This is a genomic window from Lichenibacterium minor (genome assembly GCF_004137685.1).
Classification (GTDB): Bacteria; Pseudomonadota; Alphaproteobacteria; order Rhizobiales; family Beijerinckiaceae; genus Lichenihabitans; species Lichenihabitans minor.
On sequence record NZ_QYBB01000003.1, the window covers coordinates 55,156 to 169,104 of the forward strand.

The window sequence follows — 113,949 nt, forward strand, 5'->3', positions numbered from 1 at the left end:
TGCCCGTCGCCTCCGTGGCGGCCCGGGCGCTGGTGAGCGTCATCGCCATCATGACCTTCCTGGCGTCGCTGGCGGCGGGCGCCGCCGTGCTGGTGGCCGGCGCGTCGCGCGACTGGCAGGCGTCGATCGCCCGCGACGCCACCGTCCAGGTGATGCCGGCGGCGAACCGCGACGTCGAGGCCGACGTGGCGCGCGCCGCCTCGGTGGCGCGGGCGGCGCCGGGCGTCGCCTCCGCCGAGCCCCTGTCGCGCGACCGGTCGGCGGAGCTGCTGGAGCCCTGGCTCGGCTCCGGGCTCGACCTCGCCGACCTGCCGGTCCCGCGCCTCGTCGCGCTGAAGCTGCGGGCCGGCGCGCGGCTCGACGCGGCGGCGCTGGGCGCGGCGCTCGACGCCGCGGTGCCGGGCGCGACGCTCGACGACCACGGCGCGTGGCGACGCCGCCTGTCGGCGGTGGCGGGCGCGCTCGTGGGCTTCGCCGGCGCGGTCTGCGCGCTGGTGCTTTCGGCGCTCGGCCTCGCCGTCGGCTTCGCCACGCGGGGCGCCATGGCGGGCAACCGGGAAATCATCGGCGTGCTCCATTTCGTCGGCGCCGAGGACCGCTTCATCGCCCGCGCGTTCGGCCGCCACTTCCTGCGGCTCGGCCTGCAGGGCGCGGCGATCGGCGGCGGGCTCGCCGCCCTGGCGTTCCCGCTCGCCGACCTCCTGACGGCGCGGTTCGCCGGGGATGCCGCGGCCGACCAGGTCGGCGCCCTGTTCGGCACCTTCGCGCTCGGGCCGGGCGGCTACGGCGCCATCGCGTCGATCGCGCTCGTCACCGCGCTGGCGACGGGCTGGACGTCGCGCCGGATCGTGTTCCGCCACCTCCGGGGCCTGGAGTGACGGAACCGGGCGGATCGGGGCGGGTTCGGATGGGATGCGTTAACGCTTCGCACACCACGGGCGGCGAAGATCGGGGATGATCAGCGGGACGGGACGGCGGGTGAGCAGGATCCTGACGGCGGCGACGCTGGGGCTGAGCCTGAGCGTGGTGGGCGGGCTCGGCCTCGCCTGGAGCTTCAGCTCGTTCCTCGACCGCATCGCGGCCGTGGAAACCCCGCTCGACGGCCACGCCGAGGGCGCCGTGGCGCTGACCGGCGGCGCGGACCGCATCGCCGACGCGGTGGCGCTGGTGGCCCAGGGCCACGCCGACCGCCTGCTCATCACCGGCGTCAACCCCGCCACCACCCGCGGCGAGATCGTCAAGCAGACGCCCGCGGCGCGCAGCCTGATCGACTGCTGCATCGCGCTCGGCTACGACGCCGCCAACACGGTCGGCAACGCCGCCGAAACGGAGCGCTGGGTCAAGGCCAACCACATCCGCTCGCTGATCGTCGTCACCTCCAACTACCACATGCCCCGCGCCCTGGCCGAGATGGGCTCCGCCCTGCCGGGCGTGGAGCTCCTGGCCTATCCGGTCGTGTCGGAACACGGGCGGCAGCACCCCTGGTGGAGCGACGGCGCCAGCGCGCGGCTGATCCTGTGGGAATGGATCAAGTTCAACGCCGCGACGCTGCGCATCGGCGCGACGCCGCCGCCCGCGCCGGAGCCCGTCGCCGACCGAGGGGCCGCGACGGCGCCGTCGTGATGCCGAGGCGGCGTGCCGTGCCTCAGGCCGGCGCCTTCCAGGGGAACGTCCAGGTTTCCGTGAGGGCCTTGTTGCCGGACTTCAGGAAGGCGCGCAGGTCCGTGCTCTGGCCCGGCGGCAGCTCGACGTCGATGGCGGCGCGGAAGCCGTTGATGTGGGGGTTCGGCACCAGGAACGAGCGCGTGATGCGGCCGTTCGTCGAGGTGGGCACCACCTGCACCAGCGACGGGTCGGTGGCGTAATAGGCGAGGTCGCCGCCCGAGAAGTCGATGATGAACCGGCGCGATCCGGGCGACGCGACCTCCTTGGAGCCCAGCGCGCGCGCCTGCGTCTGGTAGGTCTTGATGACGCGCCCGCCCGGCGACAGCCGCGCGAGGTTGAGGCTGGCCGTGATCGTGTAGGCGATCGAGATCGGCTTGCCGGCTTCCACCGCGGCATCGGGCACCCAGGAGGCCACGATGTTGTCGTTGGTTTCGTCGCCCGTCGGCAGCTCGACGAGTTCGACCCGCCCCCCGCCCCAATCGCCCTTGGGCTCGATCCAGTAGGAGGGGCGCAGTTCGTAGCCGAGGTCGAGATCCTGGTAGTCCTCGAAGACGCGGTCGCGCTGCAGCAGGCCGAAACCCTGCACCTTACGGTCCAGGAAGGCCGAAACTTCCGGCACCGTCGGGTTGCGCAGGGGGCGCCACATCCATTCCCCCGTGCCGGAGTGGATCAGCAGCCCGTCCGAATCGTGCAGCTCGGGCCGGAAGTCGTCGGAAAAGCGCCGGTCGTTCTGGCTGGTGAAGAACATCGAGGTCAGCGGCGCCAGCCCGAGCTTGAAGCCGGGGACGCGGGGGAACAGCGTGGCCGCCACTTCCATCACGGTTTCGGCGCCGGGGTAGAGGTCGAACCGGTAGGCGCCCGTGACGGACGCGCCGTCGAGCAGCGCGTAGATCGTCACGCGCTCCGCGAGCGGCCCCGGCGTCTCGACCCAGAACTCGCGGAAGAAGGGGAACTCCTCGCCCGGCGCCCCGGCCCCGACGGCGAGCCCGCGCGCCGACAGGCCGTAGCGCTGCCTGCGGCCGAGGAAGCGGAAATACGACGCGCCGAGAAAGGCCGCGACCTCGTCGAGCACTTCGGGGCGGTTCAACGGGGACAGGAGCCGGAACCCCGCGAAGCCGAGGCTCAGCGGCAGGGGCTTGTCGATCTTGTTGCGCCCGTAGTCGAACAGGGTCGCCGCGTAGGGGACCGGCGTGGCGATGCCGTCGCGCACCACGTTCACCGTCACGGGCCGCGGGTAGATGTGGCCGAGGTGGAACATTTCCATGCGGAACGGGCCGCCCTCGGTGCCGAGCAGCGCCTTGTCGCGGCGGAAGCGGATGTCGCGCCACGAATCGAAATCGAGCTTGGCGAGGGCGTCGGGCAGCGGCGGCGGGTTGGCCTCGAAGGGCGCGGTGCCGATCTCGCGCGCGCGCTTCAGCACGTCCTCGAAACCGAAATGCGCCTGCGGCTCGGCGGGCACCTGCGCCGGCGTCACCTGGGCGGGGGACACCTGGGTCGGGGTCTGCGCCATCAGCGGGGTCGCCGCGGCCTCGGCCAAGGCGGCCGCGATGCCGGCCACGATCGCCCTGCGGTCCAACGATGCCATGCCCTGCTCCGGCTGGAGGGCGCCGCGGGTCGGCGCGCTCGTCGATCTGCGGGAATCGGTGGCGTCGACATCGGCATGACGTCGTCCCGCACCGCACCCGTCCCGCCGAGGTAGCGGGAGCCGTGCGGTGGGGCAAGCGCCCCCGCCCCGTCGTGCACGGCGGACCGTCACGGGACCCCGACGGCCAGGATAAGCCCGAAGGCGACGACGCCAAGCACGAGGAGCGAGGCCGTGACGGCCGCGGCGACGCGCAGCCCCGCTCGGGCCACCACCCGCACGTCGACGCCGAGGCCCAGCGCCGCCATCGACACGGTGGTGAGCAGGCTGGCCGCCCCGGCGACCGGCGGCAGCGCAGCGGCCGGGATCAGGCCGAAGGAGCGCAGGGTCAGCACGGCGAGGAAGCCGACGATGAACCACGGCACGAGTTCGCCCAGGGCCGGGCGGCCGCGGTGGGGGCGGTCGCCCGCCCCGTCGCGGAGGCGGCGGGCGGCCAGGGACAGCGCCAGCACCACGGGGCCGAGCATCAGCACGCGGACGAGCTTCACCACCGTTCCGACCTGGTTCGACAGGGCGCCGATCGGCAGCGTCGCGGCCAGCACCTGCGGCACCGCGTAGACGGTGAGGCCGGCGAGCACGCCGTATTGCGTCAGCGACATCCGCAGCAGCGGCACCAGCAGCGGCAGCGCCAGGACCACCACGACGCCCAACACCGCCGTGAAGGCGATGGAGGAGGCGACGTCGTCGCCGTCGGCGCCGATGGCCGGCGCCACGGCGGCGATGGCGGAGTTGCCGCAGATGGAATTGCCGCAGGCGACCAGGATCGCCATGCGCCGCGGCAGGCCGAGCAGGCGGCAGATGCCGTAGCTCGACGCGATGGCGACCGCCACCACGGCCGCGATGCCGAGGATCAGGACGGGGCCCAGCGCCAGCACGGTGGCGGCGCTGACCGAGGCGCCGAGCAGCACCACGGCGGTTTCGAGCAGCACCTTGGCACCGAAGGCGATGCCCGGCGCCCATCGCGCGCCGGGGGGCCAGGCCGTGCGGATCGCGACGCCGATCAGGATCGCCAGCACCAGGGCTTCGAGGTAGGGCTCGCCGAGGAGCCGCGTTTCGAGGCCCTGCAGCGCGGTGGCGACGGCCGTGACGGCGGCGCAGAGCGCGATGCCGGGCAGCAGGCGCCGGCACCGCGAAACGATGCCGCAGGCCGGGCTCTGCGCCGCCCCCCTCATGGCCGTCGTGTCGATGTTCGCCATGGCGCGCCCCTTTCGTCGGCGGCACGATCGCGCGTTCGGGCACCGCGGACCATCGGGGGATGGCGATGGATCCGTTCGGGATGGGAGAACGGTCGGGACGGCGCCGCGCCAGCCTTCCCGCCGCCGCCTTCCCGGCCTAGATCCATGGCGATGAGCCCGAGCCGCCTCCGATCCGTCGACGCCCCGTCCGACGAGCCCTTCGACGACGACGAGGACGCGGTCGGCGAGCGGGACAGCGGCATCGACCTCGGCCTCGCCGACGACGAAGCCGCGCCGGCCTCCGTGCGCCAGGGCGCGGCCGTGATCCGGCACCATTGGCAGACGCTGCCGCTCGGGCCGGGCGTGTACCGCATGCTCGGCACCGAAGGCGAGGTGCTCTACGTCGGCAAGGCCAAGAGCCTGAAGAAGCGCGTCGCCTCCTACACGCGTGCCGCCGGCCATTCGCGCCGCATCGCCCAGATGATCTCGCTGACGGCCTCGATGGTCTTCGTGTCGACCGCGACCGAGACCGAGGCGCTGCTGCTCGAAGCCAACTACATCAAGCAGATGAAGCCGCGCTTCAACGTGGTGATGCGGGACGACAAGTCGTTCCCCTACATCCTGGTCACCGCCGACCCGAAGGCGCCGCAGATCACCAAGCACCGCGGCGCCCGCAACCGCAAGGGCGACTACTTCGGCCCCTTCGCCAGCGTGTGGGCGGTGAACCGCACGCTGAACGCCCTGCAGCGGGCCTTTCTGCTCAGGTCGTGTTCCGACAGCTACTACGACAACCGCACGCGGCCCTGCCTGCTGTACCAGATCAAGCGCTGCTCCGGCCCCTGCACGGGCGAGGTGACGCCCGAAGGCTACCGCGAGCTCGTCGACGAGGCGCGCGACTTCCTCGCCGGCAAGAGCCGCGCCGTGAAGGACCGGCTCGCCGCCGAGATGATGGGCGCCGCCGAAACCATGGAGTTCGAGCGGGCCGCCCGGCTGCGCGACCGCATCGCGGCGCTGTCGGCCGTGCAGGGGCAGCAGGGCATCAACCCGAAGAGCGTCGAGGAGGCCGACGTCTTCGCGGTGGTGGACGAGGCCGGGCAGTTCGCCATCGAGGTGTTCTTCTTCCGCACCTACCAGAACTGGGGCAACCGCACCTACTACCCGCGCGCCGACCGCAGCCACAGTTCCGGCGAGGTGCTCGACAGCTTCCTCGTGCAGTTCTACGCCGACAAGCCGCCGCCGCGGCTCGTGCTGCTGAGCCACGAGGTCGAGAACCGGGCCCTGCTGGCCCAGGCGCTGACCGAGCGCGCGTCCTTCGCCGTCGAGGTCGCGGTGCCGCAGCGGGGCGAAAAGCGCGACCTCGTGGAAGGCGCCGCCGTCAACGGCAAGCAGGCGCTCGCCCGCAAGCTCGCCGAAACCGCCAGCCAGGAGAAGCTGCTGGCCGGGCTCGGCGTCGCCTTCGGGATGGACCGCACGCCGCGCCGCGTCGAAGTCTACGACAATTCCCACATCATGGGCACCAACGCGGTCGGCGCCATGATCGTGGCGGGCCCGTCGGGCTTCATGAAGACCCAGTACCGCACCTTCAACATGAAGGACGTCACGCCCGGCGACGACTTCGGCATGATGCGCCAGATGCTGCGCCGCCGGTTCGCGCGCCTGCTGCGCGAATCGCGCGGGGCGTCGGCCGACGACGCCCTGATGGCGGCGGCGCTGGACGACGAGGCCCTGGCGCTGGACGCCGTCGACGACGCCGCGGCGGGCCCGGACGCGCCGGACGCCGACATGCCCGTCGAGGCGGAAGGTCCGATGGCGGCCGGCTCCGACCCGGAGGACCCGTCCGTGCTCGTCGACGAGGCGCCGTCGCTCGACTTCGACGACGGCTCGCCCTGGCCCGACCTGCTGCTCATCGACGGCGGCAAGGGCCAGCTCGCCGCCGTGCGCGAGATCATGGCGGAACTCGGCGTGCCGGTGCTGTTCGGCCCCGGCGCGGTGCCGAACGGCCTGGCCGTGGTGGGCATCGCCAAGGGGCCGGACCGCGACGCGGGGCGCGAAACCTTCTTCGCCGCGGGGCGCGAGCCCTTCAAGCTGCACGAGCGCGACCCCGCGCTCTACTTCGTGCAGCGCCTGCGCGACGAGGCGCACCGCTTCGCCATCGGCACCCACCGCGCCAAGCGCAAGAAGGACATCACCCGCTCGCCGCTCGACGAGGTGGCGGGCATCGGCCCGGCCCGCAAGCGCGCCCTGCTCCACGCCTTCGGCACCGCCAAGGCGATCGCGCGGGCGAGCCTGTCGGACCTCGAGAAGGTGCCGGGCGTCAATGCCGCGACGGCGAAGCGGGTCTACGACTTCTTCAACGAGGGTGGGGCCTGACGTCGTGGCAGACCCGGTCCCCATGCCCGCTGTCGGCAGGCCCGAGATCGTCGCGCCGGGGCGCGGCGCCGCTCCCTTGACGCCAGCGCCCCCGGCATGTTCCCTCTGAGCCCATGGCACTCTCCACCCTCGAGCGCGAACGGCAGTGGAACCTGCCGAACCTCCTGACCTACGCCCGCATGGTGGCGGTTCCCGTCGTGGCGGGCTGCCTCTTCGCGCCCGACGACCCCCGCATGCGTTGGCTGGCGCTGGCCATCTTCGCGGTGGCGGGCGTGACGGATTTCTTCGACGGCTACCTCGCCCGCGCCTGGAACCAGCAGTCCTCGCTCGGCCGCATGCTGGACCCCATCGCCGACAAGCTGCTCGTCGCGGCCTCGCTGCTGATGCTCGTCGCCGACCGCACGGTCGCGAGCTGGTCGATCTGGGCCGCCATCGTGATCCTGTGCCGCGAGATCCTGGTGTCCGGCCTGCGGGAGTTCCTGGCCGAGCTGCGTGTGTCGGTGCCGGTGACCAAGGTGGCGAAGTGGAAGACCACGGCGCAGCTCGCCGCCATCGGCTTCCTCATCGCGGGGCCGGCCGGCGAAGCCGTGTTGCCCGGCACGGTCCACATCGGCCTCGTGCTGCTGTGGCTCGCCGCCGTGCTGACGCTGTACACGGGCTGGGACTACATGAAGGCCGGGTTCAAGCCGGTCGCGGGGTCGCCGACGTGAAAGCCTTGTATTTCGCCTGGGTGCGCGAGCGCATCGGCATCGCCGAGGAGGAGCTGTCGCCGCCCGCCGGGGTCGCCACCCTGGCCGACCTGATGGCGTGGTTGGCCGCCCGGGGCGAGAACTACGCCCACGCCTTCGAGAACCCCCAGGTCATCCGCACGGCGCTCGACCGCGTGCACGCCAAGCACGACGCACCCTTCGCGGGCGCGCGCGAGGTGGCCTTCTTCCCGCCGATGACGGGCGGCTGACCCGTGGCCACCGTTTCCGTCCAGGACGCCGACTACGACACGGCGGCCGAGATCGCCGCCATGACGGCAGGGCGCACCGACGTCGGCGCCGTGGTGACGTTCTCGGGGCTGTGCCGCGACGACGGCGGCACGTTGGACGCGCTGGAGATCGAGCACTACCCCGGCATGGCCGAGGACGAGATTCTGCGCGTGTGCGCGGAAGCGGAGGCGCGTTGGCCCCTTCAGGGCTGCCGCGTCATCCACCGCCACGGCGCCATCCGGCCCGGCGACAACATCGTCCTGGTGGTGACGGCCTCGGCCCACCGCGTCGCCGCCTTCGCGGCGGCCGACTTCCTGATGGACTACCTCAAGAGCGAGGCGCCGTTCTGGAAGCGCAACCGACGCCGGGCCGACGCGCCCGGGGACGGCGGCTGGGTCTCGCCGAAGGCTTCGGACGAGGCCGCCCTCGACCGCTGGCGCTGACGGGGTCGCCACCGCACCGCAGCATGGGGACGCGCCTCAATGCTGCATTGCGTTTCGCCGCGAATCCCCTGGACGCTTCGAACCGCGCCCGGCAAGAAGCGTTGGTGAATGACGTCGGCCAACGTGCCGACTCGACGGGGGGATTCCACATGGCACGCATCGCATTGGTGACGGGCGGCACGCGCGGCATCGGCGCAGCGATCAGCCGGGCGCTGACCGAGGCCGGGGTCAAGGTGGCGGCGAGCTACGCCGGCAACGACGACGCCGCCAACCGGTTCAAGGACGAGACCGGCATCCCGACCTTCAAATGGGACGTGGGCAGCTACGAGGCTTCGGCCGAGGGCGTGAAGCGCGTCGAGGAGGAGGTCGGCCCGGTCGACATCCTGGTCAACAACGCCGGCATCACCCGCGACGGGTTCTTTCACAAGATGACGCACGAGCAGTGGCGGGCCGTGCTGACCACCAACCTCGATTCGCTCTTCAACGTCACCCGCCCGGTGATCGACGGCATGCGGGCGCGCGGCTGGGGCCGGGTGGTCGTGATCTCGTCGATCAACGGCCAGAAGGGACAGATGGGGCAGGTGAACTATTCGGCCGCCAAGGCGGGCGACATCGGCTTCGTCAAGGCTTTGGCGCAGGAAAGCGCCAACAAGGGCATCACCGTCAACGCCATCTGCCCGGGCTACATCGGCACCGAGATGGTGCAGGCCATCGCCCCCGAGGTGCTGAAGTCCAAGATCCTGCCGCAGATCCCCGTCGGCCGCCTGGGCCTGCCCGAGGAGGTCGGCAAGGCCGTCGCCTATCTCGCCAGCGAGGACGCGTCCTTCGTCACCGGATCCGTGCTGTCGATCAACGGCGGCCAGCACATGTGACGCGCGGCCCGGTTCGACGACACCGGCGGCCGCCCCGTCCCACCCCGCTCCTTCCTGGGCGGGCCCATCGTCCCGGATCGGGCCCTGCGGGCCTGCTCGGGATTGGGTAGGCGGAGTCGTTTCAGGCCGCCGTCGGCCGGAAACCGGCGGCCGGGCCGCTCGACCGCCGGGAAACGCGAACGCGCGGCGTGCCCCGGCGGCAGCGGGGAAGCCCGCGACCGGCGCTCACTTCGGCGGTGGCGTCCATTGCGCGGCCTTGACGAAGCCGTCGGTGAAGCGCGTCCGGTCGATGTCCTGAACGATGGTGACGGCGCGCACGCCCATGTCCTTCGGGGCGAGCGCTTCGGGCCAGATATGGGCGCGGCCGTAGTCCGTCCCCCCCGAAACGTCGACGTCCATGAAGGCGTCGACCGACTTCGTCACCAGCGACGGGTCGACCGCGATGGCGGCCGCCATCTCGTCCCACAGCGGCAGCGGGTTGAAGTATTTCGACAGGTAGGCGGTGAGCGGCGTCTTCACCGCGGCGACGCGGTCCATCAGGGCACGGTCCATCATCACCGAGTTGGACACGTTGCCGACGGCCGTGATCTTGGGCCACGGCGCGGTGAGCGCGATGTGGGCCGCCTCGGGGTCGAAGATGAGGTTGAAGTCGGACGCGAAGTCGGCATCTCCCGTCACCGACTGCATCGACGTGTCGAGCAGCCCGCCCATGAAGACCAGCTGCTTCGCGTCCGCGGCGAAGCTCGGGTCCATGCGGATCGCGAGCGCGATGTCGGTCAAGGGGCCGGCGGCGATCACCGTCACCTGATGGGGATGCGCGTGCACCTGCTTGATGAGGAAGCTGGCGGCGAGGCCGCTCGCCGGCGGCGTCGTCGGCAGGCCTTCGTCGAGGTGGGGCAGCGCGGGTTGCTGCACCGGCACCTTGTCGATGGGCCCCAGCCCGCCCCAGGCCCCCTTCCACGGGATCCGGCCGAAGCGCTGCTCCCACGACTTCATCTCGGGCACCGTGCGCATCAGCGGGTAGGTGGCGCCGTTGACCACGGGGATGTCGGAGCGGCCGGCGATCTCGAGGAAGCGCAGGAGGCGCGCCGCTTCCTCGTTCTCCCAACCGTCCCCCGTGACGACGGTGAAGCCGAGCACGCCGACCTGCGGATCGGAGATCAGCGGCAGCAGGGCCTGCATGTCGGTGCCGCCCGGCCCGGCGAAATCGTTGTCCATGACGACCAGCACCTTCGGGGGCTCCGCGGCAGGGTCCTGCGCGGCCGCGGGCGCGGCCGGGCCGAACGCCAGGACCGCGGCGGCGAGCCCGAGCCGGATGGATCCGAGGCGGGCTGGACTTCTGGACGGCATCGCGGTGCGGCTCCGGTCGGGATCTGGCCAGCACCTTCGTGCGGGACGGCGCCCGGCGCAACCGTCATCGCGCGCGGATGCGCCGCGCCGCCGCCGCCATCCACTCGGCCGCGAAGGCCAGCAGCGCTCCCGCGACGGCGCCGCCGGCCTTCACCTCGAAATCGTGCCAGCGGCCGTGCCGCCCGGGGACGAGGCCCTGCGAGGCTTCGAGCAGCCCCGCGACGGCCAGGAGGCCGATCAGCCAGGCGAAGCGGTGCCGCGGATAGCCGAGCATGAGCAGGAAGCTCGCCATCGCGAAGGCGGCGAAGCGCTCCCTGTTCGGCCCGAAGTCCGTTTCGGGCCTCAACGCGATCGGCGACAGGGTCACGAAGGCCACATAGGCCAGCGTCAGCCAGAACAGGACGCGCGCCGCCCTCCGCAGCGCGGGGCTCAAAGCCTGCCCGAACACTGGAGCGCAACTGCGTCGCCTCGCGACGCGCGGCACGACGGGGACGGTGCGACGCCGGCCCGACAGGCCTTCAATGCTTGAAGTGCCGGATGCCGGTCATCACCATGGCGATGCCGGCCTTATCGGCGGCCTCGACCACCTCGGCGTCGCGCAGCGATCCGCCCGGCTGGATCACCGCCGTGATGCCCGCCGCCACCGCGGCCTCGAGCCCGTCGGCGAAGGGGAAGAAGGCGTCGGACGCCATGGCGGCGCCGGGCGCGAGGCTGTCACCCGCGCCGGCCGCCCGGGCGGCCTCCTGGGCCTTCCACACCGCGGTGCGGACCGAGTCGACCCGGCTCATCTGGCCGGCCCCGATGCCCACCGTCGCGCCGCCGCGCGCGAACACGATGGCGTTGGACTTGACGTGCTTCACCACGCGGAAGCCCAGGCGCAGGTCGTCCATCTCCTCGGACGTCGGGGCGCGCCGGGTCACCACCTTGAGGTCGGCGTCGTCCACGGTCGCGGCGTCGCGCTCCTGGACGAGGAAGCCGCCCGACACCGTGCGCCACAGCGTGCCGGGCTGGCGACGGTCCGGCAGGCCGCCGGTGAGCAGCAGCCGCAGGTTCTTCTTGGCGCCCAGGATGGCGCGCGCTTCGTCGTCCGCGTCGGGGGCGATGATGGCTTCCGTGAAGATCTTGGCGAGTTCGGTCGCGAGCGCGGCGTCGACGCGCCGGTTGACCGCCACCACGCCGCCGAAGGCCGAAACGGGGTCGCAGCGCAGGGCGCGGGCATAGGCTTCGGCCGGGGTCGCCCCCGTGCCCACGCCGCAAGGGTTGGCGTGCTTGATGATGGCGACGGCGGCCGGGCCGGCGGGGTCGAACTCGGCCACCAGCTCGAAGGCCGCGTCGGCGTCCCCGATGTTGTTGAACGACAGGGCCTTGCCCTGGATCAGTTTCGCCGATCCGACGCCCGGGCGGGCATCCAGCGTGCGGTAGAAGGCGGCTTTCTGGTGCGGGTTCTCGCCGTAGCGCAGCGGCTCCTGCAGGGTGCCGCCGAGCGCCCGGAAAGCCGGGGCCTCTTCGAGGGCGGTCGCGGCCAGGTGGTTGGCGATGGTGGCGTCGTAGGCGGCCGTCCGGGCATAGGCCTTCTGGGCGAGGCCGCGGCGGACGCGCAGGGTGGTGGTGCCGTCGTGCGCCTCCATCTCGGAGCGGACGAGCGCGTAATCGGCGACGTCGACCACGACCGCGACGTCGTCGTGGTTCTTGGCGGCCCCGCGGATCATCGCCGGGCCGCCGATGTCGATGTTCTCGACGCATTCTTCCGGCGTGCCGCCCCGCGCCACGGTGGCCTCGAACGGGTACAGGTTGACCACGAGGAGGTCGATCGGGCGGATGTTGTGCGCCAGCATGGCGGCCTCGTGGCTCGGGTTCTCGCGGACGGCGAGGAGCCCCCCGTGCACCAGCGGGTGCAGGGTCTTCAGCCGCCCGTCCATCATCTCGGGAAAGCCCGTCAGGTCGGCGACCTCGGTCACGGGCAGGCCCGCGGCGGCCAGCGCGTCGCGCGTACCGCCGGTGGACACCAGGGCGACGCCGCGCCCGTGCAGGAAGCGCGCGAAGTCGACGAGGCCCGCCTTGTCCGAAACCGAGAGCAGCGCGCGTTCGATGCGGCGCAGATCGCTTGCCATGCCGTTGAGATCCCCGAAACCGTCAAGTCCAGCGGCGCTTAGCACGGTGAAGGGACGGTGCGAACCCCGGCGGGTCAGGGGCGCCGGGGTCGACGGGGCCGGCGGCGGAACGCGCCGGCGCATTCGGCGCCGTAGATGCTCGCCACGATGCCGAGCGGTACGACGACGAAAAGCTCCAATAGACCGGCGAACGGTGTCGCAGCGACCATCAGCATGGCCGTCCCCTCCCGCGCGGGCCGCATTCGCGCGCCCCGTCGCTCCCGCCATCGAACACCCGCCGGGTCGGGTTGTCGCCTCACGTTGTCGTGAGCCCGCCGGCCCGCGTCAGGCGGGGTCGTCGCCGTCCCGGCGCGACAGCGACCAGCGGACCGCCGTCACGTCCAGGGCGCGGCCGTGGACGACGATCTGCTCGGTCCGGCGCGGCCCCTCGGCCTGGGCGAAGAAGATGCTTTCCTCGATGGCGACCGGGACGCCGCCCGCCTCGAACAGCCAGGGCGCGCCGTCCGGCCCCGCGACCAGCACGGCCGCGCCGCGGCGGGCCGGCACGGCGCGCAGGCCCGGATGGAGGTGAAAGCGGACCGCGAAGGCGAAGCGGCCCGGGCGAACGCCCGCCACGGCCTCCAGGCGGTCCTCGCCGTGGAGCTGCAGGCCGTCCGGCGACAGCCAAAGGCGGCGCGCATGGAGATAGCCGGCGCCCCGCGCGTAGCCGTCGTGCGACAGCGCCAGCGTGGCGCCGTCCGGCCGCTCGACCGCGACGGCGCGCGGGCCGGCGTAGAGCAGGCCGCGCAGCGGGCCCGACCTGGCGAAGCGCGACGACGACCGGTCGGCCAGCACCAGCGTCGAATGCGCCGCCGTGGCCCGCGACGCGTCCCGCGCCAGGGCTTGGACGGCGGCCGGCGCCCCGCAGTTGACGACGATGCGCTGCGGCCCATGCGAGAACTCGAAGGCCAGCGTGCCCGCATGCGCGGCCCCCGCGAAGGCGGGCGGCGGCGGGAGGCCCGCGTCGACGATCAGGGTCGCGTCACCGGCGTCGAGCCGCTGGTAGCCGGAGAACCGCGCGTCGTCCCGCACCGCGCCGCGGTCGTCGTAGGCCAGCACGGTGGCGAGGACGTCGGGCCGCGTCACGCCCATGCCGTTGAACAGGGCCAGCGTCCCGTCGCCGTGGCGGAAGCAGCGCACCATCGGCATCATGCGGTCGATGGCGGCCGGCAGGGCCGGCGGCGGCGGCACGCCGCGCGCCGCGTAGGCCTGCCTCAGCGGCAGAAGGTCGAGCAGCAGGTCGAGCAGCGCCTGGGGCTGCCGGCTCACATGGCCGCCGTCGGGCAGGATCTGTCGCCCGAGCTCGTCGGCGAGCAGGCGCGACGCGCGGCGCTGGAGGCGCCCCATCCCTTCCGCGCACAGCGAGAGTTCGCACAGCGCCACCAGGGCGGTGAGGCGGGGCACGCCGCCGAGCCCCCGGTCGACGGCGCCGAGCAGCGCGTCCGCCTGGCGGGCCAGGCTGCGGGTGAAGCGGCGGTAGAACACGCCGTCGGCGCCGTCCAGGATCAGCGGCGCCTGGCTCAGCCAGGACAGGAGCCGCCGCGCCACGACCTCGGGCCGGCCGCCGGGCGCGGCCCCGCTCCGCCCTCGCCCGATGATCCAATCGCCCACGAGCGCTCGGGCGTTGACGCGGGCGAGCGCCGTGTCGGCGGCGCGCAGGTGCCGCAGCCATCCGAACCCGGCGAGCGCGGCCGCCCAGGCATCCGACGGCGGCTCCACCTCGAACGGGGACGCCCCGCGGGTGTTCACCGCCTTCCCGTCGAAGGCGAAATAGCCGGAATACACGTCCTCGGCGACGGTCGGGTCCGCCGTGCGGATGTCCTGCGGGGCGATGAGCAGGCGCTCGGGGACGCGGCTGCGGCGGGTCGCCAGCGCGCGGAAGGGCCGCCGCGCCGCCAGCCCGAGCCGTGTCGCGCCCCGCCCGAGGACGAGGGCCGCCAAACGGGCGCGGTCCGCGACGGTCTCGTCCTCCACGCCGCGCCACCCCGCCCGATCGACGCCCGACTCGGGGCCGCCCTCCGGCGAAGGATCGTCCGACAGGGTTAATTCGTCCTTACCACGCCCTTCTTCAGGATGAGGTTGCCGTACAAGCGCCGCTCGCCGGTGGCCACCACGGCGAAGCAGCCCGCCACGCGGGCGTAGAAGGCGTAGCGCTCGAGCTTGTTGAGCGTGAACTCGGTGGTCTCGTGGCGGGCCAGCGCGTCGCGGAAAGCGTCGAAGATCGGCTGCTCGGCCTCGGGGTCGTCCACCACCGCCATGCACCAGGCGGCCTCGGGCACGAAGTCGTCGAGCGGCATGACGGACAGAACGGCGTTGGCGGCCGCTTCGGCCGACACGCCGTCGAGCCGGACCACCGGCGGGCCCGACGAGGCCGCGGGGTAGTTGCCGTCGACGATGGCGATCTCGTCGCCGTGGCCCATGGCGCGCAGGGCGGACAGGAGGTCCGGCGTGAGCAGCGGATCGAGGCCTTTCAGCATGGGGTCGTCTCCTGGTGGGCGTCGGCGGTGGGCTGATCGTCCGAAACCCGGCCGGTCCGGCCGGGTCGCGTTTCAGGGCGCCTTGGCGACGGCCGCCTTCTGCAGCGCCACGAGGTCGGCGATGCCGGCGCGGGCGAGCGACAGCATGCCGCCGAGTTGTTCTTCCGTGAAGGGGGCGTTCTCGGCCGTGGCCTGCACCTCGACGAGGCCGCCCGCGCCCGTGACGACGAAATTGGCGTCCGTTTCCGCCGACGAGTCCTCGGCGTAATCGAGGTCGAGCACGACCTCGCCCTTCACCACGCCGCAGGACACGGCGGCGACGTGGTCGCGCAACGGCATGTGCTTGATCATGGAGCGGCGGTGCATCCAGGCCAGGCAGTCGTGCAGCGCCACCCAGGCGCCCGTGATGGCGGCCGTGCGGGTGCCGCCGTCGGCCTGGATCACGTCGCAGTCGACGACGACCTGGCGCTCGCCCATGCCCTGGAGGTCGACCACGGCGCGCAGGCTGCGGCCGATCAGGCGCTGGATCTCGTGGGTGCGGCCGGACGGGCGGCCGGACGCCGATTCGCGCTTGGTGCGGGACGCGGTGGCGCGCGGCAGCATGGCATATTCGGCCGTCACCCAGCCCCGCCCCTGCCCGCGCAGCCACGGCGGCGGCTTGTCCTCCAGCGAGGCCGCGCAGAGCACGTGCGTGTCGCCGAACTTCACGAGGCAGGAGCCTTCCGCGTAGCGGGCCACGCCGCGCTCGATCGTGACGGGGCGCAGCGCGGACGGCGCGCGGTTCGAGGGACGCATGGCGGGGATCTCCAGGGCGCGACGGCGGCCGGCGCTCGCCGCGCCGTCGGGCGCGGGACACGGCTTCTAGGGCAACCGGCATCCTGGGGCAACGCGGGGCGCGAGCCGCGGCCGAACCCCGCGGATGCGAGGTCCGGCGCGCGGCGCGCTCCTCACATGCCGAGCTGCTTCATCGTGTAATAGTCGCCGTCCACCAGGACCTGCTTCCAGTTCGCCTTGGTGACGAGGACGGGGTTGAGCAGGTAGGTGGGCACCACCTTCTTGCCGTTGTCGTAGGTCTTGGCGTCGTTGACCTGGGGCTGCGAGCCGGTCAGCAACGCGTCCACCATGCCGACCACGACCTTGGCGAGGTCCCGCGTGTCCTTGTAGATCGACGACGTCTGCTCGCCGGCGATGATGGACTTCACGGACTGCACCTGGCAGTCCTGGCCGGTGACGACCGGCAGCTTCATGTTGCCGGAGCCGTAGCCGACGCCCTTCAGGGACGACAGGATGCCGACCGCGATGTTGTCGTTCGGGGCCAGCACGGCGTCGAGCTTCTTGTTGGTGTAATAGGCGCTGAGCAGGTTATCCATGCGCGACTGGGCGGTCGCGGCGTCCCACTTGGGCGTGGACACGACCTTCATGCCGGACTGCCCGCTTTGAACGACCAGCTTCTTGCTGTCGATGTAGGGGCCCAGCATCGACAGGGCGCCGTTGTAGAAGAAGTAGGCGTTGTTGTCGTCGGGCGAGCCGCCGAAGAGCTCGATGTTGAACGGGCCCTTGCCGTCCTTCAGGCCGAGGCTCTCGACGATGCTGGTGCCCTGCAGCACGCCGACCTTGAAGTTGTCGAACGTGGCGTAATAGTCGACATTGGGCGAGTTGCGGATGAGGCGGTCGTAGGCGATAACCTTGACGCCGGCATCGTGGGCCTTCTGCAGGACGTCGGTCAGGGTCGTGCCGTCGATGGCGGCGATCACCAGGACCTTGACGCCCTTCGTGACCATGTTCTCGACCTGGGCGAGCTGGTTGGGGATGTCGTCGTCGGCATATTGCAGGTCGACGCTGTAGCCCTTCGCCTGCAGCTGCTTGACCATGTTGTTGCCGTCGTCGATCCAACGCTGGGTCGTCTTCTCCGGCATCGAAACGCCGATGAGGCCCTTGTCGGCCGCCCAAGCCGTCCGCAGGCCGAGCCCGAACGTGGCCGCGCCGCTCAGCGCCAGCGTGCCGAAAGTCCTTCTGGTGATCATGCGTCTCTCCCTCTGGTTCGCCGGGCGGAAGCGTGCCTTCATGGCGCCGTTCAGATCCACCGCGGCGCAGTTTGCCATCGTGACGTACGTAAATCAACGCCACGGTCGCATTTCCGGCAGAACCGAGGCCTCGCCCCGTCGCGACGCCGCAAACGGGCAGGAAAATCCCGAGCGAGCGCCGGCTTGATTTGCGGCGTGAAGGATGATTGACGTACATCAACACGACAAAAGGACGGAACACGATGGAGGGAGGGCGGCCGGCGACGGCGGGCGATGTGGCCGTGGCGGCCGGCGTGAGCCTCGCCACGGTGGACCGCGTGCTCAACGGGCGGCCCGGGGTGCGCGACGTCACCGCCCGGGCGGTGCAGGACGCCGTGGAGCGGCTCGGCTTCCGCCGCGACCTGGCGGCGGCCAACCTCGCCCGCGGCCGGCGCTACCGGTTCCGCTTCCTCGTGCCGGACCTGCCGCAGAACAGCTTCATGCAGGCCGTCCGGCACGAGATCGACGCCGCCGCGGCGCGGGGGCTGGACCAGCGCATGACGCTGACGGTGGAAACCTACGCGGCCTTCGACCCGCTCGACCTGGCGCGCCAGCTCGGGGCCCGCCGCGGGCGGGACGCCATGGGCATCGCCGTGGTGGCGGTGGACGCCCCCGAGGTGCGCGACGCGATCGCCCGGCTGCACGCCGACGGCATCGCGGTCGTCACCATGGTGTCCGACGCCACGCCGTCGCGGCGCACCTGCTTCATCGGCCCCGACAACGTCGCGGCCGGCCGCGTGGCGGCGTCCCTGCTGGGGCGGTTCGTCGGCGGCCGGCGCGGCCGGGTGCTGACGGTGGCGGGGCGGATGACGCTGCGCGACCACGCGGAGCGCCGGCTCGGCTTCGCGCAAACGATGGAGCGCGACTTCCCCGCCCTGTCGCTGCTGCCCGTCGCCGAGGGCCTCGATGATTGGGCCGTGACGGAGCCGATCGTGACCGAGGCGCTGCGGGCCTGCCCCGACCTCGTGGGCATCTACAGCATGGGGGCGGGCAACCGCGGCATCGTCGCCGCGCTCGAAGCCGCGGGCCGGGCCGGCGACGTCGTCGCGGTCGGGCACGAGCTGACGCCCTTCATGCGCGAAGCCCTGCTCGGCGGCACCTTCGACGCCGCCATCAACCAGGACCCGTCGGACGAGGTGCGCAGGGCCGTGCAGACCCTCAAAGCCCTCGCGGACGGGCGGGACGACTTCCGACCCGATCCGGTGCGGATCGACATCTACCTGAAGGACAACCTGCCGTGACGATCTTTTCCGACATGCCGACGGTCCGCTTCGAGGGGCCGGACTCCACCAATCCCCTGGCCTACCGCCATTACGACGCCGACCGCGTCGTGCTGGGCCGGCCGCTGCGCGACCACCTGCGCCTGGCCGTGTGCTACTGGCACAGCTTCGTGATGAACGGGGCCGACCCGTTCGGCGCCCCCACGATCGCGCGGCCCTGGATGGGCGGCGACGCCATGGCGGCGGCCCGGGCCAAGGCGGACGCCGCCTTCGACCTGTTCCGCGTGCTCGATGTGCCCTTCTACACGTTCCACGACCGCGACATCGCGCCCGAAGGCGACACCCTCGCGGCGACCCTGGCCAACACGCGGGCCGTGGGCGAGGTGCTGGCCGAGAAGCAGGCCGCCACGGGTGTGAAGCTGCTGTGGGGCACCGCCAACCTGTTCAGCCACCCGCGCTTCATGGCGGGGGCGGCCACCAACCCGGATCCGGACGTGTTCGCCTGGTCGGCCGCGACGGTGAAGACCGCGCTCGAGCTGACGCACGGCCTCGGCGGCGCCAACTACGTGATGTGGGGCGGTCGCGAGGGCTACGAGACGCTGCTCAACACCGACCTCAAGCGCGAGCTCGACCAGATGGGGCGGTTCCTGGCGCTGGTGGTCGACCACAAGCACCGGATCGGCTTCCAGGGCCCGATCCTCATCGAGCCGAAGCCGAAGGAGCCCTCCAAGCACCAGTACGACTTCGACGCCGCCACCGTCTACGGGTTCCTCCGGCACTACGGGCTCGAGAAGGACGTCAAGTTGAACCTCGAGGAGAACCACGCCATCCTCGCCGGCCACACGTTCGAACACGAGATCGCGGTCGCGAACGCCTTCGGCATCCTGGGCTCGCTGGACGTCAACCGCGGCGACCCGCTGCTCGGCTGGGACACCGACCAGTTCCCCAACGACGTGCCGCAGCTCACGCTGGCGTTCCACGAGATGATCAAGGGCGGCGGCCTGACGACCGGCGGCCTGAACTTCGACGCCAAGGTCAGGCGGCAGTCGATCGACGCCGAGGACCTGGTGCACGCCCATGTGGGCGGAATCGACGTTTGCGCGCAGGCCTTTTTGGCCGCCGCCCGCCTGGTCGAAGCCGGCAAGCTGGCCGGCGCGGTGGCGGAGCGCTACGCGGGATGGGACCGCCCCGGTCACGCCGCGCTCGGCGGCAGCCTGGAGGAGATCGCGGCCGCGGCGGAAGCCCGGGCGCTGGCCCCAAGCCCGCGCTCCGGACGGCAGGAGATGCTGGAAAACATCGTCGCCCGCGCGTGACGGCGAAACGAAAAGGCCGGCCCTCGCGGGCCGGCCTTTTCGTTCACCGCGATGGGAAAACCTTTGATCGCCGGCCGGGGAAGGCGCGGCGCCCCGGGCGGGCGCCGCCGTCGTGGCGGCGGGATCGCCCGCGCGATCCCGCCGGGGTCGGCGACGCCGAAGCCGGTCAGGCCTCGCTGTCGAGCTTGTCGACGGTCGCGGCCGGCACGCCGGCGAGGTTGTTCGACAGCAGGTACTTCGGGGCCGTGCCCATCCAGTGCTTGAGGGTGATCTCCTCGAACTTGCCGGCGTTCCAGGTCTGGATGATCTCCAGGTCCTCGTCGCCGGTGTTCAGCATGGCGTGGCCGTAGCCCTGCGGCACGTAGGCGGAATCGCCGGCCTTGACGTCGGCCACCTTGCCGCGGCCGCCCGAGCCGAACAGCGCGATCTGCCCCTTGCCCTTAAGGTAGTACTGGAACTCATCGGCGTTGGGGTTCCAATGCAGTTCCTTGATCTGGCCGGGCTTGATCACCATGCGGGCGCCCGACATCGTCGTCTGGATGGGCCACTCGTCGACGGTGGCGAGGTGGAAGGAACCGCCGTCGAAGTCGCGCTTGGCGCGCGGGTCGTCGAGGAGCCGGAACTTGTGGGTCGACTCCTTCGGCCAGGGCGCGTCGCGCGCCTCCGACACGGGCACCACCGGGCCGGACTGGATGTAGGTTTCACCCTTGGGGAAAGCGTCGAAGGCGGCGGGGGTCAGGCCGAGGCTCTTCGCCAGCATGTCGTGGGGCGAAACGTCGACCCAGTCGGTGATCGAAAAGGTGCCGTGCTCGGAGAAGGAGCCGTTGTCGAAGTTCAGGATGAAGTGGCAGGGCTTGTCGCCGATGGTCTGGATCGAATGGCCGTGGCCCTTCGGGAAGAACCACAGGTCGCCCGGCTTGTAGTTGTTGACCTCGGTCTGGCCCGACGGGTCGAGCACGACCGTCTGGCACTGGCCGTCAATCACGTAGGCCCACTCGGCCGCGATGGCGTGCCAATGGAGCTCGCGCGACGCGCCGGGGTTCAGGAACATGTGCACGGCCGCGATGCCGGTCGCGATCGGCAGCGAGTGGACGGTGGTCTCCTTGGCCCAGCCGCCCGACGTGATCTTCGGCTTCGAACCGTCGAGCGAGCGCGTGAAGGCCGGCATCTCGCCGATGTCCTTCGCGTCGTGGTAGGCGACGGGCGCGCCGGGCTGGAGCTGCTGGGCGTCGCGGCCGAAGCCGCCCTGCCCGGCCTGACCCTTGTCGTCGGTCGTCGTCGGGGTGCCGGCCACGGCCGCGCCCGTCAGCGCCACGAGGCCGCCCGCGCCGAGCGCGGCGGTGCCCAGGAAATTGCGCCTGCTGGTATCCATCATGACCTCCCATGTCGTTTCGGGGCGCCGCGGGAACAGACCCGGCCCGATCGAACCCGGCCGAAGCAGACCGTCCCGCGGCGGACCCGGCGAAACGCTGTTGCATGCACTAGCGTCAGTCGAGCGCTGCCGCAATTGTCGGGCGACGGCGGCGTCTTAAAATGTTTTTTAGGTCCGGGCCGCGGCGGGCTCAGCTCCCCGTGGTGTCGGAGATGTAGCGGCCCAACGCGCTGGCGGCATTGAACATGTGGGCGCGCATGCGCCGCGCCGCGAGCTCGCCGTCGCCTTCCGCGATCGCGGCCAGCACCTGCGCGTGCTCGTCGTGCGAGGCCGCGATGCGGTCGCCGTGGCGGAGCTGGGTGCGGCGGAACACGTCGAGCCGCGCCCGGATGGCGACGGCCTGTTCGGCCATGAAGCCGTTGTGGGTGGCGACGTAGAGCAGGCCGTGGAAGTCGCGGTTGAACCGCTCGTAGGCGTCGAGGTCGCGCCCCGCGACGAAGGCCCGCGACGCTTCGTGAAGCTCGTTGAGGCGGCCCCGCTCGATCGGCGTCATGCGGTGGGTGGCGATCCGCACGCACATGGTCTCGACCTCCGCGATGGTTTCGAACATGTCCATGATGCGGGCCGGCGTGAGGCGGGTCACCACCACGCCGCGCCGGGGCCGGACCTCGACGAGGCCCGAAACGGCCAGTTGGCGCAGGGCTTCCCGGACCGGGGTGCGCGACGCGCCGAACCGGTCCGCGAGGGTCTGCTCGTCGAGGCCCGTCCCGGCCCCGAGCTGTCCGGAGGCGATCTCGTCCGTCAGGGCGTTGCGGATGCGGTCCGACAGCAGCCTGCCGTCGCCGACGTCGGCGCCCGGCTCGGGCCGCGCTTCGCCGTGGCAGGGGGGCACGGGCCGCGCCTCCCTCACCGCGGCAGGGGCTGGCCGCGCGTTTCGGCCGCGAAGGGGATCACGAGCAGGCCGAACCCGAACGCCACCGCGGTCCAGGCCACGGGCGTGCCCAGCGTGCCCATGCCGTGCACGGCGGCGCCGAGCGCGAAGTTGACGCCGGCGCCGATGAAGCGGCCCACGGACGTGCAGAACGCGAAGGCGGTGGCCCGCACGTCCGTGCCGAACAGCTCGGGCAGCCACAGCGAGAAGAGCGCGAAGTTGGCCCCCGAGAAGCCGAGAAAGAACAGCAGCGTCAGGAACGTCGGCAGCGCCCGCTCCGGCGGCAGGTAGAAGGCCCAGCCGAAGCTCAGCGCCACGAACACCAGCATTCCGGAAAAGAACAGCGCCAGCGTGGCGCGGCGACCCAGGCGTTCGGCCATCATCGGCACGACGAGGCAGCCCAGGACGGTCCCGAGCGACAGGATGGCGGTGCCGTAGGACGCGAAGCGCACGGCTTCCGCGGGGGCGTAGCCGGCGCCCTTGGCCAACGTGATGGCGGCCGCGGGCTCGTAGACCGAGCCGGCCCACAGGCCGATGATCGCGACGGTCAGGAGCGTCGACATGACGAGTGTCCGCGTCCGGTACTGCGGCCCGAAGATCTGCAGCAGCGGGCTGACGCGCTTCGCCCCGGCCTCGTGCAGGGCTTCCCAGCGCTCGGGCTCCTTCACCTTGAACAGGGTGACCACCGACACGACCACCGGAAACAGCCCGCACAGGAACATGGCGCGCCAGCCGTAGACCGCGCCGACCGTGGCGTTGAGGGCCGCGGCGGCAAAGAACCCGAAGTAATAGCCGCTCTGCAGGTAGCCGGCGCCCATCTTGCGCCGGTCTTCCGGCCAGGCTTCGGCCACGTAGGTCCCCGCCATGGCCCATTCGCCGCCGATGCCGATGCCGGCGAGGAAGCGGAACAGCGCCAACTCGTAGACGTTCTGCGACAGCGCCGCCGCGCCGGTGAAGACCGAGTAGATCAGCACGGTGGCGGCCAGCGTCCGGGTGCGGCCGAAGCGGTCGCCGATCGGCCCCCACACGAAGGACAGCCCCCAGCCGACCAGGAACAGCGCGAACAGGATCGAGCCGATGTAGCCGGTGTTGGCCGGGGTGGCTTCGATGCCGGAGCGGGGCAGGAGTTCGGTCAGGGCGGGGATGAGGACGAGGGCGTAGATCACGCTGTCCATGCCGTCGAGCAGCCAACCCGCCCAGGCGGCCCAGAACCCGACGATCTGGTCCCGGTCGAGCGGTGTGCGGCGCGGTCGCACGCCCCCGAGCGTCCCGTCGTCGATCGATCCCGACATCGCGTGTCCTCCGCCCCACCGAGCGACGGGCATGCCGACGCATCCCCGCCGCGCCGCGCCGCACGAGCGGCGGCGCGTTCGCGCTCCCGGCGGTCGAGACTTTCGACCGCCGCCATCGACGGGCGCCGCGGCGAGGAAGGGCGTGGACGCGGCCGACCCCGTCGGCCGCGTCGCAGCGGCGTTTCCAACCCTCGCGGCGGCCATCGCCGCCTGGGGACCCGTCGGCGATGGCGCCGCGGTTCCCGATCCGTCGCAGGTCTGCGCCTGCTGCAGGTCAGCATGCACGGAAACGGGACGATTGCAATCCTGTATGCGCCGGGGCGAGAAGTTCGCGGCAAAAAATGCAATATGGCTTGAACCCGGCCTCTTTGCTTTTAGTTTGCGCCGCGAGGGGCCCCGGTCGGGCGCCACAGCCGGGATGTCGCCATGAGGGACTGGAGCCGGGACGGGACGGCCAGGGACGAGCGCGTCGCGGCGGGGCGGGTGCTCGCCCGGGGCAAGGCGGTTCACCGCGACGACGCCGCGAAGCTCCTGGAAGCGCTGCTGAAGCCCGGCGACCGGGTGTGCCTGGAAGGTGACAACCAGAAGCAGGCGGACCTGCTCGCCGAAGCGTTGACGCGGGTGGACCCGGCGGTGGTCCACGACCTCCACATGGTGCAGTCCGGCGTCGTGCTGCCCGAACATCTCGACGTGTTCGAATCCGGCATCGCCAAGCGGCTCGACTATTCCTATTCGGGGCCGCAGGCGGCGCGCGTGGCGCGGATGCTGTTCGGGGGAAAGATCGAGCTCGGCGCGGTCCACACCTACCTCGAACTCTTCGCCCGCTATTTCATCGATCTCACGCCCCATGTGGCGCTGATCGCCGCCGTGTCGGCGGACCGCGACGGCAACCTGTACACCGGCCCCAACACGGAGGACACGCCGACCGTGGTCGAGGCCACCACGTTCAAGAACGGCGTGGTGGTGGCGCAGGTCAACGAGATCGTCGACCGCGTGCCGCGCGTCGACATCCCGGGGGACCGGGTGCATTTCGTCGTGGAAGCCGGGCGGCCGTTCTACGTCGAGCCGCTGTTCACCCGCGACCCCGGCGCCGTGACGGAAACCCAGATCCTCACCGCCATGCTGGCCATCAAGGGCATCTACGCGCCCTACGCGGTCAAGCGCCTCAACCACGGGATCGGCTTCAACACCGCCGCCATCGAGCTCCTGCTTCCCACCTACGCCGACCGCCTGGGGCTGAAGGGCGAAATCTGCACCCATTGGGCGCTGAACCCGCACCCGACGCTGATCCCCGCCATTGAATCGGGATGGGTGGAGCAGATCCACTCCTTCGGCTCGGAGGTCGGCATGGACGACTACATCCGGGCCCGGCCGGACGTGTATTTCACCGGGGCCGACGGGTCGCTGCGCTCGAACCGCGCCTTCTGCCAGACGGCGGGCCTCTACGCCTGCGACATGTTCATCGGCTCGACGCTGCAGATCGACCTCGCCGGCCATTCCTCGACCGTGACGACGAGCCGGGTGGCGGGCTTCGGCGGCGCGCCCAACATGGGCTCTGACCCGCGCGGCCGCCGCCACCCCTCCGCCCCCTGGCTGAAGGCCGGGCGGGAAGCCGACCCCGACGCCCCGGCGCCGCTCCGGCGCGGCCGCAAGCTCGTGGTGCAGATCGGGGAAACCTTCGGGGACGGCAACGTGCCGCTGTTCGTCGAGAAGCTCGACGCGCTGAACCTCGCCGAAAAGCTCGACCTCGAGCTCGCGCCCGTGATGGTCTACGCCGACGACACGACCCACATCGTCACGGAGGAAGGCGTCGCCAACCTCCTGCTGTGCCGCAGCCCGGCCGAACGCGAGCAGGCCATCCGCGGCGTCGCGGGCTACACCGAGATCGGCCGCGGGCGGGACCGCGCGATGGTGGAACGGCTGCGCGCCCGCAAGGTCATCCAAAGGCCCGAGGACCTCGGCGTCGACCCGCTCGACGCCGACCGGAGCCTGCTGGCGGCGCGCTCCGTCAAGGACCTCGTGCACTGGTCGGGCGGGCTCTACGCCCCGCCGGCCAAGTTCCGGAACTGGTGAACGGTCCCGGGGGAACCCGCGCCGCCGCCCGCCAACGCCGTCCCGATCGCGCCCTCCCGAGAAGGCCACCCCCGATGGAAAACCTGACCTACCGCCACAAGGCCAAAACGCGCGCGCCGGGCGACAAGCCGCTCGCGCTCGTGGGCGTCGTGGCTTCGGGCAACCTCGAAGTGCTGGTCGAGCGGGTTCTGCCCGACACCGACTGCGAGGTCGCCATCGCCACCACCGCCAAGGGGTTCGGCGACGTGTGGGCCGCCGTGGTGTCCGACTTCGTCGAGCGCCGCTCGCCGGGCGGCCTGCGCCTGTCGATCAACGACGGCGGCGCGCGCCCCGACACGGTGGCGCTGCGCCTGTCGCAGGCCGTGCGATCCTTGGAGGAAGGCCGATGAGCGACCTCACACCCGGGGGAACGTCGGAAAGCGGCCGCGGCGGCGTGAGCTGGTACGAGGCTTCGGCCCGCCAGCGCGTGCGCCTGCTGCTCGACGCGGGCAGCTTCACCGAGTTCGTCGGCCCCGAGCAGCGCGAAACGAGCCCGCACCTCCAGGTCTTCGACCTGCCCGAGCAGTTCGACGACGGCATGGTGGTGGGGGCCGGCACGCTGGGCGGCGGGGCCGTGCTGGTCGCCGCCCAGGAGGGGCGCTTCATGGGCGGCGCCTTCGGCGAAGTCCACGGCGCCAAGCTCACCGGCCTGCTTCGCGCCGCGCGGGACCTGACGTCGACGCCCGTGTTGATCCTGTTCGACACCGGCGGCGTGCGCCTCCAGGAAGCCAACGCCGGCGAACTCGCCATCGCGGAGATCATGCGGGCCGTGGTGGAGGCGCGCCATGCCGGCGTGACGGTCTTGGGCCTCGTCGGCGGCCGCAGCGGCTGCTTCGGCGGCGGCGGGCTGATCGCGGGCTGCTGCTCGGCGCTCGCCGTGTCGGAACAGGGCCGCATCGGCGTGTCGGGCCCGGAGGTGATCGAGACCAACCGCGGCGTCGAGGAGTTCGACTCCAAGGACCGCCCGCTCGTGTGGCGCACCACCGGCGGCAAGCACCGCCGGCTGATCGGCGGCGCCGACGCCTTCGCGGACGACACCGTGGACGCGTTTCGCGCCTGCGCCCTCGACCTGCTGCGGACGACGGGGCCGCTGACGCTCGACACGCTGCGGAACGAGCAGGCGCGCCTGCGGGAGCGCCTCGACCGCTTCGGCGCCTGCGCCGACGCCCGCGACGTGTGGGCGAAGCGGGGCGTCGACGACGCCGGGGCCGTGCCGGGCCTGCCCGCCGACGATTTCATCGCCCTCGCGGGCCGTGTCGCGGAGCCCTCGCATGACGCTCGATGAGATCCTGCAGTCGCTGTTCCCCGACGGCCACGACATCGCCCGCACCGACGGGCTGCTGTCGGGCTCGGCCACGATGAAGGGCGGCGCCGTCGCGGCGGTGATCGGCGTGGAAGGGCGCGCGCCGCTGGGCGTCGACGGGGCGCTGAAGCTCGGCGGCCACGTCCTCGACGCGCTGGAGCGGGGCGGCGACGCCCCGGTGATCGTGCTGGTCGACAGCGACAGCCAGCGCATGAGCAAGCGCGACGAGCTCCTGGGCCTGAACGAGTTCCTGGCCCACCTCGCCAAGGGCCTGATCCTCGCCGACCTCCGGGGCCGGCCGACCGTGGGCATCCTGTACGGGCACACGGCCGCGGGCGCCTTCATCGCCACCGCGCTGGCCACGCGGGTGCTCGTCGGGCTGCCCGGCGCCGAACCCGAGGTGATGGACCTGCCGTCCATGGCGCGGGTGACGAAGCTGTCCGTCGAGGTTCTGACGGAGAAGGCGCGGTCGACCCCGGTCTTCGCGCCCGGGCTCGACAACCTCGCACGGACGGGCGGCGTGCTGGAAACGTGGGACCCGTCGAAGCCCCTCGCCGACCAGCTCGCCGCCGTGCTCGGCCGCGCCGACACGCGCGACCGGCGCGACGCGCTCGGCAAGGAGCGGGGCGGACGGCCCAAGGCGGCCGACATCGCCGAGCGGGTGCGTGAGCTCGCGACCCGCGCGGGCTGACGCGCCGCACCGGGCCCGGGACCCTGACGGCGTGGCGGCGCTGGCCGTCGACGGGCTCGACCGCGAGGTGGACGCCTGGCCGAAGCCGGGCCTGGTGAGCCGGATCGATCCGGGCAGCCACGACGACATGGATGCCGGCACGTTCCGCCGCAGCGCGGCCGCGCTCCGCCCGCACTTCGCCGCGCTGGCCGGGGCGGGGCGCGCGGGCGCCGGGATGGGGCGCCTGCGCGCCCTCGGCATCGCGGCGGAAGCCGACATGCTGGCGGCGACCGGCGGGGTGAACACGCATCGCGGCGCCATCTTCGGCCTGGGGCTGTTGTGCGCGGCCGCCGGGGCGGCGGACCGTCTCCCTTCGGCGGACACGGGCGAAACCGTTCCACGGCCCGCGCCATCCACCCTCGGCGACGCGGTCGCCGCCCTGTGGGGTGCCGCCATCCTGGACGGCCCCGCGCCGCTCCGTTCCCACGGTGCCGCGGCGCGCCGCCTGCACGGGGCGGGCGGCGCGCGCGCCGAGGCCGCCGCCGGCTTCCCGACCCTCTACCGCGTCGGCCTGCCCGCGCTCCGCCACGGCCGCCGCCTGGCACCCGGCGACGACGAAGCGGCCCGCGTGCACTGCTGCTTCGCCCTCGTGGCCGCCCTCGAAGACACCAGCGTCCTCCACCGCGGCGGCCCGGACGGCCTCGCCTTCGCGCGCCGCGAGGCCGCGGCCTTCACGGCCCGCGGCGGCGTCGGCGCGCCCGGCTGGCGCGGCGACGCGCTCCGCATCCACCGCGCCTTCGTCGAGCGCCGCCTGAGCCCCGGCGGCTCGGCGGACCTCCTCGCCATGACGCTGTTCGTCGACGCCTGGGAGGCGCCATGACCCTCGCCCTGCTCTGCTCCGGCCAGGGGCCGCAACACCCCGCGATGTTCGCCGTCACGGGCGACGCGCCCGCGGCGGCCCGCCTGTTCGACCATGCCGCCGCCCTGCTCGGCGGCCGCGACCCACGCGCGCTCGTGCGCGACGCCGACGACGCGACGCTGCACGGGAACCGCGTCGGCCAGGTGCTCTGCACGCTGCAGGCCGTGGCGGCGCTGGCCGCCCTGCCCGGTCTGGTCGCAGGCCGGCGCATCGTGGCGGGATACAGCGTCGGCGAACTCGGGGCCTGGGCGGCGGCGGGGCTGATCCGCCCCGAAGCGGCGCTCGACCTCGCGGTCGCGCGCGCCGCCGCCATGGACGCCGCGAGCGAGCCCGGGGACGGGCTGCTCTTCGTGCGCGGCCTCGGCCGCGGTGCGGTGGACCGCCTGTGCGGCGAACACGGCGGCGCGGTGGCGATCGTCAATCCGGGCGACGCCCTCGTGCTCGGCGGCTCGGCGGGGGAGCTCACGGCCTTGGAAGGGGCCGCGCGGGCGGCCGGCGCGGGGCGCGTCGTACGGGTCGGCGTCCGGGTCGCGTCGCACACGGCCAGGCTGGCGGCGGCCTCGACGGCTTTCCGGGACGCGCTGTCCGCCGCCGAGGTCGCGACGCGGGTGCCGCCCGGGGTGCGGCTGCTGAGCGGGGTCGACGCCGCCCCCGTGCTGGACGTTTGGGCCGGGCTGGACAAGCTGGCGCGGCAGATCTCGACGACGATCCGCTGGGCGGACGGCCTCGCGGCGGCCGTGGAAGCGGGGGCGAGCGCGTTCCTCGAGCTCGGACCCGGCCGGGCGCTGGCCGAGATGGCGTCGGCCGCGCATCCCGGCGTGCCGGCCCGAAGCCTCGACGACTTCAGATCGGCCGACGGCGCGCGCGACTGGATCGGGCGCGTCGCCGTTTGACAGACGCTGCATCCGCTCCTAGCTCTCGTCGGGTCCCGATCCCGCTCCAGGCGCGCCATGCCCCGGCCCCAGCTCTACCCGGTCAAGAAGGTGATCGGCTTCGACGACGCCATGCTGAAGGCCGTCGACGAGTGGCGCCGCACCCGCACGCCCATCCCCACGGTGTCGGACGCCATCCGCCAGATCCTCGCCAAGCACCTGAAGCAGAAGGGCTACATGCCGAAGCGCAACGCCGCCGAGTGAGCCGCGGCGCCCCGCGCCTTTCCACACCGGGGCTTTTCACATAAAGACACGGCCTCGACACCGGGCCGGCGGGACCAGACAGCAGCATGACCACAGCCAGCGACGTCGCGTCGGGCAAGACCCACACGGACGAGAATTTTCCCGTGGCGTCGCACCTCATCGCGGCCCGGCACCGGCCGGCCGTGATGGCCTTCTACCATTTCGTCCGCGCTGCCGACGACGTCGCCGACCACGCGACGCTGACGCCGGCGGAGAAGCTCGACCACCTCGACCGGCTGGAACAGGCCCTGCTGGGCCGCCGCGACGACGAGCCCGTGGCGCGCCCGCTGCGCGCCGTGCTGGCCGAGCGCCGCCTGACGCCGCGCCACGCCCAGGACCTCATCGCCGCCTTCCGGCTCGACGTCACCAAGAACCGCACGGCCGACTGGGCCGACCTCATCCACTATTGCAGCCTCAGCGCCATGCCGGTCGGCCGCTACGTCCTCGACGTGCACGGCGAAAGCGAGTCCACCTGGGCGGCGTCGGACGCCGTCTGCGCGGCGCTGCAGATCATCAACCACCTGCAGGACTGCGGAAAGGACTTCCGCGACCTGGACCGCGTCTACATCCCCGACGACGCCCTGGCGGCCGCCGGCGTGCCGCACGAGGCGCTCGGCGCCGACCGGGCGTCCCCGGCGCTGCGGACGCTGTTCCGCGACCTCGCGGTCCGCACCATGGGCCTGCTCGACGAGGGCGGCGTCCTGCCCCGCCAGGTGGCCGACTTCCGCATGAGCCTCGAAACAGCGGTCATCATCGCGCTGGCGCGCCACCTCACCACCACCCTGATGAGCCACGATCCCCTGAGCGAGCGCGTGCACCACAACAAGGCCGAATACCTGCGCATCGGCGGCGTCGGCGCGGCCCGCACCGCGGTCGGGCGCCTGTTCCGCAGGCCCGCGGCGCCGGCGGCCGCCCGGGTGGGCCGGGCATGAGCGCCGCGACCCAACCCGCGGTCGGCGTCGCCCAGGCCGCCCAGGCGGCCGGCTCGTCCTTCTACGCCGGCATGCGCATCCTGCCGAAGCCGCAGCGCGAAGCCATGTATGCCGTCTATGCCTTCTGCCGGGCCGTCGACGACGTGGCGGACGACGGCGGCACGCGCGAGGAGCGCTCCGCCGGCCTCGCCCGCTGGCGCGACGGCGTCGATGCCCTCTACGCCGGCCGGCCCACGCCCGACACGGCGCCGCTCGCCGAAGCGGTGCGCCGCTACGGCCTGAAGCGCGACGACTTCGTGGCCGTGATCGACGGCATGGCGATGGACGCCGCGGAGGACATCCGCGCCCCCGACGAGGCCACGCTCGACCTCTACTGCGACCGCGTCGCCTCCGCGGTCGGCCGCCTGTCCGTGATGATCTTCGGCGTTTCGGACGCCAACGGCCGGGGCCTCGCCCACCACCTCGGCCGCGCCCTGCAGAAGACCAACATCCTGCGCGACATCGACGAGGATGCCGCCATGGGCCGCCTGTATCTGCCGCGCGAAAAGCTGGAAGCGGCGGGGATCACCACCACGGACCCGGCCGCGGTGGCGGCCCACCCCGCCCTGCCCAGCGTGTGCGCCCCCATCGTGAGCGAAGCGCGGCAGCACTTCGCCGAAGCCCAGGCCATCATGGCGCGCGAGCCCCGCCGCGCCACGCGGGCGCCGCGGCTGATGGGCGCCGTCTACGGCGCCGTGCTGGAAGCCACCGCCAAGCGGGGCTTCGCCGCCCCCCGCGAGCGCGTGAGGAAACCCAAGCTGCGATTGTTGATCTCGCTCGTCCGGCACGGCCTGTTCTGATGCCCGGCACGATCCACGTCGTGGGCGCGGGCCTCGCCGGGCTCGCCGCCGCCCTGAAGCTCGACCCGGCGCGCAGGCGCGTCGTGCTGCACGAAGCGTCCCGCCACGCCGGCGGCCGCTGCCGCTCCTACCACGACCCGGCTCTCGGGATGGCGATCGACAACGGCAACCACCTCGTGCTGTCCGGCAATGCCGCGGTGGCGGACTATGTCGCGGCCGTGGGGGCCTCCGACAAGCTGAAGCCGACGCGCGACGCCGCCTTCGACTTCGCCGACCTCGCCACGGGCGCGCGCTGGCAGGTGATCCCCAATGCCGGCCGCCTGCCCTGGTGGATCTTCGTGGCGCGCCGCCGCGTGCCGGGCACCGGCTGGCGCGACTATCTCGGCCTCGGCAAGCTGCTGCGCGCCGGCCCGCGCGACCGCATCCAGGACGTGATGCGCTGCGAGGGACCGCTGTGGGACCGGCTGTGGCATCCGCTGCTGGTCGCGGCCCTGAACACCGATCCGAAGACATCGTCGGCCGCGCTGGCCGGCGCGGTCATCCGCGAGTCGCTCGCCAAGGGGGGCGACGCCTGCCGGCCGCTCGTCGCCACCGAGGGTCTGGCCGAAGCCTTCGTCGACCCGGCGCTCGACACGCTGCGGAAGCGCGGCGTCGAGATCCGCTTCGACCACCGCCTGCGCGGCCTGACGCTGGACGGGGGCCGGGTGTCGGCGCTCGACTTCGCCGACGAGGAGTCGACCGTCCTTCAGCCCGGCGACGGCGTGATCCTGGCCGTGACGGCGCCGGTGGCCGCCACGCTGGTGCCGGGCCTGACGGTGCCGACGGACTTCCGCTCCATCGTCAACGCCCACTTCCTGGCGGACGCGCCCCCCGGCCATCCCCTGATGATCGGGCTGGTCAACAGCGCGTCGGAATGGGTCTTCTCCTTCGCGGGACGGCTGTCGGTGACGATCAGCGACGCCGACCGCTTCCTCGACACGCCGAAGGAGGAGCTGGTCGCCCGGCTGTGGCGCGAGGTCGCCGCCGTGACGGGCCACGATCCCGACGTGCTGCCGCGCCACCGCATCATCCGCGAGAAGCGCGCCACCTTCGCGGCCTCGCCCGAGCAGGACGCCCTGCGCCCCGGCCCCGAGACGGCCTGGCGCAACCTCGTGCTCGCCGGCGACTGGACCCAGACCGGCCTGCCGTCCACCATCGAGGGCGCGATCCGCTCCGGCAACCGGGCGGCGGCGCTGGCGATGCGGTGAGGGCGCTTCAGGCGCCGCGCGCGGGTGGCTCGGCCAGTGCCGTCCAGGGCTGATATTCTTCGCTGGACGCCTGTTCCCAGCTGAAGGGAGCGTCGGCCGGAAACGCTTCCAGACCCATCCCCGTTTCGGCGGATGCCAGCCTGCGCGCCTGCGCATAGGCTTCGGCGAAGATGTCCGCCCGGCGCGGTTCGAGGCTCAAGTTCTCGTCCAGGTAGGCCGAAGCGTTGAAGCGCTCTCTCACGACCGTTCCCTGCCAGCTGCGGGTGAAGCGTTCCGGCTGGAACAGGACTTTGAGGAGATGGGCGGCGATCAGGCGATAGCACGAGCGCAGCGACGCGACCTGCGACCGTCCCACGCGCTCGATCTCCTCGGCCACGTTCTCCATGTCGACATCGTCGTAACGACCCTGACGCAGCAGGGCGGCCTGATGTCGTGACCAGCCATAAACATCGTCCTCGTAGGACACGCCCCGCCGATCGCGCTCCTCCATCGTCCAGCCCTCCTGCCCATGCCATAAGGGCCCCCCGCCGGGAGAATGGACCCCGTCCCCCGGCCCTCCAATAGGACCAGCCCGATGGCCGACACCGAGACCGCCCCCGACGACGTCCCCGCCCGCCTGGCCGCGGTGGCCGCGCAGGTGGCCCGCTCGGCGCGCGACGTCGGCCGCGATCCCGGCTCCGTGTCGCTCGTCGCGGTGTCGAAGACGCATGCCGCGGCGGTCGTCGCGCCCGCGCTCGAAGCCGGCCACCGCGCCTTCGGCGAGAACCGCGTGCAGGAAACCAAGGGCAAGTGGCTGGAGCTGCGCGAACGCTTCCCGGGCGTCGAGCTGCACCTCATCGGCCCGCTCCAGTCCAACAAGGCCCGCGAGGCCGTCGAACTGTTCGACGTCATCGAGACGGTCGACCGCCCGAAGATCGCCGAAGCGCTGGCGGCCGAGATCGCGCGCGCCGGCAGGGCGGTGAAGCTCTTCGTCGAGGTCAACACCGGGGCGGAGCCGCAGAAGGCCGGCGTCCTGCCGGGCGACGCCGACGCCTTTCTGAAGCATTGCCGCGACGCGCTCGGCCTCGACGTCGCGGGGCTGATGTGCATCCCGCCGGCCGACGAGCAGGCGTCGCCGCATTTCGCGCTGCTCGCCAAGATCGCCGCAGCCAACGGGGTCCCAGGTCTGTCGATGGGCATGAGCTCGGACTTCGAGCTCGGCATCCAGCTCGGCGCCACCCACGTCCGCGTGGGCACGGCGATCTTCGGGGCGCGCCCGCCGCTGCGCTGACGCCCCGCTTTCGATCGGGGATCGTGGAACGCCCCAGGGCGTCGCCGTGTTTCCGCCCGAACAGGGAGAAACGCGATGGACAGTGACCCGCAGGCCCGGAGCCGCCAGACCGTGACGGCCTTCTTCGAATCGCAGGGGGAAGCCGACCACGCCAAGGCCGACCTGCTGGCCGCCGGCTTCGCCGAAGCCGACATCCACGTCGTGGCCGGCGAGGCCGTGCAGGGACACGCGGCGCCGCACCGCGACGTCGGCCTGTTCCGCGCCCTCCTCGACATCTTCGTCTTCATGCCGGAGGACGACAAGGCGACCTACCAGGAGGGCCTGAACCGCGGCGGCGTCGCGCTCGCGGTCCACACCGGCGAGGCCGGCTACGAGCGCGCCATCGACATCCTCGACCGCGACGGCGCCGTGAACCTCGACGAGCGCGAAACGGAGTGGAAGGCGGGGGGATGGTCGCGGCCGCTCGCCGCCGAAGCGCGGCGCGACCCGGCCGACGCGGCGGATGCCGACAGCGCGCAGCGTCACGACCCGCTCGTGGACGCGGGCGCGGTGCGGGACGTCCGCGAGCGCATCGGCGTCGGGACCGCGAACCCGAGCGCCGGCATCGACCTCGCGCCCGAGTCGGCCGTGTCGCCCGGCCCCGAGCGCACCCCCATCCCCGGCGAGGAGGAAGCGTCCCTGACGTCGCGGCGCGACACCGGGCACGGGCGGGCGCGGGTCCGCTCCTACATCGGCTCCGTCGGCGGCATGCCGACGGGCATCGACCCCGCGATCTGACGCGCGCGACGGGGACGCATCGGCATCCCCGTCGATCGACGCGGAATTAACTATGACCGGCGCTCGCGACCGCGGCGATCGGCGCGGTTGAGCGGGGCTTAAGCGGTGCGACGCAATCTGCCCGGATGCGGCTCCGCCCCTTCCCGATCCTTCTGACCCTCGCCGTCCTCGCCGGCTGCTCGGATTATCGCCACGCCGAGCGGCCGCCGTGGCGTTCCCAGGCCGAGGCGGCCTGCCTCGCCCAGGGGCTCGTCCGCGAATCCGCCAGCGTGCGGCCGTTCCACCCGGTGAGCGGGCCCGGCATCTGCGGCGCCGATCACCCGTTCAAGGTGACGGCGCTCGACGACGGCAGCGTCGCGCTCAACACCGCCCAGACCCTGAACTGCCCGATGGTCGCCGCCCTGGACGCGTGGGTGCGCGAGGTCGTCCAGCCCGCCGCACAGGCGCGGTTCGGCGAGCGCGTCGTGGCGATCGACTCGATGGGCAGCTACAACTGCCGCGGGATCAACAACCGCAGCGGCGCGAACCTCAGCGAGCATGCCTTCGCCAACGCGATCGACATCGGCGGCTTCACCCTCGCCGACGGCCGGACGCTGACCGTCATGCGCAGCTTCAACGCCGGGGACGAGCAGGAGCGCGCCTTCCTGCACGAGGCCCACGCGGGCGCCTGCGGCGCGTTCACCACGGTGCTCGGCCCGGGCTACAACATCTTTCATTACAACCACTTCCACATGGACCTGGCGCACCATGGCGGGACGTCGCGCGCGCCCCGCCGCTACTGCAAGCCCGTGCCGCAGCCGAACCTGCCCGGCCCGCCGTCCCGGGACGACACGCCGGACCCGCCGGCCGCCGAGGAGGAGATGGACGTCGCCCGGGCCCCCCTGCCCGCCCCCGCCCTGCGGGCCGGACCGCCGATGCTCGAAGCCGCCGTGCCGCTTCCCGCCGTCGTGGCGCGGTCCGCGCCGCCGCCGAGGGCGCCAGCCGCCATGGCCCTCGCCCTGACGCCGGACGCGCCTCCGCCCCGTGCCCGCGCGGCGACGCCCACGCCGGACGAGCCCCCGCTCATCAGCTTCGCCGTGCCGGCCGACGACCGGGACGCCGCGCCCCCCGCGCGGCCCCGGCTTGGCGCGCCGGCGAGGGACCGGGACGTCACGTCGAGCATCGGCGCGCGGTGACGCCGCGCGGGGACGCGGTCCGGGCTCAGCCGGCGGTCCCCTCCGCGCTGCGCCGGGCCAGGTCCCGCCGGAGGTCGGCGACGCGCTCGACCGCCGCGTCGCGCGCGGCCCGCACGGCCTCGAGGCAGGTCGCGTAGCCGTCGCTCCCCGGCACCGCCGCTTCGAGCGCGCGGGAACGGGCCGCGAGATCGGACAGGCCCGCCATCCCGGCGACGGACAGCACCACGTGGGCGTCGGCCTTCCACCGGCGCAGGTCGTCGGGGATCGCGACGGAACCCGGCGAGAAGCGCTGCGGCAGGGACGCCGCCAGGCGCGACAGCACGTCGTCGAGCCGCGCGGGGCCGAGGTAGGTTCCGAGCTGCGCGTAGGCGGCCTCGTCGAAGGGCAGCGCCGCCGGACCGGCGCCGCTTCCGGCCGTCCAGCGCGCCACGGCGGCATGGAGCTGCGCGCGGTTCAGCGGCTTGCCGAGATGGCCGTCCATGCCGGCCTCGCGGAAAGCCCGCACCTGTTCGGGAAACACGTTGGCCGTCATGGCGACGATCGGCACGCTGCGCTGCGGGCCCGCCGAAGCGCGGATGAGGCGCGTCGCCGTGACGCCGTCCATGCCGGGCATCTGCACGTCCATGAGGACGAGGTCGTAGGGTGCCGCCGCGACGGCCGCCACGGCCTGCGCGCCATCGCCCGCGACGTCGACGGCGTGGCCCGCGGCTTCGAGCAGCGCCACGGCGAGGCGCTGGTTGATGTCGATGTCCTCGACGACCAGGATGCGGGCGACGCGGGACGCGCCGGCGCGCTGGGGCGGGCTCGGCGCCGTGACGGCGGACGGCGGCAGCGTGACGGTGAACCAGAAGGTCGAGCCGTCGCCCTCGCGGCTCGACACGCCGATCTCCCCGCCCATCAGCTCGACGAGGCGCTTGCAGATGGCGAGGCCCAGGCCGGAGCCGCCGAACCGGCGCGCCACCGAACTGTCGACCTGGGAGAAGCGCTCGAACAGCCGGTGCTGCTTGTCGCGCGCGATGCCGATGCCGGTGTCGGCCACCTCGAAGCGCACGGTTTCGCCGCCCGAGCCCGCCGTGCCGAGGCTCGACACCCTGAGCACCACCCGTCCCCGCGGCGTGAACTTCACGGCGTTGTTGAGCAGGTTCAGCAGCACCTGGCGCAGGCGGCCCTCGTCGCCGACGAGCCCCGCCGGCAGGCCCGCGGCGATCTCGACCTCGATGTCGAGCGCCTTCGTGCCCGCGTAGCCGCGCAGGATGGCGGCGCAGCCCTCGGCCAGCGCTTCGGGCGAGAACGGGATGGCTTCGAGCTCGACCGCGCCGGCTTCCGCCTTGGAGAAGTCGAGGATGTCGTTGACCACGGTCAGCAGGGCCGCCCCGGCGGCGCGGATCAGCTCGGCCTGCGACGCCGCCGAGGCGGGCAGCCCGCCCGCGTCGATCATCAGGTCGGTGAAGCCGATGATGCTGTTCAGCGGCGTGCGGATCTCGTGGCTCATGGCGGCGAGGAAATCGCTCTTGGCCTGGCTGGCGGCCTCGGCGTCGCGCTGCGCCCGCTCGGCCATGTCCTTGGCGGCAGCCAGGTCGTCGGCGCGCTGCCGGCGCTCCGTGACGTCGCGCAGCGCCACCACCACCACGGGCCCGCCGACCCGCTCCGCCATGTGGAACGCGCCTTCGACCCAGATGAGGTCGCCGTCCCCGCGCGCGACGCGGTGGGTATGGAGCACGATGCCGTCGTCCGGGCCGAGCCGCGCCAGCAGGGCCCGCACGGCGTCGCGGTCGTCGGGATGGATGACGTCGGCGAGGCGCCCCCGCGCGACCTCGTCGGGCGGGTAGCCCAGCACGCGGGCCGAGGAGGGCGACACGTAGAGGGCGGCGCCGTCCGGCCCCGGCTCGCGCAGCATCACGACGTCGGACGAGTTTTCGGCGAGCAGGCGGTAACGGTCCCGCACGCGCCCGAGCGCTTCCTCCGCCCCCACGGCGGCGCTGACGTCGCGCGACAGCGCGAGCAGGCGCTCGGGCCGGCCGTTCGCCCCCAGGATCGGCGCGATCACGACGTCGAGGTGGAGCGGGTTGTCCTTGGCGGAAACGCAGTGCGCCCGGAACCGCGACGACGCGCCGGCCGCCGCGGCGGCGACCGCAGACCGCGCCGTCGGCCGCACCTCCACCGGCCACAGGCCCACGAAGTCCCGGCCGAGCGCGTCCCGGGCCCCGTCGAACTCGAGCAGGCACAGGCCGTTGCGGCTCATGAAGGAGATGTCCCCGTCGAGGTCGAGGACCTTGATGCAGTCCGGGCTGGCATCCACGACGCCGCGCAGGAAGGCCTCGCTGGCCCGCACGGCGGCCTCGGCGGCGTGACGGTCCGAAACGTCCCGCAGGGCGCCCACGTAACCGCTCGGCTCGCCCGTGACGGGGTCGCGCGTCGCGCGCATGTTGCCTTCGATCCATCGGTAGCTCCCGTCCTTGCGGCGGTAGCGCTGCGTGGCGACGACGCGTTCGCGCGTGCCGTCGAGGAGGCCGGCCAGGGCAAGGCGGTAGCCCGGCGCGTCCTCCGGGTGGACGATGTCCATCACGGCCGTCCCTTCGAGCTCGTCGGGGGCGTAGCCCAGCAGCGTTCGGCTGCTGGACGACACGAACCGGCGCACCATGTCGCGGTCGGCTTCCACGATCATGTCGGCGGCGTGGTCGGCCAGGAGCTTGAACCGGCGCTCGCTCGCGCGGAGCCGAAGCCAGGTGTCGCGCGCCGCATCCCGCTTCCGGCGGCGGTCCGCGCGCGCCAGCACCAGGGGCAGGACGCACAGCGCGACGCACAGCGCGGCCGACGGGGCCGCGACGGCGACCGGCAGGCCGAGCACGGATGCCGCCCAGAAGGCGGCGACGATCAGCGCCGCTCCGCCCGGCACGGCGTGCTCGGCGCCGAAGCCGGCGGGCGCTGGGTCGTCGTCGGGCACCGGGTCGGGCATGGTGGCGATTCGCGTCTCCCGTCGCATGCTGCGGCGTCGCGGCGGCACACGACCGCGACAGCAGCTACCCGAGCGGAGGGCGAAGCACCATCCTGTGTCGGGCTGCGAGGGTCGACGGGCGCCCGTTTCCACGGGATCGAGGCCCCCCGAACCGCACCGAGGAGGACCGAACCGATGACGGATGCGCGAAAACCCCGGATCGCCTTCACCTATTGCACGCAGTGCCATTGGCTGCTCCGGGCGGCCTGGATGGCGCAGGAGCTCCTGTCGACCTTCGGCACCGACCTCGGCGAGGTCGCGCTGATCCCCGCCACGGGGGGCGCTTTCGCGATCACCTACGACGGCGCGGAGATCTGGGAACGGGTGCGCGACGGCGGCTTCCCGGACGTCAAGGCGCTGAAGGGGCGCGTCCGCGACCGCCTCGACCCGGACCGCGACCTCGGCCACCTCGACCGCGCCAAGCGGGAGCCGAACTGATTTGGCAAATCCGCGCCGCCGCGCCATAGGTCCGGCCGGAACGGGACGGGGCTGACGCGATGCGGCATGTGTTCGACGATCTGGCGCGCGCCCGGGTCGCGGTGATCGGCGACCTGATGCTCGACGTCTACCTGCAGGGCGAGGTCGAGCGCATCTCGCCCGAAGCGCCGGTGCCGGTGGTGCGGCTCGCCTCCGAGCGGGCCGTGGCGGGCGGGGCCGCCAACGTGGCCGCCAACGTGGCGCATCTCGGCGGGCAGGTCGATCTCGTCGGCGTCGCCGGGCCGGACGAGGGTTTCACGGCGCTGGCGGCGCTGCTCGACGCCCACGGCGGCATCGCGCGCGACCGCCTGGTGGTGGACAGCCGCTGCCGCACGACGCGCAAGACGCGCCTGCTCGGCCACAACCAGCAGATCGCCCGCATCGACCACGAGGATCGCGGCCCGCTGCCCGACGAGGTCGACGCGCGCGCGGCGGAGCGCGCCGCGGAGGCCACGGCGGCGGCCGACATCGCCGTCCTGTCCGACTACGGCAAGGGCGTCGTGTCGGACGGGCTGCTGCGCGCGGTGTTCGACGCCGCGGCGGCGGCCGGCAAGCGCGTGATCGTCGACCCGAAGCGCCGGAACCTCGCGGCCTACCGCGGCGCCGCGATCGTGACGCCCAACCGCGCCGAACTCGCGCTCGCCACCGGCCACCCTTGCGAAAGCGACGACGACGCCCGCGCGGCGGCCGCCATCGCGATCCGCATGTGCGGCGCCGACATCCTGCTCACGCGCTCCGAGAAGGGCATGTCGTATTTCCCCGTCGACGGGGAGCCGATCCACCTGCCGACCGTGGCCCAGGAGGTGTTCGACGTGTCGGGCGCCGGCGACACGGTGGTGGGCACGCTGGCGCTCTGCCTCGCGGTCGGCATGCCGGTGGCGGATGCCATGCGGGCCGCCAACCACGCCGCCGGCATCGTGGTGGGCAAGGTCGGCACCGCGCTCGTGTCGCGCGACGAGCTGCTGGCCGACCTGACGGCCGACGGCGGCGCGGACGTCGAGGACGGGCGCCTGCTCGACCGCGAGGCCGCCGTGGCGTTGCGGGCCTGGTGGCGCCGCCAGGGCCTGTCGGTCGGCTTCACCAACGGATGCTTCGACCTCCTCCATCCCGGCCACGCGTCGCTGGTCCGGCAGGCCGCGGCCGGCTGCGACCGGCTCGTCATGGCGCTGAACACCGACGCGTCGGTGCGCCGCCTCAAGGGCCCGAACCGCCCCCTGCAGGCAGAGGACGCCCGCGCCGAGGTGGTGGGCGCCCTGAAGGGCGTGGCCGCCGTGGTGCTGTTCGACGAGGACACGCCGCTGGAGCTGATCGCGGCGCTGCAGCCCGACCTGCTGGTGAAGGGTGCCGACTACACGGAGGACACCGTGGTGGGCGCCGACATCGTCAAGGCCAACGGCGGCCGGGTGATGCTGGCGCGGCTCGTGCCCGGCCAATCGACGACGCGCCTCGCGGCGCGGGGCGCCGGGGCGGATCGCGCCGTCGGGACGGCGCCGTGATCCTCGTCACCGGCGGCGCCGGCTTCATCGGTTCCAACATCTGCGCCGATCTCGAGGCCGCCGGCCGGCGCGACATCGCCGTGGCGGACACGCTCGGCCACGACGGCAAGTGGCGCAACCTCGCCAAGCGGAACCTGCGCGACATCGTCTTTCCCGGCGAGATCGAGGGCTGGCTGGCGGGACGGCCGCGGCTCGACGCGGTGATCCACATGGGCGCCGATTCATCGACCACGGCGACCGACGGCGACCACATCGCCGCCAACAACTTCCGCCTGTCGACGCGGCTGTGGAGCTGGTGCGCGGCGACGGGCACCCCCTTCGTCTACGCCTCCTCGGCGGCGACCTACGGCGACGGCACGCTCGGCTTCGACGACGACGCGTCCGCGGGCGCGCTGGCGCAGCTGCGGCCGCTGAACCTTTACGGCTGGTCGAAGCACCTGTTCGACCGCTGGGCGGTCGAGCGCGCCGCGGAGGGCCACGCGCCGCCGCAATGGGCGGGGCTGAAGTTCTTCAACGTGTTCGGCCCCAACGAGGGCCACAAGGGCGACATGCGCTCGCTCGTCGCCAAGACGGCGAAGCGCATCGCGGCCGGCGACACGATCACGCTGTTCCGCTCGCACCGCGACGGGATCGCCGACGGCGAGCAGCGGCGCGACTTCGTGTCGGTGAAGGACTGCTGCGCCGCCGTGTCGTGGCTGCTGGACAACCCGCGCGTGTCCGGCCTGTTCAACCTCGGCACCGGCCGGGCGCGCTCGTTCCGCGACCTCATCCTGGCCACGGGCGCGGCGCTCGGGGTCGAGGTGAGCGTCGACTATGCCGACATGCCGGACGCGATCCGCGGCCAATACCAGTATTTCACCGAGGCCCGCATGGAGAAGCTGCGCGCCGCCGGGTTCCAGCGGCCGTTCGCGACGCTGGAGGTCTCCGTCGCCGATTACGTGTGCAACCACCTGATGGCCGCCGACGAATACCGGTGACACCGAAACAGGGCGGGACGGCGATGACGCAGCATGTGGTCGCGTGGGACGAGGTCGAAGCCGCCGCGGCGCCGGGCGGGCTGGTGAAGCGGCGCATCGAGCTGCCGGGCATGTCCCTGGTCACGGTCGAGGTGCCGGCCGGCACGCGGGGGAAGCGCCACAGCCACGACCACGACCAGTTCGTGCAGGTGGTGTCGGGCTCGGGCACGCTCGAAACCGAACAGGGCGAACGTCCCTTCTCGGCCGGCACGGTCTTCGCCTTCCCGGCCGGCACGTGGCATCTCGCCAACTTCGACGCCGACACGGTGCTGGTGGAAACCAACCTCGCGCCGACGGGGTAGCTTCTCCGCCGAATTCACGTCAGGATGGAAACGCTTCGAGACGCTCGGTCGGGTAGGCCCCATGACGGACATGTTCGGCTCGCGGCTCTCGTTGTGTTCAGCCTTGGTCATGGCGCTGTGCGCTTCGGCGCCGGCGAGCGCAGAACCGGTCACGTTCGGCGGCGGAGACGGCTCGTCGCAGGATCGTGCCGTCGTGATTCTCGATGCGACGAACGAGATGGAGGGGGTCAGGGCCGAACACGTTTGGCAGGCCCATGTCCATCCGCGCTGGCGATGGTCGGGTGAGCAGGCGACGTTCCGGCGCGGCGGCCGCCTGTTCGACCTGATCCGTCTCCGCGGACCCGACGGCCCTCACGATCTCTGGTTCGACATCACGTCTTTCTTCGGGAAGACGTAGAAGCTCGAAACGGTTGCTTCCGGCCCGTGTCTTGGGTCTGTCAGAGAAGCGTCACCCCGCCGGCCGCACCGCCCCCGGCACCACCTCGAAGCGCTCGGCGCCGCGCAGTTCGGCGAACAGGGCCGGGTCGGCGCCCGTCATGAAGACGTGGCCGCCGAGGGCCTGCAGCTCCGCATAGAGCGCTTCCCGGCGGACGGGGTCGAAATGCGCCGCGATCTCGTCGAGCAGCACCAGCGGCGCGATGCCGCTCATGGCGGTGACGAGCCGCGCCGACGCCAGCACCAGCCCCACCAGCAGCGCCTTCTGCTCGCCCGTCGAGGAGCGAGCCGCTTCGGCGTCCTTGGGGCCGTGGCGCACCGCGAGGTCGCTGAGGTGCGGGCCGATGGAGGTGCGCCCGGCCGCGGCGTCCCGGGAACGGGTGTCGCGCAGGAGGGCGCGGTAGCGGTCCTCGGCGTCGAGCGCCGGGTGGTTCGCCACCAGCGCTTCCACGCCGCCCACCACCGACACGTCGGCCCAGGGAAAGGGCGAGGCCGGGTCGCGATGGACCGCGATGAGGGCCGCGAGCCGCGTCACCGTCTCGTGGCGCGCCGCAGCGACCGCCACGCCGAGCGACGCCACCTCGCGTTCGGCGGCCTCGGCCCAGGCGGCGTCGAGGCGGCCGGACTGGCGCCCCTCCTCCAGCACGCGGTTGCGGTTGCGCAGCGCGCGTTCCAGGGCGGACACGCGGGTGCCGTGCTCGCTGTCCACCGTCAGCACGATGCGGTCGAGGAAACGCCGCCGTTCGGACGACGGGCCGGCGAAGAGACCGTCCATGGCGGGCGTCAACCACACCACGCGCAGGTGCTCGGCGAAGCCCTTGGCGGAGGGCACGGCGGCGCGGTCGATGCGGCAGCGGCGCGAGGCCGCCGTGACGCCGTCGGGCGGCTCCAGGCCGGTGCCGAGCTGCACGGCCTCGACGGCCTGTGACGCGTCCTCGACGGCGACCGACACGGCCCAGCCGCCCTGGCCCGCGTCGCGCGCGCATTCGGCGAGTTCGGCGCGGCGGAAGCCGCGGCCGGGCGTGAAGAACGACAGGGCCTCGAGCAGGTTTGTCTTGCCCGCGCCGTTGTGCCCCGCCAGCACCACGGGCGCACCGGACAGCGGCAGGTCGAGGGCGGGGTAGGATCGGTAGTCGCCGAGCACCAGCCGCCGGACGCGCGGGCGGCGGTCCATCGCGGTCACGGGCGGGCGCCCCCCTTCGACGGTCGCGTCACCCCTTCACCCCCGACGGCGCCACGCCCATGCCCTTCAGCGTTTCTTCCACGGTCGGCAGCATGTTCCCCACGATCGCCCGCACCCCGGCGGCGTTGGGATGCATGCCGTCGGCGAGGTGCAGCTCGGGATGGCCGATGAGGCCGGCGAGGAAGAACGGGTAGAGCGGCACGCCGTCCCGCTTGGCGAGGCCCGGGTAGATGGCGGCGAAGCGCTCGCGGTAGGCCGCGTCGAGCTCCGTGGCGGCATACATTCCCGCCAGCAAAACTCTGATGCCGCGCTTCTGCAGGCCGCCCACGATGTCGGCGAGGTTCTTCGCCGTCACGCCCGTGTCGACGCCGCGCAGCATGTCGTTGGCGCCGAGTTCGACGATCGCGAGGTCCGTGCCGTCCGGCACCGACCAATCGAGCCGCGCGAGCCCGCCCTGCGTGGTGTCGCCCGACACGGCCGCGTTGTTGACCCGCACGTCGTAGCCGTCGCGGCGCAGCGCGGCTTCCAGCACCGCCGGGAAGGCCGCGTCGGCGGGGAGCTGATACCCGGCCGACAGGCTGTCGCCAAAGGCCGCGATCGTGGTGGTGGCGAGCGCCGGTCCGGCCGATGCGACGAACAGAACGGCTGCGGCCAACTGACATCGCAGGCGGGCGGGCCCATATGGGTGGGGCCGCCGAGCGCGGGGCTTCGAGGGTCTGTGATGGTTCAAGCTGCGATCTCGCTCGACGGTGTGCACGTGAGTCTGGGGCGGGCGGCGGCCCGAGTCCATATCCTGAAGGGGATCGATCTCGCGGTGGCCAAGGGCGAAGCGGTGGGCCTCACGGGGCCGTCGGGCTCCGGCAAGTCGACGCTGCTGAGCGTCCTGGCCGGGCTGGAGCGTCCGGAGCGCGGCAGCGTCACGGTCGACGGCACCCGCATCGACGGGCTCGACGAGGACCGCCTTGCGCGGTTCCGCGGCCGCCACATCGGCATCGTGTTCCAAAGCTTCCACCTCATCCCGACCATGACGGCGCTGGAAAACGTCGCCGTGCCCTTGGAACTCGCCGGCCGGGCCGACGCCTTCGCGCGGGCCGCTGCCGAGCTGCGCGGGGTGGGCCTCGGGGAGCGGCTCGGCCACTACCCGTCGCAGCTGTCGGGCGGCGAACAGCAGCGCGTGGCGCTGGCCCGGGCGCTGGCGCCCGACCCCGCCATCCTGGTCGCCGACGAGCCCACCGGCAACCTCGACGAGTCCACCGGCCAGGCCATCATGGACCTCATCTTCGCCACCCGGCGCGAGCGCGGCGCCACGCTGGTGCTGGTGACCCACGACGCGGGCCTGGCGGCGCGCTGCGACCGCACGGTGAGGATCCGCTCCGGCACGGTCGAATCCGACACGGCCCGCGCGTCGGCCGGAGCCGCCGCTTGAGCGCCCGCGCCGAACCCGGCGCCGCCGCGCGCCGCGGGGGCGGGATGCCCCCCAGCGGGCCCATCGCGCTGCGCCTCGCCTGGCGGGACCTGCGCGGCGGGCTCGGCGGCTACTGGATCTTCCTCGTCTGCATCGCCCTCGGGGTCGCCGCCATCGCGGGCGTGGGCTCGGTGGCGGGAAGCCTGTCGGACGGGCTCGGGCGGGAAGGCCGCACCATGCTGGGCGGGGACGCCGCCTTCGCCACCGTGTCGCAGCCGCTCGGGGCGCCGGAGCGCGACTGGCTGGCGGCGCGGGGTCGCCTGAGCCAGGTCGTCACGGCGCGCTCGATGGCGCGGGCCGGCGACCAGGCGAGCCTGGTCGACGTCAAGGCGGTCGACGGCGCCTATCCGACGGCCGGAACCGTGGCGCTCGACCCCGCGCAGCCGCTCGACGTCGCGCTCGCGGACCACGACGGCCGCCCCGGCCTCGTCGCCGACGCCGCCCTGGCGGACCGGCTCGGCGTGAAGGTCGGCGACGCCGTCGCGATCGGCGCCGGCGCCTTCACCCTGCGGGGGGTCATCCGCTCGGAGCCGGACCGGCTCGCCGGCGGCATCGCCTTCGCGCCCGGCGTGCTGATGAGCCGGGCGGGGCTCGACGCCACGGGGCTGATCCAGCCCGGATCGCTCGCCAAGTTCACGGCTCGGCTCGACCTCGCGGGGCCGGCCGACGACGCCGCGCTGGCCCGCCTCGTCACGGACGCCCGGGCCGCCTTCCCCGAAGCCGGCTGGGAGATCAAGACGCGGAACAACGTGTCCCCCGAGTTCGACCGCAACCTCGGCCGCTTCACCCAGTTCCTGACGCTGATCGGCCTCACCGCGCTCGTGGTCGGCGGCGTCGGCGTCGCCAACGCCGTCAAGGCCGCGATGGAACGGAAACGCGCCAGCCTGGCCGTGCTGAAGGCGCTCGGCGCGCCGGGCGGCTCGGTCTTCGCCATGGGGCTCGCCCAGGTCATGCTGGTGGCGCTGTTCGGCGTGCTGGCGGGCGTGGTCGCCGGCGCGGCCCTCCCCTATGCGGCGGCGGCGGGCCTGGGCGCCCTGCTCCCGCTCCCCATCGTGGCGGGCCTTCACCCGGCGGCGCTGGGGCTCGGCGCGCTCTACGGCTTCCTCACCGCGCTGGTGTTCTCGCTGCCGACGCTCGGCCGCGTCCACGACGTGCCGGTGTCGGCGCTGTTCCGGGACGCCGTCGAGCCCGATCCCGGGCGCCTGCGCTTCGGCTACCGGCTGGCCCTGCTCGCCGCCGTGGTGGCGCTGGCAGGCTGCGCGGTCGGCTTCTCGGAGGACCGCAGGCTCGCCGCCTACGACGTCGGCGCGACGCTGCTGGTGTTCGCGGCGCTGCGCCTGGTCGCCTGGGGGTTCATGGCGGCGGCCCGCGCCCTGCCCCGTCCCCGCAACGTCGAGCTCAGGCTGGCGCTCGGCAACATCCACCGGCCGGGCGCGCTGACCTCCGCCGTGGTGCTGTCGCTCGGCCTCGGCCTGACGCTTCTGGTGACGCTGGCGCTGATCGACGACAACATCCAGCGCCAGATCACCGAAGCGCGCCCCGGCGTGACGCCGTCCTTCTTCTTCGCCGACGTGCCGAACCGCGATGCCGCGGGCTTCCTCGACTTCGTCCGGCAGAAGGCGCCCGCCGCGGTTCTGGAAAACGTGCCGATCCTGCGGGGCCGCATCACGGCGGTGGACGGCGTGCCGGCCGACAAGGTCCACGCCCGGCAGGGCGCCACCTGGGTGCTGGAAGGGGACCGCGGCATCACCTTCGCCGACGCCCCGCCGAAGGGCTCGCGCGTGGTCGTGGGGGATTGGTGGCCGAAGGACTATTCCGGGGTGCCGCTCGTGTCCTTCGACCGGGAGCTCGCCGACGGCATCGGCCTGAAGCTCGGCCAAAGCGTCACCGTCAACGTGCTGGGCCGCCCCGTCACCGCCAGGGTGGCCAACCTGCGCAAGGTTGATTGGCAGAACCTCGGCATCAACTTCGTGATGGTGTTCTCGCCCAACGCGTTCCGCGGCGCCCCCTACATGGAACTCGCCACGGCGGGCTTCCCGACCGACGACCCCGCGCGCGACACCGCCCTCGCCCGCGACATCGCCCACAGCTACCCGGCCGTCACGACGGTGCGGGTGCGCGACGTGCTCGAAGCCGTCAACGCCTTCGTGGGCAAGCTCGGGACCGCCACGCGGGCGGCATCCGCCGTGACGATCCTGTCCTCCGTCCTGGTCCTGTCCGGGGCGCTCGCGGCCGGGCGGCGGGCGCGCGTCTACGACGCCGTGATGCTGAAGGTGCTCGGCGCCACGCGCCGACGCCTGCTGCTCGCCTTCGTGCTCGAATACGGCATCCTGGGCCTGGGAACGGCGCTGTTCGGCGTGTTGGCCGGCACGGCGGCGGCCTGGGGCGTGGTGACGGGGGTGATGGGTTTCGACTTCGCCTTCGCGTGGGCGCCGGCGGCGGAGGCGGCGCTCGCGGCCCTGGTGGTCACCGTGGGGCTCGGCCTCGCGGGGACGTGGCGCATCCTGGGCCAGAAGCCGGCGGGATACCTGCGCTCGTTGTGAATGGCGGGGCGCCGGGGCGCGCCCCGCGCGCAGTCGCCGCAGGCCGGCGTCCCGGCGGTCGGCGACCCGGCGCCGCGCCGAAACGTTGACGCCGCGGGCGCCTTCGGCATGCGAGCGAGGCCATGGTCATGAAATCACTGCTGGCCGCCGCCGGCCTCCTGGCCTGCGGCGCCGTCATCCCGGCCGCGACGGCCCAGGTGCTGCCGTCGCCGCAATACGACCAGCTCGGCGCCGCCCGCGCCGGGGGCGAGAACCCCGCCTACCACGTCAACCGCTACGGCTACGGCAATGACGTGCAGGGGCCGAACGGCTCCTACGGCGGCTACCCGGCCGGCAGCGCCGGCGCGATCGAACTGCAGAACGAGCACGACATCAAATGCCGGTACGCCCCCGAATCGTGCTGAGGGCCGGGGCGTCCGCGCCCTCGCGTCCTTGCCGATCGGGGCGCTTTGCGGCAGAGCGGGGCCGACGACCGGAGCCGCCCTCATGACCGCCTCGCCCTCATGACCGCCTCGCCCCCTCGGCCGCTGCGCCAGAAGACCATCGGCGTCCTCGGCGGCATGAGCGACGTCGCCACCGCCGACTATTACCGCCTGCTCAACGCACGGCTGAACGCCCACCATGGCGGCTGGGACAATGCCGAGATCGTCCTCGTGTCGGTCAACTTCGGCAACATCCAGCACTTCGTCCACGGCGGCCTGTGGGACGCGGCGCGGGACTACCTCGCCGACAAGGTGGACCGCCTGGAAGCCGCGGGCGTCGACGTCGTGATCTGCGCCACCAACACCATGCATCGCGTCGTGGCGCCGATCATGGCCGAGCGGGCCACGCCCTTCATCCACATCGTCGACGCCACGGGCGCGGCGGTGCGCGCGGCCGGCCTGCGCCGCGTCGGGCTGCTCGGCACCGCCGCCACGATGCGGTCGGCCGACATGGCGCAGCGCTACGCGGAGCGGTTCGGCGTCGAGGTCGTGGTGCCGCCCGAGGCCGACATCGTGGCGGTCGACCGCGTCGTCTTCGACGAACTGGTGCGGCGCGACATCCGGCCGGAATCGAAGGCCGAATACCTCCGCGTGGTCGAAGCCCTCCGGGCCGCCGGCGCCGAAGGGGTGATCCTCGGCTGCACCGAGATCTTCCTGCTGATCGGCCAGGAGGACCTGCCGGGATTCCCGGTCTTCGACACGACGGCGCTGCACGTGGAGGCGGCGGTGGCCCACGTCGTCGGCGGGCTCGAAGCGCCGCCCGCGGGTTGACGCTCTGCCCACCCGGCGGAACCCTTCCGCCACCGACCTCGCGCCTTCAAGAACGGCCGCGTCCCCGGCCGTCTCGGGACGCGGCTTCCCCGTCCGCGGCGGCGGGCTTCTGCGCTCGGCGTCGTCCGACCGGCGCGTCCGGCGCCGAGCGGCCCAGGACGGCCCGGGGGATGCCGGCGAGATCGGGCCGGACGCGGACGGCGCCGATCCCCGCCGCGCCCATCAGCTGCGCGACGTCACCGTCCTGTCCCCGGCCGACCTCGAAACAGGCGATGCCACCCGGCGCCAGGAGGCGCGGCAGATCGGCGGCGAGGACGCGGTAGCAGGCGAGGCCGTCGGCGCCCCCGTCGAGCGCCGCCGGCGGGTCGTGGTCGCGCACGTCGCGGTCGAGGCCGGGAATGACGGCGCTCTCGATGTAGGGCGGGTTCGACGCCACGACGTCGAAGCGGCGCGGCCCGAGCGCCGCCGCCCAGTCGCCCTGCAGCACGAGATTTCGGGGCGCGAACCCGTGGGCGGCGAGGTTGCCCCGCGCCACCGCGCAGGCGGCGGCGGAGCGGTCGACACCCCATCCGGTCGCGCGCGGCAGTTCGGACAGGAGCCCGCACAGGATGGCGCCCGAGCCGGTGCCGAGGTCGAGCACGGTCAACGCGTCGCCGCGCCGCGGGCCGAGCGCGTCGAGCACCGCCGCCACGACGGTCTCGGTGTCGGGCCTGGGATCGAGCACGTCGGGCGTAACGCGCAGCGTCAGGCCCCAGAAGTCGCGCCGCCCGAGGATGCGCGACACCGGTTCGCGCGCCGCGCGGCGCGCCACCCAGCCGTCGAGCCTCGCCGCGGCGTCCGGCTGAAGCGGGCGGTGGGGGTCGAGAACGAGGGCGAGGCGGTCGAGCCCCGCGGCGGCGAGCAGCAGAAGGCGGGCGTCGACCTGGGGGTCGGGAACGTGGGCCGCCGCGAGCGCCCGTGTGGCGGCGCCGAGGGCGGCGGCGAGGGTCATCATGGGTCCACCACGTCGAGGGTGCGGGCCGCCCGCATCCCCGTCGGGGGGAACGGGCGGCCGCCGGGGTGGGGTCAGCCCGCCGCCTTCTCCATCACGCGCCGCAGGCGCGCCGCGAAGGCTGCGGCATCGGCCGGCAGTTCGCCGTCCATGATGCGCGCCTCGTCGTGGAGCAGCCAGGCCGAGTCCTCGACGATGGAGCGGTCCCCCTCGCCGGCATGGCGATCGGCCAGCGCCGTCACCAGCGGGTGGCCCGGGTTGATCTCCAGCACGGGCTTCGACGCCGCACCGCCGAGCTTTCCGTGCTGCGCCAGGATCTTCTCGAGGCGACGGTCCGGGCCGAACTCGGGCGCGATGAGGCAGGCCGGGCTTTCCGACAGGCGATCCGACGCCCGGACGTCCTCGACGGATTCGGCCAGGGTCTGCTTCATGAAGGCGAGCAGCGTCGCGATCTTCGGGCCGACCTCCCTGTCGTCGGGCTGCTTCTCGCCCTCGGCCATCGGCACCGACTTGATGTCGGCCGCGCCCTGGGTCACCGATTTGAAGGGCTTGCCCTCGAAGCCGACGGCGTTCTGCACCCAGAAGGCGTCGACGGCGTCCGGCAGCAGCAGCACCTCGATGCCGCGCGCCCGGAAGCCTTCGAGTTGCGGCGATGTCTTCAACCGGGCCAGGTCGTCGCCGACGAGGTAGTAGATCGCGGTCTGGTTTTCCCGCAGGTCGGCGACGTATTGCGCGAGGGTGCGGCCGCCGTCGGGGTGCTTCGTGGACGCGAAGCGGGCCAGCTTGAACAGGCCGTCGCGGCGCTCGGGGTCCTCGTAGATGCCTTCCTTGAGGACGGCCCCGAAGTTCTCCCACACCTTGCCGAACCCGTCGGCGTCGTTGTCGGCCATCTTGGTCAGGTCGCCGAGGACGCGGTTGGTGACGCCCTTGCGGATGGCGGCGAAGACCGGCGAGTTCTGCACCATCTCGCGCGACACGTTGAGCGGCAGGTCGGCCGTGTCGACGACGGCGCGCACGAAGCGCAGCCACCCCGGCAGCAGGTCGGCCTCGTCGGAGATCAGCACGCGGCGCACGTAGAGCTTGGTCCGGCCCTTGCGCTGGGGGTCGAACAGGTCGAAGGGCTTCGAGCCCGGCACGAAGGCCAGCACCGAATACTCGTGCCGCCCTTCGGCCCGGTAATGGATCGTCAGCGCCGGCTCGTCGTATTGCGCCGCCAGCGTGCGATAGAACTCGGTATATTGCTCGGGCGTGATGTCGGCCTTCGACTTCGCCCACAGCGCCGCGCCATCGGTGAGGCGGCGGGCTTCGCCGTCGGGCGTTTCCTGCAGGTCGATCGGCACCGCCACGGCGCCGGAATGCTCCTTGACCAGGCGCTCGACGCGCCACGGCTCCAGGAATTCCTTCTGGGCCTCCTCGTTGAGGTGCAGGGTCACGCGGGTGCCGCGGGCCGGCGCGTCGTCGAGCGGCAGGGCCGCGACCGCATAGGAACCCTTGCCGTCGCTGGTCCAGCGCCAGGCCTCGTCGGTGCCGGCGCGGCGGGTGCGGACCTCGACGCTGTCGGCGACCATGAAGGCCGAATAGAAGCCGATGCCGAACTGGCCGATGAGGTTGCCGCTTTCCTCCTCGGCCTGCGAACCGATCTTGTCCAGGAACGCCTTGGTGCCAGAGGACGCGATGGTGCCGAGCGCGCGGTCGAGGTCGTCGCGCCCCATGCCGATGCCATTGTCGACCACGGCCAGCGTCCTGGCCTCCTTGTCGATGACGACCCGGATGGCGAAGCCTTCGCCGTCGGCGGCGAGGTTGGGCTCGGCGATGGCCTCGTAGCGCAGCTTCTCGCAGGCGTCGGCGGCGTTGGAGATGAGCTCGCGCAGGAAGACGTCCCGCTCGGAATAGATCGAGTGGACCATGAGCTCCAGCAGGCGCGACACGTCGGCCTGGAACGTCTTGGTCTCGCCGGCGCTCTCCGGCGCCGTCTGGATGTCAGCCTCGCTCATGGAACTCGCGATCCCTCCGAAAGGACCCGCGGCCGCGGGGGAGCGCATGCGCTCCGAACCGCCGCGGCCGGGGTCTCGTGATGCCGATGCGGGCCGGCCGTGCCGAGCCCCGCCCCCGCGACGAAGCGCCAGGGGCACGGCTCATATCGACGCTCGTTTCCCCGACCGCAAGGCGGATCGCGGCGGAAAAGAGACGGCGCCCCGGCCCGGATCCGCAGGCTTGAACCGGGCCGCCGCCGGGGCCATTCTCGTGCTCTCCAAGGGGGAGCGCGGGATGAGCCAGGGCGAAACGCCGGACGAGGCGAAGCAGCAGGGCGGATCGGTGGCCCCGTTCCCGTCGCGGCGGGCGCCCCCGCCGGCCGCCGAACCCGCCTTCGTGCCGGCCGCGCCCGTGGTGTCCTTCGATCGGCACGAGCTGCGCGAAATCTTCAACGTCTACGGCCGCCGGGTCGCCGACGGCGAATGGCGCGACTATGCCCTCGATTTCCTGCCCGAGAAGGCCGTCTTCTCCATCTACCGCCGCGCGTCCGAAGTGCCGCTGTACCGCGTCGAGAAGGACCCTGCGCTGGCGCGGCGCCAGGGCGCCTATTCGGTCGTGGCCGCCACGGGGCTGATCCTCAAGCGCGGCCCGGACCTCGCCCGCGTGCTCCAGGCGATCGACCGCAAGCCGAGGCTCGTCGTGGTGTGACGCCCGGCGGTCGCACGTCCGGGACCTACCAGTAGACTTGGAAGCGCCCGACCACGAGGTCGCTGCTCACCGGACGTCCCGTGACGGACGCCGCCGACGGGTCGGCGCGGGCGTGGACGTAATCGGCCATGACGCGGACGTCGTCGTCGGGATACCAGTTCACCCCCAGGCTCGCGTCGTGCTCCGCCCCGCCGCGGACCGGCCCAGACGCGAGGTCGATCGCGCTGACGCGGGCCGCGAGCTCGAAGACGCCGAAGCCGCCCCGCGACACGCGCCGCCCTTCCGGCACCTTCACGCCGTCGAAGATCGCGTATTCGGAGGCGCCCGGCGCTTCGACGCGGTATCGGCGGCCCGGGCCGTTCACCACCCAGCCGAGCTCCGCGTAGCCGGCCTGAAACGTGCGGTCCGGCGCGCCGGCGCCCGTCACGGACGTGAGGGCATATTCGCCCTGCACGCGGACGGAACCGTATTGATAGGCGCCTTCCAGCCCGAAGCGCCCCACGGCATCGGCGTCGCGGATCGTGCCGGTCGACACCAGCGACTTGTTGAACAGGTAGTCTTCCGGCTTGTCGCTGAACGACAGGGCCGTGCCGCCCCGGTCGAGCGCCCGGTAGGAGCCGGCGACGCCCAAGTGCAGCACCTGCACGGCGTCGAGGATCGGTGCATAGGTGGCGCGGGCCGTGCCGGCGATGCCGAAGCTGCTCACGCCGGTCGCCACGGGCGTGCCGCCGAAGACGCCCCCCATCAGGGTCCAGCGCTCGCCGTTGCCGCCGAGGCCGAGGCCGACGTCGCGCTGGGGCGAGAAGGTGTCGAGCAGCGAGCGCTCGGTGAACAGCGTGGTGTTGTTGCTTTCGAGCTGGTTCAGGCTGAACGGCTCCTTGAAGTTGCCCGCCACCACGTGGAACCCGGACACCGGGCTGTAGGACACGTAGGCGTCGTCCACCGGGCGGGTCGCGGACGCGAGGTCGTATTGGAAGGCGACCAGCACGTCGTGCAGCTTGAGGCTGGCTTCGAACCACGCGCGGCGCACCGCGCCGTCCGCCGACAGGGCCGCGAACGTCTGCTTCGGGGCGAGCCTTGCGGCGCCGACGTCCTCGTGCAGCCGGCCGCCGATGTGGAACACCGCGTCGCTGTCGTCGGACTTCAGCCCGATCCCCTTGGCGTCGAGCGTGGCCATGCCGACCGTGGGCAGGTCCTGGGCGAAATACGGCAGGAACGGGAAGGGCCCGGCCTCGTCGGCGCGGGCCGGCGCGAGGGCGGCCAGCATGAGGAGCGCCGAGGCAGGCGGGATGGAGCGGAGCGGGCGACACGGCATGGCGGCCCCATCCTGCGTCAACGCCGCCGCGGGAGGAATGGGCGCTGGCCCTTCCGCGCGCAGGTGCCGGGCCCGCGTTGTATTCAAGAGACGCCCCCCTCGGGCATCGGCCGCACCCGGGCCGGCCGCCGCCGGGCGCTACACGGGACAGCTTCCGCGTTTGCGCGGCTCCCGCAACGGCCCTAGAACGCGGGCATCGGTCGAACCTGGCGGACCACCATGAGCATCTTCGGCAACCTCGGCGGCATGCTGGGCGACTTCATCGAGCAGCACGGCGGCGCCGAAGCGATGGCGCAGAACGCCCTGCAGCAGGCGGGCGGCGTGCAGGGCATCGTCGGCAAGCTGCAGGGCGCGGGCTACGGCGAGCAGGTGCAGTCCTGGCTCGGCGCGGGCCCGAACCAGCCCGTGACGGCGGACGGGATCGCCCAGGCGATCGGCCACGGCAAGCTCGGCGAGATGGCGCAGCACTACGGCGTGCAGCCGGACCAGCTGTCCGGCCTGCTGGCGAAGGTGCTGCCGGGCCTCGTCGACCGGCTGAGCCCCGGCGGCACGCTGGAGCCGCACCTCGGCCAGAACGCGCAGGCGCCGTCGTCCCCGCGCGATCCGGCGTCCTGACACGCTTTGTTGACCGTTGCGGACCAGGGTGACACCCGGCGGACCGGGTTCCGCGTGGCCCTGACCGACGCATGAAGATCATCCTGCCTTTCATCAGCAACACGCTGATGAACTTCGTCATCGGCCTTCTGCTCGCCCGGTTCCTCGGGCCGGCCGAATACGGCCGGATGGCGCTCGCGCTCGCGGTCGGCCAGGTCATCCAGACGCTGATGTTCGACTGGCTGCGCCTCGCCGCGACGCGCTTCTATTCCGAGCGGGCGCGGCTCGAGCGGCCGGAGCTTCGCGCCACCCTCGACGCCAGTTTCGCCGGGCTGATCGCGGTCCTCAGCGCCGCCGCCGTGTTCTTCCTGCTCAGCGGCATCGAAGTGCCGCTGTCGCGCCCTCTGGTGGCGCTGGCGGTCGGCGCCGCCGTGGCCAACGGCCTGTTCGACTACAACACCGCGCTGGTGCGGGCCCGTTTCATGGACGGGCTCTATGCCCGCATCATCATGGGCAAGAACGCGCTGTCCCTGGCGCTGACCGTGGGGGGCGCGTGGTGGTTCGGCTCGGCCGCCATGGCGCTGACGGGCCTGTGCCTGTCCATGACGGGGTCGCTGCTGGCGTCCCGCCGCGCGTTGACGGACGGCGGGTCGGCCCCGCGCGCGGCGCGGCGCGGCCTGGCCGCCCAGGCGCTGCGCTACGCGCTGCCGATCGTCATGGCCAACATGCTCTACCAGGTGATCCCGCTGGTCGACCGCGCCCTGATCGCGCACCGCTTCGGCTTCGCGGAATCGGGCCAATTCTCGCTCGCCTACGACCTCGGCATCCGCGTCGTGCTGGCCATCGGCTCGACGCTCGACGTGCTGCTGTTCCAGATCGCGGTGCGGGCCGACGAAACCCACGGCGCCGACCATTCGGCGCGGCAGATCGGCCGCAACATGGGCGTGGTGGTGGCGATCCTCGCCCCGACCTGCGTGGGCGCCTACCTGGTGATGCCGTCGTTCCAGCAGCTCGTGGTGCCGCCGGAGTTCCGCGGGCCCTTCGCCCAGTTCTTCACCTACCTGCTGCCCGGCTTCTTCTGCTATCCGCTGATCCACTACGCCGTGCATCCGGTGTTCCAGATCCGCAAGCGCACGCGGCCCCTCATCGCCACCGCCACCGTCGCGGCGCTGGCCAACGTCGCCCTCAGCTTCGCCATGCCGGCCGGCGCGGGGGCGATCGGCTACGCGGTGGCGCTGTCGGCGGCGCTGGGCGCCGGGCTTCTGGCGCTGGTCGCCGCGGCGTCGCTCGTCGGCGCGTCCTGGCCGGCCCCCCGCGACCTCGCCGTGACGCTGCTCGGCTCGCTCGCCATGGCGGGCGCGGTGCTGCCGCTGCGCGGGATGGAGCCCGGCCTGACGACGCTGCTGGTGCAGGTCGGCCTCGGCGCGCTGGTCTACGGGGGGCTCGCGGCCGCCTTCGACCTCGCCGGCCTGCGCAGCCTGGCGCTCGACCACCTGCCGGCGCGGTGGCGCCGCCCGCCCGCTTTACCCCGCGTTGACCACGCCGCTTAACGTCCGATTCAGTTTATCCGATCCGTAACCATGGTTTCGGGTAGTTAATACTGAACGGCGATATCCGTGTATTGTTCGGAATTGAAAGACCCAACCTCTTCGCTCCGGACGATTTCCATGAAGCGTTTCGTTGTTTCGAGCGGCTACGTCCTGCTGGGCTTGGCGGCGCTGTCGGCTGCTTCGGCGAGCGGTGTTCGAGCGGGGCAGCACGTCCCGCATGCCGTGGGCATCCCGGGCATCGGGCCGGGCACGGGCGTCGACGTGTACATCCCGAACCCGGACGAGCAGACGCCCATCGCCTGGTCGCAGGGCACCGAGCCCCCGCCGCCCCAGGGCGACTACGGCGGCGGCAGGCTGCAGTACATGATCACCGGCAACGAGAGCCGCCCGGCCGCGCATCCCCGGATTCCGCCGCCCTACTTCCCGGCCCGCGTCGCGCCCGTGCAGGGGCCGGACGGGCGTTCCAGCCTCGCCACCCACGCCCGCCCGCCGGAAGGCGCGGCCCCCCGCGGCCGCGGCGCGTATGCCGCGGAAGCCGAACCGGCCGATGCCGCCCCGGCCTATCGCGGCCCGGCGCCGAGCGGCTACGACAGCGTGGGTTTCGGCGGCGCGAGCCCGGTCAGTTCCGGCTACGGCCGCGCGCCGCGCGCCGCCTACGTGCCGGCCGCCTACGGCGAAGCGCCCCGGGCCGAGCTCGACCCAGTCTACCGTCGGCAGGAGGTCGCCTATTCGGGCGGCCAAGCGCCCGGCACGGTGGTGATCGATACGGCCGACAAGTTCCTGTACCTCGTCGAGGGCGCCGGCCACGCGCTGCGCTACGGCATCGGCGTGGCGAAGCCCGGCTTCCTGTGGTCGGGCACCCACACGATCACCCGCATGGCCGAATGGCCGGACTGGACGCCCCCCGCCGAGATGCTGGGGCGCCGCCCGGACCTGCCGCGCCACATGGACGGCGGCCTCGCCAACCCGCTCGGCGCCCGCGCCATGTACCTCGGCTCGACCCTGTACCGCATCCACGGCACCAACGAGCCGGACACGATCGGCACCAACGTGTCGTCGGGCTGCATCCGCCTGCGCAACGAGGACGTCACCGACCTGTACGGGCGCGTGCGCGTCGGCACGCGCGTCGTGGTGATGTGACGGGCGCACCGCTTTGACGGCGCGCGGGGCGGGGTCCTAAGAGGTCCTGCCCCGCTTCCGCGGGGCCCAGGCGAGGAGGCCGCTTCGATGCCCAAGGGCTACATCATCGTCCGCATGACCGTGACGGACCCGGACGCCTACAAGACCTACGCCGCGATGGCGTCGGAAGCGATGAGGATCCACGGCGTCAAGCCCCTGGCGCGCGGCGGGCGCAGCACCGCCGTCGAGGGCGAGGGGAGGCCGCGCAACGTGGTGCTGGAGGCCGAGTCCTACGAGGCCGCCCTGGCCTACTACCATTCCCCCGAATACCAGGCCGCCGTGGCGGTCCGGAAGCCGGCCGGCATCGGCGAAGTGGTGATCGTGGAAGGCGCCGAGTAGCGGCCTTCAGTTCTGCCGGGCGAGGCCGCCGCCGGCGACGGGACGCGCGTCGGGCTTGGCGTCGGCGACGCGGCCCTGCGCCTGCCGGCCTTCGGTGTATTCCCGCCACAGCAGCACGAGGGCCGCCATCAGGGCCGGGCCGACGAAGAGGCCCACCAGCCCCCAGGTTTCGACGCCGCCCAGGATGCCGAACAGCACCCACAGGAACGGAAGCCGCGTCGTGCCGCCGATGAGGACCGGGCGGACCAGGTGGTCCGCCAGGAAGGCGAGGATGCTGCCGCCCACCACGACCAGGAGGGCCGCCACCACGGCCCCCTGCGCCACCAGCACGGCGCCGACCAGGATGAACACGACCGTGACGGCGAAGGGCACCATGGCGGCCACCGCCGTCAGCGCCCCGAACAGGATCGGATGGGGCACGCCGGCGAACGCGTAGGCGATGCCCATCAGGAAGCCCTCGCCGAGCCCGACCAGCACGAGGCCGTCCACCGTGCCGTGGATGGAGGCCACCATCTGCCGCGCGACGCGTTCTCCCTTGGCGCCGAAGGCCTTGTTGCTGGCGTCGAGGCACTGCCGGACGACGTCCTTGCCCTGCTTGAACAGGAAGAACAGCGTCATCAGGGCGAAGAAGAACAGCACGGTGCGGTGGACGATCTGTCCCCCCACGTTGCGGCCGATCTCGGCCGCCTTGGCCTTGTTGACCCGCTCGGCGATGCCGTGGGTCTGGGCGCCGTTGGCGAGGTTGTCCTGCCACCAATGCGTGACGGCATCGCCGCCGAAGGGCAGGTGCGAGATGAAGTCCGGCACCGGGATGCCCGACGTCGTCGCCTGGCGGTACAGGTCGAGGACGGAATGGAACTCGCGCACGACTTCGAACAGCACGATGGCGAGCGGCAGGCCGAACAGGAGCCCGATGCAGAGGGTGAAGAGGCCCGGCAGCAGCACGTTATGCTTGCCGGGCGGAAAGCGGCGCTCGGCCTTCTCGTAGAGCGGCCAGAACGCGACGGCGAGGATGGCCGCCCAGGCGAGGGCGGGCAGGAAGTCGTGGATGGTCCAGACGCCGAGGCCGATGAGCGAGGCGGACAGGATCAGCCGCGCGTTGCGCTGGCGCTGGCCCGGCACGGAGCCGTCCCCATCGCCGCTGAGGGCGTCCCGGCGCGGGTTCGGCTCGGTCGTCGTCATGGTGGCGGAACCTGGAGGGAGGGTCTTGGGACGGGGTGGCGCGCGCCGGGCCGAGGCCGGCGCGCGACGGGTGTCAGCGGACGGTGCGGGTGGTCGTCACGGTGCGGCCCATCGGGCCCCGGCGCACGACGCGCTTCACGACGCGACGGCCGCCGAACGGCCCGCGGCGCACCGTCTTGGTGATGACGACGGCCACGTCGACCACGGGGGCCTTGGCGACGCCGGCGGGGGCCAGCGGCATGGCTTCGGCGCTGCCGGCGAGGAACAGGCCGGCGAGGCCGGCGAATGCGAGGGTGGCGACGATCTTCATGGGTCTGGTCTCCGGCGTGAATGCCCGAGCCTCCCAACGCGAATAGCCGCGTTCAAGTTCAACGCCATCGTCCGACGCCGCACCGTGCCGGCCAGCGCGGCCGCCGGCCTCAGGGCGCTTCGGGCGGGAACACCAGGGCGTCGCCGTGGATGCGGACGCCGATCTCGGTCCCGGGTTCGGGCGGCGCCGCGGCGAGCCAGCACGCCTGGAGCGCGACGGTGCCCCCGGCCGCCTCGAGGTCCAGCCAGGTGAGCGGGCCCAGCATGGCCGAGCGGCGCACCGTCATGCGGGCGCCCTGCCCCGGGGCAGCCTCGACGACCTGCTCGGGGCGCAGCATCAGGGCCGCCGGCCCGTCGGCGACGCCATGCGGGTTGCGCACCGGCACGCGGCCGAGCGCCGTGTCGGCGGCCTCGCCGGCGAGCGTGCCGGGGAGGTGGATGGCGGCGCCGGCGAGCCGCGCCGTGTCGAGGTCGACGGGGGAGCGGTAGAAGTCGGCGGACGTGCCGCGCTGCACGATGCGGCCGCGGCGCATGACGGCGATCTCGTCCGCCACCGAGAAGGCCTCGTCGCGGTCGTGCGTCACCATCAGGGCGGCGGCGCCGTTGCGCTTGAGGATGGCGCGGACCTCGGCGCAGAGCGTGCGGCGCAGGTGGGCGTCGAGCGCATTGAAGGGCTCGTCGAGGAGCACCAGGGCGGGCTCGGGCGCCAGGGCGCGGGCGATCGACACCCGCTGCTGCTGGCCGCCGGACAGTTCGTGCGGCATGCGGCGGCCGAAGCCCGCCATGCCGACGAGCTCCATCATCGCCTCGACGCGGCCCGAGCGGCGGCCGGCCGGCGACAGGCCGAAGCCGACATTGGCGGCGACGTCGAGGTGGGGGAACAGCACGCCGTCCTGGGGCACGTAGCCGATGCCGCGGCGGAACGGCGGCACCCAGCAGCCGCGCTCCCCCGGAGGGCCGTCGGCGACGGGCCGGCCGGCGAGCGCGACCGAGCCGGCGTCGGCGCGGTCGAAGCCCGCGACGAGGCGCAGAAGGGTCGTCTTGCCGCAGCCGGAGGGCCCGAGCAGCGCCACGATGTCGCCCGGCGCCACGGCGAGGTCGACGTCGCGGAGCACCGGCGCTTCGCCGTAGGACTTGGCGAGTCCCGAAACCTGGAGTGCGAAGCTGGAGATGGCGAACCCCGGCGGCTCGGTCGCCGAGGGCCAGGGGCCTTCGGCCGGTGCGGGGCGGAGCCCCGCGACGACGATTCCACGGCTCTGCCCTGAAACCCGCGAAACGCCAAGGCCTTTCGAGCCGCGGCTCAGGACCTGCCGCGCCGCTTCTGCAGCTGCACCGTCGCCCAATAGGCCGGCACCCCCGATACGAGGACCAGCAGCGCCGCGAAGGGCGCCGCCGCGCCGTATTTCATCTGCGACGATTGCCGCCACAGCTCGATCGACAGCGTGTGGATGCCGGTCGGCGCCAACACCAGCGTGGCGGTCAGCTCCTTCATCAGCTGCATGAACACCAGCAGGGCCGCGGCGCCGAGGCCCGGCAGGATGTTGGGCAGCGTCACGCTGAACAGCACGCGCCAGGGGGCGCGGCCGAGCGCGAGCGCCACCTCCTCCATGGCGGGGGGCACCTGCTCGACCGCGGGGCGCAGCGCCGTCTGGGCGAGCGGCAGGAACAGGATGGCGTAGCCGACGAGCAGGAGCGCCATGGTCTGGTACAGGAACGGCGCCGTACGCAGGCAGAAGTACACGAGCGACAGCGCCACCACGAGGCCCGGGAGCGCGTGCACCACGAAGGGGAGCCGCTCGGCCAGCACGGCCGCCCTGCCCCGCCGCCGGAACGCGGCCAGCACGAGGAGCAGCCCGGCCGCCGTGGTGACGGCGGCGCCGGCGGCCGACAGCTCCACCGAGTCGCCCACCGCGGACATCACCCTGTCCCAGGGCAGGGGCGCGTGGCGCGCCAGCACCAGCCAGTAGCCCAGCATGGCGACCGGGACGCCGAGCGCGAGGACGATCAGCGCGGCGAGCGCCGCCGCGGCCGGCACCGCCGTCCATCCGAGCCGGGCCCGGACGTGGGGCGCGGTGGCGCCGGACGCGGGCCGGGCGAAGCGGCGGCGGCCGCGCAGCGCCAGCTCCGCCGCCATCACGCCGAGGCAGAGCACGATCAGCACGGCCGACAGCATCGCGGCGGCGGCGCCGTCGTAGGACAGCTCGTAGGCCTCGTAGATGGCGGTGGTGAAGGTTTCGACGCGCAGCAGCGCCAGCGGCCCGAACTCGACCAGCATGTGAAGCGTGACGAGCAGCAGCCCGCCCGCCAGCGCCGGCCCGAGCTGCGGCAGCACGGTCCGGCCGAAGATGCGCCAAGGGCCGTGCCCGACCGAGCGCGCCACGTCCTCCAGCGCCGGATCCATGCCGGCCAGCGCCGCCGCCACGGGCAGGTAGACCAGCGGGTATTCGGCGAGGATCTGCACCAGGACGGCGCCCGCCATGCCCTCGACGCGCGGCGTCAGGGACAGCCAGGCGAAGGCCGACACCAGGGCCGGCATGGCGAGCGGCAGCGGCACCAGCACGCGCCACAGCCGCCGCCCCGGCAGGTCGGACCGTTCGACGAGCCAGGCCGCCGCCGTGCCGATCAGGAGCGCGCCGGCCGTCACCGTCACGGCCAGGGTCAGCGTGTTGACCAGCAGGTTCGCCACGAAGGGGCGGAACAGCAGGGCCGCCGTGCCGCTCGGGCCGACGGAAGCCGCTTGCCAGGCCACGTAGGCGAGCGGCAGCAGGGCCAGCGACACCACGACGGCGATGGGCACCCAGAGCCAGAAGGGCGGCGCGGAGGATCCGCGTCGACCGAAGGTGGAGGGCCGAAGCGCCGTTTCGGCCATCAGTTGATGCCGACGGCCTGCTCGAGCTTCAACGCCGAAGCGGCATCGCCGATCTCGGCCGCCGTGACGGGGGAAGCCTGCGCCTTGTCGAACCCCTTCAGGGCCACGGGCGACGCGACGCCCAGGCGCAACGGGACGTCGCCGGCGGCCTCGGCCAGCACCTTCTGGCCCTCGTCGCTGACCGCGAAGGCGGCGAACCGTTCGGCTTCGGCCTTGTGGGGCGCGAACTTCGGGATGCCGAGGCCCGACACCGTCAGCAGCGCGCCGGGATCCTTGGCGCCGATGTAGTGCACGCGCGCGTCGAGCGTGTCGGCGCCGCGCTCCTTGGCGACCGCCTGCCAATAATTGTCGGCGTTGATGGCGAGTTCGACCTCGCCGCGGTCGACCGCCAGCACCATGGCGGTGTTCTTGGGGTAGGCCTTGCCGTTGTCGTTGAGCCCGGACAGCCAGGCCTTGGCGGCGTCGGCCCCCTTCTGCTTCTCGACCGCGACGACGAGTTCGAGGAAGGCGGCGGCACGCGGGTTGAAGGCGAACTTGCCCTTCCATTCCGGCTTGGCGAGGTCGAGGATCGACGCCGGCAGCTTGTCCTCTGCGATGAGCTTCCTGTTGTACAGGATCACGAAGGAGCGCGCCGTCACGCCGACCCAGTCGCCATGGGCGCCGCTGTATTGCGACGGGATCGCCGCGGTGACCTCCGGACCCAGGGGCGCCAGCATGGACTTGTCGGCGAGGGTGACGAGCGCCGTGGAATATTCCGCGTAGAAGATGTCGGCCGGGGTGTGGTCGCCCTCGTCGACGATCTGCCGGGCGAGCGCGGGCGCGCCGCCGTTGCGGATCGACGTCCTGACGCCCGTCTTCGCTTCGAAGGCGGCGGCCAGGGCTTCGACGGGCCCCTCGTCCTGGCTGTTGTAGATCGTCAACGTGCCGCCGTCGGCGGCGAAGCCCGCGGTCGGGGCGGACACGGCGAGGGCGGAAGCGAACACGGCCGCACGGCATGCCGCGACGGCGACGCGCGGGGGATGAAGGCGCATGATCGGGTCCTCTGGATCGTCTCTTCGGGCAGCTCACGAGGCCGGATGCGCTCCGGTGAGCGTCGATCCGGCGATGTCGGGCAGTCCGACTGGCTGAGACCGTGTATAGCGACGGGGCTCCGCGCCGGTCAATTGAAGCGACGGCGGTGGGCGGCGAACCACCACACTATGTTTTGTAATTATTCCATTGTGCGACGACGCTCGACGACTGGACCAGAGTCGAAAGGCGTCGCGGCACGCCCTTTCGGCGGTGCGCGGGCCGGACGCGACGGGTCCACCACGCTGGCGCTTCCCCCGACGCACCGGACTTCAGGCCCCCTTAACCACTCCGCCCGCCATGATGACCGGACCACGAACGACGGACCGGCACACGATGAGGACTGGCTACCTTCGCGGCGGCGCCGCGGCGATCTGCCTGCTGCTGGCGACCGCGGCCGTCGCCCAGGAGGCGGGCGACTGCGACATGCTGTGCCGCCTCAAGGGCTACCTGTCGACCGACCACATGGCGGGCGAACCGGCCGGCGAAGCGCCCGGGGCGGCTCCCGCCAGGAGCCGCCGGCCGCGCGCCGCGGCGGCGCACAAGGCCGGCGCCCCCAAGGCGGCGGCGTCCACCCCCTCCCCGGTCGCGACGGCCGGCGCCCACCCGCCGGCCCCCGCGAAGGCCGCGCCCGCGGCACCGGCGGCCGCGAAGGCCGCCTCCACCGCCCAGGCATCGGCGACGGTCCCCAGCCCGGCGAAGAAGGACACCGCGGCGGTGCGTCCCGCCCCGGCCGCGGTGCGGGCGGCGGCCGTGCCGCCACAGTCCGCCCCGGCGCGGCCTTCCCGGCCCCACCCGGCGGTCGCGGCCCTGCCGGCGCCGAAGGAGCCGGCGAAGCCCGCTCCGAAGCCTCCCGCCGTGGCGGCGGCGCCCGACGTGGCGCCGGCCCCCCGCCGCGTCGCGCGGACGCGGCCCGCGCCGGCCGCGGCGCCCACCCGCACGGCCTCGCTGTCGACCACGATCCCGGGCAGCGCCCCGGCCATGCAGGCCGGGTTCCACTGAGAAGCGGCGCCGGCGGGCGCCGGCCCGGTCACTCGACCCGGAGCGCCTGCCTGTGGTCGGCGACGGAGTCGAGATAGCCGAACTCTTCGCGCGTCTGCGGCCGGATCGAGGTGATCAGCCGCGCCCCGCGCCCATAGGTGAGCCAGGCCCAGACCCAGTTCAGGTAGACGGTGATGCGGTTGCGCGCGCCGATCAGGAAGAACAGGTGGACGATGCTCCACAGCAGCCAGCCGATGACGCCCGTCATCTTGATCTTGCCGAGGTCGGCGATGGCGGCCGAGCGGCCCACCATGGCCATCTGGCCCTGGTCGTCGTAGGCGAACGGCGCCGGCAGGGGCTCGCCGATGAGGCGGCGCATCAGCACCTTGGCGACGTGCTCGCCCTGCTGCTTGGCGACGGGCGCGACGCCCGGCAGGCGGCGGCCGCGGCCGTCCTCCATGTAGGTGCAGTCGCCGACCGCGTAGACGTCCGGGTGGCCGATCACGGCGCAATGCTCGTCGATGCGGACGGCGTTGCCCTTGCCCTTCTCGGCGCCGAGCCAGTCGGCGACGGGCGTGGCGGCCGTGCCGGCGGCCCAGAGCACGTTGGCGGACAGGATGCGCTCGCCCCCCGCCACCACGCCGTCCCGGTCCACCGCCTCGACCTGGCAGCCGGTCTTCACCTCGACCCCGAGGTCCTCGAGGTGGCGGCGCGCATAGTCCGACAGGTGCTGCGGAAAGCCCGCCAGCAGGCTCGGGCCGCCTTCGCAGAGGACGATGCGGGCCCAGGTCGGCTGGATGCGGCGGAAATCGCGCGCCAGCGTCGAATGGGCGAGTTCCGCGATGGCGCCCGCCATCTCGACGCCCGTGGGCCCGCCGCCGACCACCACGAAGGTCAGCAGCTTGCGGATCTCGTTCGGATCGGTCCGGCTTTCCGCCCACTCGAAGGCGGCGAGCAAGGAGGAGCGCAGCGCGAGCGCCTGGTCGAGCGTCTTCAGCACGTGGGCGTGTTCCGCCCATTCGTCGTGGCCGAACCAGGAATAAACCGAGCCCGTGGCCATGACGAGGTAGTCGTAGGGGATCTCGGGCGTCCCCTTGACGCGGACCACCTTGCGCTCGGTGTCGACCCCCTCGACCTCGCCCATCAGCGTGCCGACGCGCGGCATGTCGGTGAAGAGGCCGCGCACCGGCACGGCGATGTCGGACGGCGCCAGCGCGGCCGTGGCCACCTGGTACAGCAGCGGCTGGAACAGGTTGTGGTTGGTCTTGTCGATGACGGTGACGAAGGCGGGCGCGAGGTTCAGGCCGCGCGCCACCGACAGGCCGCCGAAGCCCGCGCCGATCACCACGACGCGGGGCAGGTTCTTCGGGTTGCTCGGGTCCTTGACGTCGGGGCTTGACGGCATCCTGCGGTCCTTCTGGGCGCGAATCGGGGGCGGTGTGTCGGGGAGGTCGGGGGCGATCAGCCGCACACCATCTGGAAGAGGGCGGTGCGGAGCGGCGGGCCGTAGTCGGCTTGGCGGAAATAGGCTGCCTGCGGCAGCGGATCCACGTCGAGCGCGATCTCCTCGTTGCGCGGCAGCGGGTGGAGGATGCGCGCCGAGGCGCGCATGCGCTTCGCCGTCGGCAGGTCGAGCACGAAACGGTCCTTGACGGACTGGAACATGGCCTCGTCGGTGAACCACTCCTTCTGGGGGCGGGTCATGTACAGGATGTCGACCCGCGGCACGAGGTCCGACCAGTCGTCGGTTTCGGTGTAGGGCACGCCCGCGCGGTCGAGCGCGTCGCGCACGTCGGCGCCGACGCGCAACTCCGGCACGGACACGAAATGCACCTTCGCGCCGGGGCACTGGATCAGCAGCGTCACCAGCGAACGGACGGTCCGGCTGTAGCGGCAGTCGCCCACGAAGGCGATCTCGACGTCCGACGTGCGGCCGAGCTCGCGCTCGATGGTGTACAGGTCGAGCACCGCCTGGGTCGGGTGCTGGCCCGCGCCGGATCCCGCGTTGAACACCGGCACGTCGAGGCCGAGCCGCTCGAAGTTGCGGGCCACGACATAGGGCGCGTCCTCGTCGTGGTGGCGCAGCACCAGGGCCTTGGGCCGGTAGCCGCCGACGATGCGGGTCGTGTCCTCCAGGATCTCGCCCTTCGCGGCCGAGGAGAACTTCCCCGCGTCTTCGGTGTAGATCACCTGCGCGCCGAGGCGGATGGCGGCGAGCTGGAACGACATGCGGGTGCGGGTGGAGGGCTGGTAGAACAGCATCACCACGGCCTCGTCGCGGAAGATCGGCTCGGGCCGGGCGTCGAGCAGGCGCGTGGTCCGGTCGGCCAGTTCGGCGAAGATTTCGGGCGTGAAGATCCCGGCTTCGAGGATGGATCGTCCCTTGAGCGACATGAGCGTGGTCCCGCGGCGTCTCGACTGGCCGCTCCCTGTGCCACGCGCGCGCCGAAAAGGACACCATCGGGGGGTGGAAAGCGTCGGCGGGAGACCGGTCGGCGCCCCCTACCCCGGCCCGGCGCCCGCCATCGCGGCCGCGAGGCGCGGCCAGTCCTTCTTCGGGCTCCAAACCACGTTCAGCGCCGACACGTCCGCCGCCACCGCGGGATCGTCCTGGGCGAACTGGCCGAAGGGCTTGCGCACCACGGCGACCACCGGCAGCACCTGCCCGGCCCGCGGCTCGTAGGCGTCGCCGACCGTTTCCGACCGGTTGAGGAAGCACAGGATCCCGGCGACCTGGGCGCCGTAGCCTTCGATCTGCGCCACCAGCTTGGCGGTCGTCGAGAAGTTGTTGCACACGTCCTCGACGATGAACCAGCGCTCGCCGCGCTCGGGCTCGTGGCGCGAGAACACCATGTCGGAACTCTCGCGCGCCGTCGCCGAGGCGGCGGCCGTCACCTTCTTCTCGGGGTAGATGTAGCTCCGCCCCGCTTCGAGCGCGAGCTGGTAGGCGAAGGCCTTGCCGCCCTCGGGCGCCCCGATGAAGCCGGCCGCGCCCGCGACGTCGATGCCACGGCCCTCCGCGAAGGCCAGCAGCCGGCGCGCGAACACCTGCAGCAGCGCCGGGCGCCGCTCCGCCCGGGCGAAGTTGACGTAGACTTCGCCGACGTACTGCCGCCCCGCCGCGTCCTTGCCGGCGTAGCCCACGAGCGGTCCGGCGCGCCGGCCCGCGGCGTCGCGCGGCGCCTCGTAGAAGGCGCCGGCGTCGCGCATCAGGTCGAGGGGGTCGGCGTCGAGGGTCATCGGTTGAAGCTCTGGATCTCGCCGGTGAGGCGCAGGGTTTCGGCGCGGGCGGCATCGGCGAAGTCCGCGCCCGCACCCGCGTAGATGATGCCGCGCGACGCGTTCACGACCATGCCGCGGCCGCGCGCGTCGCGCCCCGCCTCGACGGTGAGGCGCACGTCGCCGCCCTGCGCGCCGACGCCGGGGATGAGGATCGGCATGTCGCCGACGATGGCCCTCACGGCGGCGAGTTCGGCCGGATAGGTGGCGCCGACCACGACGGCGCAGTTGCGGTTCCCGTTCCAATGGTCGGCGACGCGGCGCGCCACGGCGCGGTACAGCGGCTCGCCGCCGACCGCGAGGTCCTGGAACTCGCCGCCGCCGGGGTTGGAGGTGCGGACGAGGACGATCGTCCCGCGGTCGGCGCGGTCGAGGAACGGCCGGAGCGATTCGGCGCCGAGATAGGGGTGCACCGTGATGGCGTCGGCGCCGAGCCGGTCGAAGGCGTCCTCGACGTAGCCGGCGTTGGTGGAGCCGATGTCGCCGCGCTTGGCGTCGTAGATCACCGGCACGTCGGGCGCCGCCGCCCGGATGTGGCGCATGACGGCGCCCAGCGCCGCGACCCCGGGGGCCCCGAAGCGCTCGAAGAAGGCGGCGTTGGGCTTGAACGCGCAGGCGAGGTCGGCGGTGGCGTCGACGATCGCGGTGCAGAACCGCAGCACCGCCCCGGCCTTGGCGTCGTCGGACGGCTCGGCGCCGGCGGCGGCGCGCAGCGAGGCGGGCAGCCGGTCCCAGTCGGGATCGAGCCCGACCGAAACGAACAGCCCGGCGTCCCAGCGCGCGTCGAGCAGCGCGCGGAAGTCGCGCCCGCTCACGCCCTCACCCGCCACTTCAGCGTTTCGCCGGCGCACATCGGCACCACGCTGTCGCCCATCCCGGTCGCCTCCACCTCGGCGGGCACCACCCAGGGCTCCTCGACCAGCGTCACGCTTTCCGCGTTGAGGTCGTAGCCGTAGAAGCGCGCGCCGTGTTCGCTCAGGAACGGGTCGAGGCGGTCGAGCTGGCCTTCGCGGTCGAACAGGTCGACCAGCAGCGGCAGGGCCGCCATGGTGTTCCACACCCCGCAGGCCGAGCCCTCGGCCTCCTTGCGGCGGCGGAGGTGGGCGGCGTCGTCGCCGCCGTAGAAGAAGCGCGGGTGGCCCGACAGGACGACCTCGTTCAGCGCCGCGCGGTCGTCGCGCCACTTCGGCTGGGGCTTGCAGCCGTGGTGGACGCGCATCAGCCCGCCGCTGGCCTTCGAATAGCCGAGCACGTCGTCCACCGTGGTGAACAGGTGGTGCACCGTGACCGAAGCGCCGACGCCGTCGCCCTGCGCCTTCACCCAGTCGACGGCGGCGCGGCTGGTGATGTGCTCCATCGTCAGCTTCAGCTTCGGGAAGCGCGCGCGGATGCGGTCGAGGATGGCGGTGAAGCCCGCCTCCTTGTTCAGCCCCTCGATGTCGTCGCTCGGGTGCTCGCCGTGGAACTGGACGATGAGCCCGCAGTCCTGCGCGGCTTCGAGCGCCGGGTAAATCTTGTCGTAGTCCTGCACGCCGTTGCCGGAATGCGTGGTGACCATGAAGGGATACACCTTGCCGATGCCGACGCCCTTCGATCGCGCGTCGCGCACGGTGGCGCCGGGCGTGGTTTCCGTGATCTGGATGGTCATCACGGGATCGACCGTCGTGGCCGGGTCGTGGGCGCGGGCGCGCTCCAGGATGGCGTCGCGATACCAGACCGCGCGGTCGCCGGTGAGCACGGGCGGCGTGATGTTGGGCTCGGCCACGATGCGGCGGCGCCAGCCGCTGTCCAGGAACACCGGCACCAGGAAATCGAGCATCGGGCCGTCGCGGAAATGCGCGTGCCAGTTGTCGGGGGCGCGGAGGCGGATCGTGCGGGGTTCGGTGGTCAAGCGGCCTGTCTTTCGGCGAGGGGTGTGGCGGCGCGGCGCGCCAGGTCGCGCTTGACGATGCGGGTGGGCAGCCAGGGCGCGCGGAAATGGATGGCGCCGTAGCCGACGGCGCGGGCGCCGAGCGCGCGAACGCGCTCGAGGTCGTCGAACTGCATCACCGAGGGCGCGATGACGGGCAGCGCGCCGTCTTCCGCGATCTCGCGCACGGCGCGCCAGTTCAGCGCCTGCGCGGGCCGGCCGGACACGCCGCCCCCGCCCCCGCCGACGCGCTTCTCCAGCCGCCACAGGGGGCTGCGCCCGTCGGGGTACACCTGTTCCCAGGGCACGCTGTTCAGCGCGATGGCTTCGGCGAGGCCCTTCAGCCCGCGCGCGATGGCGAGGTAGTCCTGGCTCGTCGACACCTTGACGATGACGGGATGGCGCGACACGCGCTTCACGGCGTCGACGCCCGCGACGACCTGGCCGGCGTTGCCGAGCGCGTGGCCGGTGTTGGGGCACGACGGGTTGACCTCCAGCGCCGCCAGCGGGAACCGGTCGAGCTTCGCCGCCATCTCGCCGAGCTCGTCGTCGTCGCCGAAGATCGACACCACGGTCTTCACGCGCCCGTAGTCGAGCTTCGGGGCGACATCGCGGAGCCACCAGTCGAAGCCGGGGTTCGTCAGGCCGACCTTGTTGACCGAGCCGCCGGGCACCAGGCGCACGCAGGTCCAGGGCTTGTAGAGCTTGAGGTTGCCCTCGCGCGGATGGCGCGTCAGCGTCTTCAGCACCACGGTGAACAGGTCGGGGCGGATGAGGCCCGACGCCACCATGGCGCGCTGCCACGGCCAGCCGCGCCCGTCGAAGGCGAGCGAGCCGCTCGACACGACGTGGTCGAGGGCGTGGCCGTTGGACAGTCTGATCATCGCGGCCTCGGCGCGGACGGGGTCGGGACGGGATAGCAGGTCGAGGGCGAAAGCTGAACCCCGTCTCCGCCCTCGGCCGGTCGACGGTCCTGCGGTCGCCGCGGCGCGCCGGGCTGGCCGTCGCGGGCCCGTGCCTCGTCGCCGTCCGCCGAACACGGATTCGACAGCAAGGGACGGGGTGCGACGGCGAGCGGCGTGCCCTATGCCGGTCCCCGACGAACTCTCCGCCCGGAGCCGCCCCATGCCCCTGCCGCAGACCATCCCGGACTCCGACGCCGCCCGCTGGGCCGCCGTTTCGGCGCGCGACGCATCGGCGGACGGCGCCTTCGTCTATTCCGTCCGCACCACGGGCGTGTTCTGCCGCCCGTCCTGCCCGTCCCGCGCGGCGAAGCGCGGCAACGTCGCCTTCCACGCCGACGCCGCCGCGGCGCGGGCCGCCGGCTTCCGCCCCTGCCTGCGCTGCCGGCCGGACGACGAAGCCCAGGCCGAGCGCCGCGCGGCCCTGGTGCTCAGCGCCTGCCGCGCCATCGACGCCACGTCGGACGCCGCCGACGACGCGCCCGACCTCGGCGCCCTGGCGCGCGACGCGGGGCTCAGCCGGTTCCACTTCCACCGCCTGTTCAAGGCCGAGCTCGGCGTGACCCCCAAGGCCTATGCGGCGGCGCGTCGCGCGGCACGCACCGCGGAAGCGCTCGCCGGGGCCGGCACCGTGACCGAAGCCATCTACGAGGGCGGCTTCGGGTCCAGCGGCCGCTTCTACGCGGCGGCCCCGGCCCGGCTCGGCATGGCGCCCTCGGCGCGGCGGCGCGGCGGCGGCGGCGAAACCCTGCGCTTCGCCGTGGGCCAGTGCTCGCTCGGCGCCGTCCTGGTGGCCGCCACCGCCAAGGGCGTCGCCGCCATCACGCTCGGCGACGACCCGGACGCGCTCGTGGCGGACCTGCAGGACCGTTTCCCCGCGGCGACGCTCGTCGGGGGCGAACCCGGCTTCGAAGCCACCGTCGCCGCCGTGGTGGGCCTCGTCGAGGCGCCGCGGACGGGGCTCGCCCTGCCGCTCGACATTCGCGGCACGGCCTTCCAAGAGCGCGTGTGGCAGGCGCTGCGCTCGATCCCCGCCGGCACGACGCTGAGCTACGCCGAGGTGGCGGAGCGGCTCGGCACGCCCAAGGCCGTGCGCGCCGTCGCGGGCGCCTGCGCCGCCAACGCCATCGCGGTGGCGATCCCCTGCCACCGCGTGGTCAGGACCGGGGGCGGGCTGTCGGGCTACCGCTGGGGCGTCGAGCGCAAGCGGGCGCTGCTGGCGCGGGAAGCGCAGGACTGACCGCTCACGGCAGCCGCCCCTCGGCGGCGAGCCGGCCCACGAAACCGTCGAAGGCGCCGTAGGTCGCCTGGGCCAGCGCCACCCCGACGCTGACCCGGCGCACGCCGACCCCTGCCATCTCGGCGACCGAAAGGCCCGTGCCGGTGAGGTTGGCATTGACCGGGAGGTCCACGGCGCGGACCAGGTGGGCGACGGCGTCGAGCGTCCTCAGGCCTGGGGCGTAGAGGCAGTCCGCCCCGGCTTCGCCGTAGGCCCGCAGGCGGCGCACCACCTCGCCCATGTCGAGCGGATCCATCAGGTAGGCTTCGCAGCGGCCGACCAGCACCACGTCGGCGCCCGTGCGGTCGACGGCGGCGCGGGCGGCCCGCATCCGCGCCACCGCGGCCTCGACGGGGATCAGCGCGGCACCGGCGCGGTCCTCGATCGACAGGCCGGCGACGCCGGTGCCGACGCAGCGCGCCACGTTGGCGGCGACGCCGTCCGGCGTGTCGGCGAAGCCCGCCTCGAAGTCGGCGTTCACCGGCAGGTCGGTGACGCCGCACAGGAAGCGCAGGTGGTCGAGCACCTGATCGACCCCCATGGCGCCGTCCTCCACCCCCAGCACCCAGGCGGCGCCGGCGCTGGTCGAGGCGAGGGCCCGGAAGCCCGCCTTCGCGCAACGGAGCGCCGTGCCGCCGTCCCACGGGTTGGGCAGGACGAAGCAGCCCGCCCGGTGGAGGTCGCGGAAGGCGGCGCGTCGGGCGTCGAGGTCGGTCATGGACGTCGGCTCCTCCGTCGTGGCGCCAGTTTAGGGCAGATCGCGATCGGGTCGAGCCGCCCGATCGCGTGAAGAGGCCCGCAAAGACAGAAACCCGGAGGGGGTGGCGCGAGCCGAGGCGAGCCGCGACAGCTCCCGCGCCCGCGCGCGCGCCGGTGGCGCTTCGTCCGGGGTCGCCGTGCGGCGGCGTGATTGCATGCGATCCGCTGGACAGGACGCCAGCCGGATCTAAACTCCCGGCCGACCCGCTCCAGCCGAAAGCCCCTGCCCTTGCGCCCCTTCAACCCCATCGACCGCTCCCTCGCCGTGGGCTCCAACGGCATGGCGGCGACCTCGCACCCGCTGTCCACCCTGACCGCCATCGAGACCCTCAAGGCCGGCGGCAACGCCATGGACGCCGCCATCGCGGCCGTGGCGGTGCAGTGCGTGGTCGAGCCCGCCATGACGGGGCTCGGCGGCGACTGCTTCGCCCTGTTCGCCCCCCGCGGCGGCCTGCCGGTGGCGTTGAACGGCTCGGGCCGGGCGCCCGCCGCCGCCACGGCGGAGCATTTCGCCGAGCGCGGCATCACCGCCCCGGCGCCGACGTCGCCCCATGCCGTGACGGTGCCGGGCTGCGTCGACGCCTGGGTGAAGCTCAACGCCGACCACGGCACCAAGCCGCTGGATGAGCTGCTGCGCCCGGCCATCGGCATCGCCGAGGAGGGCTTCCGCGTGACGCCCCGGGTCGCCTTCGATTGGATCAACAACACGGCCCGGCTCGAAGCCGATGCCGACGCGCGCGACCGGTTCCTGCCGGGCGGGCGGGTGCCCGCGGAGGGCGACCTGTTCCGCATGCCGGCCCTGGCCGAAACCCTTCGGGCGGTCGCCCGCCGGGGCCGGGCCGGCTTCTACGAGGGCGAGGTCGCGGACGGCATCGTGGCGAAGCTGCGGTCCCTGGGCGGGCTGCACACGGCCGCGGACTTCGACGCGCAGCGCGCCGAAGCGGTCGACCCGATCGCGACGCGCTTCCGGGGCCACGACGTGTACGAGTGCCCGCCGAACGGCCAGGGGCTGATCGCGCTGATGATGCTGCGCCTGGCCGAGAAGCTCGACCTCGCGTCGGCCACCGAGGCCGACCGCGTCCACCTCCTCGCCGAGATCACCAAGGCGGCCTACCTGGCGCGCGACACCTACCTGGCCGACCCGCGGCAGGTGGCGGTGCCGGTCGAGGCGCTGCTGTCGGACGCCTGGGCCGACAGCATCCTGCCGCGCATCGACCGGCGGCGGGCCCAGCCGCCGGTGTTCTCCGACGAGGTGCCGCACCGCGACACGGTGTGCCTGTCGGTGGTCGACCGGGACCGCAACTGCGTGTCCTTCATCAACTCGATCTTCAACAGCTTCGGCAGCGGCATCTACGTCCCGGCGAGCGGCATCCTGCTGCACAACCGCGGTTTGTCGTTCCGCTTCGCGCCGGGCCACGCCAATTCCATCGCGCCGGGCAAGCGGCCCCTGCACACGATCATCCCCGGCATGGTGTGCCGGGACGGGCGGGCCGTGATGCCCTTCGGCGTGATGGGCGGGCAGTACCAGGCGACGGGCCACGTCGACTTCCTAAGCAACGTCCTCGGCCGCGGCCTCGACCCGCAGGACGCCAGCGACACGCCGCGCACCTTCGCCACGGAGGGCGTGCTGCAGGTGGAGCCGACGCTGCGGCCCGACGTGGTCGAGGACCTCCGCGCGCGCGGCCACGTCATCGCGGTGCAGACGACGCCCATCGGCGGCTGCCAGTCCGTGCTGATCGACGAGGCCCGCGGCGCCCTGTTCGGCGGCTCGGACCACCGCAAGGACGGCATCGCGCTGGGGTACTAAAGCGTGATCCGGCCGGGGATCCTTCACCCGTCCCGCAGCGGCCGCGTCGCGCCGTCGAGCCAAGCGCGGACGTCCGGCTCGACGAGCGGCCCGACGATCTCGCGCACCCGTGCATGGTACTCGTCGATCCAAAGCTCCTCGTCGGGCGTGAGCAGGTGGCGGGCGACGAGATCGCGCTGGATGGGCGCGAAGGTCAGCGTTTCGAAGCCCAGCATGGGCCGCTCGCCGCCCTCGATCGGGCGGGGCTCGACGAGGATCAGGTTTTCGATGCGGATGCCCCAGGCGCCCGCGCGGTAGAGCCCCGGCTCGTTCGACAGGATCATGCCCTCGGCGAGCGGGGTCGTGCCGGTCTTGGCGATGCGCTGCGGCCCCTCGTGCACCGACAGGTAGGAGCCGACGCCGTGGCCGGTGCCGTGGTCGAAGTCGAGCCCCGCCCGCCACAGGTGCTCGCGCGCGAAGGGGTCGAGCTGCGCGCCCGTGGTGCCGGGCGGGAACACCGCGCGCGCGATGGCGATGTGCCCCTTCAGCACGCGCGTGAAGCCGTCGACGAAGGCGGGTTCGGGCGGGCCGACGCAGAGCGTGCGGGTGATGTCGGTCGTGCCGTCCTCGTATTGCCCGCCGCTGTCGATGAGGAACACGCCGGGCCCCACGGCGAGGTTCGACGCCGCAGAGACGCGGTAGTGGGGGATGGCGGCGTGCGGGCCGAAGCCCGCGATGGTGGGAAAGGACACGTCCTTCAACGCCCCGGTGTCGCGGCGGAAGGTTTCGAGCGCCGCGCAGCAGGAAATCTCGGTCAGGGTTCCCGTGGGCGCTTCGCGCTCGAACCAGTGGAGGAAGCGCGCGACCGCGGCGGCGTCGCGGCGGTGGGCATCGCGCGAGCCCTGGCGCTCGGCGTCGCTCTTCGCGGCCTTCATCAGCGCGATCGGGTCGGCGCCGACCTCGGCGTCGCCGCCGGCGGCCTTCAAGGCTTCCACGAGGCGGTGCGGCACCGTGGCGGCGTCGAACCGCAGGCGCCGGCCTTCGCGGCCCAGGGCGTCGAGGGCGGCGACGAGGCCGGCGGGGTCGGCGACCTCGGCCGAGCCTTCCAGGACGTCGCGGACGCGGTTCGACAGCTTGGCGCCGTCGACATAGAGGATCGGCCGGCCCGCCTTCGGCACCAGCGCGTAGCTCATCGGCAGCGGCGTGTGGCTCACGTCGGCGCCCCGCATGTTGAACAGCCAGGCGACGGCGTGGGGGTCGCTGACCAGCAGCGTTTCACCGTCGCGCAGCGCATCGCGGACGGCGGCCACCTTGGCGGCGCGGTCCTGCCCGGCGAGGTGCTCGGGGTGGAGCGACACGGCGCCCTTGGGGGCGGCGGGGCGGTCGTGCCACACGGCGTCGATCGGGTTGCCGTCGACCGGCACGAGCGTCGCCCCCGCCCCCGCGGCGGCGCGGGCGAGGCGTTCCACCTGCGCGGGCGTGTGCAGCCAGGGGTCGAAGCCGATCCGCTGCCCGTCGCGCAGCCGTTCGCCGAGCCAGGCTTCGGGCGGATGGTCGACCAGCGGCTGGGGGGAGAAGGCCTGCGTGTCGATCTGCCCGCGGACCTGGACGGTGTAGCGCCCGTCGACGAAGACGGCGGCCTCGTCCATCAGCACGGCCGCGGTGCCGGCCGAGCCGGTGAAGCCGGTGAGCCAGGCGAGGCGCTCGGCCGCGGGGGGCACGTATTCGTTCTGGTGCTCGTCGGCGCGGGGCACCACGAAGCCGTCGAGGCCGCGGCGCGCGAGTTCGGCGCGCAGCGCTGCGAGGCGGGCCGGGCCCTGGCTCGGGTCGGCGCTGTCCTCGAAGGATTGGAAGCGGGCTTCGAACATGGCGGCGTCCTCGGACGGGATCGCAAAGGGCGCGCCCTTTGGCGGGTTGCAGGGCGGAGCCCCGGACGAGGCATCCTATACCAGCCGACATCGACGGTGGCTCGCCGATGTCGTCCTGTGCCCGGGCCGCCGGCCCCCGTGCGGCGAGCGGCAGGGCGCCCCTCAGCGCCCCTCGGGCAGCGCGTCCAGGTAGCGCGCCGGCCGGCCCTTCGCCGCCGCCTGCGCGGCATGCGCGATGGCGTTGGCGTCGATGCCGTGGTGGCGGTACAGGTCCGCCACCGTGCCGGTCTGGCCGAAATGCTCGACGCCGAGCGCCTTCACGCGGTGCCCCATCACCCCGCCGAGCCAGGCCAGGGTCGCCGGATGCCCGTCGATGACCGTCACGAGGCCGCAGTCGCGCGACAGCGGCGCCAGCAGCCGCTCGACGTGGGACAAGGCGTGGGCGTTGCCCCGCTGGCGCGCCCGCTCGGCCGCCTGCCAGCCGGAGTTCAGCCGGTCGGCCGAGGTCACCGCCAGCACGCCGATGTCGCGGAAGTCCTCGGCCAGCAGCCCCGCCGCCGCGATGGCGTCGGGCGCCACCGCCCCCTGGTAGGCGATGACGGCGCGGGCGTTGGGGCCCGGCGCCCGGAGCCAGTAGCCGCCCGACACGACGTCGCGCGCGAGCTCCGGTGCCATCGTCCGGCGGATCTGCTCGACGGGACGGGTCGACAGGCGGAGGTAGACCGAGCCGCCCGTCTCGTCGCGCAGCCAGTCACGCTCGTCGGGGTCGCCTTCGCCGTCGCGCTGCACGTAGTCGAAGCTCCAGCGCAGGATGGCGGCGAGTTCGTCGACGAAGGCGGGCTCGAAGGAGGACAGACCGTCCTGCGCCAGGCCGACGAGCGGCGTGCCGATGGATTGATGCGCGCCGCCTTCCGGCGCCAGCGTCACGCCGGACGGCGTCGCCACCAGGATGAAGCGGGCGTCCTGGTAGCAGGCGTAGTTCAGCGCGTCGGCGCCCCGGTAGATGAACGGGTCGTAGAGCGTGCCGATGGGGATCAGCCGCTCGCCGAACAGCGAATGCGACAGGCCCAGCGCCGACAGGCAGGTGAACAGGTTGGATTCGGCGATGCCGAGTTCCAGGTGCTGGCCCTTCGGCGAGAACTCCCAGGTGGCCGTGGAAGGGATGCGCTCGGATCTGAACGTGTCCGCCATGTCGGCCTTGGCGAAGAGCCCGCGCCGGTTGACGAAGCCGCTGAGGTTGGTCGACACGGTCACGTCGGGCGAGGTCGTCACGATCCGGTCGGCGATGGGCTCGCCCGAGCGCGCGAGGTCGGACAGGATGTTGCCGAAGCCCGCCTGCGTCGACATCGTCGGGGCCGCGTTGTAGGGCAGCGCCGCCGGGACGGGCACGCGCTCCGCTTCCAGCCGCCGCCGCCCGCCGCGCGCGAAGGGCACCGCGTCGAGAAAGGCGCGGAGCTCCGCTTCGGGCACGCCGGCGCCCTCGAAGGGGTCCCATTCGTGCCCCGGCCGCACGCCCATGCGGGCCTGGAACAGCTCGGTCTGCTTCGGCGTCATCAGCCCGGCATGGTTGTCCTTGTGGCCGGCGAGCGGCAGGCCGAACCCCTTGATCGTATAGGCGATGAAGCACGCCGGGCGCTCGTCGGAGCTTCGCGCCTCGAAGGCGTCGAGCAGCGTCGGCAGGTCGTGGCCGGCGAGGTTGGTCATCAGCCGCGCGAGGTCGTCGTCGTCGCGGGCGGCGATGAGGCGCGACACGTCGCCCCCATCCCCGATCTGGTCCGTGAGGCGCCGGCGCCACGCCGCGCCGCCCTGGAAGCACAGCGCGGAGTAAAGGCCGTTCGGGCAGGTGTCGATCCAGCGGCGCAGCGCTTCGCCGCCGGGTTCGGCGAAGGCCGCTTCCAGCAGCGTGCCGTATTTCAGCACCACCACGTCCCAGCCGAAGTTGGAGAAGATGGATTCGAAGCGCTCCCACAGGCCTTCGCGGATCACCGCGTCGAGGCTCTGCCGGTTGTAGTCGATCACCCACCAGCAGTTCCGCAGGCCGTGTTTCCAGCCTTCCAGCAGCGCTTCGAAGATGTTGCCCTCGTCCATCTCGCCGTCGCCGAGCAGGGCCACCATGCGGCCGGTCGGGCGCGGGGCCGCCCAGGGCTTGGCGCGGACGTAGTCCTGCACCAGCGACGCGAAGAGCGTCTGCGCCACGCCCAGGCCGACCGAGCCGGTCGAGAAGTCGACGTCGTCGACGTCCTTGGTGCGGCTTGGGTAGGACTGGGCGCCCTTGAAGCCGCGAAAGGTTTCCAGCTTGTCGCGGGTCTGGAGGCCGAACAGGTATTGCAGGGCGTGGAAGTTCGGCGACGCGTGGGGCTTCACCGCCACCCGGTCCTCCGGGCGCAGCACGGCGCCGTAGAGCGCCGTCATGATCGTGGCGAGCGAGGCCGAGGAGGCCTGGTGGCCGCCCACCTTGACGCCGTCGCCGTCGCGCAGGTGGTTGGCGGCGTGGATGGTCCAGGTCGCGAGCCACAACACCTTGCGCTCGATCGCTTGAAGGCAGCGCAGCCGCGGATCCGCCATCGTGTGTCCCCCCACCCCGGGCTTTTCGGACGAGGTGATCACCTTCCACGCCCCGACGCAACGGCCGGTGCCGATCCGTCCCGGCGCGGCGCGCCGCCCCGCCAGGGTTTCCGGGCCTCGGCCGTGGTGGTAGTCACATCCCCATGATCCCCAACCTCCTCTCCATCGCGGGCTCGGACCCGAGCGGCGGGGCCGGCATCCAGGCCGACCTGAAGACCTTCTCGGCGCTGGGCTGCTACGGCATGGCGGCCCTGACGGCGCTGACGGCGCAGAACACCCGCGGCGTTTCCGCCGTGCACGTGCCGCCGCCGGAGTTCCTGACGGCCGAACTCGACGCCGTCTTCGCCGACGTGCGGGTCGACGCCGTGAAGATCGGCATGCTGGCGACGGGCGACATGGTGCGGGCGGTGGCGCGATGCCTCGCCGCGCGTCCCGGCCTGCCGGTCGTGCTCGACCCCGTGCTGGTGGCGACGAGCGGCGACAGCCTGGGGGCGCCCGACGTGGTCGACGCGCTGGTCGAGCACCTCCTGCCGCTGGCCACGGTGATCACGCCGAACCTGCCCGAGGCGGCGCGCCTGTCGGGCCTGCCGGTGCCGGACGACGAGGACGCCATGCGGGCCGCCGCCCAGGGCCTGATGGCGCGGGGCGCCCGCGCCGTGCTGGTCAAGGGCGGCCATCTCGGGGGAGCCGACGCGGTCGACCTGCTCGTCGAGGGGCGCGAGATCCGCTTCTTCCACGCGCGGCGGATCGCCACGGCGAACACGCACGGCACCGGCTGCACCCTGTCCTCCGCCATCGCCTGCTATCTGGCGCGCGGCCTCGCGCTGGCCGATGCGGTGGACGCCGCCAAGAACTATCTCACGGGCGCCATCGCGGACGGCGCGAGCCTCGACGTGGGGGGCGGGCACGGCCCGGTCCACCACTTCCACGCCCTGTGGCCCGTCGGAGAAACAGAGGTTCGATGAACGTCCAGACCCGCATCGATCCCCTCGCCAAGCTTTATGCCGCGACGGGTCCCCTGCCGCCCGGCCACCCGGCCGTGAAGCCGCGCCGCATCGGCGTGCTGCTCACCAACCTCGGCACGCCGGATGCGACGGACTATTGGTCGATGCGGCGCTACCTGAAGGAGTTCCTGTGGGACCGCCGGGTCATCGAGGTGAACCGCGCCCTGTGGTGGGTCATCCTCAACGGCATCATCCTCACGGTCCGCCCCGGCAAGAAGGGCAAGGACTACGACACGATCTGGAACCGCGAGCGCGACGAAAGCCCGCTGAAGACGATCACCCGCTCGCAGACCGAGAAGCTGCAGGCGTCGGTCGCGGCCGGCCTGCTCGGCCCCGAGGGGGTCGACGTGCGGGTCGACTGGGGCATGCGCTACGGGAACCCGTCGGTGAAGTCGGCGCTGGAGCGGCTGCAGGCGGAGGGCTGCGACCGCATCCTGCTGGTGCCGCTGTATCCTCAATACGCCGCCGCGACCTCCGCCACGGCCTGCGACAAGGCCTTCGAGGCGCTGATGCAGATGCGCTGGCAGCCGGCGCTGCGGGTGGCCCCGCCCTACGCCGACGACCCCGACTACATCGCCGCGGTGGCGGACTCGATCGGCGAAGCCCTGTCGAAGCTCGACTTCGAGCCCGAGGTGATCATCGCGTCGTTCCACGGCGTGCCGAAGGAATACCTCCTCAAGGGCGACCCTTACCATTGCCAGTGCGCCAAGACGGCGCGGCTGATCCGCGAAAAGCTCGGCCTGAGCGCCGAAAAGTTCATGCTGACCTTCCAGTCGCGCTTCGGCAGCGCCGAATGGCTGCAGCCCTACACGGACGAGACCATCAAGGGCCTCGCCGCCAAGGGGGTGAAGCGTCTCGCCGTCGTGACGCCGGGCTTCTCGGCCGACTGCCTGGAAACCATCGAGGAGATCGGCGGCGAGAACGCCGAATATTTCCACCACGGCGGCGGCGAGAAGTTCGCCCGCATCGAATGCCTGAACGACAGCCCGGGCGGCATCCGCGTCATCGAATCGATCGTCCGGCGCGAGCTGATGGGCTGGATCTGAGGGGACCGGAAGGCCCCGCGGGGCCGGAACCGAGGCCCCGCGGGACGCGTCGCCGCGGCGGGACCCCGGTCACTCGACGCAGGCCACATGCGGGCCCGCGATGGGCTGCATGTCGAGGATGCGCCGCGCCAGCTGCCGGTGCCGGCGCGACGGCTGGACGACGCTGCGCAGCACCGGGTTCGGCAGCGCGGTGGCCAGCAGCGCGGCCTGCCGCGCCGTGAGGGCCGCGGCCGGCACGCGGAAATCGCGCTGCGCCGCCGCCTCGATGCCGTAGACCCCGTCGCCCCATTCGGCGACGTTGAGATAGGCTTCCAGCACCTTGCGCTTGCCCCAAAGGCCGTCGAGCAGGATCGCCAGCGGGATCTCCAGCGCTTTGCGGAGGTAGGACCGCCCCGGCCACAGGAACAGGTTCTTCGCCACCTGCATGGTCAGCGTGGAGGCGCCCCGCGAGGGCGCGCCGTCGCCGTCGCCGATCACCTCGCGCAGGGCGCCGAAATCGACCCCGTGTTCGCGGCAGAACTGCCCGTCTTCGGACAGGATCACGGAGGCGACGAGCTTCGGCGACACGGCGGACAGCGGCACCCAGCGGCGGTCGACGGGTTGGCCCAGCGCCCAGCGTGCCAGCATCAGCGTCGACACGGGGCGGATCGCGCTCTGCAGCGCCAACGCCGCCGCGCCCAGCAGGGCCGCCAGGATCGCGGCGCGGACGGCCCACCTCAGCATGCGGCGCGCCGGAGAACCCTGTCGGGCGAAAGAATCGTCACGGGCAGCCGTCTGCGCATTGAATCGTGCGGAACATTACCGCATCTTCGTATCGCACAGCCGTGCACCATCCGTTCAAACGGGACAGATCCACTGAACTCGACCCAGCTCGCGACCGCGGCCCAGCCGCTTCCCTCGGCCCCGAACGACCTGTCCGGGACCGATCCTCTGGTCCGGACGATACTCGACAGTCTCGACGATGCCAAAGCCGAGGACGTCGTGGCGATCGATCTCAGGGGCAAGACCTCCATCGCCGACACGATGGTGGTGGCGAGCGGCCGCTCGACCACGCACGTCAGCGCCATCGCCGACCGCCTCCTCCGCCAGTGCAAATCCGCCGGCACCTCGACGCGCGTCGAGGGCCTGAGCAACTGCGACTGGGTGCTGGTGGACGCCGGCGACGCCATCATCCACATCTTCCGCCCGGAAGTGCGCCAGTTCTACAACCTGGAAAAGATGTGGGGCGGCCTGCGGCCGGAGGAAGGCCACGCCGGCTGACGGCGCGCCGTGAGGCTCGTCCTCGCGGCCGTCGGCCGCATGAAGGCCGGCCCCGAGCGGGAACTGCTCGACCGCTATGTTTCGAGGGCCCGCGCGACCGCGCGGGCCCTCGGCGTTTCCAGCCTCGACCTGATCGAGGTCGACGAAGGGCGGGGCCGCTCGGCCGACGAGCGCCGGCGCGAGGAAGCGGCGGCCCTCGTGGCCCGGCTCCCGGCCGGGGCCGTCGTCATCGCGCTCGACGAGCGCGGGGCCTCGCTGACGAGCCCCGCCTTCGCGGGGCGGGTCGGCAGGATCATCGACGGCGGGGCGCCCGCGCTCGCCTTCGCGGTGGGGGGCCCGGACGGGTTCGACGAGGGTTTCAGGTCGGGCGCGCGGGAAGTGGTGAGCTTCGGCGCCGCCACCATGCCACACCAGCTGGTGAGGGTGGTGCTGGCCGAGCAGGTCTACCGCGCCGCGACGATCCTGACCGGCCATCCGTACCACCGGGCGTGACGCCCGGGGCTGGGTCCTTACTTGCTGGCCTCGTCGATGCGGGTCGCCAGCGCCGCGATGGTCTTGGAATAGACCGAGCTCGCGTTCCACTGCTGGATCACCGGGAAATTCGGCTCCCCGGGCTCCCAGCCCTGGCCGCGCTGCCAGCCGTAGGCCTGCAGGTACTTGGCCGTGGAGGCCAGCACGTCCGGCACGCTGTGGAGGAGGTCGCGGCGGCCGCTGCCGTCGAAGTCGACCGCGTATTTAATGTAGGAGGACGGCATGAACTGCGTTTGCCCGATCTCGCCCGCCCAGGCGCCGCGCATCGTGGCGGGGTTCAGGTCGCCGCGCTGGACGATGCGGAGCGCGTCGAGCAGTTCCGCGTGGAACTTGTCCGAGCGACGGCAGTCGTAGGCCAGCGTGGCGAGCGAACGGATCGTGTCGAACTTGCCGATGTTGACGCCGAAGTCGGTTTCGAGGCTCCAGATCGCCATGAGCACCGGACCCGGGACGCCGTACTGGGCCTCGATGCGCCCCAGCAGGCCGGCGTATTGGCGCACGCGGGCGGCGCCCGGCTTCACCCGCGGCGGCACCATGCGGTTCGAAAACTGCTCGAAGGTCTGGTGGAAGACGCCCTGGCCGCGGTCGTGCTGGATGGTGTTGCGGTCGTAGGTGACGCCGTCGAGCGCTTCGGAGATGACCCGGGGGGCGATGCCCTGCGATGCCGCTTCCTGCTTGAACGCGTCGAGCCAGGCCGGGAAGCCCGACGCGTCGTTGCCGCAGGACTGGGCGAAGGCTGGCGCCGCGCCGAGCAGCAGGGCCGCGACAAGGCCGGCGCGGGCGAGCGAAACGAAGGGGCGCATGGGACTCCTCGGCTAGAGCGGCCGTGCCGAGGTGGCCGGTCTCGCGGGTCGGGACGGGGATGCGACAGCCTCGGTGGCGCTTCCCGTCACGCCCGTCCCCTACACAACCCCGCGCCCGTTTGCACGCCCGATCTGGCGCGGGTCGAGCCCGCCGCCCGGGCGCTTCCGCCCGAGCCGCGACCGGGTCAGTCCTGCAGCAGGCGCTTCAGGAGCTCCAGTTCTTCGGCCAGCGTCGCCTCCTTGCCGCTCAGCGCCTCGATCTTGCGGACGGCGTGGAGCACCGTCGTGTGGTCGCGCCCCCCGAAGCGGCGGCCGATTTCGGGCAGCGAGCGCAGCGTCAGGGCCTTCGACAGGTACATGGCGATCTGGCGGGGGCGCACCACCACGGCGGTCCGGCGCGACGACAGGATGTCGGCGCGGCTGACGTTGTAATGGTTGGCGACGAGCTTCTGGATGTCCTCGATCTTGACGCGCTTGGGTTCGCGCGTCCGGACGAGGTCGCGGATCGCCGCTTCCGCGGTTTCGACCGTGTGGGCCGTGCCCGACAGCGTGGCATGCGCCATCAGCCGGTTCACGGCGCCGTCGAGGTCGCGACCGTTGGTGGCGATGGCGCGGGCCACGTAGCCCGTCACCGCCGGGGTCAGGGCGAAGCCCGGGTGCAGCGCCCGGGCCGCCACGACGCGGTTCTCCAGGATCTTCACCCGCAGCGCCTCGTCGAGCGTTTCCATCTCGACGCACAGGCCGCCGGCCAGGCGCGACCGCACCCGCTCGTCGAGCGCTTCGAGGTCGGACGGCGGGCGGTCCGCCGCCACGATGACCTGCCGGCCGTCGTCGATCAGCGCGTTCAAGGTGTGGCAGAACTCGGTCTGCGTCGCCTTGCCCTGCAGGAACTGCACGTCGTCGATGATCAGCACGTCGATGGCGCGCAGCTTCTCCTTGAAGGCGATGGAGGTCTGCGCCTTCAAGGCCGCCACGAAGCCGTACATGAACCGCTCGGCCGTGAGGTAGATCACGCGCCGCCCCGCTTCCGTCACCGCGTGGGCGGTGGCCTGGAGGAGATGCGTCTTGCCCAGGCCCACCGCCGCGTGGATGTAGAGCGGGCTATAGAGCGGCGGCGTGCCCGGCGCCGCCTCGGCGATGCGCTGCGCGGCCGCATAGGCGAGCTGGTTCGACCGGCCCACGACGAAGTTGTCGTAGGTCAGGCGCCGGTCCAGCGGCGAACCGCTGAGCGCGTCGGCGGGGGCGCCGGCCTGGCCAGCGCCGGACGCCTTGGCGTTCGGCTCCCACTTGGCCTGGGCGACGGCGCGGGGCGAGCCCGGCTTCGCTTCGGCGACGGCTTCCTCGACCACGGCCGGGGCCTTCGGGGCGGCGGCGCGCCCCGACGAGCGCAGGCTCACCACGCAGCGCTTCACCTCGGGCGCCTCGGCGGCCAGCGTGGAACACAGCTTGTCGACGTAATGCGACTGAATCCAGGTCTTCAGAAAGTTGGTCGGCACCGACAGATAGGCCGTGTCATCCTCGATGCGGTCGAGGTCGAGGCGGGCGAACCAGGCGCTGAACACCGCTTCACCGAGTTCGGCGCGCAGGCGGCGGCAAGCGTTGGACCATTGTTCGGTGCGGGGGGTGACGCTCTGCCCCCTCACGATCCCACGGGACGGCTGGAGCGAAGCGACGGTGACGGAGCTGTCGTCGGAATCCACGAAGCGGGTGGCATCGTTTCGCGCTGTCATGATGAATGGTGTTCTTTCTGGCGTGGGATGTGTGCCGCATCTCAGACCGAAAAGTCGTGTGTCGCCGGGCTCCCCGCGGGGGTTCCGGCCGTTCTCTGGTCGCCGTCGTCCGCCCTGCCTTCGAGTGGCCTTCCGAAGGCAGGGCGGACGACGGCGCGGCGTGCTCAGGGTGTCGGCGTCATCGCACCGGGATGGAGCATCCCGGATGGCCCGCCCCTCGACGCCATGCGCTTTTCTTGTGAGTCACCATAGAGCGCCCGGCCTCGGGCTTCCAATGATCGATCGGACTCTAGCAATATTCATTGAATCAAATGCGAACGCGGGTCGAAATCTCCAACATTGCTGACCGGGACGGCAGTTCAACCGAGTCATGACCGAAGCCATGGACCACGGCGGGCCGCGTCGCGATTCTGAGAAGTCTGCCGGGGCGGGCTGGAAGGCGGCGCCGCGGCCGTGAATTCAAGCTACATCCCGCCCCTGGGGCAGGCAACCGACTCCTGTCACGAAACGGTCGCGCCGCCCCGCACCTGTCCGATTCCGGGAAACGGCCCGCCTCCCGCCACAGTCCCTAACGGCCGCGATTCCAACGGGATAACCCCCGGCCGTTGTTGACATGCGACATTCGTGCAGCGCCGCTCGTGCAACTTCGGGCCGGCGCCGATTCCCGGAGGTCAATGGCGATCTCGAAGGGTTGAATCCGGGCTTTCATCGTAAACCGTTGGCAGCGTTACCGAATTTCTGCGCAGCCCTTATGGTTAACAAATCATTCCACAGTTATCGTAAACAGGCTGTTGATAACCGGGATCACCGCCTTGCGGCGCCGCGAACCGGCCCGTCCCCGTCGCGCGACGCATCGCCCCTTGGGCCGGGCCCCACGGCGGGAGGCACCCGCGCGCCGGACCGCCGCCGCCACAATCGGGGGGCGCCCGATCCGCCCTCCGGAACCGCGGGGCGGCTCGGTCCGACGCCGCCGGCCAGGGGTGACGGCGGGCACAGAACTCGCCCCGCCGGCTTGCGGGATGGCCGCGGCTCCAACAGGATCGGCCGGGACCGCCCAGCCGCGGCGCCAAGCAGGACGAGCGACCCATGCGGACGACACCAGCCTTCACCGCAGCCCTGGTGGCGCTGCTCGCCGCCGCGGCCCCGGCCGCGGCGGAGCCGGCGTTCCAGGCCGGCGCCATCACCGTGGTGCAGCCCTGGTCCCGGGCGACGCCGGGCGGCGCGACGGTGGCGGCGGGTTACCTGACGATCGACAACGCCGGCGCGGTGCCGGACCGCCTCGTTTCGGCGACCGCCGAGGTGGCCGACCGCGCGAGCCCGCACAGCATGGCGATGACGGACGGCGTGATGCGGATGCGCCCGCTCTCCGGCGGCATCGTGGTGCCCGCCCACGGCGCCGTCGCCCTCACCCCCAACGGCGACCACCTCATGCTGGAAGGGTTGAAGCGGCCCCTGAAGGTGGGCGAACGGTTCACCGGCACGCTGGTGTTCGAGCGCGCCGGACCGGTCGCCATCAGCTTCGCGGTGGAGTCGATCGGCGCCCGCGGGCCGGGGGGGGCCCGGGCGCCGGGCTCCATGCCGATGGACATGCCGATGAAGTGACGGCTTCGCGCCGCAGCCCGAAGCGCGAGCCGTTCGGCGGGGGCGCCCCGGAAGCGGCCCCCGCAAAACAGGACTTTGGGCCACCTCCCGAGGTGGGATAAGCACGGACGATGAGCCTCGACCAGCAAAGCCCCGAAGCCGTCCCGGCCCCCGACGTCGCCGCCCTCGACCGCCCGCTCCTCGACGCCGACATCGCCAGGCTCCGCGCCGACCACCCCGACGACGCCGCCTTCCGCCGCGCCGTGGTGGACCGCTTCCGCGCGGCGCTGGGCGACGGCCGCGCGGCGATCCTGGGGGACTTCGCCACCGACCACGGCGGGCTCCGCTGTGCATCGCGCCTCGCCGCGCTGCAGGACGAGATCATCCGCTCGCTCTACGACTACGTGGTGCGCTACGTGTATCCGCTCGACCGGCCGTCCACGGCGGAGCGGCTCTGCGTGGTGGCGGTGGGCGGCTACGGCCGCGCCACGCTGGCGCCGGGCTCCGACATCGACCTCCTGTTCCTGCTTCCCTACAAGCAGACGCCCTGGGGGGAGAGCGTGGTCGAGGCCATGCTCTACGTGCTGTGGGACCTGCGCCAGAAGGTCGGCCATTCCACGCGGTCGGTCGACGAATGCGTGCGCCAGGCCAAGGCCGACATGACGATCCGCACGGCGCTGCTGGAGGCCCGCTTCATCCTGGGCGACGCCGCCCTGTTCCGCGACCTCGCGACGCGCTTCGACCGCGACGTCCAGGCCAGGACGGCGCGCGAGTTCGTCGCCGCCAAGATGGCCGAGCGCGAAACCCGCATCAGCCGCGCGGGCGCGTCGCGCTACCTCGTGGAACCCAACGTCAAGGAGGGCAAGGGGGGGCTGCGCGACCTCAACACGCTGTTCTGGATCGCCAAATACGCCTACCGCGTCGACAATCCCGAGGCCCTGGTGGGGGCGGGCCTGTTCACCGCCAAGGAGTTCCGGCTGTTCTGGCGCTGCGAGGAGTTCCTGTGGCGCGTGCGCTGCGAGCTCCACGTCGTCTCGGGCCGCGCCGAGGAGCGCCTGTCCTTCGACTACCAGCGCCGCATCGCGGCCCGCCTCGGCTACGGCACCGGGCCGAGCCTCAGCGGCGTCGAGCGCTTCATGAAGCATTATTTCCTGGTGGCGAAGAACGTCGGCGACCTCACCGCCATCGTCTGCGCCGCCATCGAGGAGCGCGAAGCCCCCCCGCCTGCCACCCTCGACCGCATCGTCCAGGGCTTGAAGCGCCGCACCCGCACCATCGCGGGCACGAGCGACTTCCGCGTCGAGTTCGACCGCATCACGGTGACGCGCCGCGACGTGTTCGAGCACGACCCCGTGAACCTCATCCGCCTCTTCGCGGTCGCGGACGTCTACGACCTGCCGATCCATCCGGACGCGACGCGGCTCGTCACGCTGTCGCTGCGCCGGGTCGACCGGGCGCTGCGGGAGGATCCCGAGGCCAACCGCCTCTTCATGGACATCCTCACCTCGCGCCGCGCCCCGGAAACGGCGCTGCGCCGCATGAACGAGGCGGGCGTGCTGGGGCGGTTCATCCCCGAGTTCGGGCGCATCGTGGCGCTGATGCAGTTCAACATGTACCACCATTACACGGTGGACGAGCACCTGCTGCGGGCCGTCGGCATCCTGGCGGAGATCGACGCCGGCCGCTCGCGCGAGGCCCACCCGCTCGCCAACGAGCTGATGCCGACGGTCGCGGGGCGCAGCGCGCTCTACCTCGCGGTGTTCCTGCACGATGTCGCCAAGGGCAGGCAGGAGGACCATTCGGTGGCCGGCGCCGCCCTGGCGCGGGGATTGGCGCCGCGCTTCGGCCTGTCGGACGAGGAAACGGAGCTGACCGTCTGGCTCGTCGAGCACCACCTCGACATGTCCAACACCGCGCAGAGCCGCGACCTCAACGACCGCCGCACGATCGAAACCTTCGCCGGCGTGGCGTCGACGCCCGAACAGCTCAAATGCCTGATGATCCTCACCATCTGCGACATCAAGGCGGTGGGCCCCGGCGTTTGGAACGGGTGGAAGGGCCAGCTCCTGCGCACGCTCTACACCGAAACCGAAACGCTGCTCAGCGGCGACAGCCCGGACTTCGACCGCAACACGCGGGTTCTGGCCGCGCAGGACCAGCTCCGCCCCGCCCTGCCCGAGTTTCCCGACGACGAGTTCCGCGCCTATGTGGCGCGCCACTACGCCCCCTACTGGCTGCGCACCGGCCTCGCCAACCGGGTGCGCGACGCGCGCCTGATCCGCACGCTGTGGCAGCAGGAGAAGGGCTTCGCCAGCGACGTCGCCACCGACAAGTTCCGATCCATCACCGAACTGACCATCGTGGCGCCGGACCACCCGCGGCTGCTGTCGATCATCGCGGGCGCCTGCGCCAGCGGGGGCGCCAACATCGTGGACGCCCACATCTACACCACGAAGGACGGGCTGGCGCTCGACACCGTCAGCGTGTCGCGCGCCTTCGACCAGGACGCCGACGAGCTGCGCCGGGCCGGCCGCATCGCGTCGGGCATCGAGCGCGCCCTGCGGGGGCAGATCCGCATGGGCGAGATGGTGGCCGCCAAGGACGCGTCGCCGAAGGGCCGCTCGGCCTTCGAGCTGCATCCCAAGATCATCGTCGACAACGCCGCTTCGCGCCGCCACACCGTGCTGCAGGTGAGCGGCGTCGACCGCCCTGGCCTGCTCTACGACCTCACCCGCGCCCTGGCGGGCCTGAGCCTCAACATCGCGTCGGCCCATGTGGCGACCTTCGGCGAAAAGGCCGTCGACAGCTTCTACGTGTCCGACCTCACGGGCGCCAAGATCACCGACCCGTCGCGCCAGGAGGTGATCCGGCGCGTGCTCGGCGACACGTTCGAGCGCGCCAGCGACCGCGCCGGCGGGGCCGCGCCGACCGGCGCCGGCGCTTGATTTCCGTTTCCGCGGCCCCGATATCGGGGCCGCACCGCGACCGCTTGGAGACAGCATGATGACCGACCCCGCCGATACCTTCAATCCCGAGGGGACGGCACCCGAAGCCGAGGATGCGGCGCGCGAAGAGGCTTCCGCCGCGGAAGCCGCCGCTCCCCGGTCCGACGCGAACGCCGCCGTCGAAGCGCTGCAAGCCGAAGTCGCGTCGTTGAAGGACAGGGTGCTGCGCACCATGGCCGAGATGGAGAACCTGCGCCGCCGCACCGAGCGCGAGGTGGCGGACGCCAAGAGCTACGGCGTGACCTCCTTCGCGCGCGAGATGGTGTCGGCCGTCGACAACCTGCAGCGCGCGGTGGCGAGCGTGCCCGCCGACGCCAAGGCGGACGCGTCCCCCGCCCTGCAGTCGTTCATCCAGGGCATCGAGCTGACGGAGCGGGACCTCCTGTCCCGCATGGCGCGGTTCAAGGTGCAGCCGATCGAGACGGTGGGCTCCCGCTTCGACCCGAACCGCCACGAGGCCCTGTTCGAGATGCCGGACGAGTCCGTGCCCTCCGGCACCGTGGTGCAGCAGGTGGAGACCGGCTACGTCATCGGCGACCGCGTGCTGCGGCCCGCCAAGGTCGGCGTGTCGCGTGGCGGCCCGAAGCCGGAAGCCGTTCAGAACTGACGAACCCGCATCGCTCGACATCGACGACGACCTCGTCGGTGCCGGGCGATCGCGCACGGACCGCGGCGAGCACCCCGGCATCCGGCCATCGGGATGCGACGGCCGTCGTCGATCCGCAGAATTTCAAGGCGATGGCGGGCATGGCTCCGCAACGGCAGCCTGACGGCGTGCCGCAGGACCGCTCCTGACCGCCCTCGTTCCCGTTCGACGGCGGCCCCGTCGGCCGCCGTCCCCGGCCCGCTCAGTGGTTGTCGCGCGGCACGCCCATGGTCTGGGCGACGCGCTGGTACTTCACCGCCGGCTTCAGCACCATGCCCTCGTCGAACTGGTCGACCATGGCGCGCTGGATCTCCTGCCAGGGCGTCTGGTTGCCGGCGAACTGGAACCCGCCCTGCCCCTGCAGCGCCGCACGGCGCGCGTTCAGCTCCTCGACAGACAGCAGCATGTCGGCCGAGCGCTTGTGCAGGTCGATGCGCACGCGGTCCCCGGTCTGCAGGATCGCGAGCCCGCCGCCCGCCGCCGCCTCGGGCGACGCGTTCAGGATCGACGGCGAGGCGGAGGTGCCCGACTGCCGCCCATCGCCGATGCAGGGCAGAGAATGGATGCCCCGTTTGATGAGCGCGGCCGGCGGCTGCATATTGACCACCTCGGCGCCGCCCGGATAGCCGATCGGCCCCGTGCCGCGGATGAACAGGAGGCAGTGCTCGTCGATCTCGAGCGCCGGGTCGTCGATGCGGTGGTGGTAGTCCTCCGGCCCCTCGAACACGATGGCGCGGCCCTCGAAGGCGCCGGGGTCGGACGGGTTCGACAGGTAGCGCTCGGCGAATTCCGGCGAGATCACGCTGGTCTTCATGATGGCGTTGTCGAACAGGTTGCCGCGCAGCACGATGAAGCCGGCCTCCTCGCGCATCGGCGTCTCGATCGGCGTGATGACGTCGTGGTCCCGCGACGCGATCTTGGAATTGTTGGGCCCGAACGGCTTGCCGTTGGCCGTGATGGCGCCCTCGTGCACCAGGCCGCGCTTCATCAACTCGTAGACCACGGCCGGCACGCCGCCGGCGCGGTGGAACTCCTCGCCGAGGTACTTGCCGGCCGGCTGCATGTTCACCAGCAGCGGCACCTTGTGGCCGATCGTTTCCCAATCGAAGATGTCCAGCGGCACGCCGGCGTGGCGCGCGATGGCGTTGATGTGGATGGTGGCGTTGGTGGACCCGCCGATGGCCGAGTTGACCACGATGGCGTTCTCGATCGCTTCACGGGTGATAATGTCGGACGGCTTCAGGTCCTCCCACACCATCTCGACGCAGCGCCGGCCGGTCTCGTAGGCGATCTGGCCGCGCTCGCGGTAGGGCGCGGGGATCGCGGCGCAGCCCGGCAGCGTCATGCCGAGGGCTTCCGCCAGCGCGTTCATGGTGGACGCCGTGCCCATGGTGTTGCAATGGCCGACCGACGGGGCCGAGGAGGTCACGATCTCCATGAACTCCTCGTAGTCGATATGGCCCGCCGCCATCTCCTCGCGGCTCTTCCACACGATGGTGCCCGAGCCGGTGCGCTCGCCGTTGTGCCAGCCGTTGAGCATCGGCCCGCCGCACAGCACGATGGCGGGGATGTTCACGGTGGCGGCCGCCATGATGCAGGCCGGGGTGGTCTTGTCGCAGCCGGTGGTCAGCACCACGCCGTCGAGCGGGTAGCCGTAGAGCGTCTCGACGAGGCCGAGATAGGCGAGGTTGCGGTCGAGCGCCGCGGTGGGCCGCTTGCCGGTCTCCTGGATCGGGTGGACGGGGAACTCCATCGGCACGCCGCCCATGGCGATGATGCCGTCGCGCACGCGCTTGGCGAGCTCCAGGTGGTGCCGGTTGCAGGGGCTCAGGTCGTTGCCGGTCTGGGCGATGCCGATGATCGGCTTGCCGGAGCGCAGCTCGCCGGGCGTCAGGCCGAAGTTGAGGTAGCGCTCGATGTAGAGCGCCGTCATGCCCGGATTCTCGGGGTTGTCGAACCACAACTGCGAGCGCAGCTTCGGCCGACCGGCCGTCCCGTTCGTCGATCCACTCATGGCGTCCTCCAGGCTTTGACCCGTTCTAAGCCGCCGGGGATTGTCGGACAAGTCACATCGTCGTCACAGCACGGCGCGACCTCCTGCCACATTTTCGCCCACGGGCGGCGAACCCTTCCGGGTCGGGCGCGTTCTTCCCGCGGGTCGCAATGGTTTCGGGGGTTCACATGCGTAAGATCATCATCGCCGTGGCGGCGCTCACCGCCCTGGGTTCGGCGTCCGTGTCGGAAGCCCAGGCGGGCTGCATCACCGGGGCGATCGTCGGCGGCATCGCGGGTCACCTGGCGCATCACGGCTTGGCCGGCGCGGCCGCGGGCTGCGCGGCGGGCCATTACGCGTCGCGCTACCATCGCCGCAACCGCTTCGTCCATCGCCGCGTCTACTGACGCGCGAGCCGACGGATCAATCGATGGGGGGCGCCGAGCGATCGGCGCCCTTTTTCATGGTGGCGGCGGGTCGCGCGACAGCGACGCGTCCGGCTACCCGAAGGCCTGGATGCCCGTGATGGCGCGGCCGAGGATCAGCGCGTGGACGTCGTGGGTGCCCTCGTAGGTGTTGACCGTTTCGAGGTTCTGGCTGTGGCGCATGACATGGTACTCGGCCGTGATGCCGTTGCCGCCGTGCATGTCCCGCGACATCCGCGCGATGTCGAGCGCCTTGCCGCAATTGTTGCGCTTGACCAGCGAGATCATCTCGGGCGCCATCCGCCCCTCGTCCAGCAGCCGCCCGACGCGCAGGCTCGCCTCCAGGCCGAGCGCGATCTCGGTCTGCATGTCGGCCAGCTTCTTCTGGATCAGCTGGGTGGCGGCGAGCGGCCTCTTGAACTGGTGGCGGTCCAGCGTGTAGCTCCGCGCACGGTGCATGCAATCCTCGGCCGCCCCCATGACGCCCCACGAGATGCCGTAGCGTGCCCGGTTGAGGCACCCGAACGGACCCTTGAGGCCCGACACGTCGGGCAGGATCGCGTCCTCGGGCACCTCGACATCCTCGATCGCGATCATGCCGGTCACGGAAGCGCGCAGCGACAGCTTGTCGGCGATGCGCGGGGCCGACAGGCCCTTCATCCCCTTCTCCAGCACGAAGCCGCGGATCGCGCCGTCATGCGCGTCGGACTTGGCCCAGATGACGAAGACGTCGGCGATGGGGGCGTTGGAAATCCAGGTCTTGGCACCGGACAGGACGTAGCCGCCGTCGACCTTGCGGGCGCGGGTGCGCATGCCGGCCGGGTCCGAGCCGGCGTCGGGCTCGGTCAGGCCGAAGCATCCGATCCATTCGCCCGACGCGAGCTTCGGCAGGTAGCGCTTACGCTGTGCCTCACTGCCGTAGGTGTAGATGGGGAACATCACCAGCGAAGACTGCACGCTCATCATCGAGCGATAGCCCGAGTCCACGCGCTCGACCTCTCGCGCCACGAGCCCGTAGGACACGTAGGAGGCGCCCGCGCAGCCGTAATCCTCGGGCAGCGTCACGCCCAGCAGGCCCAGCGCGCCCATCTCGGCGAAGATTTCCGGCTCCACCGCCTCGTCGCGGTAGGCCGCGAGGATGCGCGTCTGCAGCCTGTCCTGGGCGTAGTCCCGCGCCGTGTCGCGGATCATGCGCTCCTCTTCGGTGAGCTGCTCGTCGAGGAGGAGCGGGTCGTCCCACCGAAACGCTGGAGCCTTCGTCGCAATCCGATCGTGGGCGTTCATGGCGGACCTCCCCGGGGCGACACGCCGCCGCTCCCGACGACAAGGTAGGCCCGTCGCCGGCGCGAAACCAGAGCGCTCGCCGCGGCCGGCCGAGCGACCTTCAGCCCGCCTTCGGGGCGGCGTCGGCGGCCGCGGCGGTCCCGGACGGGTCCGAGCGCAGCGTGGCGCCGACCTTCCGCGCCACCGCGTCCACGATCTTGCGGCTCACCGCATCGAGGTCCGCCTCGGCCAGGGTCCTGTCCTTCGGCTGCAGCGTCACCGCGAGGGCGACGGACTTCTGCCCTTCCGGCACGCCCTTGCCCTCGTAGACGTCGAAGACCGACACCGCCGCCACCAGGGCGCGGTCGGCGCCCTGGGCCGCGCTGGCGAGGTCGGACGCGGCGGTCTTGCGGTCGACCAGGAAGGCGAAGTCGCGCTCGACCGGCTGCAGGTCGGACAGGACGAGCTTCGGCCGGGCCTTGGTGGGGCGCGCCTTGGGGGCCGGCAGGGCGTCGAGCACGATCTCGAACACCGCCACCGGGCCCGCCACGTCGAGGGCGCGCAGCACCTCGGGATGCACCTCGCCGCACCAGCCGATCGCGGCCTTCGGGCCCATGCGGAAAGTGAGCGACCGGCCCGGGTGCAGCCATTCGGGACCGCCCGGTACGGCCTGCACGCCGGCGGGGTTGACGCCGAGCGCCGCGATCAGCGCCAGGGCGTCGGCCTTCGCGTCGAACACGCCGACGGGGCCGGCCGCGCCGGTCCAGTGGCGCCCGGCGCCCGGCGCCTTGGCGGTGCCACGGCGCAGGCCGGCGGCGGCGATGCGCTGGTCGCCCTCGCCGTCGCCGAGGAACACCTGCCCGACCTCGAAGAGCGCGACGTCGCCGGCGCCGCGCGCGGCGTTGCGCCCCGCGCCCGCGAGCAGGCCCGGCAGCAGGCTCGGCCGCATGGCGCTGAGGTCGGCGGCGATCGGGTTGGCGAGGCGAAGCTCGGGCTTGCCGCCGCCGAACAGCGCCGCCTGCTCGTCCGACACGAAGCTCCAGGTGACGGCTTCGAGCAGCCCCTCGCCGGCGAGCACGCGCTTGGCGAGCCGGGTCCGCTTCTGCAGCAGGGTCAGCACGGGGCGCGGCACGCCGGGTTCGCGCGGCAGCGGCTGGGATTCGACGCGGTCGAGCCCGGCGATGCGGACGATCTCCTCGACGAGGTCGGCCTTGCCGTGCACGTCCGGCCGCCAGGACGGCACCCGGGCCACGATGCGGTCGGCGTTGTCCGGATGCCCGACGAGTTCGAAGCCGAGCTTCTCCAGGATGCGCTGCATGTCGGAGGGCGGCAGGTCGAGGCCCGTCAGGCGGTGAACCTCGCTCAGCGGGAAATCGATGCGATGGTCGGGCTTCGGCACCGTGCCGGCCAGCGTCACGTCGGAGGGTTCGCCGCCGCAGATGTCGAGGACCAGCCGCGTCGCGAGGTCGAGCCCCGGCAGGGCAAAGGCGGGATCGACGCCGCGCTCGAACCGGTAGCGGGCGTCGCTCGACAGCGACAGGCGCCGGCCCGACTGGGCGATGTTGGTCGGGTCCCACAGCGCGCTCTCGATCAGCACGTCCGTCGTCGCCTCGTCGCAGCCCGAAGCTTCGCCGCCCATGATGCCGGCGATGGACTCCACGCCGTGCGCGTCGGCGATCACCACGGTCGACGGGTCGAGCGCGTAGCTCCTGCCGTTCAACGCCGCGAGGGTTTCGCCGTCGCGGGCGCGGCGCACCACGATGCCGCCCTGGACCTTCGCGGCGTCGAAGACGTGAAGCGGCCGGCCGCGGTCGAACGTCATGTAGTTCGTGATGTCGACCAGCGCGTTGATGGGGCGCAGGCCGATGGCGGCCAGGCGGCGCCGCATCCACTCGGGCGAGGAACCGTTGCGCACGCCGCGCACCAAGCGCAGCGCGAAGACCGGGCACAGGGCCTCGTCGCCCGCCGCGAAGTCGAGCGCGACGGCGACGGGCTGCGGGAAGCGGCCCTCGACCGCCGGGACGGGCTCGTCCTTGAGACGGCCGAGGCCCAGCGCGGCGAGGTCGCGCGCGATGCCGTGGACGCCCGCCGCGTCGGGGCGGTTCGGCGTCAGCGCCACGTCGACGACGGGATCGTCCATGCCGGCGAAAGCGCCGTAGGGGCGGCCCACGGGCGCGTCCCCGGGCAGTTCCAGGATGCCGTCGTGCTCCTCGGACAGGCCGAGTTCGGACGCCGAGCACAGCATGCCGTTCGATTCGACGCCGCGGATCACGCCCGAGGCGATCGTCATGTCCTTGCCGGGGATGTAGGTGCCCGGCGCCGAGAAGACCGTGACGAGGCCCGCCCGGGCGTTCGGCGCCCCGCACACCACCTGGACGGGGGCGCCGGCGCCCGTGTCCACGGAGCACACGCGCAGGCGGTCGGCGTTGGGGTGCTGCGTGGCCTCGACGATGCGGGCGACGGTGAAGCCGCGCAGCCGCTCGGCCGGATCCTCGACGCCCTCGACCTCGAGCCCGACGCGCGTGAGGGCGTCGGCGATGTCGGCGAGCGAGGCCTCGGCGTCGAGGTGGTCCTTGAGCCAGGAGAGGGTGAATTTCATGGGGAGGGCGCCGGAATGGGAAGGGCCGCTTCAGCGCGGCTTGGTGACGAGTTGGACGGCGAGGATCAGGCGATCCTCTTTCGGGATGGCGCGGAGCGCGTCGATCGCGCGGCGGGCTTGAACGATGAGGTCGCGAGCTTCGCGACGCGAATGCCTGCAGGCCGGGTCATAGTCGGCAGAATGCCGGGCGGATTGCAGTTCGATGAAGACCTCGGCCAGGGTCTTCAGGTCGTCCGATGTCGACCGATCCCTCGCCAGCCTTTCCAACACCTTCCTCGCGGTGCCGTGGTCGATCGCGCGATGAAGCGGTGCCACGATGTCCCAATAGCGCGGGGAGCGCGGCGCACCGACGAGCCTCGCGACGCATTCGCCCGCGAGAGCGTGGAAGACGGCGTAATATGCGGTGCTGACCGCCCGGTTGATCGTCACCTGCTTCGGCCTCCCCGCGCCGAGCTGGAGGATCTGCTCGGCGAGTTCGGTCAAGTGGTCGGGATTCATGGATCGACCGGGATGCGATCCGGCTCCGGTTGCTCGTCTCCTTCGCGCTTGAGCATCATGTGGGGGAAGCGTTCGTCCCCCTCGTCCAGCATCGCGTCGTAGACAGCACGGCGGAGCAGATGAAGCCGATCCGGGTCGAACGGTGCCGGCACGTCGCCGCCGACCTTGAGGCCGATGTAGAGGGACGGGCCGTCTTCGAAGATGTCGCGATGCTCGACCTCGACGCCCCGGAAACCGAGGTCGGCCATCTCGGGCGCGAGCAGGTTTTCGGCCAGCGCCTTCAGTTCGCCGTCGGTCAGCCTCTGCAGGATCGGCATCGCGTCCTCCCCGTCTACCCCGTCAAGCCGCCCGCCAGCGTCGGCATGTCGAGCGGGCGGAAGCCGTAGTGGTTCAGCCAGCGCACGTCGGCGTCGAAGAAGGGGCGCAGGTCCGGCATGCCGTATTTCAGCATGGCGATGCGGTCGATGCCCATGCCCCAGGCGAAGCCCTGGTACTCGTCGGGGTCGATGCCGCAATGGCGCAGCACGTTGGCGTGGACCATGCCGCAGCCCAGGATCTCCAGCCAATCCTCGCCCTCGCCGAAGCGGATCTCGTCGCCCCGGCGCGCACACTGGATGTCGACCTCCATCGAGGGCTCGGTGAAGGGGAAGAAGGACGGGCGGAAGCGCATCTTCACGCTGTCCACCTCGAAGAAGGCGCGGCAGAACTCCTCCAGCACCCATTTCAGGTTGGCGAGGTTGGCGCGCTTGTCGATGACGAGCCCTTCCACCTGGTGGAACATCGGCGTGTGGGTCTGGTCCGAGTCGCAACGGTAGGTGCGGCCGGGACAGACGACGCGGATCGGCGGCTTCTGCGCCAGCATGGTCCGCACCTGCACGGGCGACGTGTGGGTGCGCAACAGGCGCCGCTCGCCGTCGGGCTTGGGCTCGAAGAAGAACGTGTCGTGCATTTCCCGCGCCGGGTGGCCGACGGGGAAGTTCAGAGCGGTGAAGTTGTAGAAGTCGGTCTCGACGTCGGGGCCTTCCGCGATGGCGAAGCCCATGTCGGCGAAGATCGCCGTGATCTCGTCCGTGACCTGGCTGATCGGGTGGAGGCGGCCCGCCAGGACGGGCGCGTCGCGCACCGGCAGCGACACGTCGAGCGTTTCGGCCGCGAGGCGGGCCGCCATGGCCCGGGCCATCACGACGTCGCGACGCTCGGCGAGGGCGGCGGACACGCGATCCTTCAGCAGGTTGAGGGCAGCGCCGCGCGCCTTGCGCTCGTCGGGCGACATGCGCCCGAGCGTCGCCATCAGGGTCGAAACGGAGCCCTTCTTGCCGAGGGCCCCCACCCTCACGGCGTCGAGCGCCGCCTCGGTGTCGGCCGCCCCGACCTCGGCCAGGATGGACGCTTCGAGTTCGGCCTCGTCGACCATGATCGTCTCACTCAACCTCGGTGGTGGGCCGCGCGACCGCGCGGCCCTGTCTTCGACGTCAGACTGCGGCGGCGGCCGGCGCGGCCGGGAGGGCCGCCTTGGCCTTCTCGACGATGGCCTTGAAGGCTTCCGGCTCGGTGATGGCGAGCTCCGACAGCACCTTGCGGTCGAGCTCGATGCCGGCCTTGTGGAGACCGTCGATGAAGCGGCTGTAGGTGAGGCCGAGTTCGCGCACGGCGGCGTTCAGGCGCTGGATCCACAGGGCGCGGATGGTGCGCTTCTTCACCTTGCGGTCGCGGGTGGCGTATTGCATCGAGCGATCCACGGCCGCCTTGGCGGTGCGGATCGTGTTTTTGCGACGGCCGTAGAAGCCCTTCGCGGCGTCGAGCGTCTTCTTGTGCTTGGCGTGGGACGTCACGCCCCTCTTTACGCGGGCCATGGATGATCTCTTTCAGGTCTGGAAGATGAGGTCAGAAGCGTCAGGCGTGCGGCAGGAAGAACCGCTTGATGTTGTCGCCGTCCGTCTTGAACAGCACCGCGGTGCCGCGCAGGTTGCGGATCTGCTTGTTGGTCCTCTTGATCATCCCGTGCCGCTTGCCGGCCTGGGCATAGAGCACCTTTCCGGTGCCGGTGACTTTGAAGCGCTTCTTGGCGCCCGACTTGGTCTTCAACTTGGGCATTTGGCTCTCACGGGGCGTCGCCGGCCTGCGCCGGACGGCCCACCTGGGTTCGAGGACGAGCATAAGGATCGCCACGGCAGCCCTGGCAGGCCGGACGATCCAGGAAGACGCGCCTTCTAGCCTCCGCACGGGGACACGGCAACCTTTTTCCATCGCGTTTCACGCGGGCGTTGACGGGACCGCGCCGTTGCGGCTAAGGACGGGGCTTCACGGCGCCCGATGGGCCGGCCCGAACGGAGGCGTCCTCCGTTTCGGACCATCCGACCCATCAGCCTCGAAGCTCTGCGCTATCTCATCGGGATCGGGGACACGTCCCCCGATCCCGATGAGATAGCGCATGGGCGCCACATCTGCCGTGGCCCGCCAAGCGGGACCGCAGTTCGGGAACAGTGGATAATGGCGAATACCTCTTCGGCCAAGAAGGCCGTCCGCAAGCTCGCACGCCGCACCGCGGTCAACCGCATGCGCCGGAGCGCGATGCGCACGCAGCTTCGCAAGGTCGAAGAAGCGATCGCCAGCGGCGACGCCGCTGCGGCCCGCGCCGTGCTCGCCACCACCGAGTCGGTGGTGATGCGCTCCGCCCAGAAGGGCGTGATCCACGCCAACACGGCGTCCCGCAAGGTGTCGCGCCTGTCGGCCCGCGTGAAGGCGCTGTCGGCCCAGCCGGCGACCGCCGCCGCCAACTGAGGGCGGACGACCGCCGCGGACCGTGAGCCATCCTTCGGGGTGGCGGTCCGGAGGGGTCACAGCGAAAGGCGCGCCGTCGGGCGCGCCTTTTCGCGTTTCGCGACCCCGACACGATTCGGCCGAAATTCCGTGCCGTCGGCGCATGGCTGCATTGCCAAGCTGAAGGCTTTGCGACAAGGTTCCCGAAATTCCATGGGGGATCGCCTTGTTCCATCAGCTGCTGACGCCCGTCGGCGACAACCTTCTGCTGTCCTTCCTGGTCGCCGCGGTGCCCATCGCTGTGGTGTTGGTGCTGCTCGGCGTCCTGCGCCGGCCCGCCTGGCAGGCGTCCGGCGCCGGCCTGATCGTCGCCTTCCTGCTGGCCACCGTGGTGTGGCAGCTGCCCGCCGGGATCGCCGTCGACGCGGCCCTCAACGGCATGGTGTTCGCCGTCTGGCCGGTGATGTGGATCGTCGTCAACGCGCTGCTCCTCTACAACGTGGCGGTCTCGTCCGGCCGCTTCGACGCCTTCCGCGACTGGGTGATCGAGCACCTGCCCAACGACCGGCGCATCGTGCTCGTCGTCATCGGATTCTGCTTCGGAGCGCTGCTCGAAGGCATCTCGGGCTTCGGCACCCCCATCGCCATCACGTCGGCCCTGCTCATCCTGGTCGGCTTCGAGCCCATCGAGGCGCTGACCTTCACGCTGATCTTCAACACCGCGCCGGTGGCCTTCGGGGCCCTGGGCGCGCCCGTGACCGTGCTGGGCCAGGTGACCGGGCTGAGCGACGTCACGCTGGGCGCCATGATCGGCCGCCAGCTCCCCTTCTTCGGCGTGCTGCTGCCCTTCTACGTCATGTACGTCTACAGCGGCCGGCGCTCCATCGCGGCGCTGTGGCCGGTGCTGCTGGTGGCGGGCCTGTCCTTCGCGGTGTCGCAGTTCGTGTCGTCCAACGTCATCGACTACAAGCTGACCGACGTGCTCGCGTCGCTGGGTTCGCTCGTCGTCACCATCGGCTTCCTGCAGGTGTGGAAGCCGCGCTTCGACCCGGAGTTCGCCATGGTGCGCCCCGCCGCCATGGGCGCGGTGGGGACCCGCGGCCGCGTGCCGTCCTGGCAGGGATGGCTGCCCTGGGTCATCGTGGCCGCGACGGTGATCGTTTGGACGTCGCTGGGCGTCCAGAACATCGGCGCGCAGAAGTTCGAATGGCCGGGCCTGCACAACGCCGTCTTCATCACGCTCTACAACAAGCCCTATTCGGCCATCTACACGTTCCAGCCGCTGGCCGGCGGCACCGCCATCCTGGTCGCCACGATCATCACGGCGCTGGTGGTGCGGCTCCCCGCGGGCGAGTTCTTCGCCTGCGTCGGGCGCACGGCGCGGCAGACCCGGATCGCCATCATCACGGTCGCCCTGATCGTCGGGCTCGCCTACCTGATGAACTATTCGGGCATGAACTACACGCTCGGCAAGGCGGTGGCGTCGCTCGGCGTGGTGTTCCCGCTGGTGTCGGCCTTCCTCGGCTGGGTCGCGGTGTTCCTGTCGGGGTCGGACACGTCGGGCAACGCGCTGTTCGGCAACCTGCAGGCTGTGGCGGCCAACCAGCTCGGGCTCAACCCCGTGCTGATCGCCGCCACCAACTCGTCGGGCGGCGTCATGGGCAAGATGATCTCGCCCCAGAACATCGCCACGGGCGTGTCGGTGACGGACCTGAAGGGCCAGGAAGGCGTGGTCTTCGCCCGCACCTTCAAGCACAGCATCATCCTCACCGTGCTGCTCGGCGTGCTCGTGGTCATCCAGCAATACGTGACGCCCTGGATGATCCCGCACTGAGCGCCGCGCCCGATGAAGTCCGACGTCGGCGACGATGCGTCGACGTCGGGCCGCGCGAAGGGCGGCATGACGGGCCCATCCCTCGGCGGCGGGCAGGACGCGCCGCCGCCGGACCGGAAGCTCCGGACGGCCGTCACGGATACCCGGTCGGCAACCCGTCGAGGAAGGCGTCGGCCTTCGCCACGATGGCGGCCCGGCGCGGCTCGTCCCACTTGGCGACCGTCCGGTAGGGCATCGCCAGGCGCTCGTTCCCCTGCAGGACCGGCGCGTTGCGGATCAGGAACGCCCAGTACAGGTAGTTGAACGGGCAGGCCTTCGGCCCCTCCTTCACCTTCGGGCTGTAGTGGCAGCCCCCGCAATAGTCCGACATGCGGTCGATATAGGCCCCACCCCCGGCATAGGGCTTCGACGCCATCAGGCCGCCGTCGGCGAAGCACGACATGCCGTGGACGTTGGGCAGTTCGACCCACTCGTAGGCGTCGGCGTAGACGCACAGGTACCAGTCCTCGATCTCGGCCGGCGCGATCCCGGCGAGGAGGGCGAAGTTGCCCGTCACCATCAGCCGGTTGATGTGGTGCGCGTAGGCCTGGTGCTTCGTGTCCTCGATGGCGTGGTGCAGGCAGTTCATCGCCGTGTCGCCCGTCCAATAGAAGGTCGGGAGCGCCCGGGCGGCGCCGAGCGCGTTGCTGTCACGGTATTCGGGCATGCGCAGCCAATAAACGCCGCGCACGAACTCCCGCCAGCCGAGGATCTGCCGCACGAACCCTTCGACGGCGTTGAGCGGCGCGTGGCCCGCCTCGTGCGCCGCCACGGCCCGCGCCACGACCTCGCGCGCGGTGAGCAGCCCGGCGTTGAGGTAGGGCGACAGGGTCGCGTGGTAGAGGAAGGGCCCGCCCGTCACCATGGCGTCCTGGTAGTCCCCGAAGAGCGGCAGGCAATCCGCCACGAAGGCGTCGAGCGACAGGAGCGCTTCGGTCCGCGTCGTCCCCCAGCCGAAGGCGTCGAGGGTGCCGAAATGGCCCGGGAACCGGCGCGCGACGAGGTCGATCACCTCGCGCGTCGTGGCGTCGGGCGCGAAGCGCAGCCGCTCGGGCGGACGCAGGCCGGGGGGCCAGGGCCTGCGGTTCTCGGCATCGAAGTTCCAGCGCCCGCCTGCGGGAACGCCGTCGACCATCAACAGCCCGGTGCGCTCCCGCATCGTGCGGTAGAAGTTTTCCATCCGGTAGCTGCGGCGCCCCTCGGCCCATCGGGCGAAGGCCACCGTCGAGCAGAAGAAGCGGTCGTCGGGCAGGACGTGGATCGGCAGGTTGAACCGCGTGCGCCAGCCCTCGATGACCTGCATGACGCGGTGTTCGCCGGGTTCGGTGACGACGATGTCGTCCGGCAGGTGGCGGCGCGCCGCGCGCTCGAGTTCGCCCGTGAAGGAGCCGGTGTTGTCCGGGTCGTCGAGGCGGACGTAGTCCACCGCGATGCCCTCGGCCCGGAGCTCCTCGGCGAAGTGCCGCATCGCCGACAGCACGAGGACGATCTTCTGCTTGTGGTGCGCGACGTAGGTGGTTTCCTCCGCGACCTCGACCATCAGCACCGTGTCGACGGCGGGATCGAGGCCGTGGAGCGTCGGGATCGACCGGGTGAGCTGGTCGCCGAGGATGAAGCGGAGGGCGGACATGGGGGCGAATCACGGGATGGTGCGGGCGGGCAGGCCCCGTATCTAGGCGTCGCGGACGGGTCCGGGTCCGGACGCGACGTCGCAGGATCCGCCGCGCCCGCGTCGCCGCACCGGCCGCGTGTCGCGTCAGTCCAGCGGCGCCACGGGCACGTCGCCGGCCTTGGCGGGCGCGGGAGCCGGCGTGCCGGTGATGCCGGTCGCCACGTTGCGCACCGGCCGGGCGTCCCCGCCCCCCGGGATCGCCAGCGGGTCCGTCATGCGGCGCGAAGCCGTCGCGGGCGCGGCGGGCGCAGCGCCGGCGGCCGCGGCGCCGACGGGCACCGGCGCGGACGCGGGCTCGGGACGGCTCGCCACGACGGCGGGCGCCGGAGCGGGCGCTGGCGCCGGTGCCTTGGCGACGGGGGCGGGCGCCGGCGGGGGCGCCGCCACGGCGGGCCGGGGCGTGGCCGGGGCCAACGGGGTCGATTCGACAGGCCCCGGTTCGCGTCCGCCGGCCGGCGCCTCGGGCGTGCGCTCGACGACGCGCGGGCGCGGCTTCACGGTCCGGATCGGCGGCGGCGTGCGGCGCAGCGGCGATTCGAGCGATGCGGGCGCGTCGGCTTCGCCCGGCGCGAGGTCGCCGAAACGCTGCGGGGGCGCCGCGTCGCGATCGATGGGCCGGGCCGAGCGGCGGCCCGTGTCGGGAATGTCGCTCGGGGGAACCAGGCCGCGGTCGTCGTCGCTGCCGCGCGCCGTGACGTCCCGGCCGTCGTCCGTGCCGCGCGGGAAGGCGCCGGGCTGGCGGCCGTCGTCCACCATGAAGCGCTGCAGGATCTGGGCGTCGGCGGCGGCCACGATCAGCCGCTCGTGCTGCCCGCGCTGGTCGAGCACGTCGGCGACGAAGACGTTGCCGTTGCGGCGCAGGGGCGCCAGCACGCGGAAGCCGCGCTGGCTGATGGCACGCCTGACCTGCTGGGGCCCGAGGCCGTCCCAGGTGCCGCCGTCGTCCCACCCGCCCCAGCCCCCGAAGACCTGGGCCCGCGCGGCGCCGGGCAGGGCCACGAGGCCCAACGCCAGAGCGGCCATGGCCGCAGCCTTGAAAGGGCGATCCGCCCGACGGTCCGTCATGGTGTCGATTCCCCCTGCGACGCCGAATTGCGAACGCCGATCCTGGGCCGGCAATGCGGCGGAGCTGCGACCCCGCTCAGAAAGGCGCGGCGGGGTGGACCGAAGCCGCACGGGCCGCGACGGCGAGGAAGGCGTCGACGGCGGCCTCGTCGGTGTCGAAGGCGCAGATCAGCCGCAGCATGCGCTCCCCCTCGCCCGGCGCCGCGTTCTCGCCGAGCGAGCGCGTCGTCCACGGATAATAGCGGGCGCCGGCGGCCCGCAGCGCCTCGTGCATCGCGGCGGGCACGATCGGGAACACCTCGTTGGCCTCCGTCGGCCAGGGCAGGCGCACCCCGGGCAGCGCCGAAAGCCCGGCCGACAGCCGCGCCGCCCGCAAGTTGGCGCCTCGGGCGAGGTCGAGCCAGTGGCCGCCGTCGAGGAAACCGGCCATCTGGGCGCCGAGGAAGCGCCCCTTCGACACGGTGTGGCCGCCGCGCTTGCGGCGGAACAGGAAGTCGCCGGCCTTCGCGGGATCGAAGAACACCACCGCCTCGCAGGCGATGGCGCCGTTCTTGGTGGCCCCGAAGGACAGCACGTCGACCCCGGCCCGCCAGGTGATCTCGGCCGGCGAAGCGCCCAGCGCCGCCACCGCGTTGGCGAAACGCGCCCCGTCCATGTGCACGGCGAGGCCCGCCGCATGGGCGGCGTCGGACAGGGCGCGGATCTCCGCGACGGTGTAGAGCGTGCCGGCTTCCGTCACCTGCGACAGGGACAGCGCGGACGGCTGGACCTGGCGGACGATGCCGCGCGGGTAGCGGGCCAGCGCGGAAGACAGCGCTTCCGGCGTGACCTTGCCGCCCGCACCGGGCACCCCGACGAGCTTGCCGCCGCCGGTGAAGAACTCCGGGGCGCCGCACTCGTCCTCGATGACATGCGCTTCCTCGTGGCACAGGATCGCGGTGCCGGGCGGCGCCAGGGCGGCCAGCGCCAGGGCGTTGCAGCCGGTGCCGGTCGCCACCAGGAAGGCCGAAACCTCGCGCTCGAACACCTCCGACAGCCGGCGCGTCGCGTCCTCGGTCCAGGGATCCATGCCGTAAGGCGCGGCGGCCCCCGCGTTGCTGTCGACGATGGCCCGGAGGACCTGCGGGCTGGCGCCCGAAACGTTGTCGCTGGAGAAGTTCATCGGACCCGTGGCTCCCGGCCGGACACATCCGTCCGACTAGCATGGGCGGACCGGTGCAAGAACCGCGCTCCGCCCGAGACCGCCTTGCCGGCCGCGCGAAGCCCGTGGCAGGTTCGCCGTGGGAGGACCGCCATGACGACCACCACGATCCGCGCCGCCGCAATCCTGCTGGCGCTCGCCGCCGGCATGCCCGCCCGCGCGGCGCCCCGAGAGGATGCGGCGACACGGGACGCGGCGCCCTACGCGATGGGCGCCGGCACCGAAGGCCGGCACTGGCTGCCCGAGCGCGCCCACGTCGACAACCCGTCGCTGCGCTACCCCGTGACGATCCGCGACGGCGTCACCCTGACGGCCCGGGACGGCGTGACGCTCGACGCGCGGCTGTTCCTGCCGACCCTGAAGGAGGGCGCGAAGCCGACGCCCTGCGTGCTGATGTCGGACGGCTACGGCCGCACCTCCAACACCGGCGCGGAAACCGACCCGGTGCTGATGAACATCGCGTCGCGCGGCTACGCGGTGATGCACCTCAGCCTGCGCGGCTCCGGCGCTTCCGGCGGTGAAGCGACGCTCTACAACGACTTCGGCCAGGACGGCGCCGACGCGGTCGAGTGGATGGCGAAGCAGAACTGGTGCGACGGCGATGTCGGCATGGTCGGTCCGTCGCTGCTCGGCATCGCGCAATGGCTGACCGCCAAGGAAGCGCCGCCCCACCTCAAGGCCATCGTGCCCCAGGTCGCCTGCGGGGACTGCTATGGGCTGCTCTGGTATCCCGGCGGGATGATGCCTGGGCCGGGCCGCGAAGCGCGCAAGCTGTCGCCGGGGGCCGGGCTCGAATACCCGTCGGCCATCGCGCATCGGGATCTCGACGACTGGTGGCGGGCGCGCACCACCCTCGACGCCGACGTGAAGGCCATCGCGGCGCGGGGGGTGGCGGCCTTCGTGTCGGGCGGGCTCGACGACTACATCACGCCCGGCAACATCCGCGCCTACGAGGAATTCACGGCGCCCGGCGGCGAGCGCAAGCGCCTGCTGCTCGCCCCGCATGCCCACGGGTGGCAGATCGACTTCCTCCAGGAACTGCAGGTGCAGTGGCTGGACCATTGGCTGAAGGGCGTCGACAACGGCGTCGAGCGGGCGCCGCGCGTCATCCTCTACGTGAAGGGCGTCGACCGTTGGCGCACCGAGGCCGATTGGCCCATCCCCGACGCCAAGCCGTCGGTGCTGCGTCTCGGCACGGCGAAGAGCGGCAGCGTCGACAGCCTCAACGACGGCACCCTGTCGGCCGCGGCGAGCGACGGGGCGCCCGCCATCCTGCCCTACCGCCCCGGGGCCGGCCCCGCCCTGCCGGTCCTGCTCAGCGCCACCGCGGGACGCAGCGACGCGGACCAGCGCCCGAGCGAAGCGAAGGTGCTGACGTGGACGACAGCGCCGCTGACGGTCGCCACCGAGGTGACGGGCTACCCGCACATGGCGCTCTGGGCCTCCTCCGACACGGCCGACGGCGACATGGTGTTCAGCCTGAACGACGTGGCGCCGGACGGCACCTCGACGCAGGTCGTGCAGGGATACGTGAACGTGCCTCATGCGCGGTCCGAAACGCATCCCCTGCCGCTGGTGCCCGGCCAGGCGCGCGAGATCGACCTCGACCTGCTGCCGACCGCCATGGTGTTCCAGCCCGGCCACCGCATCCGCCTGGCGCTGGCCGGTGCGGCGAGCGCGGCGCCCGGCTTGCCGGCGCCGCAGGGCCCCGGCCCGAACCCCGCCGCCTTCACCTGGACGGTGCTGCAGGACGACGCGCATCCCGCGACCCTGACCCTGCCGATCGTCGGGACGGCGGGGGACCGCCTGGGTCAGCCCGGCACGGCGCAGCCCTGACGGGGCGGGACGGGCCCGGAGGATCCGGACCGCGCTTCCCCGTCCCGGGAAGGAAGGCGGGTCGGCGCCCCCGCAGCGCGCGCGTCCGTGTCGCATCGCCGGCGGGCCGGCGGGGCCCAGATCCAAAGGTCGGGACCCCGGCGGCCGGCTGCGACCTTCGGCGCTCCGCACGGTCTTTGCATGGAGCAAAAAAGCCATTGTGCGGCGGGGCGTTTCCTGCAACCTAGACCGGCTCCAATTAGGACAGCCTTGCTGACCGATTTTGGGGCGCCAACCAGGTCTTTCGGCGCCGGGTTGGGCGGTTTCGAGGCAGTCCCCGGCGGGGGCGGGCCGAAACCGGGTCGGGGAGCGGGCGCACGCCTGCCTCCGTCGACGGCAGAAGGCGGGTTCGGCCCGCCGCTTCGGCACATTGAGGGAGCATCGTCCCATGTCCATGGACGAGGGGAACACCATCGGCACTGCATCGCCCGCCCGCGCGGCGCGTGAACTCCGCGCGAACGACATCGCCAAGCGCGTGACCGAGCCGAAACCCGTGCCGACCCTCCGCGACCCCGGCCTGCCGGCGGCCCAGGGCCTCTACGACCCGTCCAACGAGCACGACGCCTGCGGCGTGGGCTTCGTGGCCGACATGAAGAACCGCCGCTCGCACAAGATCGTCGCCATGGGCCTCCAGATTCTGGAGAACCTCGACCATCGCGGAGCCGTGGGCGCCGACATGCACGCCGGCGACGGCTGCGGCATGCTCACGCAGATCCCGCACGACTTCTTCAAGGCCGAGGCCGAGCGGCTGGGGTTCGCCCTGCCCGAGGCCGGCCACTACGGCGTCGGGTTCCTGTTCATGCCGCGCGACGCGGGCGAGCGCGCCGCCATCGAGGCGATCTGCGCCAAGGCGGTCGCCGACGAGGGGCAGGTCCTGCTCGGCTGGCGCGACGTGCCGACCGACCCGTCCCTGCTCGGCCACAGCGTCGTGGCCGGCGAGCCCGTGTCGCGCCAGCTCTTCGTCGGCCGCGGCGAAGGCACGCCCGACCAGGACAGCTTCGAGCGCCGCCTGTACATCCTGCGCAAGGTCATCTCGGGCCACGTCTACGCCCGCGAAGCCGGCCGCACCGGCGGCTTCTACACCGTGTCGATGTCGTCGCGCACGATCGTCTACAAGGGCCTGCTCGTGGTCAGCCGCATCGGCAAGTACTACAAGGACCTCGGCGACGAGCGCTTCACCTCGGCGCTGGCCCTGGTGCACCAGCGCTTCTCCACCAACACATTCCCGTCCTGGTCGCTGTCCCACCCCTACCGCATGGTGGCGCACAACGGCGAGATCAACACGCTGCGCGGCAACGTGAACTGGATGGCGGCGCGGCAGGCCTCGGTGACGTCCGAGCTGTACGGCTCGGACATCTCCAAGCTGTGGCCGATCTCCTACGAGGGGCAGTCGGACACCGCCTGCTTCGACAACGCGCTCGAATTCCTGGTGCAGGGCGGCTACTCGCTCGCCCACGCCATGATGATGCTCATCCCCGAGGCCTGGGCCGGCAACCCGCTGATGGGCGAGGACCGCCGCTCCTTCTACGAATACCATGCCGCCCTGATGGAGCCGTGGGACGGCCCGGCCGCGGTCGCCTTCACGGACGGCCGGCAGATCGGCGCGACCCTCGACCGCAACGGCCTGCGCCCCGCCCGCTACCTCGTGACCGACGACGACCTCGTCGTGCTGGCTTCCGAGATGGGCGTGCTGCCCATCCCCGAGGACAGCATCGTCACGAAGTGGCGCCTGCAGCCCGGCAAGATGCTGCTGGTCGACCTCGAGCAGGGCCGCATCGTTTCGGACGACGAGATGAAGGCCGACCTGGCGGCCTCGCACCCGTACCGCGCCTGGCTCGACCAGACCCAGATCGTGCTCGAGAAGCTGCAGCCCGTGGAAGCCCGGGAAGCGCGGCGCGACGTGTCGCTTCTCGATAAGCAGCAGGCCTACGGCTACACGCAGGAGGACCTGACGACGCTGCTCGCCCCCATGGCGGCCACCGGCCAGGAGGCCGTCGGCTCGATGGGCACCGACACGCCCATCTCGGCGCTGAGCGACAAGGCGAAGCTGCTCTACACCTACTTCAAGCAGAACTTCGCCCAGGTGACGAACCCGCCGATCGACCCGATCCGCGAGGAGCTCGTCATGAGCCTCGTCAGCTTCATCGGCCCGCGCCCCAACATCTTCGACCTCGAAGGCAACTGGAAGCGCAAGCGCCTGGAGGTCCGCCAGCCGATCCTCACCAACGAGGACCTGGAGAAGATCCGCTGCATCTCCTACTTCGAGGACGCCTTCGACACGAAGACGCTCGACATCACCTATCCGGTGAAGGAGGGCGCGGCCGGCATGGCGCCGACGCTGGCGCGGCTGGCCGAGCGCGCCGAAGCCGCCGTGCGCGGCGGCTACAACATCATCATCGTGTCGGACCGCATGATGGGGCCGGACCGCATCCCCGTGCCGGCGCTGCTCGCCACGGCGGCGGTGCACCATCACCTCATCCGCAAGGGCCTGCGCACCTCGGTGGGCCTCGTGGTCGAGACCGGTGAAGCGCGCGAGGTGCACCACTTCGCGTGCCTCGCCGGATACGGCGCGGAAGCCATCAACCCCTACTTGGCCTTCGAGTCGCTGGCGTCGCTGGCGGCCGAGTTCCCCGAGGAGGTCGACCACGCCCACGCGGTGAAGAGCTACATCAAGTCGATCGACAAGGCCCTGCTGAAGGTCATGTCCAAGATGGGCATCTCGACCTACCAGTCCTATTGCGGCGCGCAGATCTTCGACGCCATCGGCCTGTCGACCGATTTCGTGAAGGCGTTCTTCACCGGCACCAAGTCGATGATCGAGGGCGTGGGCCTCGACGAGATCGCCGTCGAGACGGCGGAGCGCCACGCGCTGGCCTTCGGCGACGCCCCCATCTACCGCAACGCGCTGGACGTCGGCGGCGACTACAACTACCGCGTCCGCGGCGAGGCGCATTCCTGGACGCCGCAGTCGGTGTCGCTGCTCCAGCACGCCGTGCGGGGCAACAGCCGGGACAAGTACCGCGCCTTCGCCGAGATCCTGAACGAGCAGGACGAGAAGCTGCTGACGATCCGCGGGCTGTTCCGGCTGAAGACCGCCGAGGACGACGGCCGCGCCCCGGTGCCGCTGGAGGAGGTCCAGCCGGCGGCCGAGATCGTGCGCCGCTTCTCGACCGGGGCGATGTCCTACGGCTCGATCTCGCGCGAAGCCCACACCACCCTCGCCATCGCGATGAACCGCATCGGCGGCAAGTCCAACACCGGCGAGGGCGGCGAGGAAGCCGACCGCTACAAGCCCATGGCCAACGGCGATTCCATGCGCTCGGCCATCAAGCAGGTGGCGTCCGGCCGCTTCGGCGTGACGACGGAATACCTCGTCAACTCCGACATGATCCAGATCAAGATGGCGCAGGGCGCGAAGCCCGGCGAGGGCGGCCAGCTGCCCGGCCACAAGGTCGACGCCATCATCGCCAAGGTCCGGCATTCCACGCCGGGCGTCGGCCTGATCTCGCCCCCGCCGCACCACGACATCTACTCGATCGAGGATCTCGCGCAGCTCATCTACGACCTGAAGAACGTGTCGCCGACGAGCCTCGTGTCGGTGAAGCTCGTCAGCGAGATCGGCGTCGGCACGGTGGCGGCGGGCGTCAGCAAGGCGCGCGCCGACCACGTCATCGTGTCGGGCTTCGAGGGCGGCACGGGTGCCGCACCCCTGACCTCCATCAAGCACGCCGGCTCCCCGTGGGAGATCGGCCTCGCCGAAACGCACCAGACGCTGGTGCTGAACCGCCTGCGCTCGCGCATCGCCGTCCAGGTCGACGGCGGGTTGCGCACGGGCCGCGACGTGGTGGTGGGCGCCCTGCTGGGCGCCGACGAGTTCGGCTTCGCCACGGCGCCGCTGGTGGCGGCCGGCTGCATCATGATGCGCAAGTGCCACCTCAACACCTGCCCGGTGGGCGTGGCCACGCAGGACCCGGTGCTGCGCAAGCGCTTCGTCGGCCTGCCCGAGCACGTCATCAACTACTTCTTCTTCGTGGCCGAGGAGGTCCGCGAATACATGGCGAAGATGGGCTACCGCCGCCTGGAGGAGATGGTCGGCCAGATGCAGATGCTCGACCGCGAGAAGGCGATCGACCACTACAAGGCCAAGGGGCTCGACTTCTCGCGGCTGTTCCACAAGCCGGTGGCGGTCGAGGGCGACGCCATCCGCCACGCCGACGAGCAGGACCACAACCTCGGCTCCGTGCTCGACCGCACGCTCATCGAGCGCGCGACGGACGCGATCGAGACCGGCACGCCCGTGTCCTTCACGCTGCCGATCAACAACACGGACCGCTCCACGGGCGCCATGCTGTCGGGGGCGATCGCCAAGCGGCACGGCCACCGCGGGCTGCGCGAGGGGACCATCCACGTCAAGTTCGAGGGCACGGCCGGGCAAAGCTTCGGTGCCTGGGTGGCCAACGGCGTGACGCTCGAGCTCGAAGGCGTGGCGAACGACTACGTCGGCAAGGGCCTGTCGGGCGGCAAGCTCGTCATCTACCCGCCGGCCTCGGCCACCAAGATCGTGCCCGAAAAGTCCATGATCGTCGGCAACACGGTCATGTACGGCGCCGTCGCGGGCGAGTGCTACTTCCGCGGGGTGGCGGGCGAGCGCTTCGCCGTGCGCAACTCGGGCGCCATCGCGGTGGTCGAGGGCACGGGCGACCACGGCTGCGAATACATGACGGGCGGCATCGTGGTGGTGATCGGCCCGACGGGGCGCAACTTCGCGGCCGGCATGTCGGGCGGCATCGCCTACGTGCTCGACGAGGAGGGCGACTTCCGCCGCCGCTGCAACATGGCCATGGTGGAGCTGGAGATGGTCCAGGGCGAGGACGAGCGGAACCGCCGCCTGTTCCACCAGATGGACAACTGGACGGGCCCGCCGCCGGTCGACGTCATGGGCGACATGACGCGGTTCGACGCCGAGCGCCTCCAGCAGCTGATCGCCACCCACGCCCGGCTGACGGGCTCGACCAAGGCTCAGGCGATCCTCGACGACTGGGCCGCCTACCTGCCGAAATTCCGCAAGGTGATGCCGGTCGAATACCGCCGCGCGCTCGCCGAACTGACGCAACTGGACGAGCCGCTGCTCGCGGCCGCGGGGGAGTAGCCCGATGGGCAAGATCACGGGTTTCATGGAGCTCGACCGCGTGGACCGGCGCTATGCGCCGGCCGCCGACCGGATCCGTCACTACAAGGAGTTCCTCCTCCCGCTGTCGGAGGAGAGCACCCGCTCGCAGGCGTCGCGCTGCATGAGCTGCGGCATCCCGTTCTGTCACAACGGTTGCCCGGTCAACAACCAGATCCCCGACTGGAACGACCTCGTCTATCGCGGGGACTGGGAAGAAGCGTCGCGCAACCTCCACTCGACCAACAACTTCCCGGAGTTCACCGGGCGCATCTGCCCGGCGCCGTGCGAAACATCCTGCACGCTGAACCTCGACAACGCCCCGGTGACGATCAAGACGATCGAGAACGCCATCGCGGACCGCGCCTGGGCGGAAGGCTGGATCGTGCCCGAAGTGGCCGCCACCCGCACGGGCAAGACCGTGGCGGTGATCGGCTCGGGCCCCGCCGGCCTGGCCTGCGCCCAGCAGCTCGCCCGCGTCGGCCACGACGTCACGGTGTTCGAGAAGAACCAGAAGGCGGGCGGCCTGCTCCGCTACGGCATCCCCGACTTCAAGCTCGACAAGGCACATATCGAGCGCCGCGTGAAGCAGATGGAGGGCGAGGGCGTCGTCTTCCGCTACGGCGTCAACGTCGGCGTGGACGTGACCGTCGCGGACGTGCTGGCGGGCTTCGACGCCGTGGTGCTGGCCGGCGGGGCGGAGAAGCCCCGCGACCTGCCGATGCCGGGCCGCGATCTCGGCGGCATCTACTTCGCCATGGAGTTCCTGCCGCAGCAGAACCGCCGCGTCGGCCGCGAACCGCTGCGGTCCAACAACCCGATCCTCGCCACCGGCAAGCACGTGCTGGTGATCGGCGGCGGCGACACCGGCTCGGACTGCATCGGCACGTCGATCCGCCAGGGCGCGCTGTCGGTCACCCAGCTCGAGATCATGCCCGAGCCGCCCGAGAAGGAGAACAAGCTCCTGACGTGGCCGGACTGGCCGCTGAAGCTGCGCACCTCCTCGTCGCAGGAAGAGGGCGCCAACCGCGACTTCGGCGTGATGACGCGGCGCTTCTCGGGCCAGAACGGCACCGTGGAAACGGTGGACTGCGTGCGCGTGGACGGCAAGTTCCAGCCGGTAGAAGGCTCGGAGTTTCAGATCCGCGCCGACCTCGTGCTGCTCGCCATGGGCTTCGTGTCGCCCCTGCACGACGGCATGCTGACGGACCTCGGCGTCACGCTCGACGGCCGCGGCAACGTGCAGGCCGACATGAAGGCCTACCGGGCCTCGGCCGACAAGGTCTACGCCTGCGGCGACATGCGGCGCGGCCAGAGCCTCGTCGTCTGGGCGATCCGCGAAGGGCGGCAGGCGGCGCATTCCGTCGACAAGCAGCTGATGGGATCGACGGTCCTGCCGCGATGACACGACGAGCGCCGACCCCCAGGGTCGGCGTTCTCGCTCCTGGGCGGCGGCCCCGCCCGGCGCTCCGACCCGGAGCGGACCTCGGGACGCTTCCGTCCGACCTCGACGGTTTCGGGCAGCCGGTCGACACCGGATGCACCCGTCGACCCGCACCGCTGACGCGAGAATTTCCATGAGCCAGACCG

Annotated in this window: 101 protein-coding genes (2 of these 101 cut by a window edge); 53 read left to right on the top strand and 48 right to left on the bottom strand. The window is 72.3% G+C overall.

Annotated elements, in window-relative coordinates; all coding sequences use genetic code 11:
- Both D3273_RS04390 and D3273_RS04395 read left to right on the top strand, forming a co-directional pair.
- Positions 1-878: the 3' portion of a cell division protein FtsX gene (locus tag D3273_RS04390; protein ID WP_129223897.1), read on the top strand. 52 nt of this gene lie to the left of the window's left edge; the window shows 878 of its 930 coding nt (coding positions 53-930); its start codon lies beyond the left edge, outside the window; the stop codon is at positions 876-878.
- A 100-nt stretch (positions 879-978) separates the two neighbouring features.
- Complete coding sequence (locus tag D3273_RS04395) at positions 979-1,623, top strand: YdcF family protein (protein WP_245500986.1); 645 nt, start codon at positions 979-981, stop codon at positions 1,621-1,623.
- A 22-nt stretch (positions 1,624-1,645) separates the two neighbouring features.
- On the opposite strand, the gene D3273_RS04400 is transcribed toward D3273_RS04395, so the two are convergent.
- Together D3273_RS04400 and D3273_RS04405 are read right to left on the bottom strand one after the other, a co-directional pair.
- On the bottom strand, positions 1,646-3,250 hold the full coding sequence (locus tag D3273_RS04400) for an OpgD/OpgG family glucan biosynthesis protein (protein ID WP_129223901.1): 1,605 nt from the start codon (positions 3,248-3,250) through the stop codon (positions 1,646-1,648).
- Between the two features lie 167 nt (positions 3,251-3,417).
- Positions 3,418-4,479, bottom strand: coding sequence for a YeiH family protein (locus tag D3273_RS04405; RefSeq protein WP_129224215.1), 1,062 nt, complete (start codon positions 4,477-4,479; stop codon positions 3,418-3,420).
- 174 nt (positions 4,480-4,653) lie between these two features.
- On the opposite strand from D3273_RS04405, the gene uvrC reads away from it, so the two are divergent.
- The 5 genes from uvrC (at position 4,654) to phbB (ending at position 9,144) form a co-directional block, all read left to right on the top strand.
- Positions 4,654-6,852, top strand: coding sequence for an excinuclease ABC subunit UvrC (gene uvrC, locus D3273_RS04410; RefSeq protein WP_129223903.1), 2,199 nt, complete (start codon positions 4,654-4,656; stop codon positions 6,850-6,852).
- A gap of 113 nt (positions 6,853-6,965) precedes the next feature.
- Positions 6,966-7,562, top strand: a complete 597-nt coding sequence (pgsA, locus tag D3273_RS04415; RefSeq protein ID WP_129223905.1) for a CDP-diacylglycerol--glycerol-3-phosphate 3-phosphatidyltransferase — start codon at positions 6,966-6,968, stop codon at positions 7,560-7,562.
- On the top strand, positions 7,559-7,810 hold the full coding sequence (gene moaD, locus D3273_RS04420; protein ID WP_129223907.1) for a molybdopterin converting factor subunit 1: 252 nt from the start codon (positions 7,559-7,561) through the stop codon (positions 7,808-7,810). The genes pgsA and moaD overlap by 4 nt, the downstream gene beginning before the upstream one ends.
- Positions 7,811-7,813: 3 nt before the next feature.
- A complete protein-coding gene (locus D3273_RS04425; protein ID WP_281011193.1) occupies positions 7,814-8,272 on the top strand; it encodes a molybdenum cofactor biosynthesis protein MoaE in 459 nt (152 codons plus the stop codon).
- Positions 8,273-8,421: 149 nt separating this feature from the next.
- Complete coding sequence (phbB, locus tag D3273_RS04430; RefSeq protein ID WP_129223909.1) at positions 8,422-9,144, top strand: acetoacetyl-CoA reductase; 723 nt, start codon at positions 8,422-8,424, stop codon at positions 9,142-9,144.
- Between the two features lie 225 nt (positions 9,145-9,369).
- Here phbB and D3273_RS04435 read toward each other — a convergent pair whose 3' ends face one another.
- The 8 genes from D3273_RS04435 to chvE all read right to left on the bottom strand — a co-directional run bounded on the left by D3273_RS04435 (position 9,370) and on the right by chvE (position 17,145).
- The gene (locus D3273_RS04435; protein ID WP_129223911.1) at positions 9,370-10,494 is read right to left on the bottom strand and encodes a nucleoside hydrolase; all 1,125 of its coding nucleotides are present in this window, start codon (positions 10,492-10,494) and stop codon (positions 9,370-9,372) included.
- A 64-nt stretch (positions 10,495-10,558) separates the two neighbouring features.
- On the bottom strand, positions 10,559-10,927 hold the full coding sequence (locus D3273_RS04440; protein WP_207210680.1) for a VanZ family protein: 369 nt from the start codon (positions 10,925-10,927) through the stop codon (positions 10,559-10,561).
- Between the two features lie 85 nt (positions 10,928-11,012).
- On the bottom strand, positions 11,013-12,605 hold the full coding sequence (purH, locus tag D3273_RS04445) for a bifunctional phosphoribosylaminoimidazolecarboxamide formyltransferase/IMP cyclohydrolase (RefSeq protein ID WP_129223912.1): 1,593 nt from the start codon (positions 12,603-12,605) through the stop codon (positions 11,013-11,015).
- A 74-nt stretch (positions 12,606-12,679) separates the two neighbouring features.
- Positions 12,680-12,820, bottom strand: a complete 141-nt coding sequence (locus tag D3273_RS29045) for a hypothetical protein (RefSeq protein ID WP_245500987.1) — start codon at positions 12,818-12,820, stop codon at positions 12,680-12,682.
- A 109-nt stretch (positions 12,821-12,929) separates the two neighbouring features.
- Entirely contained in the window at positions 12,930-14,618 is a 1,689-nt protein-coding gene (locus tag D3273_RS04450; protein WP_245500988.1) for a heparinase II/III family protein, read from the bottom strand.
- Positions 14,619-14,686: 68 nt separating this feature from the next.
- Positions 14,687-15,121 carry an RbsD/FucU family protein gene (locus D3273_RS04455; RefSeq protein ID WP_129223914.1) on the bottom strand — a complete coding sequence of 145 codons (435 nt, stop codon included), beginning with the start codon at positions 15,119-15,121 and terminating at the stop codon, positions 14,687-14,689.
- Positions 15,122-15,193: 72 nt separating this feature from the next.
- Positions 15,194-15,916, bottom strand: coding sequence for a ribonuclease PH (gene rph, locus D3273_RS04460; protein WP_129223916.1), 723 nt, complete (start codon positions 15,914-15,916; stop codon positions 15,194-15,196).
- A gap of 152 nt (positions 15,917-16,068) precedes the next feature.
- The gene (chvE, locus tag D3273_RS04465) at positions 16,069-17,145 is read right to left on the bottom strand and encodes a multiple monosaccharide ABC transporter substrate-binding protein (protein ID WP_129223918.1); all 1,077 of its coding nucleotides are present in this window, start codon (positions 17,143-17,145) and stop codon (positions 16,069-16,071) included.
- Positions 17,146-17,387: 242 nt separating this feature from the next.
- On the opposite strand from chvE, the gene D3273_RS04470 reads away from it, so the two are divergent.
- Positions 17,388-18,425 carry a LacI family DNA-binding transcriptional regulator gene (locus D3273_RS04470; RefSeq protein WP_129223920.1) on the top strand — a complete coding sequence of 346 codons (1,038 nt, stop codon included), beginning with the start codon at positions 17,388-17,390 and terminating at the stop codon, positions 18,423-18,425.
- Complete coding sequence (gene xylA / locus D3273_RS04475; protein WP_281011195.1) at positions 18,422-19,717, top strand: xylose isomerase; 1,296 nt, start codon at positions 18,422-18,424, stop codon at positions 19,715-19,717. The genes D3273_RS04470 and xylA overlap by 4 nt, the downstream gene beginning before the upstream one ends.
- 166 nt (positions 19,718-19,883) lie before the next feature.
- On the opposite strand, the gene D3273_RS04480 is transcribed toward xylA, so the two are convergent.
- The 3 genes from D3273_RS04480 to D3273_RS04490 form a co-directional block, all read right to left on the bottom strand.
- Entirely contained in the window at positions 19,884-21,089 is a 1,206-nt protein-coding gene (locus D3273_RS04480; RefSeq protein ID WP_129223922.1) for a cupin domain-containing protein, read from the bottom strand.
- 190 nt (positions 21,090-21,279) lie between these two features.
- Entirely contained in the window at positions 21,280-21,981 is a 702-nt protein-coding gene (locus tag D3273_RS04485; protein ID WP_129223924.1) for a GntR family transcriptional regulator, read from the bottom strand.
- Between the two features lie 14 nt (positions 21,982-21,995).
- Positions 21,996-23,312 carry an MFS transporter gene (locus D3273_RS04490; protein WP_129223926.1) on the bottom strand — a complete coding sequence of 439 codons (1,317 nt, stop codon included), beginning with the start codon at positions 23,310-23,312 and terminating at the stop codon, positions 21,996-21,998.
- Positions 23,313-23,738: 426 nt separating this feature from the next.
- On the opposite strand from D3273_RS04490, the gene mdcA reads away from it, so the two are divergent.
- The 10 genes from mdcA (at position 23,739) to hpnE (ending at position 32,509) form a co-directional block, all read left to right on the top strand.
- Positions 23,739-25,385: a malonate decarboxylase subunit alpha gene (gene mdcA / locus D3273_RS04495; protein WP_129223928.1), complete on the top strand. Its 1,647-nt coding sequence runs from the start codon at positions 23,739-23,741 to the stop codon at positions 25,383-25,385.
- 74 nt (positions 25,386-25,459) lie between these two features.
- Positions 25,460-25,774: a malonate decarboxylase acyl carrier protein gene (mdcC, locus tag D3273_RS04500; RefSeq protein ID WP_129223930.1), complete on the top strand. Its 315-nt coding sequence runs from the start codon at positions 25,460-25,462 to the stop codon at positions 25,772-25,774.
- Positions 25,771-26,709, top strand: a complete 939-nt coding sequence (locus D3273_RS04505) for a biotin-independent malonate decarboxylase subunit beta (protein WP_129223932.1) — start codon at positions 25,771-25,773, stop codon at positions 26,707-26,709. The genes mdcC and D3273_RS04505 overlap by 4 nt, the downstream gene beginning before the upstream one ends.
- Entirely contained in the window at positions 26,696-27,418 is a 723-nt protein-coding gene (gene mdcE / locus D3273_RS04510; RefSeq protein WP_129223934.1) for a biotin-independent malonate decarboxylase subunit gamma, read from the top strand. The genes D3273_RS04505 and mdcE overlap by 14 nt, the downstream gene beginning before the upstream one ends.
- Complete coding sequence (mdcB, locus tag D3273_RS04515) at positions 27,393-28,277, top strand: triphosphoribosyl-dephospho-CoA synthase MdcB (protein WP_129223936.1); 885 nt, start codon at positions 27,393-27,395, stop codon at positions 28,275-28,277. The genes mdcE and mdcB overlap by 26 nt, the downstream gene beginning before the upstream one ends.
- Positions 28,274-29,209 (top strand): acyltransferase domain-containing protein, encoded by a 936-nt coding sequence (locus D3273_RS04520; RefSeq protein ID WP_129223938.1) that lies wholly within the window; start codon positions 28,274-28,276, stop codon positions 29,207-29,209. The genes mdcB and D3273_RS04520 overlap by 4 nt, the downstream gene beginning before the upstream one ends.
- 57 nt (positions 29,210-29,266) lie before the next feature.
- Positions 29,267-29,452: a hypothetical protein gene (locus tag D3273_RS04525; protein WP_129223940.1), complete on the top strand. Its 186-nt coding sequence runs from the start codon at positions 29,267-29,269 to the stop codon at positions 29,450-29,452.
- Between the two features lie 86 nt (positions 29,453-29,538).
- Positions 29,539-30,423 (top strand): squalene synthase HpnC, encoded by an 885-nt coding sequence (gene hpnC, locus D3273_RS04530; protein WP_129223942.1) that lies wholly within the window; start codon positions 29,539-29,541, stop codon positions 30,421-30,423.
- Positions 30,420-31,262, top strand: a complete 843-nt coding sequence (gene hpnD / locus D3273_RS04535) for a presqualene diphosphate synthase HpnD (protein ID WP_129223944.1) — start codon at positions 30,420-30,422, stop codon at positions 31,260-31,262. The genes hpnC and hpnD overlap by 4 nt, the downstream gene beginning before the upstream one ends.
- On the top strand, positions 31,262-32,509 hold the full coding sequence (hpnE, locus tag D3273_RS04540; RefSeq protein ID WP_129223946.1) for a hydroxysqualene dehydroxylase HpnE: 1,248 nt from the start codon (positions 31,262-31,264) through the stop codon (positions 32,507-32,509). The genes hpnD and hpnE overlap by 1 nt, the downstream gene beginning before the upstream one ends.
- 7 nt (positions 32,510-32,516) lie before the next feature.
- Here hpnE and D3273_RS04545 read toward each other — a convergent pair whose 3' ends face one another.
- A complete protein-coding gene (locus D3273_RS04545; protein WP_129223948.1) occupies positions 32,517-32,999 on the bottom strand; it encodes a DUF29 domain-containing protein in 483 nt (160 codons plus the stop codon).
- 84 nt (positions 33,000-33,083) lie between these two features.
- On the opposite strand from D3273_RS04545, the gene D3273_RS04550 reads away from it, so the two are divergent.
- From D3273_RS04550 to D3273_RS04560, 3 genes are all read left to right on the top strand, one after another.
- Positions 33,084-33,779 (top strand): YggS family pyridoxal phosphate-dependent enzyme, encoded by a 696-nt coding sequence (locus D3273_RS04550; protein WP_129223950.1) that lies wholly within the window; start codon positions 33,084-33,086, stop codon positions 33,777-33,779.
- Positions 33,780-33,854: 75 nt separating this feature from the next.
- Positions 33,855-34,556, top strand: a complete 702-nt coding sequence (locus D3273_RS04555) for a hypothetical protein (RefSeq protein ID WP_129223952.1) — start codon at positions 33,855-33,857, stop codon at positions 34,554-34,556.
- 125 nt (positions 34,557-34,681) lie between these two features.
- Entirely contained in the window at positions 34,682-35,731 is a 1,050-nt protein-coding gene (locus tag D3273_RS04560; RefSeq protein ID WP_129223954.1) for an extensin-like domain-containing protein, read from the top strand.
- Positions 35,732-35,756: 25 nt separating this feature from the next.
- Here D3273_RS04560 and D3273_RS04565 read toward each other — a convergent pair whose 3' ends face one another.
- The gene (locus D3273_RS04565; protein ID WP_129223956.1) at positions 35,757-38,687 is read right to left on the bottom strand and encodes a PAS domain S-box protein; all 2,931 of its coding nucleotides are present in this window, start codon (positions 38,685-38,687) and stop codon (positions 35,757-35,759) included.
- 174 nt (positions 38,688-38,861) lie between these two features.
- Here D3273_RS04565 and D3273_RS04570 point away from each other — a divergent pair, with 174 nt between their 5' ends.
- From D3273_RS04570 to D3273_RS04590, 5 genes are all read left to right on the top strand, one after another.
- Positions 38,862-39,164: an Rdx family protein gene (locus D3273_RS04570; RefSeq protein WP_129223958.1), complete on the top strand. Its 303-nt coding sequence runs from the start codon at positions 38,862-38,864 to the stop codon at positions 39,162-39,164.
- A 59-nt stretch (positions 39,165-39,223) separates the two neighbouring features.
- Positions 39,224-40,699, top strand: a complete 1,476-nt coding sequence (locus D3273_RS04575; RefSeq protein WP_129223960.1) for a PfkB family carbohydrate kinase — start codon at positions 39,224-39,226, stop codon at positions 40,697-40,699.
- Positions 40,696-41,676 (top strand): ADP-glyceromanno-heptose 6-epimerase, encoded by a 981-nt coding sequence (rfaD, locus tag D3273_RS04580; protein WP_129223961.1) that lies wholly within the window; start codon positions 40,696-40,698, stop codon positions 41,674-41,676. The genes D3273_RS04575 and rfaD overlap by 4 nt, the downstream gene beginning before the upstream one ends.
- 23 nt (positions 41,677-41,699) lie before the next feature.
- Positions 41,700-42,017: a cupin domain-containing protein gene (locus tag D3273_RS04585; protein ID WP_129223963.1), complete on the top strand. Its 318-nt coding sequence runs from the start codon at positions 41,700-41,702 to the stop codon at positions 42,015-42,017.
- Between the two features lie 61 nt (positions 42,018-42,078).
- A complete protein-coding gene (locus D3273_RS04590; RefSeq protein ID WP_129223965.1) occupies positions 42,079-42,414 on the top strand; it encodes a hypothetical protein in 336 nt (111 codons plus the stop codon).
- A gap of 51 nt (positions 42,415-42,465) precedes the next feature.
- Here the strand turns inward: D3273_RS04590 and recF are convergent, their stop codons facing one another.
- Positions 42,466-43,626 (bottom strand): DNA replication/repair protein RecF, encoded by a 1,161-nt coding sequence (gene recF, locus D3273_RS04595; protein ID WP_129224221.1) that lies wholly within the window; start codon positions 43,624-43,626, stop codon positions 42,466-42,468.
- 37 nt (positions 43,627-43,663) lie between these two features.
- The gene (locus D3273_RS04600) at positions 43,664-44,290 is read right to left on the bottom strand and encodes an arylesterase (RefSeq protein WP_245500989.1); all 627 of its coding nucleotides are present in this window, start codon (positions 44,288-44,290) and stop codon (positions 43,664-43,666) included.
- Between the two features lie 66 nt (positions 44,291-44,356).
- On the opposite strand from D3273_RS04600, the gene D3273_RS04605 reads away from it, so the two are divergent.
- The 4 genes from D3273_RS04605 to D3273_RS04620 all read left to right on the top strand — a co-directional run bounded on the left by D3273_RS04605 (position 44,357) and on the right by D3273_RS04620 (position 48,896).
- Complete coding sequence (locus D3273_RS04605; RefSeq protein WP_129223969.1) at positions 44,357-45,061, top strand: ABC transporter ATP-binding protein; 705 nt, start codon at positions 44,357-44,359, stop codon at positions 45,059-45,061.
- Positions 45,062-45,105: 44 nt separating this feature from the next.
- On the top strand, positions 45,106-47,643 hold the full coding sequence (locus D3273_RS04610; RefSeq protein ID WP_129224223.1) for an ABC transporter permease: 2,538 nt from the start codon (positions 45,106-45,108) through the stop codon (positions 47,641-47,643).
- A gap of 128 nt (positions 47,644-47,771) precedes the next feature.
- Positions 47,772-48,047, top strand: a complete 276-nt coding sequence (locus D3273_RS04615) for a hypothetical protein (RefSeq protein WP_129223971.1) — start codon at positions 47,772-47,774, stop codon at positions 48,045-48,047.
- A 99-nt stretch (positions 48,048-48,146) separates the two neighbouring features.
- Positions 48,147-48,896, top strand: coding sequence for an aspartate/glutamate racemase family protein (locus tag D3273_RS04620; protein WP_129223973.1), 750 nt, complete (start codon positions 48,147-48,149; stop codon positions 48,894-48,896).
- 46 nt (positions 48,897-48,942) lie between these two features.
- On the opposite strand, the gene prmC is transcribed toward D3273_RS04620, so the two are convergent.
- Positions 48,943-49,887 carry a peptide chain release factor N(5)-glutamine methyltransferase gene (gene prmC, locus D3273_RS04625; RefSeq protein WP_129223975.1) on the bottom strand — a complete coding sequence of 315 codons (945 nt, stop codon included), beginning with the start codon at positions 49,885-49,887 and terminating at the stop codon, positions 48,943-48,945.
- Between the two features lie 74 nt (positions 49,888-49,961).
- A complete protein-coding gene (gene htpG, locus D3273_RS04630; RefSeq protein WP_129223977.1) occupies positions 49,962-51,881 on the bottom strand; it encodes a molecular chaperone HtpG in 1,920 nt (639 codons plus the stop codon).
- A 274-nt stretch (positions 51,882-52,155) separates the two neighbouring features.
- Between htpG and D3273_RS04635 the strand changes: the two genes are divergently transcribed.
- Positions 52,156-52,569, top strand: coding sequence for a DUF2794 domain-containing protein (locus D3273_RS04635; RefSeq protein ID WP_129223979.1), 414 nt, complete (start codon positions 52,156-52,158; stop codon positions 52,567-52,569).
- A 25-nt stretch (positions 52,570-52,594) separates the two neighbouring features.
- Here D3273_RS04635 and D3273_RS04640 read toward each other — a convergent pair whose 3' ends face one another.
- Positions 52,595-53,884 carry an OprO/OprP family phosphate-selective porin gene (locus D3273_RS04640; RefSeq protein ID WP_129223981.1) on the bottom strand — a complete coding sequence of 430 codons (1,290 nt, stop codon included), beginning with the start codon at positions 53,882-53,884 and terminating at the stop codon, positions 52,595-52,597.
- A 219-nt stretch (positions 53,885-54,103) separates the two neighbouring features.
- On the opposite strand from D3273_RS04640, the gene D3273_RS04645 reads away from it, so the two are divergent.
- The 4 genes from D3273_RS04645 to D3273_RS04660 all read left to right on the top strand — a co-directional run bounded on the left by D3273_RS04645 (position 54,104) and on the right by D3273_RS04660 (position 57,546).
- Positions 54,104-54,499, top strand: coding sequence for a YidB family protein (locus D3273_RS04645; protein WP_129223983.1), 396 nt, complete (start codon positions 54,104-54,106; stop codon positions 54,497-54,499).
- Positions 54,500-54,570: 71 nt separating this feature from the next.
- On the top strand, positions 54,571-56,028 hold the full coding sequence (locus D3273_RS04650) for a lipopolysaccharide biosynthesis protein (RefSeq protein WP_129223985.1): 1,458 nt from the start codon (positions 54,571-54,573) through the stop codon (positions 56,026-56,028).
- Positions 56,029-56,391: 363 nt separating this feature from the next.
- On the top strand, positions 56,392-57,168 hold the full coding sequence (locus tag D3273_RS04655) for a L,D-transpeptidase (RefSeq protein ID WP_129224225.1): 777 nt from the start codon (positions 56,392-56,394) through the stop codon (positions 57,166-57,168).
- 87 nt (positions 57,169-57,255) lie between these two features.
- Positions 57,256-57,546, top strand: a complete 291-nt coding sequence (locus D3273_RS04660) for a DUF1330 domain-containing protein (protein WP_129223987.1) — start codon at positions 57,256-57,258, stop codon at positions 57,544-57,546.
- Between the two features lie 6 nt (positions 57,547-57,552).
- On the opposite strand, the gene D3273_RS04665 is transcribed toward D3273_RS04660, so the two are convergent.
- The 5 genes from D3273_RS04665 to D3273_RS04685 form a co-directional block, all read right to left on the bottom strand.
- Complete coding sequence (locus D3273_RS04665; protein ID WP_129223989.1) at positions 57,553-58,728, bottom strand: AI-2E family transporter; 1,176 nt, start codon at positions 58,726-58,728, stop codon at positions 57,553-57,555.
- A 73-nt stretch (positions 58,729-58,801) separates the two neighbouring features.
- Positions 58,802-59,038, bottom strand: a complete 237-nt coding sequence (locus tag D3273_RS04670; RefSeq protein WP_129223991.1) for a hypothetical protein — start codon at positions 59,036-59,038, stop codon at positions 58,802-58,804.
- Between the two features lie 109 nt (positions 59,039-59,147).
- Entirely contained in the window at positions 59,148-60,152 is a 1,005-nt protein-coding gene (locus D3273_RS04675; protein WP_207210682.1) for an ABC transporter ATP-binding protein, read from the bottom strand.
- A 185-nt stretch (positions 60,153-60,337) separates the two neighbouring features.
- The gene (locus D3273_RS04680; protein WP_245500990.1) at positions 60,338-61,834 is read right to left on the bottom strand and encodes an ABC transporter permease; all 1,497 of its coding nucleotides are present in this window, start codon (positions 61,832-61,834) and stop codon (positions 60,338-60,340) included.
- A 71-nt stretch (positions 61,835-61,905) separates the two neighbouring features.
- On the bottom strand, positions 61,906-62,937 hold the full coding sequence (locus D3273_RS04685) for an extracellular solute-binding protein (protein WP_129223995.1): 1,032 nt from the start codon (positions 62,935-62,937) through the stop codon (positions 61,906-61,908).
- A gap of 373 nt (positions 62,938-63,310) precedes the next feature.
- Between D3273_RS04685 and D3273_RS04690 the strand changes: the two genes are divergently transcribed.
- Positions 63,311-63,976, top strand: a complete 666-nt coding sequence (locus tag D3273_RS04690) for a hypothetical protein (protein ID WP_129223997.1) — start codon at positions 63,311-63,313, stop codon at positions 63,974-63,976.
- 28 nt (positions 63,977-64,004) lie between these two features.
- Here the strand turns inward: D3273_RS04690 and D3273_RS04695 are convergent, their stop codons facing one another.
- The 6 genes from D3273_RS04695 to D3273_RS04720 all read right to left on the bottom strand — a co-directional run bounded on the left by D3273_RS04695 (position 64,005) and on the right by D3273_RS04720 (position 70,027).
- A complete protein-coding gene (locus D3273_RS04695) occupies positions 64,005-65,360 on the bottom strand; it encodes an NAD(P)/FAD-dependent oxidoreductase (protein ID WP_129223999.1) in 1,356 nt (451 codons plus the stop codon).
- Between the two features lie 56 nt (positions 65,361-65,416).
- The gene (pyrB, locus tag D3273_RS04700; RefSeq protein ID WP_129224001.1) at positions 65,417-66,349 is read right to left on the bottom strand and encodes an aspartate carbamoyltransferase; all 933 of its coding nucleotides are present in this window, start codon (positions 66,347-66,349) and stop codon (positions 65,417-65,419) included.
- Positions 66,350-66,457: 108 nt separating this feature from the next.
- Positions 66,458-67,195, bottom strand: a complete 738-nt coding sequence (locus D3273_RS04705) for a hypothetical protein (protein WP_129224003.1) — start codon at positions 67,193-67,195, stop codon at positions 66,458-66,460.
- Entirely contained in the window at positions 67,192-68,049 is an 858-nt protein-coding gene (gene pyrF, locus D3273_RS04710) for an orotidine-5'-phosphate decarboxylase (RefSeq protein WP_207210684.1), read from the bottom strand. Before pyrF ends, D3273_RS04705 begins: the two co-directional genes overlap by 4 nt.
- Positions 68,046-69,125: an amidohydrolase family protein gene (locus D3273_RS04715; protein WP_165359376.1), complete on the bottom strand. Its 1,080-nt coding sequence runs from the start codon at positions 69,123-69,125 to the stop codon at positions 68,046-68,048. Before D3273_RS04715 ends, pyrF begins: the two co-directional genes overlap by 4 nt.
- Positions 69,122-70,027: a beta/alpha barrel domain-containing protein gene (locus D3273_RS04720; RefSeq protein WP_165359377.1), complete on the bottom strand. Its 906-nt coding sequence runs from the start codon at positions 70,025-70,027 to the stop codon at positions 69,122-69,124. Before D3273_RS04720 ends, D3273_RS04715 begins: the two co-directional genes overlap by 4 nt.
- A 241-nt stretch (positions 70,028-70,268) precedes the next feature.
- On the opposite strand from D3273_RS04720, the gene ada reads away from it, so the two are divergent.
- Entirely contained in the window at positions 70,269-71,345 is a 1,077-nt protein-coding gene (gene ada, locus D3273_RS04725) for a bifunctional DNA-binding transcriptional regulator/O6-methylguanine-DNA methyltransferase Ada (RefSeq protein ID WP_245500991.1), read from the top strand.
- 4 nt (positions 71,346-71,349) lie between these two features.
- On the opposite strand, the gene D3273_RS04730 is transcribed toward ada, so the two are convergent.
- Entirely contained in the window at positions 71,350-72,102 is a 753-nt protein-coding gene (locus tag D3273_RS04730) for an isocitrate lyase/PEP mutase family protein (RefSeq protein WP_129224010.1), read from the bottom strand.
- 270 nt (positions 72,103-72,372) lie between these two features.
- Between D3273_RS04730 and D3273_RS04735 the strand changes: the two genes are divergently transcribed.
- Positions 72,373-73,950 (top strand): gamma-glutamyltransferase family protein, encoded by a 1,578-nt coding sequence (locus D3273_RS04735; RefSeq protein ID WP_245500992.1) that lies wholly within the window; start codon positions 72,373-72,375, stop codon positions 73,948-73,950.
- 23 nt (positions 73,951-73,973) lie between these two features.
- Here D3273_RS04735 and D3273_RS04740 read toward each other — a convergent pair whose 3' ends face one another.
- Both D3273_RS04740 and D3273_RS04745 read right to left on the bottom strand, forming a co-directional pair.
- A complete protein-coding gene (locus D3273_RS04740; protein ID WP_129224012.1) occupies positions 73,974-75,797 on the bottom strand; it encodes an aminopeptidase P family protein in 1,824 nt (607 codons plus the stop codon).
- Positions 75,798-75,959: 162 nt separating this feature from the next.
- Positions 75,960-78,362 (bottom strand): transketolase, encoded by a 2,403-nt coding sequence (locus tag D3273_RS04745; RefSeq protein WP_129224014.1) that lies wholly within the window; start codon positions 78,360-78,362, stop codon positions 75,960-75,962.
- A gap of 143 nt (positions 78,363-78,505) precedes the next feature.
- Between D3273_RS04745 and thiD the strand changes: the two genes are divergently transcribed.
- Both thiD and hemH read left to right on the top strand, forming a co-directional pair.
- Positions 78,506-79,327 (top strand): bifunctional hydroxymethylpyrimidine kinase/phosphomethylpyrimidine kinase, encoded by an 822-nt coding sequence (thiD, locus tag D3273_RS04750; RefSeq protein ID WP_129224016.1) that lies wholly within the window; start codon positions 78,506-78,508, stop codon positions 79,325-79,327.
- A complete protein-coding gene (gene hemH / locus D3273_RS04755) occupies positions 79,324-80,412 on the top strand; it encodes a ferrochelatase (RefSeq protein WP_129224018.1) in 1,089 nt (362 codons plus the stop codon). Before thiD ends, hemH begins: the two co-directional genes overlap by 4 nt.
- 69 nt (positions 80,413-80,481) lie before the next feature.
- Here hemH and D3273_RS04760 read toward each other — a convergent pair whose 3' ends face one another.
- Positions 80,482-81,135 carry a transglycosylase domain-containing protein gene (locus D3273_RS04760; RefSeq protein WP_129224020.1) on the bottom strand — a complete coding sequence of 218 codons (654 nt, stop codon included), beginning with the start codon at positions 81,133-81,135 and terminating at the stop codon, positions 80,482-80,484.
- Between the two features lie 189 nt (positions 81,136-81,324).
- Here D3273_RS04760 and rsfS point away from each other — a divergent pair, with 189 nt between their 5' ends.
- The gene (gene rsfS / locus D3273_RS04765) at positions 81,325-81,672 is read left to right on the top strand and encodes a ribosome silencing factor (RefSeq protein WP_245501002.1); all 348 of its coding nucleotides are present in this window, start codon (positions 81,325-81,327) and stop codon (positions 81,670-81,672) included.
- Positions 81,673-81,681: 9 nt separating this feature from the next.
- Positions 81,682-82,164 carry a 23S rRNA (pseudouridine(1915)-N(3))-methyltransferase RlmH gene (gene rlmH / locus D3273_RS04770; protein ID WP_129224022.1) on the top strand — a complete coding sequence of 161 codons (483 nt, stop codon included), beginning with the start codon at positions 81,682-81,684 and terminating at the stop codon, positions 82,162-82,164.
- Positions 82,165-82,181: 17 nt separating this feature from the next.
- Here the strand turns inward: rlmH and D3273_RS04775 are convergent, their stop codons facing one another.
- Positions 82,182-83,006 (bottom strand): lytic murein transglycosylase, encoded by an 825-nt coding sequence (locus D3273_RS04775; protein WP_129224024.1) that lies wholly within the window; start codon positions 83,004-83,006, stop codon positions 82,182-82,184.
- A 185-nt stretch (positions 83,007-83,191) separates the two neighbouring features.
- The gene (dnaA, locus tag D3273_RS04780; protein ID WP_129224025.1) at positions 83,192-84,736 is read right to left on the bottom strand and encodes a chromosomal replication initiator protein DnaA; all 1,545 of its coding nucleotides are present in this window, start codon (positions 84,734-84,736) and stop codon (positions 83,192-83,194) included.
- A gap of 1,086 nt (positions 84,737-85,822) precedes the next feature.
- On the opposite strand from dnaA, the gene D3273_RS04785 reads away from it, so the two are divergent.
- The 3 genes from D3273_RS04785 to grpE all read left to right on the top strand — a co-directional run bounded on the left by D3273_RS04785 (position 85,823) and on the right by grpE (position 89,929).
- Positions 85,823-86,338: a copper chaperone PCu(A)C gene (locus D3273_RS04785; RefSeq protein WP_129224027.1), complete on the top strand. Its 516-nt coding sequence runs from the start codon at positions 85,823-85,825 to the stop codon at positions 86,336-86,338.
- A gap of 110 nt (positions 86,339-86,448) precedes the next feature.
- Positions 86,449-89,262 (top strand): [protein-PII] uridylyltransferase, encoded by a 2,814-nt coding sequence (locus D3273_RS04790; RefSeq protein ID WP_129224028.1) that lies wholly within the window; start codon positions 86,449-86,451, stop codon positions 89,260-89,262.
- 58 nt (positions 89,263-89,320) lie between these two features.
- Positions 89,321-89,929: a nucleotide exchange factor GrpE gene (grpE, locus tag D3273_RS04795; RefSeq protein WP_129224030.1), complete on the top strand. Its 609-nt coding sequence runs from the start codon at positions 89,321-89,323 to the stop codon at positions 89,927-89,929.
- A 241-nt stretch (positions 89,930-90,170) separates the two neighbouring features.
- Here grpE and D3273_RS04800 read toward each other — a convergent pair whose 3' ends face one another.
- Entirely contained in the window at positions 90,171-91,982 is a 1,812-nt protein-coding gene (locus D3273_RS04800) for an IlvD/Edd family dehydratase (protein WP_129224032.1), read from the bottom strand.
- 167 nt (positions 91,983-92,149) lie between these two features.
- On the opposite strand from D3273_RS04800, the gene D3273_RS04805 reads away from it, so the two are divergent.
- Entirely contained in the window at positions 92,150-92,368 is a 219-nt protein-coding gene (locus D3273_RS04805; RefSeq protein ID WP_129224034.1) for a hypothetical protein, read from the top strand.
- Between the two features lie 93 nt (positions 92,369-92,461).
- Here D3273_RS04805 and D3273_RS04810 read toward each other — a convergent pair whose 3' ends face one another.
- The 7 genes from D3273_RS04810 to rpmI form a co-directional block, all read right to left on the bottom strand.
- Positions 92,462-93,670: an acyl-CoA dehydrogenase gene (locus D3273_RS04810; RefSeq protein ID WP_129224036.1), complete on the bottom strand. Its 1,209-nt coding sequence runs from the start codon at positions 93,668-93,670 to the stop codon at positions 92,462-92,464.
- 100 nt (positions 93,671-93,770) lie between these two features.
- A complete protein-coding gene (pheT, locus tag D3273_RS04815) occupies positions 93,771-96,248 on the bottom strand; it encodes a phenylalanine--tRNA ligase subunit beta (RefSeq protein ID WP_129224038.1) in 2,478 nt (825 codons plus the stop codon).
- A 30-nt stretch (positions 96,249-96,278) separates the two neighbouring features.
- Entirely contained in the window at positions 96,279-96,731 is a 453-nt protein-coding gene (locus tag D3273_RS04820; protein WP_129224040.1) for a HEPN domain-containing protein, read from the bottom strand.
- Between the two features lie 11 nt (positions 96,732-96,742).
- Complete coding sequence (locus D3273_RS04825; protein ID WP_129224042.1) at positions 96,743-97,063, bottom strand: hypothetical protein; 321 nt, start codon at positions 97,061-97,063, stop codon at positions 96,743-96,745.
- A gap of 14 nt (positions 97,064-97,077) precedes the next feature.
- Positions 97,078-98,160 (bottom strand): phenylalanine--tRNA ligase subunit alpha, encoded by a 1,083-nt coding sequence (pheS, locus tag D3273_RS04830; RefSeq protein ID WP_129224044.1) that lies wholly within the window; start codon positions 98,158-98,160, stop codon positions 97,078-97,080.
- 58 nt (positions 98,161-98,218) lie between these two features.
- The gene (gene rplT / locus D3273_RS04835; RefSeq protein WP_129224046.1) at positions 98,219-98,599 is read right to left on the bottom strand and encodes a 50S ribosomal protein L20; all 381 of its coding nucleotides are present in this window, start codon (positions 98,597-98,599) and stop codon (positions 98,219-98,221) included.
- Between the two features lie 40 nt (positions 98,600-98,639).
- A complete protein-coding gene (rpmI, locus tag D3273_RS04840) occupies positions 98,640-98,840 on the bottom strand; it encodes a 50S ribosomal protein L35 (RefSeq protein WP_129224048.1) in 201 nt (66 codons plus the stop codon).
- 396 nt (positions 98,841-99,236) lie between these two features.
- Here rpmI and rpsT point away from each other — a divergent pair, with 396 nt between their 5' ends.
- Complete coding sequence (gene rpsT / locus D3273_RS04845) at positions 99,237-99,527, top strand: 30S ribosomal protein S20 (RefSeq protein ID WP_129224050.1); 291 nt, start codon at positions 99,237-99,239, stop codon at positions 99,525-99,527.
- Positions 99,528-99,732: 205 nt separating this feature from the next.
- Positions 99,733-101,340: an L-lactate permease gene (locus tag D3273_RS04850; RefSeq protein WP_129224052.1), complete on the top strand. Its 1,608-nt coding sequence runs from the start codon at positions 99,733-99,735 to the stop codon at positions 101,338-101,340.
- A 133-nt stretch (positions 101,341-101,473) separates the two neighbouring features.
- On the opposite strand, the gene D3273_RS04855 is transcribed toward D3273_RS04850, so the two are convergent.
- The 3 genes from D3273_RS04855 to D3273_RS04865 form a co-directional block, all read right to left on the bottom strand.
- Positions 101,474-103,009 (bottom strand): cryptochrome/photolyase family protein, encoded by a 1,536-nt coding sequence (locus D3273_RS04855; RefSeq protein ID WP_129224054.1) that lies wholly within the window; start codon positions 103,007-103,009, stop codon positions 101,474-101,476.
- A gap of 126 nt (positions 103,010-103,135) precedes the next feature.
- Positions 103,136-104,116 (bottom strand): hypothetical protein, encoded by a 981-nt coding sequence (locus tag D3273_RS04860; protein WP_129224056.1) that lies wholly within the window; start codon positions 104,114-104,116, stop codon positions 103,136-103,138.
- A 76-nt stretch (positions 104,117-104,192) separates the two neighbouring features.
- Positions 104,193-105,278, bottom strand: a complete 1,086-nt coding sequence (locus tag D3273_RS04865) for a threonine aldolase family protein (protein ID WP_129224058.1) — start codon at positions 105,276-105,278, stop codon at positions 104,193-104,195.
- Positions 105,279-105,410: 132 nt separating this feature from the next.
- Here D3273_RS04865 and D3273_RS04870 point away from each other — a divergent pair, with 132 nt between their 5' ends.
- The 4 genes from D3273_RS04870 to D3273_RS04885 form a co-directional block, all read left to right on the top strand.
- Positions 105,411-107,153 carry a CocE/NonD family hydrolase gene (locus D3273_RS04870; RefSeq protein ID WP_129224060.1) on the top strand — a complete coding sequence of 581 codons (1,743 nt, stop codon included), beginning with the start codon at positions 105,411-105,413 and terminating at the stop codon, positions 107,151-107,153.
- A gap of 433 nt (positions 107,154-107,586) precedes the next feature.
- Positions 107,587-112,341 carry a glutamate synthase large subunit gene (gltB, locus tag D3273_RS04875; protein ID WP_129224235.1) on the top strand — a complete coding sequence of 1,585 codons (4,755 nt, stop codon included), beginning with the start codon at positions 107,587-107,589 and terminating at the stop codon, positions 112,339-112,341.
- A 4-nt stretch (positions 112,342-112,345) separates the two neighbouring features.
- Entirely contained in the window at positions 112,346-113,764 is a 1,419-nt protein-coding gene (locus tag D3273_RS04880; RefSeq protein ID WP_129224062.1) for a glutamate synthase subunit beta, read from the top strand.
- 172 nt (positions 113,765-113,936) lie between these two features.
- A protein-coding gene (locus D3273_RS04885) for a dienelactone hydrolase family protein (RefSeq protein WP_129224064.1) crosses the window boundary here: on the top strand, positions 113,937-113,949 show its start. 656 nt of this gene lie beyond the right edge of the window; only the first 13 of its 669 coding nucleotides appear in the window; it begins with the start codon at positions 113,937-113,939; its stop codon lies off the right edge, out of view.

Coding starts and splice junctions, on each gene's coding strand:
- D3273_RS04865 (WP_129224058.1), bottom strand. CDS start 105,278: ATGAACTTCTCCAGCGACAACGTTTCGGGCGCCAGCCCGCAGGTCCTC.
- D3273_RS04555 (WP_129223952.1), top strand. CDS start 33,855: ATGGACAGTGACCCGCAGGCCCGGAGCCGCCAGACCGTGACGGCCTTC.
- D3273_RS04860 (WP_129224056.1), bottom strand. CDS start 104,116: ATGACGGACCGTCGGGCGGATCGCCCTTTCAAGGCTGCGGCCATGGCC.
- D3273_RS04810 (WP_129224036.1), bottom strand. CDS start 93,670: ATGAACGCCCACGATCGGATTGCGACGAAGGCTCCAGCGTTTCGGTGG.
- D3273_RS04605 (WP_129223969.1), top strand. CDS start 44,357: ATGGTTCAAGCTGCGATCTCGCTCGACGGTGTGCACGTGAGTCTGGGG.
- D3273_RS04800 (WP_129224032.1), bottom strand. CDS start 91,982: ATGAGTGGATCGACGAACGGGACGGCCGGTCGGCCGAAGCTGCGCTCG.
- thiD (WP_129224016.1), top strand. CDS start 78,506: ATGATCCCCAACCTCCTCTCCATCGCGGGCTCGGACCCGAGCGGCGGG.
- dnaA (WP_129224025.1), bottom strand. CDS start 84,736: ATGACAGCGCGAAACGATGCCACCCGCTTCGTGGATTCCGACGACAGC.
- D3273_RS04570 (WP_129223958.1), top strand. CDS start 38,862: ATGACGGATGCGCGAAAACCCCGGATCGCCTTCACCTATTGCACGCAG.
- D3273_RS04525 (WP_129223940.1), top strand. CDS start 29,267: ATGCCCCGGCCCCAGCTCTACCCGGTCAAGAAGGTGATCGGCTTCGAC.
- D3273_RS04635 (WP_129223979.1), top strand. CDS start 52,156: ATGAGCCAGGGCGAAACGCCGGACGAGGCGAAGCAGCAGGGCGGATCG.
- rplT (WP_129224046.1), bottom strand. CDS start 98,599: ATGGCCCGCGTAAAGAGGGGCGTGACGTCCCACGCCAAGCACAAGAAG.
- D3273_RS04505 (WP_129223932.1), top strand. CDS start 25,771: ATGAGCGACCTCACACCCGGGGGAACGTCGGAAAGCGGCCGCGGCGGC.
- D3273_RS04785 (WP_129224027.1), top strand. CDS start 85,823: ATGCGGACGACACCAGCCTTCACCGCAGCCCTGGTGGCGCTGCTCGCC.
- mdcC (WP_129223930.1), top strand. CDS start 25,460: ATGGAAAACCTGACCTACCGCCACAAGGCCAAAACGCGCGCGCCGGGC.
- gltB (WP_129224235.1), top strand. CDS start 107,587: ATGGACGAGGGGAACACCATCGGCACTGCATCGCCCGCCCGCGCGGCG.
- mdcE (WP_129223934.1), top strand. CDS start 26,696: ATGACGCTCGATGAGATCCTGCAGTCGCTGTTCCCCGACGGCCACGAC.
- recF (WP_129224221.1), bottom strand. CDS start 43,626: ATGGACCGCCGCCCGCGCGTCCGGCGGCTGGTGCTCGGCGACTACCGA.
- D3273_RS04400 (WP_129223901.1), bottom strand. CDS start 3,250: ATGGCATCGTTGGACCGCAGGGCGATCGTGGCCGGCATCGCGGCCGCC.
- D3273_RS04620 (WP_129223973.1), top strand. CDS start 48,147: ATGACCGCCTCGCCCCCTCGGCCGCTGCGCCAGAAGACCATCGGCGTC.
- rph (WP_129223916.1), bottom strand. CDS start 15,916: ATGCGTCCCTCGAACCGCGCGCCGTCCGCGCTGCGCCCCGTCACGATC.
- D3273_RS04745 (WP_129224014.1), bottom strand. CDS start 78,362: ATGGCGGATCCGCGGCTGCGCTGCCTTCAAGCGATCGAGCGCAAGGTG.
- htpG (WP_129223977.1), bottom strand. CDS start 51,881: ATGAGCGAGGCTGACATCCAGACGGCGCCGGAGAGCGCCGGCGAGACC.
- D3273_RS04405 (WP_129224215.1), bottom strand. CDS start 4,479: ATGAGGGGGGCGGCGCAGAGCCCGGCCTGCGGCATCGTTTCGCGGTGC.
- D3273_RS04575 (WP_129223960.1), top strand. CDS start 39,224: ATGCGGCATGTGTTCGACGATCTGGCGCGCGCCCGGGTCGCGGTGATC.
- purH (WP_129223912.1), bottom strand. CDS start 12,605: ATGGCAAGCGATCTGCGCCGCATCGAACGCGCGCTGCTCTCGGTTTCG.
- hpnD (WP_129223944.1), top strand. CDS start 30,420: ATGAGCGCCGCGACCCAACCCGCGGTCGGCGTCGCCCAGGCCGCCCAG.
- uvrC (WP_129223903.1), top strand. CDS start 4,654: ATGAGCCCGAGCCGCCTCCGATCCGTCGACGCCCCGTCCGACGAGCCC.
- D3273_RS04660 (WP_129223987.1), top strand. CDS start 57,256: ATGCCCAAGGGCTACATCATCGTCCGCATGACCGTGACGGACCCGGAC.
- D3273_RS04560 (WP_129223954.1), top strand. CDS start 34,682: ATGCGGCTCCGCCCCTTCCCGATCCTTCTGACCCTCGCCGTCCTCGCC.
- grpE (WP_129224030.1), top strand. CDS start 89,321: ATGACCGACCCCGCCGATACCTTCAATCCCGAGGGGACGGCACCCGAA.
- D3273_RS04740 (WP_129224012.1), bottom strand. CDS start 75,797: ATGTTCGAAGCCCGCTTCCAATCCTTCGAGGACAGCGCCGACCCGAGC.
- pheT (WP_129224038.1), bottom strand. CDS start 96,248: ATGAAATTCACCCTCTCCTGGCTCAAGGACCACCTCGACGCCGAGGCC.
- hemH (WP_129224018.1), top strand. CDS start 79,324: ATGAACGTCCAGACCCGCATCGATCCCCTCGCCAAGCTTTATGCCGCG.
- D3273_RS04520 (WP_129223938.1), top strand. CDS start 28,274: ATGACCCTCGCCCTGCTCTGCTCCGGCCAGGGGCCGCAACACCCCGCG.
- chvE (WP_129223918.1), bottom strand. CDS start 17,145: ATGATCACCAGAAGGACTTTCGGCACGCTGGCGCTGAGCGGCGCGGCC.
- hpnC (WP_129223942.1), top strand. CDS start 29,539: ATGACCACAGCCAGCGACGTCGCGTCGGGCAAGACCCACACGGACGAG.
- D3273_RS04825 (WP_129224042.1), bottom strand. CDS start 97,063: ATGCCGATCCTGCAGAGGCTGACCGACGGCGAACTGAAGGCGCTGGCC.
- D3273_RS04650 (WP_129223985.1), top strand. CDS start 54,571: ATGAAGATCATCCTGCCTTTCATCAGCAACACGCTGATGAACTTCGTC.
- D3273_RS04640 (WP_129223981.1), bottom strand. CDS start 53,884: ATGCCGTGTCGCCCGCTCCGCTCCATCCCGCCTGCCTCGGCGCTCCTC.
- D3273_RS04480 (WP_129223922.1), bottom strand. CDS start 21,089: ATGGATACCAGCAGGCGCAATTTCCTGGGCACCGCCGCGCTCGGCGCG.
- D3273_RS04585 (WP_129223963.1), top strand. CDS start 41,700: ATGACGCAGCATGTGGTCGCGTGGGACGAGGTCGAAGCCGCCGCGGCG.
- D3273_RS04760 (WP_129224020.1), bottom strand. CDS start 81,135: ATGCTGAGGTGGGCCGTCCGCGCCGCGATCCTGGCGGCCCTGCTGGGC.
- D3273_RS04435 (WP_129223911.1), bottom strand. CDS start 10,494: ATGCCGTCCAGAAGTCCAGCCCGCCTCGGATCCATCCGGCTCGGGCTC.
- D3273_RS04550 (WP_129223950.1), top strand. CDS start 33,084: ATGGCCGACACCGAGACCGCCCCCGACGACGTCCCCGCCCGCCTGGCC.
- D3273_RS04690 (WP_129223997.1), top strand. CDS start 63,311: ATGAGGACTGGCTACCTTCGCGGCGGCGCCGCGGCGATCTGCCTGCTG.
- pgsA (WP_129223905.1), top strand. CDS start 6,966: ATGGCACTCTCCACCCTCGAGCGCGAACGGCAGTGGAACCTGCCGAAC.
- D3273_RS04790 (WP_129224028.1), top strand. CDS start 86,449: ATGAGCCTCGACCAGCAAAGCCCCGAAGCCGTCCCGGCCCCCGACGTC.
- D3273_RS04565 (WP_129223956.1), bottom strand. CDS start 38,687: ATGCCCGACCCGGTGCCCGACGACGACCCAGCGCCCGCCGGCTTCGGC.
- D3273_RS04455 (WP_129223914.1), bottom strand. CDS start 15,121: ATGCTGAAAGGCCTCGATCCGCTGCTCACGCCGGACCTCCTGTCCGCC.
- D3273_RS04805 (WP_129224034.1), top strand. CDS start 92,150: ATGCGTAAGATCATCATCGCCGTGGCGGCGCTCACCGCCCTGGGTTCG.
- D3273_RS04685 (WP_129223995.1), bottom strand. CDS start 62,937: ATGCGCCTTCATCCCCCGCGCGTCGCCGTCGCGGCATGCCGTGCGGCC.
- pyrB (WP_129224001.1), bottom strand. CDS start 66,349: ATGTCGCTCAAGGGACGATCCATCCTCGAAGCCGGGATCTTCACGCCC.
- D3273_RS04855 (WP_129224054.1), bottom strand. CDS start 103,009: ATGTCCGCCCTCCGCTTCATCCTCGGCGACCAGCTCACCCGGTCGATC.
- D3273_RS29045 (WP_245500987.1), bottom strand. CDS start 12,820: ATGCTGATGGTCGCTGCGACACCGTTCGCCGGTCTATTGGAGCTTTTC.
- D3273_RS04705 (WP_129224003.1), bottom strand. CDS start 67,195: ATGACCCTCGACGCCGACCCCCTCGACCTGATGCGCGACGCCGGCGCC.
- D3273_RS04870 (WP_129224060.1), top strand. CDS start 105,411: ATGACGACCACCACGATCCGCGCCGCCGCAATCCTGCTGGCGCTCGCC.
- D3273_RS04670 (WP_129223991.1), bottom strand. CDS start 59,038: ATGAAGATCGTCGCCACCCTCGCATTCGCCGGCCTCGCCGGCCTGTTC.
- rpsT (WP_129224050.1), top strand. CDS start 99,237: ATGGCGAATACCTCTTCGGCCAAGAAGGCCGTCCGCAAGCTCGCACGC.
- D3273_RS04545 (WP_129223948.1), bottom strand. CDS start 32,999: ATGGAGGAGCGCGATCGGCGGGGCGTGTCCTACGAGGACGATGTTTAT.
- phbB (WP_129223909.1), top strand. CDS start 8,422: ATGGCACGCATCGCATTGGTGACGGGCGGCACGCGCGGCATCGGCGCA.
- D3273_RS04470 (WP_129223920.1), top strand. CDS start 17,388: ATGGAGGGAGGGCGGCCGGCGACGGCGGGCGATGTGGCCGTGGCGGCC.
- hpnE (WP_129223946.1), top strand. CDS start 31,262: ATGCCCGGCACGATCCACGTCGTGGGCGCGGGCCTCGCCGGGCTCGCC.
- D3273_RS04590 (WP_129223965.1), top strand. CDS start 42,079: ATGACGGACATGTTCGGCTCGCGGCTCTCGTTGTGTTCAGCCTTGGTC.
- D3273_RS04615 (WP_129223971.1), top strand. CDS start 47,772: ATGAAATCACTGCTGGCCGCCGCCGGCCTCCTGGCCTGCGGCGCCGTC.
- rpmI (WP_129224048.1), bottom strand. CDS start 98,840: ATGCCCAAGTTGAAGACCAAGTCGGGCGCCAAGAAGCGCTTCAAAGTC.
- D3273_RS04730 (WP_129224010.1), bottom strand. CDS start 72,102: ATGACCGACCTCGACGCCCGACGCGCCGCCTTCCGCGACCTCCACCGG.
- D3273_RS04645 (WP_129223983.1), top strand. CDS start 54,104: ATGAGCATCTTCGGCAACCTCGGCGGCATGCTGGGCGACTTCATCGAG.
- pheS (WP_129224044.1), bottom strand. CDS start 98,160: ATGGTCGACGAGGCCGAACTCGAAGCGTCCATCCTGGCCGAGGTCGGG.
- D3273_RS04490 (WP_129223926.1), bottom strand. CDS start 23,312: ATGTCGGGATCGATCGACGACGGGACGCTCGGGGGCGTGCGACCGCGC.
- D3273_RS04695 (WP_129223999.1), bottom strand. CDS start 65,360: ATGCCGTCAAGCCCCGACGTCAAGGACCCGAGCAACCCGAAGAACCTG.
- D3273_RS04880 (WP_129224062.1), top strand. CDS start 112,346: ATGGGCAAGATCACGGGTTTCATGGAGCTCGACCGCGTGGACCGGCGC.
- prmC (WP_129223975.1), bottom strand. CDS start 49,887: ATGACCCTCGCCGCCGCCCTCGGCGCCGCCACACGGGCGCTCGCGGCG.
- D3273_RS04665 (WP_129223989.1), bottom strand. CDS start 58,728: ATGACGACGACCGAGCCGAACCCGCGCCGGGACGCCCTCAGCGGCGAT.
- D3273_RS04655 (WP_129224225.1), top strand. CDS start 56,392: ATGATCACCGGCAACGAGAGCCGCCCGGCCGCGCATCCCCGGATTCCG.
- D3273_RS04775 (WP_129224024.1), bottom strand. CDS start 83,006: ATGCGCCCCTTCGTTTCGCTCGCCCGCGCCGGCCTTGTCGCGGCCCTG.
- mdcA (WP_129223928.1), top strand. CDS start 23,739: ATGAGGGACTGGAGCCGGGACGGGACGGCCAGGGACGAGCGCGTCGCG.
- D3273_RS04610 (WP_129224223.1), top strand. CDS start 45,106: ATGCCCCCCAGCGGGCCCATCGCGCTGCGCCTCGCCTGGCGGGACCTG.
- D3273_RS04720 (WP_165359377.1), bottom strand. CDS start 70,027: ATGATCAGACTGTCCAACGGCCACGCCCTCGACCACGTCGTGTCGAGC.
- ada (WP_245500991.1), top strand. CDS start 70,269: ATGCCCCTGCCGCAGACCATCCCGGACTCCGACGCCGCCCGCTGGGCC.